General features: G+C 38.3%; 86 protein-coding genes (2 of these 86 cut by a window edge). 54 read left to right on the top strand and 32 right to left on the bottom strand.

What is annotated here, in order from left to right; genetic code table 11:
* Positions 1 to 652, bottom strand: partial view of a serine hydrolase gene (locus BUB03_RS13325; protein ID WP_073063918.1) — the beginning only. The gene continues 737 nt to the left of window position 1, outside the view; only the first 652 of its 1389 coding nucleotides appear in the window; it begins with the start codon at positions 650 to 652; its stop codon lies off the left edge, out of view.
* Positions 653 to 812: 160 nt separating this feature from the next.
* Here BUB03_RS13325 and BUB03_RS13330 point away from each other — a divergent pair, with 160 nt between their 5' ends.
* Positions 813 to 1712, top strand: coding sequence for a DUF808 domain-containing protein (locus tag BUB03_RS13330; protein ID WP_073063921.1), 900 nt, complete (start codon positions 813 to 815; stop codon positions 1710 to 1712).
* A gap of 99 nt (positions 1713 to 1811) precedes the next feature.
* Here the strand turns inward: BUB03_RS13330 and dnaJ are convergent, their stop codons facing one another.
* From dnaJ to proS, 5 genes are all read right to left on the bottom strand, one after another.
* Positions 1812 to 2930, bottom strand: coding sequence for a molecular chaperone DnaJ (dnaJ, locus tag BUB03_RS13335; RefSeq protein WP_040995818.1), 1119 nt, complete (start codon positions 2928 to 2930; stop codon positions 1812 to 1814).
* A 105-nt stretch (positions 2931 to 3035) separates the two neighbouring features.
* Entirely contained in the window at positions 3036 to 3572 is a 537-nt protein-coding gene (locus BUB03_RS13340) for a nucleotide exchange factor GrpE (protein ID WP_073063924.1), read from the bottom strand.
* Positions 3573 to 3761: 189 nt separating this feature from the next.
* Positions 3762 to 5093, bottom strand: coding sequence for an Nramp family divalent metal transporter (locus BUB03_RS13345; RefSeq protein WP_073063927.1), 1332 nt, complete (start codon positions 5091 to 5093; stop codon positions 3762 to 3764).
* A 114-nt stretch (positions 5094 to 5207) separates the two neighbouring features.
* A complete protein-coding gene (locus BUB03_RS13350) occupies positions 5208 to 6518 on the bottom strand; it encodes an OmpA family protein (RefSeq protein WP_073063930.1) in 1311 nt (436 codons plus the stop codon).
* 119 nt (positions 6519 to 6637) lie between these two features.
* A complete protein-coding gene (proS, locus tag BUB03_RS13355) occupies positions 6638 to 8113 on the bottom strand; it encodes a proline--tRNA ligase (RefSeq protein ID WP_073063932.1) in 1476 nt (491 codons plus the stop codon).
* A 177-nt stretch (positions 8114 to 8290) separates the two neighbouring features.
* Here proS and BUB03_RS13360 point away from each other — a divergent pair, with 177 nt between their 5' ends.
* Together BUB03_RS13360 and BUB03_RS13365 are read left to right on the top strand one after the other, a co-directional pair.
* Positions 8291 to 9313 (top strand): prolyl-tRNA synthetase, encoded by a 1023-nt coding sequence (locus tag BUB03_RS13360; RefSeq protein ID WP_175547507.1) that lies wholly within the window; start codon positions 8291 to 8293, stop codon positions 9311 to 9313.
* Between the two features lie 29 nt (positions 9314 to 9342).
* Positions 9343 to 10746 carry an OmpP1/FadL family transporter gene (locus tag BUB03_RS13365; protein WP_040995825.1) on the top strand — a complete coding sequence of 468 codons (1404 nt, stop codon included), beginning with the start codon at positions 9343 to 9345 and terminating at the stop codon, positions 10744 to 10746.
* Between the two features lie 86 nt (positions 10747 to 10832).
* Here BUB03_RS13365 and BUB03_RS13370 read toward each other — a convergent pair whose 3' ends face one another.
* Both BUB03_RS13370 and BUB03_RS13375 read right to left on the bottom strand, forming a co-directional pair.
* Positions 10833 to 11558, bottom strand: a complete 726-nt coding sequence (locus tag BUB03_RS13370; protein ID WP_073064584.1) for a ZIP family metal transporter — start codon at positions 11556 to 11558, stop codon at positions 10833 to 10835.
* Positions 11558 to 12286 (bottom strand): class I SAM-dependent DNA methyltransferase, encoded by a 729-nt coding sequence (locus BUB03_RS13375; RefSeq protein WP_040995827.1) that lies wholly within the window; start codon positions 12284 to 12286, stop codon positions 11558 to 11560. Before BUB03_RS13375 ends, BUB03_RS13370 begins: the two co-directional genes overlap by 1 nt.
* Positions 12287 to 12421: 135 nt before the next feature.
* Here BUB03_RS13375 and BUB03_RS13380 point away from each other — a divergent pair, with 135 nt between their 5' ends.
* Complete coding sequence (locus BUB03_RS13380; RefSeq protein ID WP_040995829.1) at positions 12422 to 13585, top strand: THUMP domain-containing class I SAM-dependent RNA methyltransferase; 1164 nt, start codon at positions 12422 to 12424, stop codon at positions 13583 to 13585.
* Positions 13586 to 13677: 92 nt separating this feature from the next.
* Entirely contained in the window at positions 13678 to 14079 is a 402-nt protein-coding gene (locus BUB03_RS13385; protein WP_073063938.1) for a hypothetical protein, read from the top strand.
* Between the two features lie 205 nt (positions 14080 to 14284).
* Here BUB03_RS13385 and BUB03_RS13390 read toward each other — a convergent pair whose 3' ends face one another.
* Positions 14285 to 14605: a hypothetical protein gene (locus tag BUB03_RS13390; RefSeq protein ID WP_073063941.1), complete on the bottom strand. Its 321-nt coding sequence runs from the start codon at positions 14603 to 14605 to the stop codon at positions 14285 to 14287.
* 193 nt (positions 14606 to 14798) lie between these two features.
* On the opposite strand from BUB03_RS13390, the gene BUB03_RS13395 reads away from it, so the two are divergent.
* The gene (locus BUB03_RS13395) at positions 14799 to 15803 is read left to right on the top strand and encodes a glycosyltransferase family 2 protein (RefSeq protein ID WP_073063943.1); all 1005 of its coding nucleotides are present in this window, start codon (positions 14799 to 14801) and stop codon (positions 15801 to 15803) included.
* Positions 15804 to 15848: 45 nt separating this feature from the next.
* Here the strand turns inward: BUB03_RS13395 and BUB03_RS13400 are convergent, their stop codons facing one another.
* The gene (locus tag BUB03_RS13400) at positions 15849 to 17075 is read right to left on the bottom strand and encodes an aminotransferase class I/II-fold pyridoxal phosphate-dependent enzyme (RefSeq protein ID WP_040995836.1); all 1227 of its coding nucleotides are present in this window, start codon (positions 17073 to 17075) and stop codon (positions 15849 to 15851) included.
* Positions 17076 to 17233: 158 nt separating this feature from the next.
* On the opposite strand from BUB03_RS13400, the gene BUB03_RS13405 reads away from it, so the two are divergent.
* Positions 17234 to 17692 (top strand): Lrp/AsnC family transcriptional regulator, encoded by a 459-nt coding sequence (locus BUB03_RS13405; RefSeq protein WP_073063946.1) that lies wholly within the window; start codon positions 17234 to 17236, stop codon positions 17690 to 17692.
* 2 nt (positions 17693 to 17694) lie between these two features.
* On the opposite strand, the gene BUB03_RS13410 is transcribed toward BUB03_RS13405, so the two are convergent.
* Both BUB03_RS13410 and BUB03_RS13415 read right to left on the bottom strand, forming a co-directional pair.
* Complete coding sequence (locus tag BUB03_RS13410) at positions 17695 to 18726, bottom strand: bestrophin family protein (RefSeq protein WP_073063949.1); 1032 nt, start codon at positions 18724 to 18726, stop codon at positions 17695 to 17697.
* Between the two features lie 126 nt (positions 18727 to 18852).
* On the bottom strand, positions 18853 to 20925 hold the full coding sequence (locus BUB03_RS13415) for an alpha-ketoacid dehydrogenase subunit alpha/beta (RefSeq protein ID WP_073063952.1): 2073 nt from the start codon (positions 20923 to 20925) through the stop codon (positions 18853 to 18855).
* Positions 20926 to 21142: 217 nt separating this feature from the next.
* On the opposite strand from BUB03_RS13415, the gene dnaE reads away from it, so the two are divergent.
* The 3 genes from dnaE to BUB03_RS13430 all read left to right on the top strand — a co-directional run bounded on the left by dnaE (position 21143) and on the right by BUB03_RS13430 (position 31218).
* On the top strand, positions 21143 to 25813 hold the full coding sequence (gene dnaE / locus BUB03_RS13420) for a DNA polymerase III subunit alpha (protein ID WP_073063954.1): 4671 nt from the start codon (positions 21143 to 21145) through the stop codon (positions 25811 to 25813).
* A 341-nt stretch (positions 25814 to 26154) separates the two neighbouring features.
* On the top strand, positions 26155 to 29403 hold the full coding sequence (locus BUB03_RS13425; RefSeq protein ID WP_083538927.1) for a fibronectin type III domain-containing protein: 3249 nt from the start codon (positions 26155 to 26157) through the stop codon (positions 29401 to 29403).
* A 231-nt stretch (positions 29404 to 29634) separates the two neighbouring features.
* Positions 29635 to 31218 carry a GEVED domain-containing protein gene (locus BUB03_RS13430; protein ID WP_073063959.1) on the top strand — a complete coding sequence of 528 codons (1584 nt, stop codon included), beginning with the start codon at positions 29635 to 29637 and terminating at the stop codon, positions 31216 to 31218.
* A 281-nt stretch (positions 31219 to 31499) separates the two neighbouring features.
* Here BUB03_RS13430 and BUB03_RS13435 read toward each other — a convergent pair whose 3' ends face one another.
* The gene (locus BUB03_RS13435; protein ID WP_040995847.1) at positions 31500 to 32327 is read right to left on the bottom strand and encodes an ion transporter; all 828 of its coding nucleotides are present in this window, start codon (positions 32325 to 32327) and stop codon (positions 31500 to 31502) included.
* A gap of 61 nt (positions 32328 to 32388) precedes the next feature.
* On the opposite strand from BUB03_RS13435, the gene BUB03_RS13440 reads away from it, so the two are divergent.
* Both BUB03_RS13440 and BUB03_RS13445 read left to right on the top strand, forming a co-directional pair.
* Complete coding sequence (locus BUB03_RS13440; RefSeq protein WP_073063961.1) at positions 32389 to 33486, top strand: Nif3-like dinuclear metal center hexameric protein; 1098 nt, start codon at positions 32389 to 32391, stop codon at positions 33484 to 33486.
* Positions 33487 to 33488: 2 nt separating this feature from the next.
* The gene (locus BUB03_RS13445; RefSeq protein ID WP_040995851.1) at positions 33489 to 34265 is read left to right on the top strand and encodes a zinc ribbon domain-containing protein; all 777 of its coding nucleotides are present in this window, start codon (positions 33489 to 33491) and stop codon (positions 34263 to 34265) included.
* 51 nt (positions 34266 to 34316) lie between these two features.
* Here the strand turns inward: BUB03_RS13445 and BUB03_RS13450 are convergent, their stop codons facing one another.
* Positions 34317 to 34919, bottom strand: coding sequence for a hypothetical protein (locus BUB03_RS13450; protein WP_139258858.1), 603 nt, complete (start codon positions 34917 to 34919; stop codon positions 34317 to 34319).
* Positions 34920 to 35008: 89 nt separating this feature from the next.
* The gene (locus BUB03_RS13455) at positions 35009 to 36787 is read right to left on the bottom strand and encodes an AMP-dependent synthetase/ligase (protein ID WP_073063966.1); all 1779 of its coding nucleotides are present in this window, start codon (positions 36785 to 36787) and stop codon (positions 35009 to 35011) included.
* Between the two features lie 265 nt (positions 36788 to 37052).
* Between BUB03_RS13455 and BUB03_RS13460 the strand changes: the two genes are divergently transcribed.
* Positions 37053 to 38192 carry an acyl-CoA dehydrogenase gene (locus tag BUB03_RS13460; protein ID WP_040995855.1) on the top strand — a complete coding sequence of 380 codons (1140 nt, stop codon included), beginning with the start codon at positions 37053 to 37055 and terminating at the stop codon, positions 38190 to 38192.
* A 21-nt stretch (positions 38193 to 38213) separates the two neighbouring features.
* Complete coding sequence (locus BUB03_RS13465; RefSeq protein ID WP_034704893.1) at positions 38214 to 38579, top strand: hypothetical protein; 366 nt, start codon at positions 38214 to 38216, stop codon at positions 38577 to 38579.
* Between the two features lie 209 nt (positions 38580 to 38788).
* Here the strand turns inward: BUB03_RS13465 and BUB03_RS13470 are convergent, their stop codons facing one another.
* The gene (locus BUB03_RS13470) at positions 38789 to 39739 is read right to left on the bottom strand and encodes a DUF4349 domain-containing protein (protein WP_073063969.1); all 951 of its coding nucleotides are present in this window, start codon (positions 39737 to 39739) and stop codon (positions 38789 to 38791) included.
* A gap of 533 nt (positions 39740 to 40272) precedes the next feature.
* On the opposite strand from BUB03_RS13470, the gene BUB03_RS13475 reads away from it, so the two are divergent.
* Positions 40273 to 42576, top strand: coding sequence for a reprolysin-like metallopeptidase (locus tag BUB03_RS13475; protein ID WP_083538928.1), 2304 nt, complete (start codon positions 40273 to 40275; stop codon positions 42574 to 42576).
* Positions 42577 to 42636: 60 nt separating this feature from the next.
* On the opposite strand, the gene BUB03_RS13480 is transcribed toward BUB03_RS13475, so the two are convergent.
* Positions 42637 to 44232, bottom strand: coding sequence for a peptide chain release factor 3 (locus tag BUB03_RS13480; RefSeq protein ID WP_073063972.1), 1596 nt, complete (start codon positions 44230 to 44232; stop codon positions 42637 to 42639).
* Positions 44233 to 44641: 409 nt separating this feature from the next.
* Between BUB03_RS13480 and BUB03_RS13485 the strand changes: the two genes are divergently transcribed.
* From BUB03_RS13485 to BUB03_RS13525, 9 genes are all read left to right on the top strand, one after another.
* On the top strand, positions 44642 to 45472 hold the full coding sequence (locus BUB03_RS13485) for a CPBP family intramembrane glutamic endopeptidase (protein ID WP_073063975.1): 831 nt from the start codon (positions 44642 to 44644) through the stop codon (positions 45470 to 45472).
* A 6-nt stretch (positions 45473 to 45478) separates the two neighbouring features.
* On the top strand, positions 45479 to 46093 hold the full coding sequence (locus tag BUB03_RS13490; protein ID WP_040995861.1) for a hypothetical protein: 615 nt from the start codon (positions 45479 to 45481) through the stop codon (positions 46091 to 46093).
* 5 nt (positions 46094 to 46098) lie between these two features.
* Positions 46099 to 46674, top strand: coding sequence for an RdgB/HAM1 family non-canonical purine NTP pyrophosphatase (gene rdgB, locus BUB03_RS13495; RefSeq protein ID WP_040995863.1), 576 nt, complete (start codon positions 46099 to 46101; stop codon positions 46672 to 46674).
* Between the two features lie 86 nt (positions 46675 to 46760).
* Positions 46761 to 47675 carry a ribonuclease Z gene (locus BUB03_RS13500; protein ID WP_073063978.1) on the top strand — a complete coding sequence of 305 codons (915 nt, stop codon included), beginning with the start codon at positions 46761 to 46763 and terminating at the stop codon, positions 47673 to 47675.
* Between the two features lie 7 nt (positions 47676 to 47682).
* Complete coding sequence (locus tag BUB03_RS13505; RefSeq protein ID WP_073063980.1) at positions 47683 to 48453, top strand: TIGR02757 family protein; 771 nt, start codon at positions 47683 to 47685, stop codon at positions 48451 to 48453.
* 10 nt (positions 48454 to 48463) lie between these two features.
* Positions 48464 to 49021: a DUF1003 domain-containing protein gene (locus BUB03_RS13510; RefSeq protein ID WP_040995868.1), complete on the top strand. Its 558-nt coding sequence runs from the start codon at positions 48464 to 48466 to the stop codon at positions 49019 to 49021.
* 212 nt (positions 49022 to 49233) lie between these two features.
* The gene (locus BUB03_RS13515) at positions 49234 to 51597 is read left to right on the top strand and encodes a choice-of-anchor L domain-containing protein (RefSeq protein ID WP_073063983.1); all 2364 of its coding nucleotides are present in this window, start codon (positions 49234 to 49236) and stop codon (positions 51595 to 51597) included.
* Between the two features lie 172 nt (positions 51598 to 51769).
* On the top strand, positions 51770 to 55363 hold the full coding sequence (locus tag BUB03_RS13520; RefSeq protein ID WP_073063986.1) for a choice-of-anchor L domain-containing protein: 3594 nt from the start codon (positions 51770 to 51772) through the stop codon (positions 55361 to 55363).
* A gap of 108 nt (positions 55364 to 55471) precedes the next feature.
* Positions 55472 to 57850 (top strand): choice-of-anchor L domain-containing protein, encoded by a 2379-nt coding sequence (locus tag BUB03_RS13525; protein WP_073063989.1) that lies wholly within the window; start codon positions 55472 to 55474, stop codon positions 57848 to 57850.
* A 66-nt stretch (positions 57851 to 57916) separates the two neighbouring features.
* Here the strand turns inward: BUB03_RS13525 and rsmA are convergent, their stop codons facing one another.
* Positions 57917 to 58687, bottom strand: coding sequence for a 16S rRNA (adenine(1518)-N(6)/adenine(1519)-N(6))-dimethyltransferase RsmA (gene rsmA / locus BUB03_RS13530; RefSeq protein WP_073063992.1), 771 nt, complete (start codon positions 58685 to 58687; stop codon positions 57917 to 57919).
* Positions 58688 to 58778: 91 nt separating this feature from the next.
* Between rsmA and BUB03_RS13535 the strand changes: the two genes are divergently transcribed.
* The 7 genes from BUB03_RS13535 to BUB03_RS13565 all read left to right on the top strand — a co-directional run bounded on the left by BUB03_RS13535 (position 58779) and on the right by BUB03_RS13565 (position 64291).
* The gene (locus BUB03_RS13535; protein ID WP_073063995.1) at positions 58779 to 59678 is read left to right on the top strand and encodes a cell division protein FtsX; all 900 of its coding nucleotides are present in this window, start codon (positions 58779 to 58781) and stop codon (positions 59676 to 59678) included.
* 2 nt (positions 59679 to 59680) lie between these two features.
* Positions 59681 to 59977 (top strand): DUF3098 domain-containing protein, encoded by a 297-nt coding sequence (locus tag BUB03_RS13540; RefSeq protein ID WP_042279244.1) that lies wholly within the window; start codon positions 59681 to 59683, stop codon positions 59975 to 59977.
* A gap of 99 nt (positions 59978 to 60076) precedes the next feature.
* Entirely contained in the window at positions 60077 to 60895 is an 819-nt protein-coding gene (locus BUB03_RS13545) for an undecaprenyl-diphosphate phosphatase (protein ID WP_073063998.1), read from the top strand.
* Positions 60896 to 60899: 4 nt separating this feature from the next.
* Positions 60900 to 61352, top strand: a complete 453-nt coding sequence (locus BUB03_RS13550; protein WP_073064001.1) for a hypothetical protein — start codon at positions 60900 to 60902, stop codon at positions 61350 to 61352.
* Entirely contained in the window at positions 61352 to 62050 is a 699-nt protein-coding gene (truB, locus tag BUB03_RS13555; protein WP_073064005.1) for a tRNA pseudouridine(55) synthase TruB, read from the top strand. The genes BUB03_RS13550 and truB overlap by 1 nt, the downstream gene beginning before the upstream one ends.
* A 62-nt stretch (positions 62051 to 62112) precedes the next feature.
* A complete protein-coding gene (gene rluF, locus BUB03_RS13560) occupies positions 62113 to 62835 on the top strand; it encodes a 23S rRNA pseudouridine(2604) synthase RluF (RefSeq protein ID WP_073064021.1) in 723 nt (240 codons plus the stop codon).
* A 235-nt stretch (positions 62836 to 63070) separates the two neighbouring features.
* Positions 63071 to 64291, top strand: a complete 1221-nt coding sequence (locus BUB03_RS13565) for a YncE family protein (protein ID WP_052352616.1) — start codon at positions 63071 to 63073, stop codon at positions 64289 to 64291.
* 80 nt (positions 64292 to 64371) lie between these two features.
* Here the strand turns inward: BUB03_RS13565 and BUB03_RS13570 are convergent, their stop codons facing one another.
* Positions 64372 to 65640 (bottom strand): helix-hairpin-helix domain-containing protein, encoded by a 1269-nt coding sequence (locus BUB03_RS13570; RefSeq protein ID WP_083538929.1) that lies wholly within the window; start codon positions 65638 to 65640, stop codon positions 64372 to 64374.
* A 421-nt stretch (positions 65641 to 66061) separates the two neighbouring features.
* Positions 66062 to 66406, bottom strand: a complete 345-nt coding sequence (locus BUB03_RS13575) for a MerR family transcriptional regulator (RefSeq protein WP_040995888.1) — start codon at positions 66404 to 66406, stop codon at positions 66062 to 66064.
* Between the two features lie 181 nt (positions 66407 to 66587).
* On the opposite strand from BUB03_RS13575, the gene BUB03_RS13580 reads away from it, so the two are divergent.
* Entirely contained in the window at positions 66588 to 67469 is an 882-nt protein-coding gene (locus BUB03_RS13580) for an AraC family transcriptional regulator (protein ID WP_073064026.1), read from the top strand.
* 86 nt (positions 67470 to 67555) lie between these two features.
* Positions 67556 to 68722, top strand: a complete 1167-nt coding sequence (locus tag BUB03_RS13585) for a hypothetical protein (protein WP_073064029.1) — start codon at positions 67556 to 67558, stop codon at positions 68720 to 68722.
* Between the two features lie 169 nt (positions 68723 to 68891).
* Here BUB03_RS13585 and ccoG read toward each other — a convergent pair whose 3' ends face one another.
* The gene (ccoG, locus tag BUB03_RS13590) at positions 68892 to 70334 is read right to left on the bottom strand and encodes a cytochrome c oxidase accessory protein CcoG (RefSeq protein WP_073064032.1); all 1443 of its coding nucleotides are present in this window, start codon (positions 70332 to 70334) and stop codon (positions 68892 to 68894) included.
* A gap of 269 nt (positions 70335 to 70603) precedes the next feature.
* Here ccoG and BUB03_RS13595 point away from each other — a divergent pair, with 269 nt between their 5' ends.
* Complete coding sequence (locus tag BUB03_RS13595; protein ID WP_040996399.1) at positions 70604 to 71497, top strand: SMP-30/gluconolactonase/LRE family protein; 894 nt, start codon at positions 70604 to 70606, stop codon at positions 71495 to 71497.
* 121 nt (positions 71498 to 71618) lie between these two features.
* On the opposite strand, the gene BUB03_RS13600 is transcribed toward BUB03_RS13595, so the two are convergent.
* The 3 genes from BUB03_RS13600 to BUB03_RS13610 form a co-directional block, all read right to left on the bottom strand.
* Positions 71619 to 72434, bottom strand: a complete 816-nt coding sequence (locus BUB03_RS13600; RefSeq protein ID WP_073064035.1) for a PhzF family phenazine biosynthesis protein — start codon at positions 72432 to 72434, stop codon at positions 71619 to 71621.
* A 38-nt stretch (positions 72435 to 72472) separates the two neighbouring features.
* Positions 72473 to 73780 (bottom strand): DEAD/DEAH box helicase, encoded by a 1308-nt coding sequence (locus tag BUB03_RS13605; protein ID WP_073064038.1) that lies wholly within the window; start codon positions 73778 to 73780, stop codon positions 72473 to 72475.
* Between the two features lie 219 nt (positions 73781 to 73999).
* Positions 74000 to 75265, bottom strand: a complete 1266-nt coding sequence (locus BUB03_RS13610) for a C45 family peptidase (protein ID WP_073064041.1) — start codon at positions 75263 to 75265, stop codon at positions 74000 to 74002.
* Positions 75266 to 75543: 278 nt separating this feature from the next.
* On the opposite strand from BUB03_RS13610, the gene rpsA reads away from it, so the two are divergent.
* The 4 genes from rpsA to BUB03_RS13630 all read left to right on the top strand — a co-directional run bounded on the left by rpsA (position 75544) and on the right by BUB03_RS13630 (position 82417).
* The gene (gene rpsA / locus BUB03_RS13615; protein ID WP_040995899.1) at positions 75544 to 77340 is read left to right on the top strand and encodes a 30S ribosomal protein S1; all 1797 of its coding nucleotides are present in this window, start codon (positions 75544 to 75546) and stop codon (positions 77338 to 77340) included.
* A 279-nt stretch (positions 77341 to 77619) separates the two neighbouring features.
* Positions 77620 to 80226 (top strand): T9SS-dependent M36 family metallopeptidase, encoded by a 2607-nt coding sequence (locus tag BUB03_RS13620; RefSeq protein ID WP_073064044.1) that lies wholly within the window; start codon positions 77620 to 77622, stop codon positions 80224 to 80226.
* Positions 80227 to 80354: 128 nt separating this feature from the next.
* The gene (locus tag BUB03_RS13625; RefSeq protein WP_073064046.1) at positions 80355 to 81335 is read left to right on the top strand and encodes an EamA family transporter; all 981 of its coding nucleotides are present in this window, start codon (positions 80355 to 80357) and stop codon (positions 81333 to 81335) included.
* Positions 81336 to 81421: 86 nt separating this feature from the next.
* On the top strand, positions 81422 to 82417 hold the full coding sequence (locus BUB03_RS13630; RefSeq protein ID WP_073064049.1) for an alpha/beta fold hydrolase: 996 nt from the start codon (positions 81422 to 81424) through the stop codon (positions 82415 to 82417).
* Positions 82418 to 82480: 63 nt separating this feature from the next.
* On the opposite strand, the gene rplS is transcribed toward BUB03_RS13630, so the two are convergent.
* Positions 82481 to 82837, bottom strand: a complete 357-nt coding sequence (rplS, locus tag BUB03_RS13635) for a 50S ribosomal protein L19 (RefSeq protein ID WP_034704964.1) — start codon at positions 82835 to 82837, stop codon at positions 82481 to 82483.
* 280 nt (positions 82838 to 83117) lie between these two features.
* Here rplS and BUB03_RS13640 point away from each other — a divergent pair, with 280 nt between their 5' ends.
* The gene (locus BUB03_RS13640) at positions 83118 to 85856 is read left to right on the top strand and encodes a fibronectin type III domain-containing protein (protein ID WP_073064051.1); all 2739 of its coding nucleotides are present in this window, start codon (positions 83118 to 83120) and stop codon (positions 85854 to 85856) included.
* Between the two features lie 69 nt (positions 85857 to 85925).
* Here BUB03_RS13640 and BUB03_RS13645 read toward each other — a convergent pair whose 3' ends face one another.
* Positions 85926 to 87464: a hypothetical protein gene (locus BUB03_RS13645; RefSeq protein ID WP_073064054.1), complete on the bottom strand. Its 1539-nt coding sequence runs from the start codon at positions 87462 to 87464 to the stop codon at positions 85926 to 85928.
* Positions 87465 to 87676: 212 nt separating this feature from the next.
* Between BUB03_RS13645 and BUB03_RS13650 the strand changes: the two genes are divergently transcribed.
* Positions 87677 to 88378: a CoA transferase subunit A gene (locus BUB03_RS13650; protein WP_073064056.1), complete on the top strand. Its 702-nt coding sequence runs from the start codon at positions 87677 to 87679 to the stop codon at positions 88376 to 88378.
* A 162-nt stretch (positions 88379 to 88540) separates the two neighbouring features.
* Here the strand turns inward: BUB03_RS13650 and BUB03_RS13655 are convergent, their stop codons facing one another.
* On the bottom strand, positions 88541 to 90343 hold the full coding sequence (locus BUB03_RS13655; protein WP_073064059.1) for an ABC transporter ATP-binding protein: 1803 nt from the start codon (positions 90341 to 90343) through the stop codon (positions 88541 to 88543).
* A gap of 121 nt (positions 90344 to 90464) precedes the next feature.
* Between BUB03_RS13655 and BUB03_RS13660 the strand changes: the two genes are divergently transcribed.
* The gene (locus BUB03_RS13660) at positions 90465 to 91118 is read left to right on the top strand and encodes a CoA transferase subunit B (RefSeq protein ID WP_040995912.1); all 654 of its coding nucleotides are present in this window, start codon (positions 90465 to 90467) and stop codon (positions 91116 to 91118) included.
* A gap of 472 nt (positions 91119 to 91590) precedes the next feature.
* Here the strand turns inward: BUB03_RS13660 and BUB03_RS13665 are convergent, their stop codons facing one another.
* Complete coding sequence (locus BUB03_RS13665) at positions 91591 to 92412, bottom strand: DUF4197 domain-containing protein (RefSeq protein ID WP_040995914.1); 822 nt, start codon at positions 92410 to 92412, stop codon at positions 91591 to 91593.
* Positions 92413 to 92514: 102 nt separating this feature from the next.
* Here BUB03_RS13665 and BUB03_RS13670 point away from each other — a divergent pair, with 102 nt between their 5' ends.
* The 9 genes from BUB03_RS13670 to BUB03_RS13710 all read left to right on the top strand — a co-directional run bounded on the left by BUB03_RS13670 (position 92515) and on the right by BUB03_RS13710 (position 107399).
* Positions 92515 to 94782 (top strand): glycoside hydrolase family 20 protein, encoded by a 2268-nt coding sequence (locus BUB03_RS13670; protein ID WP_073064062.1) that lies wholly within the window; start codon positions 92515 to 92517, stop codon positions 94780 to 94782.
* A 183-nt stretch (positions 94783 to 94965) separates the two neighbouring features.
* Positions 94966 to 95958: an isoaspartyl peptidase/L-asparaginase family protein gene (locus tag BUB03_RS13675; protein ID WP_073064065.1), complete on the top strand. Its 993-nt coding sequence runs from the start codon at positions 94966 to 94968 to the stop codon at positions 95956 to 95958.
* A 100-nt stretch (positions 95959 to 96058) separates the two neighbouring features.
* Positions 96059 to 96634, top strand: a complete 576-nt coding sequence (locus BUB03_RS13680) for a hypothetical protein (protein ID WP_073064067.1) — start codon at positions 96059 to 96061, stop codon at positions 96632 to 96634.
* 20 nt (positions 96635 to 96654) lie between these two features.
* Complete coding sequence (locus BUB03_RS13685) at positions 96655 to 97317, top strand: copper homeostasis protein CutC (RefSeq protein ID WP_073064070.1); 663 nt, start codon at positions 96655 to 96657, stop codon at positions 97315 to 97317.
* 146 nt (positions 97318 to 97463) lie between these two features.
* Complete coding sequence (locus BUB03_RS13690) at positions 97464 to 99947, top strand: beta-mannosidase (RefSeq protein ID WP_073064072.1); 2484 nt, start codon at positions 97464 to 97466, stop codon at positions 99945 to 99947.
* Positions 99948 to 100091: 144 nt separating this feature from the next.
* Positions 100092 to 101000 carry an AEC family transporter gene (locus tag BUB03_RS13695; RefSeq protein ID WP_073064074.1) on the top strand — a complete coding sequence of 303 codons (909 nt, stop codon included), beginning with the start codon at positions 100092 to 100094 and terminating at the stop codon, positions 100998 to 101000.
* 308 nt (positions 101001 to 101308) lie between these two features.
* A complete protein-coding gene (gene priA / locus BUB03_RS13700) occupies positions 101309 to 103756 on the top strand; it encodes a replication restart helicase PriA (protein ID WP_073064076.1) in 2448 nt (815 codons plus the stop codon).
* Positions 103757 to 103916: 160 nt separating this feature from the next.
* A complete protein-coding gene (gene dacB / locus BUB03_RS13705) occupies positions 103917 to 105386 on the top strand; it encodes a D-alanyl-D-alanine carboxypeptidase/D-alanyl-D-alanine endopeptidase (protein WP_040995930.1) in 1470 nt (489 codons plus the stop codon).
* An 87-nt stretch (positions 105387 to 105473) separates the two neighbouring features.
* Positions 105474 to 107399: a M1 family metallopeptidase gene (locus BUB03_RS13710; RefSeq protein WP_073064078.1), complete on the top strand. Its 1926-nt coding sequence runs from the start codon at positions 105474 to 105476 to the stop codon at positions 107397 to 107399.
* A 154-nt stretch (positions 107400 to 107553) separates the two neighbouring features.
* Here BUB03_RS13710 and BUB03_RS13715 read toward each other — a convergent pair whose 3' ends face one another.
* Complete coding sequence (locus tag BUB03_RS13715; protein ID WP_073064079.1) at positions 107554 to 108432, bottom strand: cupin-like domain-containing protein; 879 nt, start codon at positions 108430 to 108432, stop codon at positions 107554 to 107556.
* A 161-nt stretch (positions 108433 to 108593) separates the two neighbouring features.
* On the opposite strand from BUB03_RS13715, the gene kbl reads away from it, so the two are divergent.
* From kbl to gldG, 4 genes are all read left to right on the top strand, one after another.
* On the top strand, positions 108594 to 109790 hold the full coding sequence (kbl, locus tag BUB03_RS13720) for a glycine C-acetyltransferase (protein WP_073064081.1): 1197 nt from the start codon (positions 108594 to 108596) through the stop codon (positions 109788 to 109790).
* 189 nt (positions 109791 to 109979) lie between these two features.
* Positions 109980 to 110531, top strand: coding sequence for a CopD family protein (locus BUB03_RS13730; protein ID WP_073064083.1), 552 nt, complete (start codon positions 109980 to 109982; stop codon positions 110529 to 110531).
* A gap of 56 nt (positions 110532 to 110587) precedes the next feature.
* Positions 110588 to 111316: an ABC transporter permease gene (locus BUB03_RS13735; protein ID WP_073064085.1), complete on the top strand. Its 729-nt coding sequence runs from the start codon at positions 110588 to 110590 to the stop codon at positions 111314 to 111316.
* A 4-nt stretch (positions 111317 to 111320) separates the two neighbouring features.
* Positions 111321 to 112991 (top strand): gliding motility-associated ABC transporter substrate-binding protein GldG, encoded by a 1671-nt coding sequence (gene gldG / locus BUB03_RS13740; protein WP_073064087.1) that lies wholly within the window; start codon positions 111321 to 111323, stop codon positions 112989 to 112991.
* 101 nt (positions 112992 to 113092) lie between these two features.
* On the opposite strand, the gene BUB03_RS13745 is transcribed toward gldG, so the two are convergent.
* From BUB03_RS13745 to BUB03_RS13755, 3 genes are all read right to left on the bottom strand, one after another.
* On the bottom strand, positions 113093 to 113830 hold the full coding sequence (locus BUB03_RS13745) for an SDR family oxidoreductase (RefSeq protein WP_073064088.1): 738 nt from the start codon (positions 113828 to 113830) through the stop codon (positions 113093 to 113095).
* 120 nt (positions 113831 to 113950) lie between these two features.
* Entirely contained in the window at positions 113951 to 114526 is a 576-nt protein-coding gene (locus BUB03_RS13750; protein WP_040995948.1) for a Crp/Fnr family transcriptional regulator, read from the bottom strand.
* A gap of 85 nt (positions 114527 to 114611) precedes the next feature.
* Positions 114612 to 115343, bottom strand: the 3' portion of a protein-coding gene (locus BUB03_RS13755) for a helix-turn-helix domain-containing protein (protein ID WP_073064091.1). Its footprint extends 183 nt past the window's final position; the window shows 732 of its 915 coding nt (coding positions 184–915); its start codon lies off the right edge, out of view; the stop codon is at positions 114612 to 114614.

The following is a 115343-nucleotide window of genomic DNA, read 5'->3' on the forward strand; positions in this document are numbered from 1 at the left end:
CTAAAATAATTTTTCTTACAGCATCTTCATAAGAAAGTCCTGTAACTTTTTCAATAATGATCCCAAGCAAGATGTATCCGGAATTGGTATAGGAAAACTGGGTGCTTGGCTCGAAATCTAAAGGTTCATCTTTAAAAAAGGAGAGTTCCCTGCTTTCGGTAATGCTTTCTTTGGTATGAAGCAGCCGGAAGTATTCTTTATTGCGTAATGGTTCATAAATTCCTGATGTATGGGTAAGCAGGTTCTCAATGGTAATTTCATTTCCCCTGGGATAATCTGCAATGAATTTGGAGACAGGATCTTTTACAGAGAGTTTTCCTTCTTCGCTAAGCTTTACAATAACCAATGCAGTGAAAGATTTGGTTAAAGAAGCAATCTGATAAATACTTTCATTTCTGCTTGGGATCTTATTTTCTGCATCTTGCCAGCCATAAGACTTTTCGAATAAGGTTGTATTGTGATAGTGAATCAAAGCGGTTCCGTTGAACTTATTCACATTTGCATATGCCCTGATGATGCTGTCTGTTTCCTTTTTTTTCCTTTCTACACTCTCTCTTTCTGTAGTCGGTTTATTTTGTGCTTTGAAAGGAGAACAGAATGCACAGAATATAAAAGTTATACCTAAAATTAGTACATGGGACTTATTGAGCATGATTATTGTTTTAAAACAGAGTAAAAGTAAGCAGAGTTTTTACAAATAGTACGTTCATTGGCAGAAAATATTTAAAATTAATATACAGAATCAAATAAAAACAGATTTTAATAATTATTTTTGCCCGACTTAACATATATTAAAAAAATATTAAAATAATATGGCATCTGGTTTTTTTGCAATTTTAGATGATATCGCAGCACTGATGGATGATGTGGCTGTTACAAGTAAAATAGCGACACAGAAAACAGCAGGTATCCTTGGCGATGATCTGGCAGTAAATGCAGAGAAGGCTACAGGTTTTCTTTCTTCAAGGGAAATCCCGGTCTTATGGGCCATTACAAAAGGATCTTTTATCAATAAACTCATTATTCTTCCTGTCGTATTTCTTCTCAACTGGCTCTATGCTCCGGCGATCAACTATGTCTTGATTCTGGGAGGGTTATATCTGTCTTTTGAAGGGGTTGAAAAAATCATAGAATTTCTTTTCCACCGTGACAAAGAAGGTCATGAAGTAGTGGAAGAAATTATAGAAGATGAAAGAAGTGATGAGGAAATAGAAAAAGCGAAGGTAAAATCAGCCATTACCACAGATTTTATTTTATCCATTGAGATCGTCATCATTGCCTTAGGAACAGTTTTGGAAGAAAGCCACCCTTTCATTACACAGATTTTGGTAACGAGTCTTGTTGCCTTTATAGCCACAGTGGGAGTTTACGGTATAGTTGCTTTGATCGTAAGAATGGATGATGCAGGTTTTAAATTAATCAAAAAAAGTAACGACAAAGGCTTCTTTGGAAAGCTCGGCCATTTATTGGTAAAAGCATTGCCTATTGTAATTAAGGCTTTGGGAGTTATCGGCACGATTGCTCTAATTATGGTTGCCGGTGGTATTTTTGCTCACAGAGTAGAATTTCTTCACCATGTTTTGCCTTCCTGGTCTTCTAACGAAATCCTTACTATTTTAAAAGAAATCATTCTTGGACTTGCAGGAGGTTTATTTGCTGTTGCCCTTTTTACAATGGGAAAAGGTGTTGTTTCTTTGGTAAAAAAGAAATAGAACTAGAATATATATTTTAAAAGTTTCGGCGCGGCTTCGTAGAAGCCGCGCCGAAACTTTTAAAAACAAAAAAGAGGCTTTTTTAAGCCTCTAAATATTTTAATTGAATAAATCCTTTACTTTATCAAAAAAAGTTTTTTCTTTTCCGGAAGGTTCTGCAACCATTTCTCCGCTTGACATCTGCTTTTCAAAGAAATCTTTTTGTTCTTTAGTCAGCTTCTGAGGAGTCCATACATTAATGTGGATGAACATATCACCTTTTCCATAGCTGTCGATGCTTGGAAGACCCTTTCCTGCCAGTCTGAGGATCTTTCCGGACTGAGTTCCCGGGTCAACGGTAATTTTCACTTTTCCGCCTACTGTAGGAACTTCTTTTTTAGTTCCTAAAGCTGCTTCTGCAAAAGAAACATATAATTCCTGGTGAAGATTATCGCCTTCTCTCTTGATCGTTTTATCTACTTCCTCTTCAATGATCACCAATAAATCTCCCGGAATTCCGCCGAAAGGTGCATCATTTCCTTTTCCTCTTACATTAAGCTGGATGCCGTCCCTTGCTCCTGCCGGAATATTGATGGAAATTTCTTCCTCATCCTTGATTAGTCCCTGTGCATTAGCGCCTGCAGGAATTTTATCTGCAACTTTCCCGATTCCCTGGCAGGTACCGCAGGTAGTCTGAGTCTGCATCTGTCCGAACATTGTGTTCATCACTTTAAGCTGAACACCAGAACCGTTACATGTAGGACACACTTTTGAGGTGGCACCTTCTGCCATTTTCATTTTCTTAACTTTGATGGTTTTCTGGGTTCCGTTCACCATTTCTTCAAGATTCAGCTTAATTCTGATTCTCAAATTGGAGCCCTTCACCTGCTGGCGTCCTCCGCCATTTCCACCAAAGCCTCCGAAGCCTCCGCCAAAAATATCTCCAAACTGGCTGAAAATATCTTCCATGTTCATTCCTCCGCCGAAGCCTCCGCCTCCGAAACCTCCGTTACCACCCATTCCGGCATGGCCAAACTGGTCGTATCTTGCACGTTTCTGATCGTCGCTCAGTACTTCATAGGCTTCTGCAGCTTCCTTGAATTTTTCCTCAGCATCCTTATCTCCCGGGTTTTTATCCGGGTGATATTTGATGGCCATTTTACGGTATGCTTTTTTTATCTCGTCGGAAGATGCAGATTTACTGATCTCAAGAACTTCGTAATAATCTCTTTTTGACATATTGATTATAATTGATTATTGATAAATGATAATTGAAGCCTATTGCTTATGGTTTGAAACCTGCTGTCAATCAATTATCTCTCATCATTTATCATTTATTTACTATTAGTTTCCTGTTACTACTTTTGCAAAACGGATCACTTTATCGTTCAAAGTGTATCCTGTTTCAATAACATCTACGATTTTGCCTTTCAGATCTTCAGATGGCGCAGGAATCTGGGTAATAGCTTCATGATAATCTACATTGAATGCATCACCTGCATTTACCTCCATCGCTTTTAACCCTTTTTCAGTAAGTCTGTTCTTGAATTTCTGATAGATAAGCTCTACTCCCTGAAGGTCCGATGCATTGCCGTTTTTAGCAATTTCTTTTAAAGCTCTTTCAAAATCATCTAAAATTCCAAGCATAGAGATCATCAGATCCTGGTTGGCATATTGGAAGAATTCCATCTTCTCTTTTGCCGTTCTTTTTTTATAATTTTCGAATTCAGCGTATAATCTGATGTAACGGTCTTTTTCTTCTGCCAAAAGTTCCTCTGCAGAAGGTTTTGCTGTCACACTTTCTTCAGATGCCGCTTCGTTCTGAATGTTGTTTTCTTCCTGATTATTGATGCTTTCTTCGTTAATATCCTGATTTTCCATAATTCAATATTTATTTAAAGAATTGTTTGACAAAGAACCTGCCAAATACAAAAAATGGACATTAAGGCAGAAAAAGGAATAGAGAATGAGCTGTGAACGGTCAATTTTGCTATGAAGCAAATAGTGAATTGTTGGGCTTAGAAATTAAACTTTGACGATTCACTATTGACATTATTTTTTCTCACATTTCTATCCTGTAAATGTTTGGTAAAGCAGGTAAAGGTTTAGAATAATGATAATAACAGAAATAATCCAGACTGCTATTTTTAGCAAGGGTTTGTTCACAAATTCTCCCATTTTGGCCTTGTCGTTGGTAAACATAACTAAAGGCACAACTGCAAAACTCAGCTGCATGGATAAAATGACCTGACTTAAAACCAATAAATCAGTTGTTCCCTTTTCGCCATAGAGGATCGTAACTATTAAAGCGGGAATTACGGCAATCAGTCTTGTAATTAATCTTCTGAGCCATGGTTTTAGCCGTATATTAAGGAAGCCTTCCATCACAATCTGTCCCGCAAGGGTTCCTGTAAGTGTGGAATTTTGTCCTGATGCCAATAAAGCAATGGCAAAAGCAATACTTGCCATAGAAGCTCCCAATATGGGGGTAAGCATTTTGTAGGCATCGTGAATATCTGCCACATTTTTATTCCCGGTAGTATGGAAGGTTGCCGCCGCCAGAATAAGAATAGCTGCATTAATAAAGAAAGCCAGCATTAGCGATACTGTGCTGTCGATCGTTGCAAATTTTATGGCTTCTTTTTTCCCTTCTTTGTCTCTTGGATAATCCCTTGTCTGAACTATGCTGCTGTGGAGGTATAAATTATGAGGCATAACGGTAGCGCCCAGAATTCCGATCGCAATATAAAGCATTGCCGGATTTTGAATGATTTCTTTTTGAGGTACCAGCCCGCCAATAATTTCATTAAAGGCCGGCTGTGAAATGACAATTTCATAGATAAAGCATGCAAGAATGATAAAAATAAGTCCGCCGACAATACTTTCTATCCACCTGAAGCCCTTGGCCTGAAGTAAGAGAATGATCAGAACATCTACAGTCGTTATCACAATTCCCCAGGTTAAAGGAATATGAAAAAGAAGATTCAATGCTATGGCAGAACCAATTACCTCGGCGAGGTCACAGGCTGCAATGGCTATTTCACAGAATATCCATAAAATAAAATTGGTGGTAGGACTAAAATGGTCACGGCAGGCCTGTGCAAGATCCCTTTCCGCAACAACACCTAACTTTACAGATAAATGCTGTAAAACCATCGCAAAAATATTTGAAATAAGGATTACCGAAAGGAGGGTATACCCAAACTGTGCTCCACCCGCAATATCCGTTGCCCAGTTTCCCGGATCCATGTATCCAACGGCAATCATCAGCCCCGGCCCTGCAAAGGCTAGGTATTTTCTCCAAAATGGAGCATTTCGGGGAACTTTTATAGAGGAATATACCTCAGAGAGGGAATGGGATGTTTTATCTTTACGCCAGGCGTTATTTAATTTTAAATTCATAAATGTTAGAAATGACTAACAAATTTAATTAAATAAATATAAATATGAAAGTCAGGAAATAAAAAAATCCCGGAAACTAGTTTCCGGGATCGTATTTTTAAAGATTCTAAAGATCTATTTTGCAAATCTAACAGACATTTTTCTGTCAGCTGCTCTTTCTGCATCAGAAGCTTTAGCATCTACTGTAGCAAATTTACTTCCGTAGCCTTCAGCTCCTAAAACCTGAGCACCAACTCCTGCTTTTCCTAAAGCATTCTTGATGAAATCAGCTCTTGCCTGAGACAATTTTACGTTGGAAGCTTCGTTTCCTGTTTTATCAGTATAACCTCCGATTTTGATTTTTGCATCCGGGAAAGCCTTCAAGATAGCTACCAGGTTGTCAAGCTGCCCCTGGGAACCTGCTTCCAGTTCACTAGAACTTCCCATTTTGAAGTTTACATGGTCAAAATCATACCACTTATCTTTTAATGCTGCATCATCAGCTGCATTTTTATAATTTCCTGATTTCAGGAAAGTAATCATCTGATCTTCCATACCTCCTTTGTAACCTTTCAGCATAACACCGTTAAGATCAATATTTTCATCTGTTCTTGTTACCGGTGCGGCAGCTGTTGTTGAAGCCGTATCTGTAGTTGTAACAGTAGCAGCTGTATCAGTAGGCGTTGCTGTCGAGTCTGCGGTAGTGGTCGTTGTAGTCGTCTGTTTTTTATCACACTGTTTCCAGATGAAATAAGCAGCAGCAATTAAAAGTAAAAGCGGAAGCAACCATTTCCAGATTGAACCTCCGCCATCATTATTGTTTCTGTCAGGATTGGTTCCTGCAGATGTAGTACTTCTTGTAACTTCTACTTTGGGTGCCTCACTGGCTGCTGGTCTGATAGCATCATTATCATTATCAAATTTATAGCCTTTTGCCCAGTCACCTATATTAAGAGAGGCAAGAGAAAGTCCTGCAGGCAAAAGTGAAGAAATAATTCCTTTTTGCTCACCCAACAGGTTAGAAATACCAGTCTTACCTAAATTATTATCAGCAGCATATTTACCGATAGAACCTACCGTAGCTCCTGTTACTAAATTCAGCAGTGAACTGGAAGAGTTATTGCTGATTCCTGCATAGGTAGCAATAGCATTCACAATTCCACTGATCTTATCTCCAAAAATAGAGGTCAACAGATTGGAAATTACGGGGTTGCTTGATGAACCTCCTAATAAATTTCCTAAAATTCCGCTTGACGAGGCATTGGTAATAGCATCCAAAACTCCGGGATTATCAGAGTTGTTTGCTAATCCTCCAACAACGGCAGGCAGTAAGCCTCCAATTGCTTTTGAAATACCGGACTCACTTTCTCCAAACTGAGAAGCTGCTTGCGAAACTAAAGCGGGACCTAACTGTCCTTTAATTAAATCAATGACATTTAAAGACATAATAAATTATTTTTTTAGATTAATGTTGCATAAATTTAAACAAAAATCTGTCCAAATGTCATTTTTTTTTGAATATTTATTTAATTTCCCGGCAAACTTTTGGAAATAAGCAAAAAAAATTAGTAAGCTTTTGCGAATAATACACGTCTTTTAGACGGTTTTCCGGTTACCATGGAAATACCTTCCTCAACGTCGTCATCCAAAGGAATACATCTTATGGTAGCCTTTGTTTCGTCTTTGATCTGCTCTTCTTCTTCTGCCGTTCCGTCCCAGTGAGCATATATGAAGCCTCCTTTTTCTTCAAGAACTTTTTTGAACTCTTCATAAGTGTCCACTCTGGTAATGTTGTCTTTTCTGAAGTTTAAAGCTTTCTCATAAATGTCCTTCTGGATAGTCTGCAATAGTTCTTCGATATAAGAATCCAAACCGTCTATGGAACGAACTTCTTTCGTTAAATTATCTCTTCTTGCAATTTCAACAGATCTGTTTTCAAGATCTCTTGGTCCCATTGCAATTCTCACAGGAACACCTTTCAATTCGTATTCTGCAAATTTCCAGCCCGGTTTGTTGTGTGTATCGTCATCGAATTTCACTGAAATTCCTTTTGCCTTTAATTTAGCCTGGATATCAAGAGCCACTTCACTGATCTGTGCCAGCTGCTCGTCTCCTTTGAAAATCGGAACAATAACCACCTGGATTGGCGCAAGGGTAGGAGGAAGCACGAGTCCGAAATCATCAGAGTGCGTCATGATAAGAGCTCCCATCAAACGGGTAGAAGTTCCCCATGATGTTGCCCATGCATGTTCTATCTTTCCTTCCTTATTGGTGAATTTTACATCAAAAGCTTTCGCAAAGTTCTGGCCTAAGAAGTGTGATGTTCCTGCCTGAAGCGCTTTCCCATCCTGCATTAATGCTTCGATACAGTACGTTTCATCGGCTCCTGCGAATCTTTCAGATGGTGTTTTCAATCCTTTGATAACAGGCATTGCCATGAACCTTTCTGCAAAATCTGCATATACATCATTCATCTTTTCAGCTTCTTCCACAGCCTCATCTTTGGTTGCATGCGCTGTGTGCCCTTCCTGCCATAGGAATTCTGCTGTTCTAAGGAACAGGCGGGTTCTCATTTCCCAACGGACAACATTTGCCCACTGGTTGATTAATATTGGAAGGTCTCTGTAAGACTGGATCCAGTTTTTATAAGTATTCCAGATAATTGCTTCAGAAGTAGGACGTACGATAAGTTCTTCTTCTAATTTGGCATCCGGGTCTACAATAAGCTTGTGAGGATTGTCCGGATCTGTTTTTAATCTATAATGGGTAACTACTGCACATTCTTTAGCAAAACCTTCTGCATTTTTCTCTTCAGCCTCAAACAGGCTTTTGGGCACAAAAAGCGGGAAATAAGCATTAACGTGACCTGTTTCTTTGAATCTCTTATCCATTTCATCACGCATTTTTTCCCAGATTGCATAGCCGTATGGTTTAATTACCATGCATCCTCGCACTCCAGAGTTTTCAGCTAAGTCAGCTTTTACCACCAACTCATTATACCATTTGCTGTAATCTTCGCTTCTTGAGGTTAATTTTGCCATTATTTTTTAAAATTTTTTTAACTTTTGTTCATTATTGTAATCTAAAAATAAAAATCTATTTTTGATAGATTTTTTTACCAGTGTTTTGGTACATTTTTGGTACAGATTGCAAATATAATTTAAATTAAAAATCTTTACGTTATCATGAAAAGAAATATACATAAAAATTTGCTTGGTATGTTAAAATCCAAAGGGGTCTTAACAATAGCAGGTGGATTACTGCTTGTCTCCTGTGGCGCCCAAATGGGTGGATACACAGAGACTGACGGGGTATACTACGACCCCAACAAAGATACACTGCCGGAAGGCGTGATCATCAATGATGGCGGTAACAGGGTAGGCGAAAATTATGACTACTACCAGGATTCCAATGTCATCCAGAATGCAGAAGCCAATTCCAGAGAGCAGGAAAACAGATATAATGAATGGAGCGGGACTAATGCTAACTGGAATACAAATGCTACGGATTCCGACTGGGGTGCATTTGCCGGATCTCAGACCAACTATTATGACAATTCCTGGGGTTATTATCCTTGGGGATGGTATGGTTACAGCCCGTATTGGGGCATGAACCGCGGCTGGGGCTGGGGTATGAATTTATCCTGGGGCTGGGGCGGATCGTTTGGCTGGGGCTGGGGTGGCTCATTCGGCTGGGGCTGGGGAAGTCCTTACTGGGGTTATTCTCCTTATTGGGGTGGATATTATGACCCTTTCTGGGGTGGCGGTTACGGATACCCATATTGGGGCGGCGGCTACTGGGGTAACGGGTACAGACCTGTTTACAGAAGAAGCGGTGGCGGAGGATTCAGTAATCCGGGTTTAACCAATGCAGTTTACAGAACCAATACTTACAGAAACAGTGGAAACGGTTTCAGAAATACATCAAGTAACGGGTACAGAAACGGAAGTACTAACGGAGGCTTTAGAAATAGCGGTTCCTATAATAACGGAGGATTCAGACAAGGAAACGGTGGTTACAGAACACAGCCACAGTCAGGAGGATTCCGTAATTCAAATTCTCAACCGAGACCTAATTACAACTCACAGCCAAACTATAATAATGGAGGTTTCAGATCTAATGATGGAGGTTTCCGCTCAAGTGGAGGTTTTAACAGTGGCGGTGGTTTTAGAGGCGGCTCTTCAGGAGGCGGCGGTATGAGATCTGGCGGCGGAGGCGGTGGCTTCAGAGGCGGCAGATAATTTTGAACTTAATAACTATTAAAAAAATAATGTTAAAAAAATCTTTAGTATTAATGAGTGTTTCTGCTGCATTTTTTGCACAGGCACAGGATGTTTCCATATTGAGAAATACTGTAGATGTTTATTCCAGTACTCCTATGGTGGGTTCTTCAAAGTTTAATGCAATGGCAGGAGCTAACGGAGCATTAGGAGGGGATGCCAACTCACTGCTTACCAACCCCGCAGGTTTAGGGGTAGCTATTTCCGGAGAAGTTTCGGGAACGCTGTCTATTGCAGGAAATAAAAATAAAAGCACCTGGGCAGGATCAACAATTGATTACAGTAAAACCAATACGGATCTTGGAAATGCAGGAGCTGTAATGGCTTTTCCTCTGATGACTGAAACAGGATGGAAGTTTATCAATATCGGGATCAATTTTTCCAATCAATCATTGGATAATTATGTAGAATCTCCCGGAAGCAGTAATGTGATCAAAGATTTTACTGATAAAAGCGCATCATTGGCGGGCCATGCCTATAACAGATATGGAAACCTTTCCAGAACAAGTTTTGGGGTAGGTGCCAATTATAATCATAATTTATACATCGGTGCAGGATTCAATTTTTTAAGTGCATCCATAGACCAGTATGATACGGCAGCTTTCCAGTCATTGGATAATGGTTCCATAGAGTATTTTAACAGACAGAATACGCCTATGAGTGAAAGATCTTCAGGTTTTTCGGCTTCCTTAGGAGTAATAGGAAAGCTTAGTCCTAATTTCAGAATTGGTGGTTCCATAGAAACTCCGACTTTCTGGCGTATCGACAGGGCTTATAATTTCTATAATGATCCTGATTATGGAGATGGTACAGGCGGTGAATCCAGAGATCTTACAACACCGCTTAAAGCAACAGTAAGTGCTGCTTTTGTTGCCAGCAAAAACTTTTCATTGAATGTAGACTATACACTTGGACTTACAAAACCTAAATACAAAGTAGTTACAGGGGTTGAAACTGAAATAAATGATTTCTTCAAAGACAATTATAAGAATCTGTCTGAAGTAAGAATAGGTGCAGAATACAGAATTAAGCAGTTCAGGCTGAGAGGAGGTTATTCTTATGTATCCAACCCTTTCGATGCTTTAACGGTGAGCCAGGTAAATCCGGACGCTTCCACATCTGACCAGTCGTATAGCAATATGATGCTGAATAACAGAAACCTTGCCTCTGTTGGTTTGGGATATGATTTCAAATCATTTTATATTGATGCGTCATACCAATATGTAACGTCTACATACAGCAATCCTTTCTTGAGAGGTATTGAAACAGGTAATCCTTCTACTGACACAGCTTATTATTCTGATACAAGAATTATGTCATCAGATTACTTTGCCGTTTCAGAAGTTAAAAATAACAGGAATAACTTCTTTATTACATTAGGCTGGAAGTTCTAATTCCAGATTGTGTAATGAGTGATTAAATTGAAAGGCTCCGGATTTAATCCGGGGCTTTTTTATTATTGCTATCGGATAAAAAAAGATTAATGTGAATGGCCGGCTGCAGGATGATGATGGAACAAATGCATAATCAGGGCTAAAGAAACACCAATAATGACAAGCCCGATCTTTACCCAGTCGATATTGTGATTTTTATTGCTTTCGAAAATAATTACCGATGAAATGTGAAGGAAAATCCCCCCTACAATAGCCAGGAAATAAGGCTGCAGATCAGGATTGAAATAATTTCCAAGCAGCATCCCCATTGGAGAAGCAAGAGCGAATAACGCTACAATCAGCAATGAAGGATAAGGCGAGGTTTTAGATTCGTTTTTGCGGTTGAACAAAAAAGCTCCGAGTATAAAGGAAATCGGAAGATTATGAAACACAATTCCCAGCAGATACGGGGATAAATGTTCTTTTTCATTAGCCAAAGGAATTCCCTCTATGAAAGCATGGATAAATAATCCTACCATCAAGGCTACAGGAAGAATATTATGCTCGTTATGATGGTGAAAATGCCCATGTTCAAAACCTTTTGTAAGAGCTTCCAGGATCATCTGAAGCAAGACACCTGCTATGACAAAAATTCCCAGACTGCTTCCCGCTTCAGAACTATATACCTGCGGGAAAACCTCGTTCAGGCAGATCGTAATCAGGAAGCCGGCGCTCAGTACCAGCAGATTTTTAGCCAGCTTTTCCTTTTTTCCGAAATGCTTGCCTAGAAAAACGCCTGTAATGACGCTTAATATCAGTAAAACGACAGTTATCATGCCTTTTTCTTAAATAAATTGATGCATCGTGGTGAAACTTCACGGTCAAATTCATTCAACTGGTAATCACCCCAGATTTTAATTCTTTCGAAACCACAGTCGGCTGCATAAGAATTGATGGCTTCCAGGGTATGAAGCTTTACTTTTTCAAAGAAATGAAAGGGCTTTCCGTCCGCTTCAAAACGGATATCTTTGATGATATGTCTTCCTTCGATCTTTTTCAGGATCTTAAAATCAATATTACCGCGGGTTATGGTGGTTTCAGGAACTAGATTTCTTCTTACGTATTCTTCATTCAGGTAATCAAGAACAAAATAGCCTCCCGGTTTTAAAACATCATAAACCGACTGAAAAACTTTTTTGTCATCGTTTTCATTGTCGAAATATCCGAAGCTGGTAAACAGGTTGAATACTGCATCCATTGGATCTGCATCAATAGGATTCCGCATATCGTGAACATTGAAAATAAGAGTCTGTGTTTCAAACTGCTTATCAAATTCAATGCTTTGTCTGGAAAGATCCAGCCCGAGAACATCGTAGCCTAATTTGTTAAGGAAAACAGAATGCCTGCCCTTTCCGCATGCCAGATCAATAATCTTGGATGATTGCGGTAACTGAAGGTCTTCAGTAAGCTTTGTAATGAAATTTTCTGCTTCCGTATAGTCTCTGTTGCTATAAAGAAGATGATAATAAGGCGTATCAAACCAAGATTCAAACCATTCCATAATGCAAAAATAACTAAATTTGTGCGGTTAAAAGCAAAGTATTTAAATATTGGAAGATCGAAAAATTCAATGTCTAGTAAAATTGAACCCGTAATCTTTTAATTATTAAATCATTAAATCTTTTAATATATATTTATGGACACAGAAAATCTAAAGATTCAGATAAAGACATTCTTCGGACTGGAGCAGATTCTTGCTGAAGAAATCAAAAAATTGGGAGGAAAAAATGTAGAAATTAAAAACCGGGCGGTTAACTGTGAGGGAGATCTGGGTTTCCTTTATAAAATTAACTATTCTGCAAGAACTGCATTAAAAATTCTGATTCCTGTATTTGAATTTAAGGCATTTAACCAGCATCAGTTTTACAGTAAGCTTTCTGCGATTGCCTGGGAAGAATATATGGATGTCAATCAGTCTTTCGCCATTGATTCCACCGTAAACTCCGAAACATTCAAGCATTCCCAGTTTGTTACTCTGAAAATGAAGGATGCTATTGTAGATTATTTTCAGGATAAATTCAATAGACGTCCTGATGTAGAAACAAAAAGTCCTGACATCAAATTCCACCTGCACATCGACCGGGAACTGGTAACGGTTTCTTTGGATTCTTCAGGAGATCCTTTGTTTAAAAGAGGATATAGAAAAGAACAGGGAGAAGCTCCTATCAACGAAGTGCTGGCCAGCGGAATGCTGCAGCTGGCAGGCTGGGACGGAAAAGGGAACTTTTTAGACCCGATGTGTGGTTCAGGTACTCTTCTTATTGAAGCTGCCATGATTGCTATGGATCTTCCTGCACAGATTTTCAGAAGAAGATTTGCCTTCCAGAACTGGAATAATTACGATGCGGATCTATTTGCTAAAATTAAAGAAGTAAGAGTTAACAGAGTAAAAGAGTTTACAGGAAAGATCGTAGGTTATGATATTGATGCCAGAATGCTGAATGCAGCCAGAATCAATATTGAAGCGGCTGAAATGGAAGATGTGATTGAAGTAAGAAAACAGAATTTCTTTGACTCTAAAAAAGAACTTTTCCCATTACTGATGGTTTTCAACCCGCCTTACGATGAGAGAATTTCTATTAACGATGATAATTTCTACAAGAAAATAGGAGATACCTTCAAAACAAGCTATCCTAATACTTTAGCATGGCTGATTTCTTCTGACCTGGAAGCCGTGAAAAAAATAGGGCTCCGTCCTTCAAGGAAGATCAAACTTTTCAACGGAAAACTGGAAACAAGATTCCTTCAGTACGAAATGTATGAGGGCACAAAGAAACTTCATAAACTTGAAAAAGAGTAATAGACTTTAAAATACAAACCAAACCTTCCATGTCGGAAGGTTTTTTCTGTTATATTTAAAAAAGAAATATTTTTACTTAAACTAAAATTAATATGTGGAATTTTTTTGATGGATTGGGAGATATATTAAACGGGCTGGATTTACTCCTTAATAGTTCATCATCTTTAAATACGAATTATAATGAAAAGCCCGCAAAAAAGAAAAAATCAAAGTATTTCACTGAGAAAGTAAGTATATGTCTTATAGCATTGGCTGGAGTTTTATTTTTCTTTGTATTTAAAGATTCTTTGCCAGATAAAAATTATACCCAGACTTTAATTGTCGTTTCATTGTTAGGAACTGCGGTTTCAGGACTTTTGTTTTTTATTCTTTATGTTATGGAACTTTATTATTTTAAAAATCTTTTTAAACTGTTGCTTTTTAGTGGCTCTGTGATTCTGTTTTTTATTTCACTGGGATTGTTCATATACTTCAGGAGTGGTTTAATTTTATAAAAAGTTAACAATTGTATCTACTGCAAATCTTAATCAGTTTAATGCAGAAGACAACAGCCCAAGTTTTTTTTAAAGGCATACGAGAAAGGGAGAATTCTCAAAACCAATCTCCAGAAATACATCCGAAGGTCATTTATTCTTGATAATAAGCCAGCTCAAGTCGTTTTCGGTAAGCCGGCGCTGAGGCGTAATCTGAAAAATCTTTCTAAAATTTCTGTTGAAAGTGGATAAACTTCTGCCCGTCAGGTATCAAAACCGCTCCAAAGGCATATTGAACATATAATTTTTTCCATAAATCCGACCAGGTCAATTTCCCCGGTTCTTCAGGATCTGTTAAAACAGCGTCTGTATCCGGATCAATTTCCCGTAAAATACTGATGGCTTCAGTGACCTTTAAAGAGGTAATATTTTGCTGAAAAGGCTGTTTACCGGTAAGGTCAGTTCCTTTTATGATTTCCTGAGCTGTGGTCTTTTCGTTGAATCCTGACTGGATAGGATGCTGTTGTGTATTGATGTTGTATGTCATTTTTTTAATTTTAAATTTCTAACAAAGCTACAGGCTCTTCATTCTAATGATTTTGTTTAAAATCTCAAATAATTGTGTTAAGAATTTCATGGGATGGATGTCCTAAGTTGGCATAAAAGTAAATTTCTTCCAATAACCTGTTAAACTGTTTGTAGGTTCCTCGGCGAATAAGTAATTTTGAAAAATTTTCAATTTGAGACCTACCATTTCCATTGTTGTTGCTATTTTCAACCGAAAAGACGAACTTTTTGAACTGCTGAATTCTTTGACTTTTCAGACAGATAAAGAGTTTGAAGTAATTATTGTGGATGACGGATCCTTTATCGACCTTAAACCAACCATTCACAACTTCGAAGGAATACTGGATATCAAATATTTCAGAAAGGATAATTCCGGTCCCGGTCTTACCCGGAATTATGGGGCGAAAAGAGCTCAGAATGATTGGCTTCTGTTTGTCGACAGCGACGTGATTGTAGAAAAAGACTATATCGAAAATATTAAAAAAGATATTGAAACTATTCCGTGTGATGCTTTCGGCGGAGCGGATAAAGCCCATAAAGGATTTAACCTGATGCAGAAAGCTATTTCATACTCGATGACCTCTGTTTTTACGACAGGAGGAATCAGGGGAAGTAAAAAAGCGGTTTCCAGATTTCAGCCGAGAAGCTTTAATATGGGGGTAAAGAAAGAAGTCTTTGAAAAAGTAGGCGGTTTTTCCGAAATGAGGATCGGGGAAGATCCGGATCTGTCGATGACCCTTTGGGAAAACGGTTTTACTACCGCATTTTTTGATGATATTGCCGTGTATCATAAGCGCAGGGTAGATTTAGGCAAATTTTCCAAGCAGGTTTACCAGTTTGGATGTGCGAGACCTATTCTTAACCAGAGACATCCCAATTATGTCAAAATTTCATTTGCATTTCCTACGCTTTTCATGCTGGGCTACATTTTGGGTTTTATAGAATATTTTATTTTAGGCAGGGGAATTATCCTTGCATTTTATGGACTGTATACATTCCTGGTACTGTTCCATGCCCTGATCGTAACTAAAAACATTAGCATCGCCGGAATGGCGGTGATTTCCACTTATATCCAGATGTTTTCCTATGGTTATGGTTTTCTGAAATCATGGGTATTGCTGAATGTTTTCAGAATGAAGCCCGAAGAAGCCTTTCCCAGGCATTTCCACCTTAAATAAAAAATAAAAGCTGCCGGAAATTCCAACAGCTTTTATAACAATAAATTAGGATATGAATAAAGTTTCATGGTTGAGAACGCCTGTTTTCAGCATGCATTCCCGCATTTTTTCGTAAGTTCTTGCGATGTCGTGATCCAGCCCGATCGAGAATCTGATCAATCCGTCCGATATGCCCATTGCTTCACGCTCTTCTTCCGGAATCTCAGATGATGTGGAGCTTCCCGAGCATGAAAATAAAGTTTTGTAGAATCCTAAGCTTACAGCCAGGTATCCCAGATTTTCCTGCTGCATCATTTCCATCAGTTCATTTGCTTTTTCAGTGGTTCCCGCATCTACAGTTAGCAGCCCTCCAAATCCGTATTCCCCGTGCATCATGCTTTTCATCAATTCGTGATCCTTGTGGGACTTCAGACCGGGATAAGATACTTTCAGACCGTCCTTTTCAAATCTTTCAGCAAGATACATGGCATTGTGGCTGTGCTGTTTCATCCTGATGTGAAGAGTTCGCAGGTTTTTAAGGATACTTGCAGAGCGGAAGCTGTCCATGGTAGGGCCCAACAGCATGCATGCTCCGTTATTTACGTTTTTGGTATCATTAATGAATTCCTGGCTTCCACAGTAAACACCGCCTACCGTATCGCTGCTTCCGTTGATGAACTTCGTTAAACTGTGAATAACGATATCTGCTCCCAGTAACGTTGGTGAAACTGAAAGAGGGGAGAAAGTATTGTCTACGATCAGTTTTAAATTATATTTTTTACAGATTTCAGAAAGCTTTCGGAGATCTGCTACTTCCAGAAGCGGATTACTTACACTTTCACAGTAAATCACTTTTGTATTGGGAGTTATGGCATTTTCTATAGATTCAAAATTGCTGATATCTACAAAAGTGGTATCAATATGAAAAGGAGGCAGGAAATTTTTAAGGAAAGCATAGGTTCCTCCATAGATCGTTCTGCTGGAAATAATATGGTCGCCGCTTTTGCATATCTGCATAAGGACAGAGGTAATAGCTCCCATTCCGGATGCCGTAACATTAGCAGCTTCCGTATTTTCCATTTTTGCGAGTGCCTGCGCAAGATAAAGATTCATCGGGGATGAGTGTCTTGAATATAAATAACATCCTTCCGCATTTCCTTCAAAAGTATCAAACATGGTTTTGGCAGAAAGGAATGTATAGGTAGAACTGTCAGAAATTGACGGATTTACCCCTCCGAATTCACCAAAATACTGCAGATCCTGAATCTCATTAGCCGCATTAAAATTTTCCATAAGCTTTAGGTTTTATTTATCGGCTTAAATATGCTCTGTTTTAATAATTATTACAAGATAAATTTATAATTGTAGAATATAAAACTGTGTTTTTTGAATTATCTAGAAAAAATGTTTATTATATTTGAATTTATTAAACTTTATCCAAAAAAACATCTATGAATTTTGACGAGACTGATAAAAAACTGCTGCTGTTTCTCCAGGAAGACTGCAAGCAAACAACCAAAGAGCTGGCTTACAAGCTTAATCTATCCGTAACAGCTGTTTATGAACGTATAAAAAAGCTTGAAAACTTTGGCGTCATTTCAAAATATGTGGCACTATTGGACCGTCATAAAGTAAACCGGGATTTTATTGTATTGTGCCACATCAAATTGACACAGCACAAAAAGGAATTTGTCCTGCAGTTTGAAAGAGAAGTGATGGATCTCCAGGAAGTCACGGAATGCTTTCATGTGAGTGGAGATTACGATTATATCCTTAAAATAGGCGTCAAGGATATGGTAGATTACCGTAATTTTATGCTCAGCAAATTAACGGCACTTCAGCATATAGCAAGCACCCACAGCTCTTTTATGATCTCTGAAGTGAAGAATACAACGGCAATTGTACTTTAAAGTTATACCAGAACTCCGTTTTTGGATGAAATGGCTTCCGGGAGCTCAGTTTCACCTCCCATCTGTAAAAGATCAATTTCTATTGCCCTGCATATAGAGAGCATCGGGATGTCAAACATTAATCCGCCAAAAGGGTTTTCAGAGTAGTCTCCTACCAGTTCCATGATGATATAGATCCATCCGATGATAATACAGAATGGAATAGAGGTCCAGATCCCCCAATCACCTAATTTGGCAAATTCATTGACCAAACCTAGGGGCAGCAAAAGGATGAAAAGGATATTAAAAACGAAAGCGGTACTTGCAAACTGCCTTGGTGAAGGGAATTTTTTAATTCTTTCGGCCTGTCCCTGATAATTGTAAAACTCATTCAAAGAGCTTTGCAGCTGCATCTGGTTGAATTCGGAAATGATTTTTTTGTTCTTTAATTCATTGATTTCTTTAGCCTGCTTTGAAATCAGATACGTAGCGAAATTTTTATACTCGGACTGCAGTTCGAATTCTTCTTCAGAAAGATATTTATGCAAAAAGATAGGAGTTCTGCCGTAATCAGGGAACCCGGCTTTGATCAGTCTGTGACGCTTGAGGTCAATATTTTTAAAACTATCCTCTTCGTTGCTGATGTGCTCCCATTCTGCAGGAACCAAAAGTTGCTCCCGGAACGTATAAAGCCACGCAATATGGCGGTAAATAATTCTTTTTCTGCGGTCTTCCAGATCAAAAGCGCCGGTTTCTTCATTTTCAGTATCAAAAGCATAGACCATAGCAGCAAATGAGCGGCTTGAATTGACAATTCCTCCCCATATTTTCCGGGCTTCCCACAACCTGTCATAGGCCTGGTTATTTTTAAAACCTACCAGGAAAGCTTCTGCCGTACCAATCAATGCCACCGGTACCCAGGGAATGATCATCCAATGCCAGTTGAAAAAATAAAACAGTGCTGTAATCAGGGTGCACCAGACAGAAATCCAGATCAGATGGATGCCGGAAAGGTTTAAAACCTGTTTGTAATTGACGTATTTTGTGGTGATCATAATGCTGTACGAAATTTGGTGTGCATATAAACAAAAGAAATACCAAACAGGGTTTTCTAATGCTTATTAAATGTAATAAAAAAAACCTCTAAAAAATTAGAGGTTCTGTATAATTTATAAAGCTGACTAATATCGCAGCATTTCTTCAATCTTTTTGCTCAGCTTTTCAGCATTGGGAAGCATTTCTTTTTCCAGTACCAGATTAATCGGAACTGCCGGAACATCCAGTGATCCCATAGTTTCTACAGGGGCATCAAGATATTTGAAACAGTTTTTCGAAATACGGTGTGCAAATGCTTCAGCAAATGAATTGTTAAGCTGCTCTTCGGTAAGTACAATACATTTTCCATGGGTTTTTACTCTTTCGAAAACAAGCTCTTCATCAAGAGGAATGATTGTTCTCAGGTCAATTACTTCAACTCTTCCGCCAAAGTTCTTCACCGCTTCTTTAGCCCAGTAAACCCCCATTCCGTAAGTTACAACCAGTAAAGTTCTGCCTTTTTCAGTTTCATTCTGATCCGCTTCAATGATCACTTTACCTTTTCCGAAAGGAAGGATATAATCTTCTGCCGGTTCAATGGTTTTGGCATCTTCAGTTCCCGGAACCTTGCTCCAGTACAAACCTTTATGCTCCAGCATAATAACAGGGTTTGGATCGTAGTAAGCGGCTTTTAACAAACCTTTAAAATCGGCTGCATTGCTTGGATAGGCTATTTTAATTCCTTTGATATTGGCTAAAATACTTTCAACGCTTCCGCTGTGATAAGGTCCGCCACCACCGTATGCACCAATTGGTACACGGATAATATTGCTTACAGGAAATTTCCCCTGGCTTAAATAACTTGATTTTGAGATTTCGGTAATCAGCTGATTGATACCCGGATAAATATAATCCGCAAACTGAACTTCCACGATAGGTTTTAATCCCACAGCACTCATTCCAGCCGTTGATCCGATGATGTATGCTTCCTGGATAGCCGTATTGAAGACTCTTTTGCTTCCGAATTTTTTCCCCAAAGTTACAGTCTCTCTGAAAACCCCTCCGATTCTTTCTCCTACATCCTGTCCGTAAAGCAAAGCTTCAGGATGCTTCCACATTAATTCCTGAACCGCATGGATAGCGGCATCCACCATAACGATTTTTTCACCGCCTGCAGGTTCACGGGTTCCTGTTTCTTCCGTGATGGGAGTAGGGGCAAAAACGTGTTGCATCACAGTTTCAGGTTTAGGATCTTCTGCATTTTTTGCTCTTTCAAAAGCTTCTTCTGCCTCAAGACGGGCTTTTTTGGTGATCTGCTTTAAAAGATCTTCATCCACTCCTGATTCAAGAAGCTGTTTTCTGAGGATTTCTCCCGGATCTTTAGCTCTATGTTTTGTTAAATCTTCTTCATCTCTGTAAAATTCTCTTCTTACACCGGAAGTATGGTGACCGATAAGAACGGTTTTGGCACAGACAACTAAAGGCTTTCTTTCATTTCTTACAAAATCTACAGCCTTTTTCATCGCTTCAAAACTTTCCACGAAATCTGTTCCGTCCACACGCATTCTGCTAAGTCCTGTAAAACCGGCTACAAAATCGTAGGCATCAGAGGTTCTTGCTTCTTCTTTAGTTACAGAAATTCCCCATTCATTATCCTGTACAAGGAATATAATAGGGAGCTGGTGAAGGGCTGCAAACTGCAAAGCTTCACTTACTTCACCTTCCGTTACGGAATTGTCTCCAAGGCTGCAAACCACAACCGGATTATTATCGAATTGCTGTAAGTTAAAATCCTGGATATATTTTATTCCCTGTGCCACACCAGTTGTAGGAATAGTCTGCATTCCTGTGGCAGAACTCTGGTGAATGATTTTGGGTTTGTTTTCGTCTCTGCTGGAAGGATGGGAATAATAAGATCTTCCCCCTGAAAACGGATCTTCCGCTTTTGCTAACAGTTGCAGCATGAGCTGATAGGGTTCAAAACCAATTCCTAAAAGAATACTTTCATCACGGTAATAAGGCGATACCCAGTCTTCTTTTTTTAACTGATAAGCAGTAGCCAGCTGAATGGCTTCATGACCTCTTGAAGTACTATGAACATATTTACAGATATTTCTGTTTTCCTCATAGATATCCGCCATTGCCTTAGCCAGCATCATATGATTATACGCTTTAAGCAAAATATCCTGAGAAACCTTTTCGTGAAGTGTATTTTCCATAGAAAGCAAATATACACAAAAAAATAAAATACTAACAAGCGTTAGTATTTTGTGGAAATTTTGTTTCTGCCAAGATCATTTCTTTGCCGATTTTATCGAAACTGTCCTTTTCTTGCAGAAGATCAATAACGATGTTGACTTATAACTTTATAAGACAGAAATCTGGAAAAAATGAAGTAACTTTACATTCTCTTTTTTAAAAAAGTTAGAAACTTATATGTATTTAATTTTTGACACAGAAACAACCGGATTACCTAAAAATTTCAATGCTCCGCTTTCGGATTCCGACAACTGGCCAAGAATGGTCCAGATTGCATGGCAGGTGCATGATGATAATGGGAACTTAATTGAAAATCAGGATTATATAATAAAACCTGAAGGGTATGATATTCCCTTCAATGCCGCAAGGATTCACGGGATTACCACCAAAATTGCCAACGAAGAAGGAAGGGACCTGCAGGAGGTCCTGGAAGAGTTTTCTAAGGTTCTGGACAGGGTAAGAGTAGTGTCCGGGCACAATGTAGAATTCGATTACAATATTGTAGGAGCTGAATTCTACAGGAAAAGTATAAAAGACAACCTTCAGGATAAGCCTAAAGCCGATACCATGGTTTTGGGGACAGATTACTGTAAGCTTGGCGGTGGAAAAGGAGGGAGATACAAATCTCCTAAACTGGAAGAGCTGTATGAAAAGCTGTACGGTCACAAATTTGACGAAGCCCACAATGCGGCTGCCGACGTAAATGCAACAGCCCGGGTATTCTTTGAAATGATGAGGATTGGAGTGATTCCTGCTGAAGTGTTGAAAATTTCAGAAGACCAGCTGAGCTACTTTAAAACGCTTTATCCGGATCCGATACAACCGTTTAATATTGTTATCAGAAGGCAGGTTGCTGATTTTAACAATAAGAAAAAGCAACAGGATTTTGGAAGTATTGATGAGGTCGATATCGGTAAATATTTCAATTTTAACAGTCACAGTGTTTTTTCTACGCTGATGGCCACTTCAAGCATTAATGACCTGATCAAAAAGGCCTCCGATGACAACTTCCCGGCAGTAGGAATAGTTGACATCGGGAATATGATGGGAGCTTTTAAGTTTGTTTCAGCCGTTGAAGCAGCCAATGGAGACCGCGCGAAGAAGCATAAAGAATACCTTGCAAAAAAGCAGGAAGCAGAAGAAAACGGGACAGAATTTACGGAACAGGAACCAGTTTCAGAACCGCTTATTCCAGTTGTGGGCTGTGAATTTTATATTTCAGACAGGTATGAGCAAAAGCAGTTTACCAAAGATGACCCGGACAGGAGAACCCAGGTTGTTCTTTTGGCAAAAGATTTCAATGGCTACAAAAATCTGGCAAAACTTTCAAGTATAGGATTTTTAAAAGGTTTTTATTTTGGGGTGCCAAGGATCAGCAGGGAATTGATTGCTGAATATAAGGAGGGTCTTATAGCATTAACCTCCGGAATTTTGGGAGATATCCCGGATGCTATCCTTAACACCGGGGAACAGAAAGGAGAAGAGCTTTTTAAATGGTGGAAAGATACTTTTGGAGATGATTTTTATGTACAGCTTCAGAATCACCAGCTGCCGGAAGAAGAACATTTAAATGAAGTTTTGCTATATCTGGCAGATAAATATAATACGAAGATTCTTGCTCAGAACGAAACTTTCTACACCAACAAAGAGGATGCAAACATCCAGGATATCGTAAGCTGCATCAAAGATGGTGAAAAACTAACAACACCGGTAGGGAAAGGCTTCGGAAAACGAAGAGGATTAACTACAGGAGAGTACTATATTAAAAACAGTGACGAGATCAAAGAAGCGTTTCTGGCTTATCCGGACGCTTTTGAAGCATATGATGAATTCCTCGCAAAATTCACTCCGTATACCTTAAAAAGAGATGTACTTCTTCCCAAATTCGATATTCCGCAGGAATTTATTCATGCTGAAGATGAAGTAGATGGAGGAAAAAGAGGAGAGATGGCCTATCTTACTCACTTAACTTATGAAGGAGCAAGAAAAAGGTATGCTGAAACTGGTATTACAGATGAAATCAAGGAACGTCTTGATTTCGAACTTGACGTAATTGCCAATACAGGTTATCCGGGGTACTTCCTTATTGTGCAGGATTTCTGTAATGAAGCCCGTAATATGGGCGTTTGGGTAGGTCCGGGAAGGGGTTCTGCAGCAGGTTCTGCAGTAGCTTATTGTATCGGAATTACCAATGTTGACCCTATTAAGTACGATCTCCTTTTTGAGAGATTCCTGAATCCGGAAAGGGTTTCCATGCCCGATATTGATATCGATTTTGATGATGAAGGGCGTGACAGGATCATCAAATGGGTGATTGAGAAATATGGTCAGAGCCAGGTGGCGCAGATCATTACCTACTCAGTTCTGGGTGGAAAATCTGCTATTAAAGATGCCGGAAGGGTTCTGGATCTTCCTATTCCTGATACCAATAATATTGCAAAGCTCATCCCTCCAAGCCCGGGAATGAATATTGCCAAAGCTTTGGCTAAATATGATAAGCTGAAACCTGAGGAACAGATGCTGGTGGATGAAATGAGAATGGTCCTGGATAATCCCGAGGATCCCCGTTTCGATGTCCTTGCCAGTGCTAAAAAAATGGAAGGGTGCATCAGGAATACAGGAATCCATGCCTGCGGGGTAATTATCACCCCGGAAGATGTAAGCAACCTTGTTCCGATTACCATTGCGGCAAAAGATGCCGATATCCTGGTTTCCCAGTTTGATAACTCAGTTGCTGAAAGTGCCGGACTCCTGAAAATGGACTTCCTTGGTCTGCGTACCCTGACGATCATTAAGGATGCCATGAAACTGGTTAAACAGAGACATAATATAGATCTTGATCCGGACCAAATTCCGCTTGATGATGCAAAAACATATCAGCTTTTTAAAGAAGGAAGAACCGTTGGGATTTTCCAGTACGAAAGTCCGGGGATGCAGAAGTATATGAGAGAGCTTAAACCTACTGTTTTTGCCGATCTTATTGCCATGAATGCGCTTTACCGTCCGGGTCCTATCAAATATATCCCGAACTTTATCAACAGAAAGCATGGAATCGAGGAGATTGTTTATGACCTACCGGAAACTGAAGAATATTTAAAAGAAACTTACGGAATTACCGTTTATCAGGAGCAGGTAATGCTTTTATCCCAGAAGCTGGCCAATTTTACCAAAGGTGAAGCTGATACGCTGAGAAAAGCTATGGGTAAAAAACAGATTGATGTCCTGAATAAAATGTACCCGAAATTCATTGAAGGTGGCAAGAAAAACAACCTTGATGAAGACCGCTTAAATAAAATCTGGAACGACTGGAAGGCTTTCGCGGAATATGCCTTCAACAAATCCCACTCGACCTGCTACGCATTAATTGCTTATCATACCGCTTACCTGAAAGCCAATTATCCGGCTGAATATATGGCAAGTGTAATGAGTAATAACATCAACAATACAGATTCTATTACCATGTTCATGGAAGACTGTAAGAGTATTGGAGTGGATGTTTTAGGACCGGATGTCAATGAATCCCAGTACAAATTCTCAGTAAACGAAAAAGGGCAGATTCGTTTTGGTCTTGGAGCGATTAAAGGAATCGGAGAAGGGCCAAGTGAAGCTATAACGAGGGAAAGAGCCAACGGCAGATTTAAAAATATCTATGACTTCTTTGAGAGAATCCTGCCTTCCCAGATGAATAAAAGAGTGGCGGAAAGCTTAGTGCTGGCCGGAGCTTTCGACGAATTGGGCTCTTATCACCGGGGTCAGTATTTTGACGTTGATATGTCAGGGAAAACAAACCTGGAGAGACTCATCAGATACGGGCAGAGTTTCCAGGAAAGTAAAAACGAAATGGAACACTCTCTTTTTGCAGATTTTGCCGATGAGGTACAGATTGAGCAGCCTAAACTGCTTCCGTGCCCGGAATGGCCTAATATGCACAAGCTTAATAAAGAGAAAGAAATTATCGGATTCTATCTGTCTGCACACCCGTTGGATGAATTCAAATACCAGTTCCAGTTTATGCAGGGCAGGCTTTCTAAAAAAAGTGTGCTGGAAAAAGATGAAGAAAAACCAGTAACGGATGAAGTCCCAATTCTAGAAAAAGATTCTCAGGATGAAACAGTAGATCTTATTGAGATTGTTTCTGACGATATGTCAGTAGGGGAAGGGGATGAGGAAATCATAGAAGAGGTCATTAAAAAGGCCGAGCCTAAAGGGAATTTTCTGTTTTTGAACCTGGATGAGGTGGATGCTTATAAAGAGCAGGCTTTTTCCAATAAACAGGAGGAGCTTTTTGAAGAAAAGAAGAAAGACTGGAAAACTGTCCAGAAAGAGAGAGAGAATGGAGGTAGTGGAAAAGAGTATACGGTAGCCGGATTAATTACAGAGTATCGCGTGCAGGACGGTTTCAGAAGTGGTGAAAAAGTAGCTTTTGTAACCTTGGAAGATTATTCCGGGTCTTATTCCTTCAGATTGGGTGACAGGGATTATATGCGCCTGAAAGAGAAGCTGGAAGTCCAGAGATTTGTCATTTTTAAAATAAAATTTGCTCAGGTGAAGGACGGAAGGGTTTTTGTGAATGTAGTTGATGTTATAGAGCTTCAGGAAGCATTTGAACGGTTTGCAAAAAGTATTTCCCTGGTAATGGACGTGATGGATGTCCGTCCGGAAGACCTTGATTTTTTCAGGACGGTTCTTGAAAGAAATAAAGGGAATCAGAAGCTTAAGTTCTTTATTAAAAATATTGAGGATGATTCACAGATTGAAGTTCAGTCCATGAAACATTCCGTAGATCTGAACGGAGATTTAATTAAGGAAATTCAGCTTCTCAATAAGTATGAATTTTATCTGAATTAATAATTGGTAAAAATTAGAGTTATTAAGCGGCATTTTGCCGCTTTTTTAGTTTAATGATAAAAATAAAGTGTAATTGTTGATAAAAATTTACCAAAAAATATTTTATGTTAAATTGGAATTTGTCTAATATTTGTGACTTTTTATTTTGATATAATTTATTGTATATCAGTAAGTTAATCCAATGTCTAGTATTAGTGATTTAACAGTAAAATTAAACGTTTATTTGATTTGTGGTATTATTTTCTATATTTCGTGATATTGTGTTTAATGTTTTAAGATAATTTTTGATTTTTTATGAAATATTTGTTTACTTTTACCCTCTAATTTTTATTTTACTACATATGAAAAAACTTTTACTAATGTGCTTGCTCTTCCTCACCATGGGAATAGCAGCGCAAACTACTGTCACCATAGGCGCGGGAGCTAGTACAGCTACTGCTGGTACTAATGGTGATCCTATTTACCGTTCGAGTGGTACCAGCACGTATCATTATTCGAAATCTGTACAACTGCTTACTGCTGCTGATTTAGCAGGTGCATCTGTTATTTCAGGATCATCAATCAATAGCATTGGATACTATAAGACAACAGCCTTTAATGTATCTGGTTCTAATGCATGGACTTTAAATGTTTATCTTAAAAATAGTTCTGCCACTGCCTTAGCCAGTGGTACGGCTTGGGATACAATGACTGGTGGGGCTACCTTGTTTTACAGTGCTACGATTAATAGTACTAACAACTTCCCTGCAGCTGCAGGTTGGGTAACCTTTACAAATAATACGGCAAACACTTTCAGTTATACAGGAGGTGCTATTGAAGTATACATTGACTGGGTTCCTTCAGGAACTCTTGCAAGCCCTTATACCGGAGGAGCTTTCCAATGGAAATATGATACTACTACATCTGTTCAGGCTATAGGTACAAGTAATTCGTCAGCTATTGCTGGAACAAATACTTCTTATACTACTCAGACCAGAAGATATCAAACTCAACTGACTTATACTGCAACAGCATGTTCCGGTGCTCCTAATCCTGGAAATACTCTTGCAACAGCCACAAGTACAACTTGTGCTGCTCCTTACTCAACTACATTAAGCTTACAAAACTTTACGGTAGGAACAGGGGTTTCTTATCAATGGTATAATAATGCAGGGGCAATTGCTGGAGCAACAAGCTCAACATATACTGCAACAGTAAGCGCTGCTGATTCTTTCTATTGTGCTGTTACATGTTCAGGTTCAGGTATAACAACCAATTCAGCTCCTGTTTCAGTATCAGGTCCTGCTGCTGCAATATCAACGCTTCCTTGGACTGAAAACTTTGACAGTATGTCTAATATCGGTTCAGGAATTGTGCCTTCTTGCTGGACCAATGTTACAGGTACAAAAGCGTGGGCTTCTATGAATGCGGCTTCGGTTTCCTATAATGTGCCGAAATCAACGCCGAACTATATGACAATAGCATATAGCAATACTACTGCAAGCCAGCTTTGGACACCTGCTTTCCAGTTAACTGCAGGAACTTCATATGACCTTTCTTTCTATTATAATACAGGAGGAACGAGCTCCTCTTATGTAGGGTATACAGGAAATGTTTTAGTAAATAATTCTATTTCTACTACTGGTGCAACCGATTTAGGAACTTTCATAACAGCAACTCAGGGTACAACAGCCGGAGCGGCAGGATATGTAAAGGTTACTAAAACATTTGTGCCTGCTACTTCAGGCGTATATATGTTTGCTTTAAATGTATCTTCTACAGGTGCTCCTTGGTATTTGGGGGTTGATGACTTTACATTAGAAACTACACCGTCTTGTGTAGCACCTACTGCTTTAACTTCAGCTTCTGTTACTGCTTCTGGAGCAACAGTTTCATGGACTGCACCTGCTACTGCACCTGCTAATGGATATGATATCTATTACAGCACAAGTAATACTGCTCCTACTGCCGGTACAATACCAAATGCAACAAGTACTACGACTTCAGCACCACTAACTAATTTGACAGCCACAACAACCTACTACGTTTGGGTGCGTTCTAACTGTGGTGCAGGATCTACAAGCTCTTGGTCAGGACCAACAAGTTTTACAACAGCTTGTTCTGTTATCACACCTAATTATACTAATGATTTTGCAACATTTCCTGGAACATGTTGGTCACTGGCCAACGGAGGAACACCAGCTACAGGGCCTGGTACAGGTACTACAAACTATTGGGTTGCTGATGGTTTCTTAAACGCAGGATCTACAGGTGCTGCCAGAATGAATCTTTATTCAACCGGAAGACAAGGATGGTTAAAATCTCCTGCATTTAATCTATCTGCAGGTGGATATAGAGTTAAGTTTGATTATGGTGTTACTGGTTATAATGTTACAACAGCCAGTGCTATGGGTTCTGATGATGTAGTACAGTTCCTTGTTTCTACTGATGGTGGAACTACATGGACAATACTGAAAACTTGGGATACATCCAATACACCGACTAATACTTCTAATACATACATTTTTGATTTAGCTAATTATATAGGAACTAATACTGTATTTGCTGTGTATGGAAATGATGGGACAGTTGATGATACTCAAGATTATGACTTCTTTGTAGATAATTTTGTAGTAGAATCTATTCCTGCTTGTGATATTCCTACAGCTTTAACCAGTTCATTAATTACTGACACTTCTGCCACCATTTCCTGGACGGCTCCAGGTACTGCTCCGGCAAATGGATACCAGTATTATTACTCAACAACTAATACGGCTCCTACATCCGGAACTGCTACTACAGCTGTTTCTCAGAACCTTACTTCCCTATTGCCACAAACTACTTACTATTATTGGGTAAGATCTATGTGTGCAGGAACACAAAGTGCTTGGGTATCTGGAACTTTCACAACGTTGGCTACTCCACCTGCAAATGATAATTGTTCTTCTGCAGTAAGTTTAACAGTTGGAGGAGCGTTCGCTCAGCATGTAGTAACAGGAACGACTGTTGGATCTACAAATACAACAGCTTTATCAGCCAGCTGTCTTTCAACACCAACAAATGTTGCTGGAAATGTTTGGTATAAAGTAGTGGTACCTGCTTCAGGTAGTGTTACTGTTGAAACAGATGCAACTACAGGTACAGCATTAACAGATACTGTAATCTCAGTTTTTGCAGATTGTACTAGTACTACTTCTATTGCATGTGATGATGATAGTGGTAATGCGAACTTCTCTAAAGTTTCTTTAACAGGTCAAACACCAGGTGCCACATTATATGTAAGTGTATGGAGATTTTCCAATGCAGGAGGAGGAACAGACGGTACATTCCAGGTTTCTGCTTACGATGCATCATTACTGGCAACATCTGAAGTTTCACAAGCTAAGAATGATCTTAAAGCATACCCGAATCCTTTTGCAGATGTTCTGAATATTTCAGATATCTCTAAAGTGAAATCAGTATCAATTGTTGATGTTGCGGGAAGAGTTGTAAAAACTATTGAAAACCCTTCTTCAGCTCTTCAGTTGGGAGATTTAAAACAAGGATTATATCTTGTAACTCTTAATATGAAAGACGGATCAAAACAAACGATCAAAGCGATTAAGAAATAATTTTATTGATCATAATTAACTCAATAGCAGCCAAAAATGGCTGCTATTTTTTATGATTTTTATCTCCTGTTGTGGCTGTAAATATTGAAAATATATTTTAAGTCTTCATTTATGGAATTTTAAGTTAAAATATTAATAAAAAGACAGTAAAAACTGTGTTTTTTCTGTTCTAAATCAAAGGATTGTTGTATTTTTTTTATTAAATTTGTTTAAACCATAAAATAATTGTATATGAAAAAGATTTTACTTGTGAATTTAATAACGATCAGCACGTGTGCCTTTGCGCAGACCTATTGCACGCCGGAATTTTCCAGTGGGTGCAATGGCGGAGATATGATAGACAGTTTTACCATTCCTTCAGCAGGGTTTAGCCATCTTGATACAGGATGCTCCCAGGCAGCATATGCAGATTATACATCGCAGACCATCAATTTGAATGCTGGCGTTAATTATGCCTTCAACATTACTCATGACTATGAGGATCAGAATGTGCGGGTCTGGATCGATTTTGATAATAACGGAACCTTTGATGATGCTGCACCTGAGCTGGTAGCTGAAGCGTCCAGTGGAACTGACCTATTTACCAACGGAGTTATAGCGATTCCTTCCACAGTTACACCCGGAACTTACAGAATGAGAGTGGGAGACCGGTACTCAAGCCAGCCTGAGCCTTGTAATACAGCCGGTTATGGAGAAGCCCATGACTATACGGTCATAATAGGAGCTGCTCCAAGCTGCCTGTCACCGAGTAACTTATCTTCCGGCAGTGTTACCTCAAATTCAGCTTCTATTTCCTGGACAGCCCCAACAAGTACTGTCGGAGTAGGATACGAATATTATTATTCTACCACCAACACCGCTCCGGTAAGTACTACTGCTGCAACAGGAAGTGTAGGAGCCTCAACTTTGTCCACTCCTTTAAATTCGTTAACTCCTGCAACCACTTATTATGTATGGGTAAGATCCGTATGCAGTGCTGCTGACAGAAGTGGATGGTCCTTAGGAACAACATTTACCACCGATTGTGCTGTTATAGTGCCTACAACGGCATACACCAATGATTTCTCTACATTCCCGGGAAGTTGCTGGGAACAGGCTTCGGGCGGAGATGCAACCACAGGACCTAATGATACGGAAGAATTATGGTATGACGGAGATTTCCTTAATGCCGGAGACGGTAACAACTCCGCTAAAATAAACCTTTACTTTACCGGAACTGCAGCCTGGCTGAAAACCGTACCTTTCAATTTGTCAGCGGGAGGCTATAGAGTTAAATTTGATTATGGAGTTACAGAATTTTTCGAGACTACACCTTCTGCCATGGGATCTGATGATGTGGTTCAGTTTTTAGTATCCGGTGACGGAGGAACTACATGGACGGTTCTGCAGACATGGGATGCAGCTAATACACCATCCAATGCCTCTACTACTTATTCTTATAATTTAACATCTTACACGGGAGCCAATACAGTTTTTGCATTTTATGCTTCCGACGGAACTGTGAATGATACTGAAGATTACGAATTCTTTATCGATAACTTTAAAGTAGAATCTGCAACACTGGCAACATCTGAAGTTACCAAAGACAAAGAAGATATTAAAGCCTATCCGAATCCGTTTACTGATGTGTTGAATATTTCAAAAGCAGCTCTGGTAAAATCAGTATCCGTTTCCGATGTTTCCGGACGACTGGTGAAAACCATTGAAAACCCATCTTCTGCTCTTCACTTAGGAGATCTGAAGCAAGGATTGTATTTTGTTACTTTAAATATGAAAGACGGATCCAAACAGATGATCAAAGCAATCAAAAAATAATCAGAATAAATAATATAATATTTAATAAAAAAGACGGCACCAGCCGTCTTTTTATATTACTCATTGCTTATCGCTCATCACTTATCAGGTACCGGTTGTATATCACCTGTGGTCATATGCTCAAAAACAGTTGGGAAAAACATTACGAGTATAAAATAAATAATGATCATTAGTACAATTAAAGAGAAAAGGATAATGACCAGGCTGTTAGGCTTATTTTTCTTTTTTGGTTCCATGATTTTTGTGGTATTTGGTTAATAGATTAATATTGATATCAAATACTAAGCTAATTTCTTGCCACACTGTTTGCAGTATCTTGCATCATCATCTATATCTTCATTACCGCATTGCTCGCACACCTTCTCCAGATTTTGTCTTTTGTTGCGCATTTCTGCGGTTACAATTCCTGTAGGAACAGCAATAATAGAGTAACCGGCTAGCATTAAAATAACGGCAAAAAATTTACCCATCGGGGTGATGGGAGATACATCTCCGTAACCTACTGTAGTTACTGTTACCACGGCCCAGTAAATAGACTGCGGAATTGTTTCAAAACCTGGTCTTCCGCCTTCCACCATAAACATCAGTGAGCCTACGATTACCGAAAAAATAATGAGGAACAGAAGGAAAATATAGATTTTTCTGGAACTGTTCTTTAAAGCCCGCACAATCAGGTAACCGTCATTCATAAAATCCAGAAGATTGAAAATCCTGAAAATTCTTAGCATTCTTAGCATTCTGAAGATCAGGAAATATTTCGTCACAGGAAAAAAGAAACTCAGGTAGAAAGGAACAAGTGCCAGAAAATCGATGATTCCGAAAAAGCTGAAAATATAATGCTTCTTATTTTTAAGTACACTGATACGCATCCAGTATTCAATTGTGAAAAAAATCGAGATTATCCATTCCAGGACCAGAAATGTGTAATGAAATCTTTTGTCCAGTTTGGGAACACTTTCCATCATGATAATGGCAGTGCTTATCAGGATAAGAGATAATAAGGTAATGTCGAATAACTTTCCAAGCCTCGTATCGGCACGGTAAATAACCCTGTAAAGAAATCTTTTCCAAAGCTTGTCTTCAGGAACAAGATTATGCTCTCTTTCCATTTTTAATGTTTTTTAAAATTAACAAATTATCGTTATTTTCGTAGCAAACATACAGAATAAAATGACAATAAGCGAAGTAATTTCAAAAATAGAAACGCGTATTCCCCTGCATCAGGCAGAAGATTTTGACAATGTAGGATTGCTGTGCGGAGTTCCGGCCCGGAATGTCAGCGGAATACTTGTATGCCACGATGCCCTGGAAAATGTTGTGGATGAGGCTATTCAGAGAAACTGTAATCTGATTGTATGTTTTCATCCCATTATTTTCTCCGGTTTAAAATCTCTTACCGGAAAAAATTATGTGGAAAGGGCAGTACTGAAGGCTATTGAAAACAAAATCGCTATTTATGCCATCCATACGGCATTGGATAATGACTTTTTTGGGGTGAATCATGAAATCTGCCGCCAGTTGGGATTAGAAAACCTGAAAATTCTTCAGCCTAAAAAGAATAGCTTGAAACAGTTAACCGTTTTTGTTCCGAAAGATCACTCTGAAAATGTAAAAGAAGCACTTTTTGCAGCAGGAGCCGGAAACATAGGCTTTTATGATGAGTGCAGTTTTACGTTGAACGGGAAAGGAACATTCAGGCCGGTTGAAGGTTCAAATCCTTTCTCAGGACAGCAGGATATTCGTGAAAATGCGGACGAAGATATGATCTCCGTTATTTTTGAAGACTATAAAAAAGGAAAAATTGTTTCTGCCATGAAGGCTGCACACCCGTATGAAGAAGTGGCTTATCAGATTTACCAGCTGGATAACGAAAACCAGTATTCCGGCCTGGGAATGTACGGGGAACTTGAGGCGGAAATGGATGAAGAGGATTTTTTAAGAATGGTAAAAGAAAAGTTTGGTCTTGAGATCATTAAGCACTCCAATTTTATTCATAAAAAAATAAAGAGAGTAGGAGTTCTGGGCGGATCGGGAGCCAGTGGTATCAAAGCCGCTTTATCTCAAAAATGCGATGCCTACCTGACAGGAGATATTAAATACCACGACTATTTTCAGGCAGAATCCAAAATGTTGATCTGTGACATAGGTCATTATGAATCAGAACAATTTGTAACTCAACAATTATTTGAAATTTTGTCACAAAAATTTAGTACATTTGCAATTTCAAAATCTATTGAAAAAACAAACCCAGTAAATTATTTCATTTAAATATGGCAAAAACCAACGATATTTCAGTTGAAGAAAAATTAAGAGCTTTATACGATTTGCAGATCATTGATTCAAGATTGGATGAAATCCGAAATACCAGAGGAGAATTGCCAATTGAAGTTGAAGATCTTGAAATCGAGATTGAAGGACTTGAGAAGAGAGCTGAAAAATTTCATGCAGACATTAAAGATCAGGAAGATCAGATCAAAACAAAGCATGAAGTGATTAACCATGCAAAAACTTTAATTGAAAAATACAAATCTCAGCAGGATAATGTAAGAAACAATAAAGAGTTTGAAGCATTAGGAAAAGAAATAGAATTCCAGGATCTGGAAATTCAGCTTGCTGAAAAAAGAATTAAAGAATTCGGGGCTAAAATTGCTCACAAAAATGAAACATTAAGCGAGCTTAATGAAAAAATCGGTAATCTGAAAAACCATTTAAAATTCAAAAAAGAAGAATTGGATGGTCTGATCTCTGAAACGCAGAAAGAAGAAGAATACTTAATAGAGCAGTCTAAAGAGTTTGCCGGTAAAATTGATGAAAGATTGCTTTCTTCATACAACAGAATCAGAAAAAGCTCTATCAACGGTTTAGCTGTTGTAGGGCTGGAAAGAGGTGCGCCGAAAGGATCATTCTTCACCATTCCTCCTCAAAAGCAGATGGAGATCGCTCAAAGAAAGAAAATCATTATTGATGAGCACTCAGGAAAAATCCTTGTTGATGATGAGCTGGTAATGGAAGAAAACGAAAAAATGAAATCTGTAATTAAATTCTAATTTCAGACTTAATTAAAATATAAAGACCGGAAGAAACTCTTCCGGTCTTTTTTATGAAGGGTTATTATCAATACTATTCTTGATTATTCTCTCTCCGTAATGAAATTTTATCTTTTTACACAGATCGATGATGGCAGACTTTCCTGAAGGGGTAAATCCGGTATAGGAATACTCATTATCTCTACCCTTATTAAATACTTTATGCGTTCTTGCAGGAATATCAATCTCTGTAATAGAAGAATTACAGCTTAAACAGATGCTGATCTGATTTATTTTTCTGTTACCTTTAAAAAATACCAATCCAAGATGAGGTTGGAAGCAGGCAGCAGAGCTTTCCCCATAGCTTGAATTTTTTGATAGAGCAGATAAAATGTCATCAGCCTGCTTTTGGGTAAGAAACTGTTGCTCCAAGATAACAGGAACGAATTTTCCTTTTTTATCAATGACGCTAGGATACATTTCCTCATCGCCTACAAAATTGTAAGCAATAATTTTATCATAATCAAGCTGGCTAAAAGGAATTCCGTTTCTGATGTTAGATTTTATGATATCTGCAGTTTTAATGTAATCCAATAGTGCTTTTTCTTTTAAAGCATTAGGAATAGTATTATATAAAGGTGTTGATATTTCTGTTTTTTCCTCTGAGGAATCCATCTTTTTCTGGCAGGAAAACATAAAAAATACCAACCCAGCAAGAGTGGATTGGTAAATTAATGTATAGTTAAATAATTTCATATAATAATTTAATCCTGATGATCATACATCTTATTATACAAAGCAATGAACTTCTCTTTTATCGCTTTTCTCTTAAGCTTTAAAGTTGGAGTAAGAAGTCCAGTATCAATTGCCCATACTTCAGGAGTAAGCTCAATTTTTTTGATCTTTTCCCAGTTTCCGAGATGTTCATTAATACCTTCGATCTCTTTTTCTATTCTTTCCTTTAGTTCAGGGCTTTTTGCAATTTCTGCAGGGGTGGAACCTATATTCAGGTTGTTTCTCATGGCCCAGTTTTTAGCAAATTCAAAATCGGGCTGTACCAATGCGCACGGCATTTTTTCGCCGTCACCTACCACCATGATCTGCTCAATGAATTTTGAAGCTTTTGCCTGATTTTCTATGGTCTGAGGAGCAATGTATTTTCCACCTGAGGTTTTAAACATTTCTTTTTTACGGTCGGTGATCTGAAGGAATCCTTCACTGTCCACATGTCCGATGTCTCCCGTTTTGAAAAAGCCATCCTCGGTAAAAGCCTCTTTGGTCATTTCTTCATTTTTGAAATAACCCTTGAAGACAGACGGTCCTTTTACTGTGATTTCGCCATCTTCCTGGATCTTTACCTGTAGATTATCCAGCGGTCTGCCCACTGTACCGATCTTCATTTTTTCAAAGCTGTTGACGGAAATAACCGGAGAGGTTTCGGTTAAGCCATAACCTTCTAAAATAGGAATACCGGCATTCTGAAACATCAGATTTAATCTTGTGGACAGTGCAGCAGAACCGGAAACCAAAGTGATGATTTCCCCTCCCAGACCTTCTCTCCATTTAGAAAACACCAGTTTATCTGCAATAATTCCCTGTAGCCCGGAAGGCTTGGAAATTTCTTTTTTCTTGCTGATTAAATTTAAAGCCCAAAAGAATATCTTTGATTTAAGTCCGCCAGCTGAAGAACCTGTGTTGTAAATTTTATCATATACCTTTTCCACCAGTCTGGGTACAACACTCATATAATGCGGCTTTACTTCTTTCACATTTTCACCCATTTTATCAATGCTTTCAGCAAAATAAACCGAAAAGCCATTGTATTGGAAAAGATAGAAAAGCATCCTTTCAAAAATATGACATATAGGAAGGAAGCTCAGAACCCTTGTATCCTTGTAATCCAGGCTTTTTTTCTTAGGAATTCTCGGAACAGAACCTAACACGTTGGAAACAATATTATGATGGGTCAGCATTACTCCTTTCGGTCTTCCTGTGGTGCCTGAAGTATAAATAATGGTAGCCAGATCCTCAGAATTGATGGCATTAGAAAGGTCTTCCACCTCAATCTGGGTAGAATCATCTTCGCCAAGATCAAGGATCTCCTTCCAGTTAGCAGCTCCGCTTATATTGTCAAAAGTAAAAATTCCCTGAAGCGAAGGGATATTATGCTTTACTTTCATCACTTTGGCAAGAAGCTCCTTATCGGATACGAAGCAATACTGTATTTCAGCATTATTAAATATAAATTCATAATCTTCAGCAGAAATACTCGGATATACAGGAACTGAAACTACACCGATCTGGGATAGCCCGAAATCCATAACCGCCCATTCCGTACGGGAATTGGTAGTGATAAGAGCAATCTTGTCGCCGGGTTTTATACCCAGTTTCAATAACCCTCTGGATATTTTATTTCCCTGGTTGATAAATTCCAGTGTTGAGGTTTTCTTCCATTCACCCTGGTATTTAGTTACAAACATATCCGCTTTAGGAAATTTTTCTAAAGCGTAGTTTGGAATATCGAATAATCTTTTGATTGTCATGATTTTTTAAGCAATTTTTAAAGAATTTTAAATATAAGCATTTTTTTTAATTGTAGATATCAGAAATCATCAATTGGGAATTAATTGAATGCCTGCCATAATAAACGAAGAATTCATGATCATTATTTCAAAAATATCAAGATAAGCATATCATTTGATTTTACTCTGAATTTTAGTCTGTATCACCTTCTGGCCCTAATTTCCAATTCTATTTTCAGGTTTCGTTAAAAAGTGTAAATTTACGGCTATCTAATTATTATTTTTTATGGACTTTAATTTATCGGAAGAACAGCTGATGATTCAGCAGGCTGCAAGAGATTTTGCACAAAATGAACTATTACCTGAAGTTATTGAAAGAGATCGTGATCAGAAATTCCCTACGGAACAAGTAAAGAAAATGGGTGAAATGGGACTTCTGGGAATGATGGTAGATCCTAAATATGGAGGAGCAGGAATGGACAGTGTTTCTTACGTTCTGGCAATGGAGGAGATCGCAAAAGTAGATGCTTCCGCTGCGGTTGTAATGTCCGTAAATAACTCTCTGGTTTGTGCTGGTCTTGAAAAATTTGCTTCCGAAGAACAAAAAGTAAAATACCTTACCCCTCTTGCTAGCGGGAAAGTAATAGGCGCTTTTGCATTATCTGAGCCTGAAGCAGGTTCTGATGCTACTTCCCAAAAAACAACGGCAGAAGATAAAGGAGACTATTACCTTCTGAACGGGATTAAAAACTGGATTACCAATGGAGGTACTGCTACTTACTATATTGTAATCGCACAGACGGATCCTGAGAAAAAGCATAAAGGAATCAATGCCTTCATCGTTGAAAGAGGATGGGAAGGTTTTGAAGTAGGGGTGAAAGAAGACAAACTGGGAATCAGAGGAAGTGATACACACTCTTTGATCTTCAACAACGTAAAAGTACCGAAAGAAAACAGAATCGGGGAAGACGGTTTCGGATTCAACTTTGCCATGGCAGTATTGAATGGAGGAAGAATCGGTATCGCTTCTCAGGCATTGGGTATTGCTTCAGGTGCTTATGAACTGGCTCTGAAATATGCTAAGACAAGAAAAGCATTCAAAACAGAGATCATTAACCACCAGGCAATTGCCTTTAAATTAGCGGATATGGCTACTCAGATCACGGCTGCAAGAATGTTGTGTTTCAAAGCTGCATGTGAGAAAGATGCCGGTAAAGACATCTCTGAAAGCGGTGCAATGGCTAAATTATATGCTTCTCAGGTGGCTATGGATACTACTATTGAAGCCGTACAGATCCATGGCGGGTATGGATATGTTAAAGAGTATCACGTAGAAAGAATGATGAGAGATGCGAAAATCACGCAAATCTATGAAGGTACTTCTGAGATTCAGAAAATTGTGATCTCCAGAAGCATTGCTAAATAATAACATCAAAAAACACTGCTTATGAAAAAAACTTTGTGGATCAGCCTCGGTGTAATTCTTCTTCTGATAGGAGTAACGGTATGGTATAAATACTATTTCGTCTTTGGGGAAGGAGTAAAATCCGGCTATCTGAATTATGCCATGAAAAAAGGCTATGTTTTCAAAACCTATGAAGGAAAATTAATCCAGGAAGGTTTTGGAAAGGGAAAAACCGGAACCATTACAAGCTATGAATTTGAATTTTCTGTAGAAGATCCTGAAATTTTTAAGCAGCTGGAAACCAACAGCGGCAAAACTTTCGATCTTCATTACAAGGAATACAATGGTGCGCTTCCGTGGAGAGGAAATACAAAGTTTATTGTAGACAAAGTAGTGAACATGAAATAATGAAAGGCTCCCATCGGGAGCCTTTCCATTTACAAACCACTTTTATAATATACATTTAACCAAGTTCAATACTGATGATTAAATTACATACTTATCTTAAATCAAATATTCTGAAAGGCCGTCATATAGCCTCAATTGTGAATACTTAAAGATACAAAGAAACCATTCTACATGGATTTGATTTTTATTAAAATAATATTAAAATCCAATTATTCAGGAGAGTTCCCGGGCAATTTTTTATTTCTCTTCTTGAAAAAGTAATATCCTGTTCCACCGATCAGAAATAAAGGCCATAGCGGAAGAATGAAAAGAAATATAGAGGTGATCACCTCCCAGCCGGAGGAAACTGCTGCCAGGGATTTTTCCCCGAAAGTTTCAGGAGCTTTTTCATGCTGTGATCGATCTGTAAGGGTCAGGGTTATGGTACATAGCATATTTCCTGTATAATTGTCTCCGGAAGTCTGTACGCTTTTAGTCTCAATATCACCGATATCACTCAGGTCATTCATTAAGCTGTCAAAATTCTGCATCGGAACTTTGATATCCATATAGTATACCTTTTGGGAGTTTCCGGAATAAGAAGAATTGCTGTTGGCCGGTTCTGCTGCAATGTAGGAAAGTTCCTCGCTTTTTATAAAACCGTTATTTTTTACCGTTTCTTCCTTTACATGCTCTTTTACGGTTTCCGCATTGTCAGCTTTCATGGAAAGAATACCTGTTTTCACCATCTTATTTTTAAGCTCGTAAGCATCATTCTTAGGTTTTTCTCTGTAGACAATTTTGGTTTCTTTAATAACCTTTGGAGCCGGAACATTCACTACAATTTTTTCGGCTTTTTTCTGCGCAGAATCTTTTTTCTCAATCTTTGACTCCAGTTTTATTGAAGAAATTTTATCCGATAAGGAATCAACCATTTTAGAGGTGTTTTCTATTTTCTGCTGAATTTCGTCTTTGGTATCATCAAAGTCTTTTATTCTGATATTTGCCGAATCTAAAACTTTATCAGCAGTATTGCTTATGGAATTGATAGCCTCATTCACTACAACAGCTGTACTGTCTGCCGCATGAATGGTATCTTCTATCTGGGATTTGGCAGCATCCGCTTTTTTACACATAATGAAAGTGCTGGATACAGCCACCAGTAATAGGTACTTTTTCATAACATTAATTTTTGATGAAGTAAAATTAGTGTTGGAACGGAAGCATACTTTTGTAAATAGAAAGTATTGTTCTGGTAAAATTTTAAGGAGTTGAAAATCATTTGATTGAACTTATTTTACAAAAGATTTACAAAAACAGAATAGATGAAAGTTATTTTCAACAATAAATTAAATGATTAAATTTTTATCATCATCAGGTTGAAAAAATAAATCTTTATAGAAAATAAGTAGAATAATGTTCTGTTTTTTTTATTATTAATTAGTGTTTTTCCTAATGGATAGTGGTAACGGTTTATTATGTTTTGGGATTGTTTTATAATAAATTAACATTTTTTTTGAAAAATAACATTCAAATGCTGATTATGAATATTATAATATTTACTTTTGCTTTTTAAGATTTTATAATGAAAGACGTGCATTTTGTTCTCGTTTTTAATAGTGCAATCATCCACATTTGTTGATGATGGAATTATATTATTTAATATTAAAAAGGTCAGCACACTAATAATTAAGTTTAAAAAAGAAAAAACTATATGAAAAAACAAATACTTTTGATGGGGATATTTCTTATTTCCAATGTTTTTTTAGCACAAACAAACCGACTTTGGAAGGAAGTGACTCAAAAAAATACTTCTGAAATCTTTGAAAATAAGACCAGTATTCTTCACCCCAAAATTTATAATCTTGATTTTGATAATTTGAAGAATGTTTTAGCGAAGGCACCCAAAAGATTTGCTGCTAAAGGAAAGTCTGATATTATTATTTCTTTCCCAAATTCTAATGGGCAGTTTGAAAGTTTCAAAGTAAGAGAAAACTCAAATTTCGATCCTGAATTGGCAGCAAAATATCCGGACATTAAATCTTATGTTGGGGTAGGTGAAGATGACCCGAGTTCTACTGTTTATTTCAGTATTTCACCATTGGGATTATCTTCAATGGAGATTTATGGAAACAAATCAGCGGTTTTTATCGAGCCCTATACTAAAGACCTTTCAACCTATGTCGTTTATAAAAAATCAGACAAAAAAGAGAGTTTAGATAAGTTTGAATGTACTGTGCTTGATGTTGCTCAAAAAGGTCTAGATAATTCTGATCTTACCGCAAGACCCAATGCTGATGATGGAAAATTAAGAACTTTCAGATTAGCCTTATCCTGTACAGGTGAATATACCACCTATTTCGGAGGAACGGTAGCGGGTGCACTGGCAGCGATGAACAATACAATGACTCGTGTAAACGGGGTTTTTGAAAAAGACTTCTCTGCAAGAATGGTCATTATTGCGAACAATAATGCTGTAATTTATACGAATGCAGCTACAGATCCTTATTCTCCTGCAGCCCAAATGAATAACTGGAATGCTGAGTTACAGAGTAATTTAACGGCAACGATTGGAGAAGCAAACTACGATATCGGCCATTTATTCGGAGCAACCGGTGGTGGTGGAAATGCTGGTTGTATTGGTTGCGTTTGTACCAATGGTTCAAAAGGAAGTGGATATACTTCGCCGGCCGATGCTATTCCCTCTGGTGATAATTTTGATATTGATTATGTTGCCCATGAAATGGGACATCAGTTTGGAGGAAATCATACTTTTTCTCACAATATTGAATCAGCAGGGGTAAATATGGAGCCCGGTTCAGGATCTACAATCATGGGATATGCAGGGATTACCAACCAGGATGTACAACAACATTCAGATCCGTTTTTCCATGCTATAAGTATTCAGCAGATTACCAATAATATTAAAACAAAAACCTGCCCTGTAGTTACCAATACCGGAAATGCTATTCCTACAGCTGATGCAGGATCAGATTATACCATTCCGAAAGGTACTCCATTTGTTCTTACAGGAACGGGTACTGACGCAAATGGAGATGCTTTAACCTATATCTGGGAGCAAATGGATAAAGCTGTTTCCGGGCAAACCGGAGCAAATTCTGCGGCAACTGCATCAAAAGCTTCAGGTCCTACTTTCAGATCCTGGACCCCGCAAACTACTCCTGTCAGATATTTTCCAACAATGAGCTCAGTATTAGCAGGAAGTACGACCACTCAAGGTTCAGAAATTGCTGTAGAAGCTTTATCGAATGTTGCGAGAACCTATAACTTCAGGTTTACCACTCGTGACAATAGAGCAGGAGGTTCTGGAAACAATTCTGATGATATGGTCGTTACAGTGAATGCAGCTGCAGGTCCGTTTACCGTAACTTCACAAAATACTACGGGAGTTGTTTGGACTCAAGGCCAGTCATATCCAATTACATGGGATGTAGCCAATACTACAGCGGCACCGATAAGCGCACCTAATGTAACCATCCTGTTGTCAAAAGACGGCGGTCTCACGTTCTCAACTGTTTTGATGGCAAGCACTCCTAATACAGGTTCTTATAACTATACTGTTCCGGGCGGTCTTGGTACCATTACCAATAATGCCAGAATTATGGTGAAAGCTGCTAATAATATATTCTTTAACGTCAATTTAAAGAACTTTACAATTAATTCATCAGCGGTAGTAGATCCGGGACCAGATCCAAGAAATCCGGTAATACCTACAAGAGTATACCAGGGGCTGATGATATATCCAGTGCCTTCCAATGACGGGTATGTTTATATCAAAGCAGATTTCCCAAGACAAGTTCCCCTTCGTCCTTATGTTATCACTTATGAATTATTCTCAATGGATGGAAAGCTGATTGTTCCTAAAAAGACCAAATATATATTTGATGAACTTCTGGAACAGATTAACTTAAAACATTTGCCTAGCGAATCCTATATGATTCATGTTACCGTGGATGGAGAAAAGATTGTTAAGAAACTGATGATGATACCTAAATAACAGATCATCAAAATAAATAAAAAAACCGTTCGGAAGAACGGTTTTTTTATTTATTACAATTTAGCTTTGTTGAAATTCACTTATAAAATGCAGCTTCACATTCGGGAACTTTTCCTGGGTCATATGAATAGTGAACGAAGAATCTGCCAGGAATACAAGCTGGTTATACTTATCTCTTGCAAGGAAACGCTGCTTTAATCTTGCAAATTCCTTAAATTCTTCAGACTTTTCATCAGCCTCCACCCAGCATGCTTTATGCATAGAAAGAGGTTCGTATGTACATTTGGCGCCATACTCATGCTCCAGACGGTATTGGATAACCTCATACTGAAGCGCACCAACCGTTCCGATGATTTTTCTGTTGTTCATTTCCAGGGTAAACAATTGGGCAACCCCTTCATCCATAAGCTGATCAATACCTTTTGCCAGCTGCTTGGCTTTAAGAGGATCATTGTTGTTGATATAACGGAAATGTTCAGGTGAGAAACTTGGAACCCCTTTGAAGCTCAGTTTTTCCCCTCCTGTCAATGTATCACCAATCCTGAAGCTTCCTGTATCATGAAGTCCTACGATGTCTCCCGGAAAACTTTCATCTACTACCTCTTTTTTGTCGGCAAAGAAAGCATTGGGAGAAGAGAATTTCATTTTTTTACCTTCTCTTACCAGCAGATAGTTTTCATTTCTTTTGAATGTTCCGGAAACGATTTTTACGAAGGCAAGTCGGTCTCTGTGTTTCGGATCCATATTCGCGTGAATTTTGAAAACGAATCCGGTAAAACTGCTTTCTTCAGGTTTTACAATACGCACATCACTTTCTTTTGGCTGAGGCATCGGAGCAATTTCAATGAATGCATCCAAGAGCTCACGGACTCCAAAATTATTTAAAGCTGAACCAAAGAAAACCGGCTGCAGATCTCCATTCATATAATCCTCACGGCTGAATTCAGGATATACAGACTGGACAAGCTCAAGTTCGTCTCTCAGATTCTGCGCAGCTTTTTCGCCGATTACCTCATCTATTGAAGGATCATTGATATCATTAAATTTAATAGATTCACCTACTTTTTGTTTCTTTTCCTCCAAAAACAGCTGGATATTGTTCTCCCAGATATTGTAAATTCCCTGGAAATCACTTCCCATACCGATTGGGATAGATAACGGAACTACTCTTAATCCTAATTTCTGCTCAACCTCATCCAGGAGATCAAACGCGTCTTTACCTTCACGGTCAAGCTTATTGATGAATACAAGCATCGGGATGTTTCTCATCCTGCACACCTTCACCAGTTTTTCGGTCTGTTCCTCAACCCCTTTTGCAACGTCAATCACAACGATTACGGAATCTACAGCCGTTAAGGTTCTGTAAGTATCTTCTGCAAAATCTTTGTGACCCGGGGTATCCAGGATATTGATCTTGTGGTCTTTATATTCAAAAGCCAATACGGAAGTCGCCACCGAGATTCCTCTCTGTCTTTCGATTTCCATAAAGTCGGAAGTAGCTCCTTTTTTTATTTTATTGGACTTTACTGCACCGGCTTCCTGGATGGCACCCCCGAAAAGCAGCAGCTTTTCCGTAAGGGTTGTTTTTCCGGCATCCGGGTGGGAAATAATCCCGAAAGTCTTTCTTCTTTGTATTTCTTTGATTAAGTCTGACATAGTGTATTTTGAAGTTGCAAAAATCGGGATTTTTTACGAGGTTTCAAATAATTTGGCAGAATAAGTTGTGGATTCGGGTTACGGGTTGCGAGTTGCGGGTTTCGAGTTTTGGGGTGTGGGTAATTTGTTACGGGTTCGTTTATGTGTTATGGGTTGCGGGATTTTATACGAAATTATGAGACAACAATATATAATGATGACTTTAATATATTATTCTAAATAAATATTCAAACCCAAAAACTCAAACCTTTAAAACTTATAACAGTAAAACCCAAACACCAAAACTCGAAACTCGAAACTCGAAACCCGCAACCCGCACCTCGTACCCCGTAAGAATTTCCCTTTTTAGTTGTTTAAGCCTTTCAAAAAAATTACCTTTGTTTTTATAAACTTTTTACAGAGAAAAAGTATGGAAAATAGCAGGTATCCGAAGTTTACCTTCACATGGATCGGCGGTCTTGTTTTATTGGCAGGGTTATTTATAGGAACAATGGCTGTTTCTTTTTTCGGCAGTTTCTGGAAAATAGCATTCAGGGAAAACCTCGAACTGAAAGACTGGTTTCTGATGGTGACTAATGCAGCCGGATTTCTGACTGCTATTGCTTTTTTCGATTTTTTTATCGTAAGGCCTTCCACCGGGAAAAAGCTGAACTTCAATTTTTCCCCAACCAATTTTTATACTTATCTCCTGATATTTCCTATGATGATCGGGATGATGTTTATTTCAGAATTTATCACCTCTCTCATACCAACTACAGGCCCGTTCTGGGGAAAATATTATGAATTTTTCTCACAGCTGATGGAACAGCTGACTTTTGAGCCGGTGATCATGATTATCATGACTGTGATTATGGCGCCTATTTTTGAAGAAATTATCTTTAGGGGAATTATTCAGAAAGGATTAATAAATAAAGGGGTAAATCCCCGGAGAGCTATTGTATATGCCTCCATTATTTTTGGGCTGGTTCATGCCAATCCATGGCAGTTTGTAGGGGCGGTATTGCTTGGATGTGTATTGGGACTGGTATATTATAAAACAAAATCCCTGCTGCTTCCGATGCTGCTTCATGGATTCAATAACCTTTGTTCTTCACTGCTGGTCACTTATACCAAAAGTGAAAGCTTTGCAGATGCTTTTAAAATTTCCGAATGGGTAGTTTTGGCGATCGGAATTGTACTTTTTTCTTTATTTTTCTATCTTTTTACGGTAAGGAATAAAGTACACTATACTGAAATGTAACTTTTCATGACAAAGCAGATCGGTAACTTTTCAATTGAAGAAAATGAAGAAACAGTTTCATTGCATTATTCTCTCTCGAAAAAAGACTGGATTGATTTTGCTGTTAAACTTACCATAGCCATACTACCTCTATCAATAGGTTCCCTTTTTCTATATGGGGCTGTTTATAAAAATACAATATTGGAACTGGTTGTCGGTTCAGGATTTCTTATTGCAGGATGCATTTTTTTTATTGATGCTGTTTCTATGATTATCAGAGTCAGAAGAAATATTGTCAGGATTTTAAAAAAAGAGAGTAAACTTGTTCACAGAAAAACATTACTTACATCGGATACCTATGAACTTCAGGATATTAAAGAATTCATCATATCCGGCAAAGATGAACAGGCTTATATTAGAAGAAAATCGATACGGAGGATGTATGGAACCATCGAAATAAAATTGAGGAATAATATAATAAAACCGATTTTGATTATCAATCCAACAAGGGTTTTCCGAACCTTTAATGATAGTTCAGATAAGGCGGATCTGCAAAAAGAAGCTAAAGATATAATTAAGGAATTAAACAGATATATTAAAGCAGAGTATAAGATAAAAAACTTCAAAATAGAAAATTTTTAGAAATAATGGAATTATTAGTTGCCACGCATAACGAACACAAGAAAGAAGAAATACAACAGATTTTAGGGAATAATTTTACGGTTAAAAGCCTTACAGATTATGACATTCATGAGGAGATTGTAGAAGACGGCGATTCTTTCAATGCCAATGCCCTGATCAAAGCTAAATATTGTTTCGAAAAAACCGGAATTCCCAGTTTAGGAGACGATAGCGGCCTTGTTGTAGAAGCTCTGGATGGCAGACCGGGAATTTTCTCTGCCCGTTATGCAGGAGACCATGATTTCGCAAAAAATATAGAAAAAGTTTTAAGCGAGCTGGAAGGTAAGGAGAATAGAAAAGCTTATTTCATTACTGTTCTTTGTTATTATGACGAAAATGGTGCCCGTTACTTTGAAGGAAGGGTTCACGGAAATTTACTCACAGAAAATAAAGGACACAAAGGGTTCGGCTACGACCCTATTTTCGTTCCTGAAGGTTACGAAAGAACTTTTGCGGAAATGAATCCCGAAGACAAAAATAAGATCAGCCACCGCAAACAGGCATTAGACCTCTTTCTGGATTTCTTAAAAGTAAAAGAATAATATTCTATGCTTTTCAGCATTTAAACCTGAATCTGAAATTTATGTTTAGATTTTCTGTCGTACATTTGTTACAATAAACTATTGATTTGAGTACTTATTTAACGATATTAGGCTTTAATTCAGCGATTCCGACCATTAATTCTTCACCTACGGCACAGCTGCTGGAAATGGAAGAAAGGCACTTCCTGATCGATTGTGGGGAAGGAACCCAGGTACAGCTGAGAAAAGCGAAAGCGAGATTTTCAAAGATCAATCATATCTTTATATCACATCTTCACGGGGATCACTGCTTTGGTCTTCCCGGTCTTATTGCTTCTTTCCGTTTGCTGGGAAGAGATAATCCCCTGCATGTTTATGGTCCGAAAGGAATTAAGAAAATGCTGGAAACCATCTTTACCATTACAGAGACGCACCGTGGCTTTGAAGTGATTTATCACGAGCTTGATAAGGATTATTCTGAAAAGATCTATGAAGACAGCAGGGTAGAGGTATATACCATTCCATTGGATCACAGGATATATTGCAACGGGTATCTTTTTAAAGAAAAGCCCAAAGACAGGCACCTGAATATGAAGGAAATTGCCAAATACAGCGAAATAGAAACCTGCGATTATCACAATATAAAAGCAGGAAAAGATTTTGTTTTGAGTGACGGATATGTCCTTAAAAATGAAGTCTTGACCCTGGATCCTGTGCCTCCTGTTTCCTATGCCTTCTGCAGCGATACCCGGTATCTTGAAACAGTGATCCCGATCATTAAAAACGTAACCGCCCTTTACCATGAATCCACTTTCCTTCATGATCTGAAAGAAATGGCAGACTATACCGGGCATTCTACTGCTTTGGAAGCAGCAATGATCGCTCAGAAAGCTGAAGTGGGAAAACTGATCCTGGGACATTTTTCGAACCGGTATGCAGACCTGACGGTATTTACCGATGAGGCCAGAAATGTTTTTCCCAATACCTTTTTGCCGAAAGCATTGGAAAGCGTAAAAATTTAAGAACGGTATGCTCAGTTTTGAAGAATTAAAAAGCTTTTTGAATGAAAAGGCAGATCAGTACAACAGTCCTGATTTTATTGAGGATGATCCTATACAGATTCCGCACCGTTTCAGTGTAAAACAGGATATTGAGATTGCAGGCTTTCTGGCAGCCACTATTTCATGGGGGAACCGGAAATCCATCATCCGGTCAGCAGATAAGATGCTTGATATCATGGGGAATTCACCGTATGATTTCGTGTTGAACCATTCTGAAAAAGACCTGGAAATCCTTCGGGAAAAAAGTATTCACAGGACGTTTAACGGCGAAGATTTTGCTTACTTCATCAGGCAGTTCAATAAGATCTATAAAGAAAATGAAAGCCTGGAAAATTTGTTCCTCGTAAAAGATCAGGAAACGAATTTTCAGCATGCTATTGAAAGATTCAGAAGCAGTTTTCTGGAAACAGAGAAACACAGGAGCCATAAACATATCAGCTCACCTTATAAGAACTCTTCCTCCAAAAGAATCATTATGTTTCTGCGATGGATGGTTAGAAAGGACAAACGTGGCGTGGATTTTGGTATCTGGGAGAATATAAATCAGAAACATCTTTCGATTCCGTTAGATGTACATACCGGAAATATTTCCAGAAAGCTCGGGCTGGTTTTCAGAACCCAGAACGACTGGAAAACCGTGGAAGAACTTGATGCCGCCATCAGGAAATTTGATGAAAACGATCCTGCCAAATATGATTTTGCCCTGTTTGGCCTTGGGGTGACCAAAGAACTTTTATAACACAGAAAAGATGAAAAAGGAAAAAGAAAAAACAGAAGCTTTAGAGAAAATAGCGAATGGTATTACGTGGTGGGTAGGGTCTATCCCTTCACTTATTGTTCATACCTTATTTTTTATCATATCATTTCTTCTGCCCATGCTCAATATTGTTGAGTTTGACAAAATGCTTCTGATCCTTACAACAGTAGTCTCTTTGGAAGCGATTTACCTTGCTATTTTCATTCAGATGTCTGTCAACAAGAGTCATGAGAAGATTGAAGATATCCAGGAAGATATTGAGGAGATCAGCGAAGATATTGAAGACATTCAGGAAGATATCGAAGAAATCAGCGAAGACATTGAAGAGATCAGTGAAGATATCGAGGAGATCAACGAGGATATTGAAGACATCCAGGAAGACATTGAGGAAATTAATGAAGACGAAGATGATGAAGACCATAATGAAAGAGCCAAAAACGTAATGCTGAAGAGTAATGTGAGTTCCAACAAAAATGAAATCAAGGCTTTAAAAGATATTATCAGCCAGCTTCAGACAGAGATAGAGCAGCTGAAAAAAGACAATGAATAAAAAAGAAATAGCTTTCTTAAAACAAAAGCAGACCGGATATATCAACGGTCTGCTTTTGTTTTTAAGATGAAAAAATAAATCCTACTAATTTTGTGGAATATATAATTATAAAATAAATTTATTGTGAATGCATGTGGTGAATTGTTTGTATCTTGTGTTAAAAAGATGTTTTTTACTGATATTTTTGCTACATTTGAACAAACAATTATAAAATGTTAGGTTATAGATTAAACAAATACTTTTTATTTCTGGTATTACTGTTTACTTCTGCAGCAGTATTTTCCCAGAATGTCAGAAGGAAATCTCCTCCCAAAAAAGCCACAGAGGCTACCATGAAAGCTGGTGCATTCATAGATGTGAATGTTCCGACTTACCCCCAGTCTGCTTATACCATTGAACAGCTTGTAAAAAACGTACTGATATCCGGAGGATCTGTATGTGCTGCTCCCAATGTGACCAACGTTACTGTATCTCCCAATCAGCTTTCGACGGATACAGAAAGAGCTTGGGGATATTTTAATAAAGGTACTACCAATTTTCCTTTCAATGATGGTATAGTGTTAGTCGCCGGTAAAGCGAGAAGAGCCGGAAACGGTTACGAAGGAACCAATCCGCTTTCAGACGAAGTTCCGGGTTCCGGGATTAATGATCCTGATCTGGTAGCTGCCGTTAATCCGCCGGTTACCCTGAAGGATGTAGTAGCCGTTGAATTTGATTTCGTTCCGAATAGCAACCAGGTGAAATTCAATTATTTATTCGCATCAGAAGAATATACAAGCGGATTCCCATGTGGTGATTTTGCCGACAGTTTTGCCCTTCTTCTAAAAAAAGTAGGCGATCCTAATTACACCAATCTTGCGATACTTCCCGGAGGCGCAGGCCCTGTAAGTGTTACGAATATTATACCGCATGGAGTAGGATGTGATGGAGAGACTATTAATGAACAGTACTTCGCCGGACTGAATACCACCAATATTGAAACCAATTTTATAGGAAGAACAGTTCCCCTTACAGCAGTGGCAACGGTTATTCCGGGCCAGACATACCATTTTAAGCTTGTTCTTGCAGATGCTTTGGACCAGCGTTATGACTCTGCCGTATTTCTGCAGGGAGGATCTTTTGATATCGGAATGACCATTGTTGACGGTAACGGAAATCCTCTGGGAGACACCATCAACATGTGTGATAATACACCCCAGATATTAAAAGCGCAGGTATCTACCGTTCCGGGAATGACCTACAAATGGTACAAAAACGGAGTAGTGATTCCTAATGCAACCAGTGCCACATACATAGCGACCTCCCCGGGCGTATATCAGGTGAAGACCTTCGTAGGTGGAACAGAATGCCAGCAGGCAAGCATTACCATTATAGGAGGAACCTCTCCGACGGCTCAGAATGCAACACTGAAGCTTTGTGCCACTCCAGCCCTCAGTACTTTCAATTTGGAAGATGCAAAACCGCAGATCAGTACAACGGCAGGTGCAGTATTTCGTTTTTATGCCAATCAGGCAGATGCACAGGCTCAAAACAATAACTTTATTACAAACCTTACCAACTATAACGGTACCGATGGACAGGTACTCTATGTAGTTGTTTCCAACGGTGCATTCTGCAGCAAACTTGTGACCCTGACTTTAAGGAGAGAAGAAACACCTGTTGCTCAGCTTAATGCCCCAAGACTAAGAATCTGTGAAGGAGAATCTCTGGTACTGACTGCTTCCGGCGGTGTCACCTATCAATGGGGAGATAGTTCCGCAACCGGAGGCGTAAGAACGGTAAGCCCGACTCAGACTACTACTTATACCGTGTATGCTATCGGTGCACAGGGATGTAAATCTTTACAGCCTGCCACTATTACTATTGATGTAGTTCCTGCCATTGTTTCCTCACTGAAAGGAGGCCAGATCTGTGAAGGAGATATGATCCTTTTGGATGCCGGATCCGGACCGGGATATACCTATGAATGGAATACCGGAGAAACCACTCAGGGTATTACAGTAGGAGTACCGGGTGAATATACCGTAACGATCAGCAACGGAGTATGTTCCAAAGAATTTAAAACCCTGGTAATACAGGCTGGGATTCCGGAAATTATAAAAGTTGATTATAATGACAACGGAACAATGGTGCTTACAACCACTAATCCTAGCAACGGAATCTTAGAATATTCTGTAGACAACGGTTTTACCTGGCAATCTTCCAATGTATTTTCCAATGTACCTAAAAATACAGTCATATCCATCCGTGTTAAAGTGAAGGATACCAGCTGTGTAGGCTTTTTGGAGTACTTTACATTCGTCATGAAAAATGTGATTACCCCTAACGGAGATAATGTGAATGATATTATTGATTTCAGCGGAGTAAGCAGCTACAAAGACTTTAAAGGACTGGTTTTCGACCGGTACGGAAAAGAAGTGTTCAGGGCCGGAAAAACCAGACCTTACTGGGATGGTTATTTCCAGGGGAAACGCCTGCCTACCGCATCTTACTGGTATCAGGTAACCTATCAGGATCCTGCCAGTAAACAGATGGCAGTGAAAACTGGATGGATTCTTCTTAAAAACTTGGAATAATCATTTATATAATTTATAGAAAGGCTGGCATTTTTGTCAGCCTTTCTTATTATTTTTCAAATAAAGCAAATTTATATTGCAGAATAAGTAAGCTTGTATTAATGATAATGTAAATTGTGTTAAATTAACTTTCAATCAAAAAAAATAGTATTTTTGTTTAAAATACTATAAAATGTTAAACAGGAGGATTGGAAATTTATTTTTGGCGTTATTTTTTGCATTAATCGGAAACTTTGTTTTTGCTCAGAACATAGACAGAGCAACGATCCCTGCAAAAAAAGCCAATGCAACCTCTATGAAAGCCGGTGCTTTTATAGATGTAAATACACCCAATTACACAGAGTCCGGATACAGCATTACACAGCTGGTAAAAGAAGTGCTGATCTCCGGAGGAGCCTGTTCTACGTCCAATGTGAGCAACGTAAGTGTTTCTCCCAATTTAACAGTGAGCGATCCTGGCCGTAGTTGGGGATTCTTTAATAAAGGTACTACAGCTTTTCCATTTGCGAAAGGTATCGTTCTTTCTACAGGATATGCTGCAAAAGCAGGAAATACTTATCAGGGTATTTTGAATGATGGTATAAATACTCTTGGAGATACAGATCTGGCTTCAGCTCTGGGAATCAATAATGCTGAACTGAGAGATGCTACCTACATTGAATTCGACTTTGTACCGGCTTCTACAGAAATTTCATTCAGATACTTGTTTGCCTCCAAAGAATATGCGCCCGGGTTCCAGTTCGCATGTACCAAATCAGATGGATTTGCTTTATTGCTGAAAAAGGCAACAGATCCTACCTATACCAATCTGGCCGTACTTCCCGGAGGTGCCGGACCTGTAAGTGTTACCAATATCCACCCGGCAATTCCCGGAGGTTGTGGCGCCGTTAACGCTTCCTATTTTGCCGGAATAAATAATCCGGTTGTTGAAACCAATTTTGACGGGCGTACAATACCTTTAACCGCAAAAGCTACGGTAACTCCAGGTGTAACTTATCACTTTAAAATGGTTTTGGCAGATTTCAGCGACAGAAATTACGATTCAGCAGTATTTCTGGAAGCAGGATCATTCGATATCGGGGTAAAAATTTTAGACCCTGCCGGAGTTCAGCTTCCTGATACGGTTTATATGTGCGATAATACTCCCCAGACATTTACAGCCTCTGTACAGGCTCCTAATGTTACCTATCAGTGGTTTTTAAATAATAATCCTATTGCTGGCCAGACAGGTCCGAGCTATACCGCTACACAGCCTGGAGTATACAGTGTTCAGGTATTCATCCAGGGAAATACCTGTCCCGGAACGGGAACCATTACAGTAGTGGGAGGAACTTCCCCCACCGTACAGAATGCTACCCTGACAGCCTGTTATGCCGCCGGAAATGCAACTTTTAATCTGCCTTCCGCAAATGCTTCGATCAGTACGACGCCCGGTGCAACGTTTTCATACTACGTAAACCAGGCAGATGCCAATGCCGGAAATACAAATACTATTCCCAGCCCTGCCACTTATTCGAGTCCGGGTGGGCAAACAGTCTATGTTCTTGTTAAAAACGGTTTCTGCTCCAAAGTAGCTGAGCTGCAGCTGGTAAAAGCTCCTCAGATGACGGCATCAATTCTGCCGCCGGCGGTATTGACCTGTGCCAGCTCACAGACAACTTTAGATGCTTCAGCTTCTGTTTATCCTGCAGGATCTACTTTTAACTGGACAACCACAGGAGGAAATATAGTTTCAGGAGGAACGACTTTAACCCCGGTTATCAATGCTCCCGGAACCTATACTTTAACCATATCCAAAACTTATCAGCCAGGAGGGGTGATCTGTACCGCTACTGCTAGTGTTACAGTTACCGGAGACAGTGCTCCACCGGTTACAGGACTTACAGCAAGTAAAATACAGATATGCAGCGGTGAATCCGTAACCTTAACGGCATCAGGAGGTACTACCTATAACTGGACAGGCCTTCCGGGAACAGGAAATACCCAGACCGTATCACCTACCGCAACTACAACTTATACAGTAACTGCAGTAGGAGCCAATGGATGCGTTTCTCAAAATCCTGCAACAATCACGATTGAAGTTTCACAGCCTATTACTGTGCAGAATGCCGTATTGCATAAATGCTATGCTCCGGGACTTACCTATGACCTGACAACTGCTCAGAGCCAGATTACTTCAGCAGGAGCTGGGGTTACTTTTACTTACTATATCAACCAGGCTGATGCTCTTGCAGGCAATACTAATTTTATTACAACGCCTACAACTTATTCTCCTCCGGGAAATCAGACCATATACGTATTGGTAAAGAATGGAGGATGTCAGTATGTGGTTTCCCTTCAGTTACTAAGAACAGCTGAAACAACACTTACCATAGCAGCACCGCAGGAAATAACCTGTACTACACCTCAGACTACATTAAATGCTTCGGCATCTGTAGTGCCTGCAGGATCTACCATTGCATGGACAGCAGCAGGAGGAGGAAATATTGTATCAGGTGCAAATACCCTTACCCCTGTAGTTAACGCAGGAGGAACCTATACACTTACGGTTACCAATGTATCACAGCCTGGAAATCTAAGCTGTACTTATACGGCAACCGTAACCGTAACTCAAAATACAACATTACCAACAGCTACTGTAGTGTCTTCACAACCCCGAATATGTCTGGGAGAATCTGTAACCCTGACAGCTTCCGGTGGAGTTACCTATAACTGGGTAGGACTTCCAGGAAACGGAAATACACAGGTAGTTTCTCCGACTTTAACTACAGTATATACGGTATATGCAGTATCTGCTAATGGCTGTGTTTCAGCAACCCCGGCAACGGTTACTGTTACCGTAGGACCACCAACAGCAGGTTTATCGGCATCTAAAATAAAAATCTGTGCCGGAGAATCTGTAACACTTACCGCTACAGGTGGAGTTACCTATAATTGGGTAGGGCTTCCGGGTAACGGAAATACACAGGTAGTTACCCCGACAATTACTACGGAATACTCAGTGTATGCACTTGGAGGTAATGGCTGTAGCTCAATAAATCCAGCGAAAGTAACGATTGAAGTAGTTCCTGCTATTGTATCAACCTTGGAAGATGTATATGTATGTGAAGGAGATACAGGAGTTTTAGACGCCGGCCCAGGTACGAATTATACCTATTTATGGAATACCGGAGCAACCACTCAAACCATATCTACCAATGTTCCCGGAACTTATACTGTTACCATCAGTAACGGAACGTGTTCCAAAACATTTACTGGGAAACTGTTAAATCCGGATCTGCCTAAATTTACGAATATCGTATACGATAACCATGTGCTTACCCTTACGGCAAGTAATCCTACAGGAGGTGCTTTAGAATACTCCATAGACGGAGGAGTAGTATGGCAGTCATCCAATATATTCTATAATGTATTGAACAATACCAACTACCATCTGATGGTAAGGGTAGTAGATGCAAAATGTGGTACAACGTTGGATTACTTCACCTTTGTAATCAGCAACGCTATTACACCTAATATGGATGGAGTGAATGATACGATTGATTTCTCCGGAATCAGTGGCTATAATAATTTTGCAGCATCAATTTTTGACCGCTATGGTGCAGAACTCTTCAGGGCTACTAAAACCGATGCAGTCTGGAGAGGCTCTTTAAAAGGTCTGAACCTTGCTACAGGCACTTACTGGTATAAGGTACAATGGGAAAATCCGGCAAGTAAAAAGCTCGAACTCCGCTCAGGCTGGATATTGCTAAAAAATAGAAACTAACATGCAAACCTTCCATATTTGGAAGGTTTGTTTTTTTTATATTAAAAAATAGATAAAAAATATAGGATATATTTAGAAATAAATTAAATTTGTTGAAACAAAAGTATTATGCGAAGAAATCTACTATTCCTTTTATTTTTCTTGGTCGTATCGACATTTTTATATTCTCAAACAGACGGGCCCCGCAAGCCTCCCAAAAATCAACCTTCAGGATCAGCTACTCAGAAAGCGGGCACTTTTATTGATGTGAATGCTCCGGGATATACGGAATCCAGCTATTCCATTACACAACTGGTAAAAGATGTCCTGATCTCTTCAGGTACAAATACCTGCGTAACACCTGCGGTATCCAATGTGAAAATTACTCCGAACCATGCCGTATCTGATGCTGACAGATCATGGGGATATTTCCACAAAGGAACAACCAATTTTCCTTTTAAGGATGGGATTGTACTTTCTACAGGGAAAGCCAGAAGAGCCGGTAACGGACCGGAAGGAAACCTGAGTGACAATAACGGGGGAGGAACGGATTCCGATCTTGCACAGGCCATTGGATCTACCGGGACACTGACGGATGCTGTTCTTCTGGAATTTGACTTTGTTCCTACTACTTCACAGATTAAATTTAATTATATCCTGGCATCCGAAGAGTACTCCGGTTCATTTCCATGTCAGTACGCAGATGCCTTTGCTATTTTGCTTAGACCTACATCGGGTGGGCCTTACCAGAATATGGCAATACTTCCCGGTGGTGCCGGTCCTGTAAGCATTACCAATATTCACCCGTTAATTACTGGTGGCGGGGGATGCCCTGCTGTTAACGAACAGTTTTTTGGAGGTTATAATACCGGTAATGTTGAAACAAATTTTGAAGGAAGAACAATTCCTCTTACTGCAACTGCGACTGTAATGGCAGGGCAGCAATATCACTTTAAAATGGTCGTTGCAGATTATTCACCGGGAAGTTATGAAGATCATGGCTGGGATTCTGCCGTATTTTTAGAAGGAGGATCATTTAATATTGGTGTTGAGCTTTTAGACCCTAGCGGTGCCACTTTACCTTCTGATATTAATGTTTGTGATAACGAACCTCAGTTAATTACTGCTTCGGTAAGCGACCCTAACCTATTATACCAGTGGTATCTGAATGGGGCCCCTATAACTGGTGCAACGACTAATACCATTACGGCTGTTCAACCGGGAACTTATACTATTGAGGTAAGTGTTCCGGGGAATCCTTGTCCGGGTAAAGCGACTATACAGATTCATGGAGGAACTACTCCGCAGGCACAGGATGCTACGCTTCTGCTATGTTCCACACCGGATATTACCACTTTTGACCTGACTGAGGCTATGCCTTCAATAAGCCCGACTCCGGGAGCAGTATTCAAGTTTTATGTTGATCAGGCTGATGCTTTGGCTCAGAATGGTAATTATATTCAGAATATTTTAAACTATAACGGGACGGACGGACAGATCCTGTATGTTGTAGTGTCCAACGGAGGTTTCTGCAGCAAAATGATAGAACTGACCCTGCAAAAAGAAACCACACCAAAGGCGGGTATTAAATCTTCCCGTATCAAGATATGTCCGGGAGAAACAGTAACACTGACTGCTGATGGTGGAGTAACCTACCAGTGGGGTAATTTCCCTGGTACCGGCAATACCCAAACGGTAACTTTATACCAGACTACAACATTTACAGTGTATGCAGTCGGGACAAAAGGATGCCGTTCATTAAACCCGGCTTCCATTACAGTGGAGGTTACTCCTGAAATTACCTCACCTTTAAAAGATGTAGAAATGTGTCTGGGTGACCGTATTACTTTAGACGCAGGTGCCGGGCCGAACTACAAATATTTATGGAGCACGGGAGCAACTACTCAGACTATTACTGCAGACAGCTGGGGTATTTACACTGTAGAAGTTGATAACGGATTCTGTAAAAAGATTTTCACGGCGAAAGTGGGAGGTGCGGCCACTCCTTTCGTAACAGCCGTTCAGTATGAAAGTGCCAAAAAAACAGTGACGATTATTGCTGAAAATCCTATGATGAACAATACTCCAAGCACTTTGGAATATTCCCTGGATAATGGAATTACATGGCAGCAGTCCAATATTTTCACTAATCTTCTAGACAATACCAACTATACCATATTGATCAGAAGAGTAGGAACTCACTGTGTCGGAACTTTTGATTTCTATACCCTTCAGATCAATAATATCATTACACCGAATAATGATGGTGTGAATGATGTACTGGATCTTACAGCATTGGGTGAATTCAAAAATTTCACAGGATCTATCTTTGACAGATATGGAGTGGAAATGTTCAGGTTCTCTAAAGAAAAACCGGTCTGGGATGGAACGGTAGGAGGAAAGAAACTTCCTACAGCGACTTATTGGTATAAATTTAATTTTGAGTACCCTAAGTCAAAAGCTCAGATGAACTGGTCCGGATGGATCATGCTTAAGAACCGCGAATAAAAGATAAAGCATACAGAAAAGCCTTTCAAGAAAACTTGAAAGGCTTTTTTATTTTTGAACTGATCCTTATTGATTCTGTTTCCAGAGATTGGCAAAACCGATAAAATCTGTAACACTGAGTTCTTCCGCTCTTTTATCTAAAAATTCATGAGTTTTTAAAGCTTCAGGAATATTTAATATTTTCAGGGAATTCGAAAGTTTTTTTCTTCTCTGGTTAAATCCGGCTTTTACGATCTGTTTAAACAGAACTTCATTTCCCGCCAGGCCTTCTTTTGGATTTCTCGTCAGCCTGATCACACCCGATTTTACTTTAGGAGGTGGATTAAATACATTTTCATGAACTGTGAACAGGTAAGATACATCGTAATATGCCTGGATCAGGACAGAAAGAATCCCGTAATCTTTAGTTCTGGGTACAGCTGCCGTTCTCTCAGCCACTTCTTTTTGGAACATTCCTACCATTTCAGGGATCTGCTGGTAATAATCAACGATCTTGAAAAGAATCTGGGATGAAATGTTGTAAGGGAAATTACCAATGATGGCAATCTGTTGTCCATCGATAAAATGGAAGTCCTGCTTCAGGAAATCTCCTACAAAAGTGTTTTCCGTAATCTTCGGATAATTGTTTTTCAGGTATTCTATAGATTCGGTATCAATCTCTGCCAGGTAGACTGTCTGATCTTTTTCTAGCAGGTATTTGGTAAGAACGCCCATTCCCGGACCAACTTCCATGACGTTTTTATAGTCTTCAAAACTAAGACCTTCCACGATTTTTCTCGCGATATTTTCATCTGTCAGAAAGTGCTGTCCAAGATGTTTTTTTGCTTTTACACTCAAAGTTTTTTATGATTTTATTAACAATGATTTTCTTTATTTCGTCCCAAATTTCGGAAGATTTTTTCTATTTTAGCCAAAAATTTTAATATTAATGGCTAAATCTGTAGATGAGTTTAATAAGAAAAGGCTTCGGTCAAGCAATATTACAGTAGTAATAAGTATCGCATTAGTGTTATTTTTGTTAGGATTAATGGGGCTTATCTTAATCAATGCCCAGAAGTATTCTGACTATATAAAAGAACAGTTGGTGGTAAATGCTTATTTTGATGAAAATTTTGATGTAAAAGATTCTGTAAAAATTGCAAAACTGGAAGAAGAAACTTTTAAAAAGGTACAGACATTAGCTCCTGTAAAAAAAGCGACCTATATTTCAAGGGATATGGCGGCTAAAGAAGCCAAAAAAACAATGGGGATAGACAGTGATGCGCTTTTTGAAGAAAACATTTTCCCTTCGTCTATCGAGGTGGCATTAAAGCCTGAATATGTGGATCCGGCAAAAATTGATGAAGCAATTAAAGTCATTAAAGCCGTTCCGGGAATTGTAGATGTTAAAAATGACAGTACTTTGATGGTGGATGTTTACAATAACCTGAGCAGAATCCTGAAATGGATCTTAGGTTTTTCCGTTTTATTCCTGATCCTGGCTGTTGTTTTAATTAACAATTCGATCCGTCTGAAAATATTCTCCAAGAGATTTATTATTAAAACCATGCAGCTGGTAGGGGCAAAAAGAAGGTTCATCCTTAAGCCGTTTATCATTGAAGCAGTTATTCTGGGTGCTATAGGATCTGTAATCGGACTTCTGGCACTGGGTGGGGTATGGTATTACTTTACAAGCCAGATCGGTTCAGCCTTCGTGCAGGATACCAACCAATATTTCTGGCTGGTTATCTTAGTGCTTGGAGTAGGAATTTTTATATCTGTTTTAAGTACTATCTTCGCTACATGGAGATTCTTAAAATCAAACGTTGACGACTTATATTACTCTTAATAATGAGCAAAAAAACAAATAAACTGGCCGCTTCAGAGTTTGGCAGAGAAACCGAAGCACCACAGGAAAATGCCTTTTATTTCGGGCAGCAGAACTTCAAGTGGATGCTGATAGGGCTGGCCTTTATCGTAGTAGGTTTTCTACTGATGATGGGACCGGATGCTAACACAGTAGACGGTAAATTTGATCCCAATGCATGGAATGACGGTATTTTTTCCGTCCGCAGGATCAGAATTGCGCCGCTGTTTGTAGTGATAGGCTTTGTAATAGAAGTTTACGCTATTTTAAAAAGAAAATAAATTATACATTCTTTATTTGGAGATTAAAAGGTGAACGGATTTGGATAAACTTCTAAATTCAGAATCTTTTAATCTTTAAATTTTTTATATACACAAAATATGGATTTAATTAAAGCAATCATTATTGCTATTATTGAAGGGCTTACAGAGTATCTACCAATTTCTTCTACGGCGCACATGGGATTTGCAGCCAACATTATGGGACTGCAGGAAGACGAGTTCCTGAAAATGTTTCAGGTGTCTATTCAGTTTGGGGCTATATTATCCGTTGTAGTAGCGTACTGGAAAAAGTTTTTTGATCTGAAGAATCTTCAGTTTTATTATAAGCTTGCTTTTGCCGTAGTTCCGGCATTGGTTCTCGGTTATTTATTTGATGATAAAATTGAAGCCGTTCTGGGAAACCAGATCGCTATTTCTTCAGTTTTGGTACTGGGAGGGGTGGTTCTGCTTTTTGCAGACAAATGGTTCAAAAATCCTGTAATTGATGATGAAAAAGGAATTACCGTCAGAAAAGCAATTACCATTGGTTTTTGGCAGTGTCTGGCCATGATGCCGGGAACCAGCCGCAGTGCTGCTTCTATCATCGGAGGAATGTCACAAGGACTGACGAGAAAAGCTGCGGCGGAATTTTCATTTTTCCTGGCAGTTCCAACCATGCTGGCAGTAACCGTATATTCCGTTTTCCTGAAAACCTGGGGTAAAGAAACCGGAAATCCTCAAAAGGGATATGAAATGATCATGGCGTCTCAGGATCATATTATGGTTTTTGTGATAGGAAATATTGTTGCATTTATTGTAGCATTAATTGCTATTAAGGCGTTTATCGGGGTATTGAACAAATATGGTTTCAGACCTTGGGGCTGGTACCGTATCTTTGTGGGAATTGCCCTGCTAATCTATTTCTATTTCTTTAAATAAATCCATGAAGATTAGTAATATTGTCAAGCTATTGGCATTTTCCGGTTTAATTGTTTCCTGTACGCCTGCCCACACGCTGTTCGTAAAGAATAATACCGGAGAAAGAATAGAATTCTTTGTTGAGCTTAAAGAAAAAAGCACAGATGAAGATTTATTGATCTGCAAAGAGCTTGTACCTGATGAAAAGCTGGACCACAAACCTTTTATGGAATACAGCAAAGAGGGAAAATGTTACCGTCAGAAAATTACATCCGTCAGTAAAACCAGTTATAAATTCAATTTACCTGAACATTATACAGTGAATATTACACCCAATAATTCTGTGTATCCTTTTAAGAATATATATTACTTCATTGGCGATAAAAAATGTTTTGTCAATGTAGAAAACGGCCCTGAATGCAGGCAGAAAGTTAATAAGCTGCCAAGTTTAGTAAGTATCACCGAAATTTTAGAATAATGACCGCCGAAGAACTGCAATCAGGATATGTTTTTTTATTGGACAAACCTTTGGACTGGACTTCTTTCCAGGCTGTCAATAAAATGAAATACAAACTCAAAAGAGAGTTTAATCTTCCCAAGAAATTCAAAATAGGCCACGCCGGAACTTTAGATCCGAGAGCAACTGGTCTGCTTATTGTCTGCTGCGGGAAATTCACAAAGAAAATTCCTGAAATTCAGGATGCCCCTAAAGAATACTGGACCGAAATTAAAATAGGTGTCCAGACAGAATCTTATGATACGGAAAAGCCTGAAATACTTCACCAGGATTTTGCCCATATTACAGAAGAACAGATAAAGGAGGTTCTTGAAAAGTTTGTGGGAGAAATAGAACAGAAACCGCCGGTATATTCAGCAATAAAAGTAGACGGACAAAGAGCCTATAACCTGGCCAGAGCAGGAGAGGAAGTAAAGATGAAATCCAGGAAAACAACTATTTTTTACATTAACGATATTAAAATTGATCTTCCTTTGCTCAGCTTTACAGTTGGCTGTTCAAAAGGGACCTATATCAGAAGCTTGGCTCATGATATCGGGCAGGAATTGGGAGTTGGCGCTTACCTTACACAACTCAGACGTACAAAAATAGGGGATTACACCATCGAAAATGCCACAGCAGATTTCTTGGAGAACGAATACAGATTTGAAAATTTATAATTAAAAGTTGTATTTTTACTTATACCCGGAAATTAAAATTATACAGGTTACGGAGAAGACTAATGGAAAAAACACGTATCAATAAATATTTATCAGAAGTTGGTTATTGTTCAAGAAGAGCCGCAGATAAGCTCTTGGAGGAAGGCAGGATAACAATTAACGGGAAAGTTCCGGAAATGGGGACCAAAGTTTCGGATGAAGATCTTGTAGAAGTAGATGGGAAACCGATCCGTGAACCTCAGGATAAACATGTATATATTGCTTTTAATAAACCTGTGGGCATCGTCTGCACTACAGACACGAAACGGGAGAAGAATAATATCGTAGATTATATTAACCACCCGAAAAGGATTTTCCCGATCGGAAGGCTGGATAAACCCAGTGAAGGTCTTATCCTGCTTACCAGCGACGGAGATATAGTTAATAAAATCCTGAGGGCAAGAAACAACCATGAGAAAGAATATATTGTTCGTGTAGACAAGCCCATTTCGCCTAAGTTTCTTGAAAAGATGAGAAACGGAGTCCCGATTCTTGATACGGTCACTAAAAAATGTGAAGTAGAGAAGATTGATGATATGACCTTCCGGATTATCCTTACCCAGGGACTGAACAGACAGATTAGAAGAATGTGCGAATTCCTAGGTTATGAAGTAAAAAAGCTGAAACGTATCCGGATTATGAATATCAAGCTGGATCTTCCGGTGGGAAAATGGCGTGACCTTACAGAAGAAGAATTTAATACGCTCAGCAACCTCCTTTCTGATTCTGTCAAAACAATCGATTAGGATTATAACATTAATAATAAAAAATAAGCAGGAAATATTTTTCCTGCTTATTTTTTTCCTGTCATAGTTTTTAAGCAATTTAGCATGTCTATTTTCAAAAAATCTGTTTGAAGAAAATCAAAAAAAAATATTTAAAATGTATCTGTTTTATAATATTCACACATTGGTGTAATATTTTTAGTTTGTAAGTGAAATTATGTTATATTTATAAAAGTAACTATTAAAGCTAAAAACCATGAAATTAAAATTTAACCTACTTTCCCTTATTATTTTATTGACATTTTCTAATTGTCAAAATGACAACCATAATCAGGATCTTCCGCACGATACTTCTTTTTATATTGATTATAGAAGTCTGAAAGGTTTGCCAGATGGAATAGCGGTAATTGAGCTCGATCCTGAAGCCCCAAATTTTGGACATATCAGCAGCAAACTTGAATTGGGCGTTGGTGTTCTGCCTCATCATCTTTACTATAACCAGGGTGCAAATAAATTGTATACCACTGCTTTAGGAGGTAATTATCTTTACCAGATAAAAACGGAAAAAGACAAAACCGGACAGCCCAAATTAGTTGATGCCACCCCTATTGATACAGGTGAGAATACAGTAGGGGAAAATTTGTTCTTTACCAATGATGGAAGATATTTTATGACTTTTATGGGAGGGGCAGGAGGACCAAGAGATGGAAGCATAGGTGTTTTTAATGCAAACAATAACCAGCTTATCAAAACTATTAAGGCGCCAATTCAAACCAACCCCAATCAATTTATTATGTATCCGCATGGTATTTCTGTAAATGAGGAAAAAGGAATAATGATGGTGACCTCAACCATTCACCCCGATCTTACTACCGGAATGGGAAATACCTGTACTTTACTGGATATGAATACCTATGAATTAAAAGAAACCTATCTGGTAGCAGACTCACAAACGGATATGTCCAGTCCTGTGGAAGTTCTGTTACTGCGAGGGAAATTTCCGCAGTATGCCCTTGCAACGACAATGCTGGGCGGCGATATCTGGATTGCTCCATACAATGCTACAACCAAGAAGTATGATGCTTTCAGTAAAATATTTGACGGAAGTACACAGGGATTAGGCTGGACACTCGAAATGTACATCGATGATAACAGCAGGCTCTATGTAAGTTTTGCAGATCCCGGCAAAGTTTTGGTATTTGATATCAGTAATCTTCCTCAGCTAAAGCTTTTAAAGACTCTTACCGCAGATAAAGGAGCACATCATATGGTTTTCTTTAAAACCAAAAAAGGAAAAGAAGTTGTTGCGGTGCAAAATAACCTGCTGGATATTCCTAACTTAAATTCCGGTACCATTAGTGTCATTGAAATCGAGACCGGGAAAACATTGGGCACTGTCGATTTAAGAGCCAAATATGGAATACTGCCTGAGTCAATTGAAGGAACCAATGGTCCCAGCAGCTACATGCACCATTAACATTTAAAATAATACACCAGATCAGAAACTACCCGGAATAACAGATGTTCTTATGGGTAGTTTTTAGTATATAGTTTCAGTTATTTTAAATATAATTTCATTCTTTCTTCATATTCAGGTTTTAATTTTAAAAGCTTCAGAATTTTCTTGTCATCCTTGTATGTAGTCCGGTAGAATATGATCTTATCAGCAGAATATTTGAAGTAGGGATGGTCTTTCAGCCATTCTTCCGGAGCTTCTGTTAAAGTATATTTAGGAACATTTGAAACATCCAGCGGAGCAATGGAAATTAATTTTTGAACCAAATTTTTATCAATATTATAGGTGTCTAAAATTTGTTGTTTACTGACAAAACCTCTCAGTTTTTTTCTAAAGCCAATCATCGATCCGGCATTTTTTTCATCCAAACCAAATTCCAGCAATTGCTTGAATGTGATCATATTTAAATCAACCTTTGAAAAATCAGTTTCCTGCTTTTTTTCCACGGCAGGGCTGAGTTTAATATATGGCTTTAATTCCTGGAATTTCTGAGCAGAGATCACAAAGCACTTCTGAATATCTTCCAGTGTTTTAAAACTTCCCCTGAGATTTCTGTCCCGGTAATTAACGATAGCATTGGCCTGTTTTTCTGAAAAACCCAAAGCTTTCCATTCCTCCGGATTCAAAATATTAGGATCAAAAGGATGATACGAAATGTTGGACTTTACAGCATAATTTTGACCTGAATTTTTAAAATCAGTGGGAGTCTTGGCAGGAAGCATTAAATAGGGCTCAAGCTTGCTGTAGTTTTCGGAAGAAATGATAAAGCATTCTTTGAATTTCTGCTTACTTACAAAACTTCCGCCCAAATAATTTTTGTATTTTAAAATAGCTTCAGCCTGTTTTTCACTGAAACCTATTTTCATCCATTCGGAAGAAGAAAGTTTATCAGGATTGAATTTTCTGGAAACAATAATCTCTTTCTTGTCATCATTTCTAAATTTCTCAAAACGTTCGCCTTTTGCAGTTTCAGGAAGAAGGATGAAAGACTCCAGTTCGGTGAATTTTTCGGCAGAAATTGCATAGCATTTTTTCAGCTGTTCTTTTGATGTGAATTCACCGCCTACAATTTTTTTGTAATTAAGAATAGTGGAAGCCTGCTTTTCGGAAAATCCTAAATGCTCCCATTGCTTTTCATCCAGATCATTAGGATTGAAATCTGTAAGGTTGGGAGAAACAGAATGTTCCGTAATAAATTTGATCTCCGGGAAATTTTCTTTTTCCCTGCTGGTATACTTTTGAAAAGCCAGCAGCACGATCAGCAGTATCGCCATGAATGCCAGTTTGTGGTAATAGTTTTTTCTCATCATAAAGTAAACTTATCAATAAAAATAAGTTGAAGCAATGAGGAGATACAAAAAGGATGTTTTTGTACAATAAATTCATTTAAATGATTTTTAAATTACACCTCTGTACATATTGTATAGAATTATTTGAAGAAATAAGAGTGTAAATATTCCATGAATATCTTTAAAATGATTTGAAATAAGCCATTGATCTATACAAATTTATACTCATTAAGATGAAAAACTTAATTAAGAATGATTAGTACAATAAAGGTAGAATGATTTTAATAGGGAAGTATAGGTAGAATTTTAATCACATATTTGTATAAGTGGACGACCCATAAATATTAACAATTTGTATAAATTCTAACAAAAGAATTCGTGCAAATCTGTGAAATTAGTGGCAAATAAAATATTCCTTTATAGAAAAAATGACAGCATGAAATTATTCCGAATCTCTCTCTGCTAGTGAAGCTTTCAGTTTTTGGAGCTCAGCTTTTATAAATTCAAGACGGTCAATGATGGTTACCGTTTCAGAAATTTTACTGTTGGTGGTTAAGGCAATCCTTGCCCCATCCAGTGTGTACCCTTTTTCTTTTACCAGATGGTAGATCATCTGCAGGTTCTTAATGTCTTCAGGAGTAAAGTAGCGGTTACCTTTTTTATTCTTTTTAGGTTTAATGATGGGAAATTCCTGCTCCCAATACCGTATCAGCGAAGTGTTTACATCAAAAGCTTTGGCCACTTCTCCTATGGAATAGTACAGTTTGTCAGGTAAATTTATTTTCATTTTACAAATCCTAAAAGCCAAAGATAAAAATTTTTTAAACTCGGATGCAAATATGCACCGGTATTATCTCTGTAAATGTTCTGTATTGGGATATTCTTTTTCATTGGCTATTCTTTTTCAGTTGTGTTTTGTGTCTTTTTACTGTAATTTTACCATCAATCTACCATCGTTTATAAACAGCATGAATCCCATCTCCGTTCTTCATATTGAACTTTTCCAGTCCGGCAGGAATACCTCGGATTTTTATTTCAATACCATGAAGGAGCATCTGGTGGTGGGACACCGGCACATTGAAAAGCCGCACCGGCATGATTTCTATGCCGCTGTTCTTTTTACCAAAGGAAAAGGCATTCATGAGATTGATTTTCAGAGGTATGATGTTTCAGAAGGAAGTCTGTTTTTCCTTTCTCCGGGACAAATCCACAGCTGGGAGCTTTCGGAAGATATCGACGGGTATATTTTCTTTTGTTCACAGGAATTTTATGAAATGCATTATGTGAACCAGAAGCTGAGAAATTTTCCGTTTTTTGGTTCCGTATCATTCCCCAGGAAATTACAGCTGGAGATTGATGAATTGGAAAAAATAAACCGCCTGTTTCAGGAATTGGGTGAAGAGTTTCATTCTCCAAATTTTATGAAGGAAGGCTTTATCCTTTCCCTGATGTCTCAGATTTTCATCAATGCAGCAAGGCTGTTTTCAAAAGACCATGATATACATGCTTCTTCTGCCAGTCTTTCTTATTTTAAACATTACCAGGACTTTGAAAGCCTGATAGAACAGTATTTTACCGGGCAAAAATCAATTTCCTACTATGCATCCTTGCTGGGAATTACTCCGAAACACCTTAACCGGATTACCCAATCCGTTGTTCAGAAAACAGCCACCGACATCATTACCGAAAGGGTAGTGCTGGAAGCCAAAAGAATGCTGATGTACCTCGATGAAAGCCTTGTGGAAATTGCTTTCAGGCTTGGCTATGAAGAATATTCCTACTTTGTAAGAGTATTCCGGAAAAGCTCCGGAATGACTCCTACGCAGTTTATGAGGAAATATAAGGTTTGAAAGTTTAAAGAAAACTCAATGATTTAGACAAGAAAAAATGTAATCCAATTATTTTTTTTAGTTTTGAAAAAAATACAAATACCCGAATGTTTCAAAAAGTTATATCCCTCGAAAAAAATAAAAAAGAATTCTATTTTTTACTTTTATATAAAGCGCTTTTATTGCTGATTTTATTTTATAGCGTTTACAAGTTGTATCTAAAATCCAAACTTTCACTACAAGAATGGACGGTTTCTGATTGGCTTATCAATTATGAAGATGGTGGTTTTAAAAGAAGAGGAATTGGTGGGCAGTTATTGTTTTTTTTACAGGATATAACTCATTTCTCTCTGCCCTTCATTGTTTTTTTGTTACAAGCCCTTTTTTATGGATTCATCTATTATTTTTTCATTAAATTAATTAGCCAGAAGAAAATAGATTGGAATATTTTATTAATTTTATTATCACCACTTTGTCTCAGTTATATTTGTATAAATGTAGGATACTCGGGTAGGAAAGAGATTATTTTGTATGCATTAATGGGTTATTTGGCAACAGGCGGTGTTTCAAGATTAAAATTCATCTTTGTCATTGCAGGGTATTGTATAGGATTGTTTTTTCACGAAATGTTTATCTTTTATCTGCCGTTGGTTATATCGATATTCTATTTGAAAACCAAGAAAATTAATTCTTTAGAAGTTTATACTCTTATTATACTCTCCTTTATTATTATTGCTGTTATTTATTATTTCGGAGGAGAAGTTAATCAAGGTAAAAGTATTGAAATTCTTAAAAATAGAGGGGTTGAGTTTGCCTATTTTAATATTTTTAATTATGATAAAATAGAAGATCCTACTTTTATAGGGAGAGTATATATATCTTTTTCATTATTTATCACTGAATTATTTTTTGTTATTTTTCAATTGGGCTATTATGTTTATAAATTTCATAAAAAATATTTTAAGTATTTTTTATTTATTAATATTCTTTCTTTGATTTTTGTAGCTCCTTTATTTTATTTAGGGGTAGACTGGTTTAGATGGATCAATATCTATTGTGTACTTTTGTCTTTAACTGTCCTTTTAATGCTTCCGGATAGAAAGAAAACTGAGGAATTATTTAATCATAATGCTACAATAAAAAGTTTTATACTTATAACACCTGTTTTTTTTATTCTTTTTTTTATTCATATACAGTATGATGCATCCGGATCTAGTTTGCATGGTACCATTATGTATTTCAAAACTAAATTTGATTACCTCATGGGACATTAGCTAATTGATTCCTACGTAGTTGATTAGAAAATACAAGGCTTAATAATTCAAAGTTAAATGTTTATGGATGATAGAGGAAATTTATTAGAGCCTTAGGATGTACTTTCTCCAATTCTATACCTGGTAACTCCAATCCCGGCACCGCGAATCCCGTAACTCGCACCCTGCATCACAACAAAAGCTTGAAAGGACCCTCAAATGTAGTCTCAAACGAATCCAGCATTTCTCCTTTTTCGTCAAATACGCCAATAACCATATTCTGCTTGGAAAATTTAATGTCTTGTTCAGGGAACGTAATATTGATATTTCCCTTTAAGATCTGGTCGCCTTTCAGGATAATTTTTTCCGAACCGAAATAGGTGATTTCCGCATTGGCCGGAGTCATTACTTTAATGTTAAGGACCTTTTTTTCATTAGATTTATTTAAAAGAGTGTAAATAAAAGTATTCGTGATCTTACCGTCTTTAATGAAATATGTGGAACCTGCCGGCTTGATGAATTTAGCTTCCATGGAACCCCGGTCATACATCAAAAATCCTAAAAATCCGATTAACAGAGCCAGAAATACTGTAGTCGCCTTCATTCTTGAAGTGAATCTGAATGACTCCTGGTTTTCAATTTCTGCTTCTGTGGCGTAGCGGATTAATCCTTTAGGAAGCCCAACCTTATCCATTACCTCATCACAGGCATCTATGCAGGCTGTACAGTTGACGCATTCCAGCTGCTGTCCGTTTCTGATGTCAATACCCGTAGGACATACAACCACACACTGATGGCAGTCGATGCAGTCTCCTTTTCCTGTAGCTTTTCTGTCTTCATTATTACGCCATTTTGAACGGTTTTCCCCTCTTTTAAAATCATAATACACATTGATGGTTTGTTTGTCGATCAATACTCCCTGAAGCCTTCCGTATGGACAAACTAAGGTACAAACCTGTTCTCGGAGCCATGCAAAGACGAAATAAAATGTCATGGTGAAGAATATCATGGCAAGGAATTTTACCGAATTGGCTTCCGGCCCTTCTTTCATAATCCGGAATACTTCTTCATATCCTACAATATACATGAACATGAAATGGGAAATAAGTAATGAGATGAAGGCAAAGGCAGACCATTTCAGTACTCTTTTTCTGATTTTTTCGGCGTCCCATTCCTGTCTGTCCAGTTTCATCTGCTTATTTCTGTCCCCTTCTATCCAGTATTCTATTTTACGGAATACCATTTCCATAAAAAGTGTTTGAGGACACAGCCATCCGCAGAATATTCTTCCGAAAACTACTGTAAACAGCATGACAAATATTACTGAAGTTACTGCTCCCAAAGCAAGAATAAAGAAATCCTGGAGGTAAAAAGGCTGTCCAAGGATAAAGAACTTTCTGTCGATTACATTGATCAGCAGAAACGGATTACCATTGATTTTTACAAACGGCAATCCAAAAAATAAGGCGAGCATGAGATAGCTTGCGTAGTTTCTGTAGTTGGTATACTTTCCTTTTGGCTTTCGGGGAAAGACCCATTTCCGTTTTCCCGTTTCATCCATAGTTCCTACCGAATTTCTAAACGCTTCATTTTCGGTTCCTATGAATTTGTCACTGCTTGATTCTGCACTCATTGTGGTACTTTTGTTAAGTTGAAAAAGTATTAAGGTGATATTTGAGGCTGGATCAAACGGTCTTTCAGTCAGTTTTAAAAAAGGAAAAAGAATGTTGATCTTACCGTAGCAAAGGTCCCAATAAAACTATTTTTTAACTAATACCATCTGCTTCAAAAATAGGATAATTAGGACATTTTATATTTGAATTTTTATTGTATCAAAATGAGTAAATGTGTTTGAATCTTATGACTGATATTGTAACTTGCAGTTTTTTAAATAAAGAAAGAATGAAAAAGATACAGAGCCTGGGTATAATTGGTTTGGTTTTCGCATTGATAAACTGTCAATCAGTAAATTATAACAAAATGTTTTATGGAGATGTACAACCGGAAAAGGTTTCCGATCAATTCAGTTTTACGGAAGGACCGTCTTCAGATAAGCATGGGAATGTTTATTTCACTGACCAGCCTAATGACAAAATATATTACTGGGACTGGAAAACCAATAAAATTATAGAGTTTTTAGGGAAAACTGGCAGGGCAAACGGAACTCATTTTGATAAGGACGGAAATCTCATCACTTGTTCTGATGATCAGGGTGAAATCTGGAAAATTTCAAAGGATAAAAAAATAGAAGTGATCCTGAAAGGTTTTCAGGGGAAAAGGCTGAACGGACCTAATGATATCTGGAATGATGCACATGGAGGGATGTATTTTACGGACCCTTTATATGAAAGGGATTACTGGGTAGGTTTTAAGCAGGAAATCCCTCATAAAAGCCTTTATTACAGGACAAAAGAAGGTCAAACCATTAAACTGGAAACTTTTGTGCAGCCTAACGGGATTGTAGGAAGTGAAAAGTTTAAAAAACTTTATATTTCAGATATTGATGCAGGAAAAACTTATGTTTACGATATCCTGGGAGAAGGAAAATTATCAGAGAAAAGGCTCTTCTGTGAAATGGGCTCAGACGGTATGACGCTGGACAAACACGGCAACCTTTATTTAACAGGAAAAGGAGTACATGTTTTCGATCGTCACGGAAAGAAAATCTATCATATTCCTATTGAAGAGGACTGGACTTCCAATGTGACTTTTGGTGGTGAGAACCATGATATCCTCTTCATTACAGCCTCAAAATCTGTCTATACTCTTCCGACGAAGGTAAAAGGAGTAAAATAAAATTATTACATACTATAAAAAGCTGATGAAAGGAACTGTACTACTTCTTTTCATCAGCTTTTTTAATTTATAACCTGTAAAAAAGGTTTATCTTAATGATAGTTTTGATAATTATAAGATCTTAATCAGCTGGTTGATTCATTTCACCGGCTAAAAATATCACTGCATTGCTTCTTATTATCGTTTGATCCCCTTTTAATTCTACCTGCATGCTTCCTGTACGTTCAGAACATTGGAAAGCATTGAGGATGTTTTTATCAAGCTTCACAGACCAGTATTTACATAAAAAGCTTTGTACGCCTCCTGTCACGGGATCTTCATTGGAACCTGACCATGGCCAGAAGTAACGGTATTCAAAGTCGTATCCGGTTCTTGCAGACGGTGCAGTTACCAGAACCCCGCTGATTGTGGTTTTGATCTGTTTTAATGTAGCGAAATCCGGGCTTAACTCTTCCAGCTGTTTACTGCTTTCTATTTCCACCATCAGGATATTGTGATCCTTATTGTATTCGCAATTGATAATGTTTTGTATTCCTATTGCATTTTTTATATCAACAGGAAACGGGGATTTCTCGGTTTCATGTACAGGAAACACCATTTCGATCTGGTTATTGTTGCTTCTCAGTTCAAGAATATGCCCAAACTGTGTTTTAAATGTTAAGGTATCAAGATCCGGATATTCCGAAAACAAAACTTTCGCAGATGCCATCGTAGCATGTCCGCATAATGGAATTTCAGTTACCGGAGAAAAGTAACGTATCGAAAAATCGGCAGGCCCTTTTTGAATGACGAATGCCGATTCCGAAAAACCGAATTCTTTAGCAATCTGAATCATATTTTCTTCAGGAATAGCCTCCTTTAAAATACACACGGCTGCAGGATTTCCTTTAAATAATTTATCGGTAAAAGCATCTGCAATGAATGTTTTAATTTTCATATCTGAATTTTGTATGTTTTTAATTGGGTGTTTTTTAATTAATAAGCAATTTCCATTTTCACTTTCTTGCCCTTCAGCTTTTCATTACTTAATTTCTTTAAAACAGCAACGGTTTTATTTCTGGCAACCGCCACATAAGAAGTTGTATCCTTCACTTCAATAATGCCGATGTCTTCTTTCTGCAGTTCTCCCTTTTTGATGAGATAGCCTACAATATCCACCTTATTTACCTTATCCTTTTTCCCGGCACTGATGTAGATCGTCTGGAAAGGAGTTCTCTCCGGAACTTTATTGAAACCTGCTACACTTTCTTCAGGAGTATTGCTTTTAATGAAGGGGAAATTTTCATCTTCGGTCATGATGAGGTAAGCAAAACCTTTGGCATTCATCCTTGCGGTACGGCCGTTTCTGTGGATAAAGGCGTCTTCTTTCGGAGGGAGCTGGTAATGAACAATGGATTCTACCTCAGGAACGTCAAGGCCGCGGGAGGCGAGATCTGTAGTTATTAGAATCCTTGCGGAATCATTTCTGAATTTCAGAAGGGCACGTTCCCTTTCATCCTGTTCCATTCCTCCGTGGAAAGTTTCCCTTGCGATTCCTTTTTCTCTTAAAAGCTCGGAAATGCGATCTACGGCTTCGCGGTGGTTACAGAAGATCAATGTTCTTTTGTTTCCTATCTTACATATTAAGTTAAAAAGAGTATCCAGTTTTTCCTCAGGAATAGTCATTACCTTTCGCAGCTGGATGTCCGGTTTTACTTCATTTAATTTCAGGAAGTTGATGATTTTTTCATCTTTCAGACCTGTAAACGAAGGAATTTCATCCATTGCTGTTGCTGAGGTTAAAATTCTCTGTGAAAGGCTTTTTAGTGATCCGGTAATGAATTCCATGTCTTCATGAAAACCCAGTTCCAAAGCCTTGTCGAATTCGTCCAGAACCAATGTCTGAATGGTTTTAGGATCAAAATTGTTGTTTCTTAAATGATAAACCACACGTCCCGGGGTTCCGATCAGAACCGCAGGGGCTTCAATTAAATTATTGACCTCAATTTTTTTATCATGGCCGCCATAGCATACGGAAACCTTAAAATCCGTTCCCATCGACTTGAAAACCTGCTCGATCTGCAACGCCAGTTCTCTTGCCGGAACTAAAATCAGAGCCTGGATTCCGGAAGCCCCTTTTTTAAGGTTGCGAAGAACGGGAAGTAAAAAAGCGAGTGTTTTACCTGAGCCTGTAGGGGAGAGCAAAACCACATCTGTATTGTTTTCTGTCGTTTTATAGGTGGATTTCTGCATCTGATTCATGTCCTGAATCTGCAGTTTCTGATAAATTGATTGTAGTTCCATGGTGCAAAGGTAGTGAATTTGGGTGGAGAGTTTGAGGTGTCGGTAAGGTTGGAGTGATGAATTCAGAAATATTGAATGAAGGCTAAATATCTGGTGGCTGAAGCTTCCTGGGCCGCCTCAAACATCTAAACTTACCCTTAAATTTACCATCGCCTTGCAAAGTAGAATTCACTATTCACTACTAATATTGCAACTTCAGTAATGTCTGAAATCTGCAATCTACTTCAGCCTGCTCAGCATTTCTTTTCCACGCAATAAAGTAACAGGATATGTTTCATCAGGATTGGAAACAGCCTTTTCGTAAAACTCTTTAGCAGTGCTGGTATTTCCCAAGGTGAAATTGATGAAGCCGTTTATTTCGTACATAAAATTGCGGAGCTTGAGATCTTTTTCTTCTTTGGTGCTGAGGTATGTTAAAAGTTTTTCAGCGGAATTCAGGCGGGAATCTTTGTAGGGTTGGTAGTCGTATCCGTTAGGTTTACTGAACCAATAATCCCACATAGCACCGTTATGATGTTCGTTCCAGGAGTATTTAATAAGCTGTAAAGCGATTTCCAGTAAGGCAGGATCCAGATTTTTATTTTTTGGATCCGATTTCCTGCTTTCCGCAATATAATGGTCGATTGTAGTTTCTAAACCTTTCTCCAGCATTTCCCGGAAAATAGATTCTTTAAAGTATAAAGCATGATTTTTGAAGAAGTTCTCATAGGCAAATGAAACAGGAAAATGCTCAGCCAGATTTTCTATGTGATATCCTTTTTTCAGTTCAGATTTTAAATCGATCTTATATACATTATTATAATCATGAAAAAGATACACGTATATGATTCCTTTTTTGAGATCACAGATGGTAGAATATAAAGTGTTTAGTTCTCCTTCCTGATGGGTCTTGTCTAAAATGGTTTTTAGAAAATCAATATTGTTTGCCTTAGAACCGGCGAGCATTTCATTGGCCAGATCAGGTCTTCTGCAAGACAGTTTCCCATTGATCATATTACAGTTGGAATTGACCTGAAAATCACCGGTTTTTTCTATAATTCCTCCGGGAGTAATCACAATAGAATTTCCTTCCTTGTCCGCTAATAAAGCTTTGGCAGAGATGGCAAAATCGTATTTTTTCAGCAGGACCATTGCTTCTTTTACCGTTTTACATTTTCCTAATATTTCCCACATCAGATCTCCTTTATAGGGATTTTTCAGAGTCAGTTTACTCAGGTCATAATTGGCTGCTGCAAAATCATAAAACAATCCGTACTCATTCATGGCTGCTGCGGCCTGCATGTCCGGGGCCCCAAAGCTGACGGAGCCGTAACGGTCGTTAGTGGCGGGGTTATACCAGATTCTTGTAAAAGGAGTCATATCGTCTTCATTGGCTGCAACAAAGGTTTCTCCACCTCTTGAACAGGAAAATATGGTACAGGCTTTTACCATATTTAAATTGTAAGAAACTAAGCTGATTAGCAACAGAAGAATTTTTTTTTGCATGACTATTAGATTGGTTAATGAAAATAATAAATATAGGGTCTTTTATTAAAACACTTCATAGAACGAATGCATTACATTAACCTTAAGTTTTCGGCTTGATTTCTAATAAGAAAGACAAGATAATCCGTTGGTAATGTAAAATAAAATTCCTATCTTTGCACCCACTTTTGTGGCAAAAGGTTTGAAGAGTAAATTACTTATAATTAATTACTTCCGTATTTTTTAATCCGCATTTATTCAGACCGTTAAAAAAGAAGGAATACAAATTTTATTAGAAAATGTCAAAAGAGACAAATTCAGCAGAGGTTTTATTAAACCAAAACGTAGCACCAGAACAATTTGATTGGGATTCATTCGAATCGGGTCTTGATGCAGATGCGAGAAAAGAAAAAAGCGATTTAGAAGAAATCTACAACGGATCTCTAAGCAGCCTGAACGATAACGACGTTATCATCGGTAAAGTTGTAAGATTAACTGATAAAGAAGCTATCGTTGACATCGACTTCAAATCTGAAGGTGTTATTTCTCTTAACGAATTCCGTTACAACCCAGGATTGAAAGTAGGTGATGATGTAGAAGTAATGGTTGACAGAAGAGAAGACAAAACTGGTCAGTTACAATTATCTCACAGAAAAGCAAGAACGCTTAAAGCTTGGGATAGAGTAAACGAGCTTCACGAAACTGGAGAAATCGTTAACGGTTTTGTTAAATCCAGAACTAAAGGAGGTATGATCGTTGACGTACACGGAATCGAAGCATTCTTACCAGGTTCTCAGATTGATGTTAAGCCAATCAAAGATTACGATCAGTTTGTAGGTAAAACTATGGAGTTCAAAGTTGTGAAAATCAACCCGGAATTCAAAAACGTAGTAGTATCTCACAAAGCATTGATCGAAGCAGATATCGAAGGTCAGAAAAAAGAAATCATTGCTCAGCTTGAAAAAGGTCAGGTTCTTGAAGGTACTGTTAAGAATATTACTTCTTACGGTGTATTCATCGACTTAGGAGGTGTAGACGGATTGATCCACATTACAGACCTTTCTTGGTCTAGAGTGAACCACCCATCTGAAATCCTTGAAGACGGACAGACTGTAAAAGTTGTTATCCTTGATTTCGATGATGAGAAAACAAGAATCCAGTTAGGTATGAAGCAATTAGAGGCTCATCCTTGGGATGCTCTTTCTGCTGACCTGAAAGTTGGTGACAAAGTAAAAGGAAAAGTAGTAGTTCTTGCTGACTATGGTGCATTCGTAGAAATTGCTCCAGGTGTAGAAGGATTAATCCACGTTTCTGAAATGTCTTGGTCTACTCACTTAAGATCTGCAGGAGACTTCGTGAAGGTAGGTGATGAAGTAGAAGCTGAAGTATTAACACTAGACAGAGAAGAAAGAAAAATTTCTCTTGGTATCAAGCAATTGTCTAAAGATCCATGGGAAAATATCGAAGCTAAGTATCCGGTAGGATCTCAGCATGTAGGAACTGTAAGAAACTTCACTAACTTTGGTGTATTCGTAGAGTTAGAAGAAGGTATCGACGGATTAATCTACATCTCTGATCTTTCTTGGACTAAGAAAATCAAGCACCCATCTGAGTTCTGTGCAGTTGGTGATAAATTAGATGTTGTAGTTCTGGAACTAGACATCCAGGCTAGAAGATTATCTCTAGGTCACAAACAACTTCAGGAAAACCCTTGGGATAAATTCGAAACTAAATATGCTGAAGGTACTATCCACGCTGGTAAGGCTGTAGAAGTTCACGATAAAGGAGCTTCAGTACAGTTTGAAGACGTAGAAGTAGAAGCTTTCTGCCCATCAAGATTATTAGAGAAAGAAGATGGATCTAAAATCAAGAAAGGTGAAGAGGCTGACTTCAAAGTAATCGAGTTCAATAAAGAATTCAAGAGAGTAGTAGTATCTCATACTGGTATTTTTAGAGATGAAGAGAAGAAAAACGTAAGAGAATCTTCTAACAGATCTAATAATACATCATCTTCTTCAAACAACGAGGAAAGATCAACTCTTGGAGATATCGATGCATTAGCAGAATTGAAAAGAAAAATGGAAGAAGGTAAATAATCTTTGAACCATTGATGATATGAAGCCGCTCATTTGAGCGGCTTTTTTTTATGGCTTTATTCTGAATTTATTATTGCTGTATACAATTATAGATAATTGATTAACATTATTTTCAAAATGATGATATTGATGAAAAAGCCTGTCATAGCTTGATTGCAGAAACGATAAAAATATTCATAATGAGAGTTTTTACATTGAAATAATTTATTTTTTAAAATAATGATTAAAAAAATATATTAATTGTGAATTATTTGTAAATTAGCGGCTTTATAAGTAAAAATGAAGAAAATAACTCTACCTCTTTTATTTGCTGCATTTGCAGTATTTCCTTCCTCTTTATTTTCACAAGATAACGAGAAGCTAGTTAAAGATTATATTTCTCAAAACAAAACAAGAGAATATAAGAAAAATGACCTTGCCGGTTTTGCTATTGACAATGTTGATCATTCTACGTCAATGAACGGGCAAGTTGTGAAATTCCAGCAGATGTATAACGGATTACCGGTGTATGGTACCGCAGGAACAGCACTTGTAAAGGATAATAAAGTAGTTTATTATACTGATAACTTTGTAAAAGATTACAACGGGGTTACTTCTGCTACTGCAGGGATAACGAAAGAAGCCGCATTACAGAAAATTGCTGAAGATTTAGGCAGTGAAGAAGTTTCAAGGCTTCAAATCATGAATTTTTTCGAAAAAGGACCTAACAAATTAACTGCAGCCAAGCAGCGACTGATGTACGCCACAGATGAATCTCAGAACCTAAGGCTGGTTTATGAATATCTGGTTCACGTGCCTAAGACAACCAACCACTGGAATATCCTGGTTGATGCAAATACCGGTAAAATCCTGAGTAAGCTTGACCTTAATCTATCATGTGATTTTCATGATGGAGCATATGCTCATGATGAAAACCATATGGCATCATTACCGCAGAATGAAAGTTCATATCCTGTAAACAACAATAACCTGATTACCTTAGCTCCGGATAATGCTTCATATAATGTTTTTCCTTTACCGGTAGAATCACCTACATTTGGTTCCAGAGCCGTAGTTACAAACCCATGGATTTTAGCCTCTTCACCTGAGGGATGGCATTCTAATGTAACTACACATTACACTACCACGAGAGGAAACAATGTATATGCGTACGATGATAAAGATGCTAATGAACAAACTTTTGGAGTTTCTCCGGACGGTGGAGCAACAAGAAACTTTAATTTTCCTTATGATCCTAACGCGTTAACGTATGTAAATTTACCTGCTGCCACTACCAACTTATTCTATATAAGTAATATGGTACACGATATTTTTTATAAATTCGGATTTACAGAACCTGCAAGAAACTTCCAAAGTAATAATTTTGGAAACGGTGGTCTTGATGACGATGAGGTTTTTGCACAGTCTCAAGACGGTGGTGGTTTCAATAATGCCAATTTTGCTCCTTATCCGGATAATTATAACCCAATTATGCAGATGTATTTGTGGTTGGGCTCAAACCGCAAACTATTCTATAAGGCTCCATCCGATGCTGTTGCACGTGTGGTAAATGCAGGTACAGCCCAGTTTGGACCAGCTTTAAATGATGTCGGAATAAATGGCGATGTGAAGCTTGCAAGTGTTATTGACGCATGTACTGCATTACCTGCTGGTGAACTGACAGGGAAAATCGGACTGATAGAAAGAGGAGGTGGTACAAACTGTAGTTTCGCTTTAAAAGTAAAAAATGCACAGAATGCAGGAGCTATAGCAACAATTATCTATAACAATACTGCTAATGGCTCTACCTTAATCAATATGGGTGGTACCGATGCTACAATTACTATACCTTCAATATTGATTACTAATTCGGAAGGAGAATATATTAAAAGCAAGTTAGCTTCAGCTATACCTGTAAATGTAGATCTGAGAGCAGATACAAAATATGATGGAAGCTTTGATAATGGTATCGTTACCCACGAATATGGTCATGGAATTTCCAACAGATTAACAGGGACAGGATATAACTGTTTAAATTCAAATGCAGATAAAGAGCAGATGGGCGAAGGATGGTCAGATTTCTTTGCAATAATGCTGACAAATAAACCGGGCGACAATGCTTCAGTTCCAAGAGGTATGGGAACTTATCCTATAGGACAGCCTACTACAGGTTTGGGTATCAGGCCTGCCAAGTATTCTCCTGATTTTGCTATAAACGATTATACTTATGGTGATACCAACGGAATGGAATTTACCAACCAAAACAATGTTCTTGTTCCGGATGTACACTCTATAGGATTTGTATGGGCAACCATGCTTTGGGATCTGCACTGGAAATACGTTGAAAAATACGGATATGCATCTGATGTAACGGCTAATGCCAACAGTGGAAGTGCCAGAGTACTTCAGCTGGTAACCAATGCATTGAAACTACAGGGATGTAATCCTACTTTCATTAACGGAAGAGATGCTATTCTTCAGGCTGAGCTTGCTACAACAGGAGGAGTTGATAAATGTATGATCTGGAGAGTATTTGCAAAAAGAGGTTTGGGAGCAGGAGCTTCTGCAGGTCTTGCAAACGACATCAACGACCAGACTGAGAGCTTTACCCTTCCTGAAGGTTGTTCCGCTCTTTCAACAGAAGAAGTAAATATTGCTAAAAACAAAATTTCGATCTATCCGAATCCTGCTAAAGATGAATTCTTCATCAATTTCCCAAGCAATACTGTTGGAAAGGTAAGTTTAGAAATCTATGATATGTCCGGAAAACTGGTTTCTTCGGAAGATAAAATTTCACCGGATGCTAAAAAAGCAGTTTCTACAAGTAACCTTGTCAACGGAACCTATATGGTAAAAGTTAAAGGTCTTGGTATTGATGCTACTTCCAAAGTAATCGTTAAGAAATAATAATTTACATAATCTCTATCAGGGAGTCGCCGCAAGCAAAGCTTGCGGCGATTTTATTTATCTATCATATTGACGTCTCCGGTAATTTCAATTATTATGTTGTAAATTTGCAGGCTGTTAAAAAAATTATGAAGAAGAAAAATATACTCAAGGGAGTTTTATTCGTAGGGATCGGGGCCAGTATATACGGAATGCTGGCAACATTTGTGAAAATGGCTTATCATGATGGTTTTACTACATCGGAAGTTACTACTTCGCAGTTTTTGCTGGGACTTGTAGGTCTATTAATCCTGAATTTTATCCAGACCATTACATCAAAGCAGAAGCTTTCATCGCCAAGTGCTAAAGAAGTAAGAATGCTGCTTCTTGCCGGAACATCTTTAGGCTGTACCAGCTTGTTCTATTATATTGCCGTTCAGTATATTAATGTTTCTATAGCTATTGTGCTGCTGATGCAGTCTGTTTGGTTCAGTGTTGTGGTGGAAAGTATCAAAGAAAAAAAACTGCCAAATGCGAGAAAAGTAATTTCTGTAATTATTGTGCTTGCAGGTACCATACTTGCTACGAACCTTGTTAATATGGATATTGAGCTCGACTGGCACGGCGTTTTCTGGGGATTAATGGCGGCTGCATCTTATACGATGACTATGTTTACATCCAATACGCTGGCTACACATCTTCCTGTGTTCAGGAAAAGTATTATTATGCTTTGCGGGGGAGCGGTTGTGGTTATGGCATTTCTGTTTTTTGCCCAGATCGGACCTTTATATTCAGAAGGATTAAAATCTGTATACCTTAATTTCACAGAAAATACAGAGCATATTCACTCATTTAATTACTCCATATTCTGGACATACGGATTTGTTCTAGCTTTGTTTGGAACTATTATTCCTCCTATTTTGTTTAATATTGGCTTCCCTAATGCGGGACTTGGATTGGGAAGTATTGTTTCATCTTTAGAACTTCCGGTGTCTGTAACGATGGCTTTTGTTTTATTAGGTGAGAAAGTTTTACTGATACAATGGGTGGGGATTATTCTTATTCTTTTTGCTATCGTATTGATGAATCTGCCTTCCAGAAGTGAAGTGAAATCTGTGGAATTTTCTTAACAATATAAATTTAAACTAAAAAAATACTCGGAAACCGTTTCTTTTGAAGCGGTTTTTTTAATTTTATTACTTTAAATAAAGCGTCAATGAAATATTTCAGAAAGATAACATCAGGCATTATGCTAGTGGCGGTGCCGGCTTTTTTATTTTCACAGATAAAACCTCTGGACGCCATGCTGACCGAGTATAAATATCCTTACGAAGTTCATTTTATCGATCTTAAATCGCAGGACAATGTACTTAAAATGGCTTATATGGATGTTCAGCCGCAACAGTCGAATGGGAAAACGATCATGCTTCTTCACGGAAAGAACTTTAACGGAGCCTATTGGGAAAAGACCGCAAAAGACCTTTCTGATAAAGGATTCAGAGTGATCATTCCGGATCAGATCGGGTTTGGTAAGTCTTCAAAACCTAAAAGTTATCAGTTTTCTTTCTCCCAGCTTGCTGAAAATACAAAAGCAATATTGGATAAGCTTGGCATTGATAAAACAATAGTTTTAGGGCATTCAATGGGTGGAATGGTAGCCTCAAGATTTACCCTTCTTTATCCTGAAAAGGTTCAGAAGCTGATTCTCGAGAATCCCATTGGTTTGGAAGATTATAAAACGTTTGCGGCTTATCAGACTATAGACCAGGCGTATCAGTCCGAGTTGAAAAATACTGCCGAAACCTATAAAGCCTATCAGCTAAAATTCTATTATGATAATAAATGGAAAGAAGAATATCAGCCGTGGCTTGATCTTATTGCAGGATGGACCTTGCATAAAGACTATCCACAGGTTGCTTGGGATGCGGCACTTACTTCAGATATGATTTATAATCAGCCCGTTTGTTATGAGTTTAAAAATATCAAAGTTCCTACATTGCTTATCATTGGCACAAGAGACAGAACCGCAATAGGAAAGGACAGGGCACCTAAAGATCTGCAGCCTAAAATGGGACAGTATCAGGAATTAGGGAAAAAGACCCAGAAGGAAATTGCCGGTTCTAAACTTATTGAACTTGAAAATGTGGGGCATCTTCCGCATATAGAAGTGTATCCAAAATTTTTCAGTGCGTTGTATGATTTTATAAAATAGAGATCAATAAAAAAGAGACTACCTGAAGCAGATAGTCTCTTTTTGTATGTATTGTTGTCTGAATTACTTTTTCTTGTAAGCAGCGTCTTTGATTCTAGCTTTTTTACCTCTAAGGTCTCTGAAGTAGTAAATTCTAGATCTTCTAACTCTACCTCTTCTGTCAACTTCAATTTTCTGAAGTGCAGGCATGTTGATAGGGAATACTCTTTCTACACCTACATCACCACTCATTTTTCTGATGGTAAATGTTTTTGTAGCGCCAGTACCTCTTAATTGGATAACGGTACCTTTGAAGAACTGAGTTCTTGTTTTCTGTCCTTCTTTAATTTCGTAATACACAGTAATAGTGTCTCCTGCTTTGAATTCAGGGAAATCTTTTTTAGTAATGTACTGATCTTGTACGTACTTTAATAAATCCATTTCTAATAAAATAAAATGTTAAAGCTAAGCAACTTACACGGTCTTCGTCAGAGGTTGAATAACAGGTTGCAAAGATACAAAATAGTTTTTGATTCCACCAAATATTTAATGTGCTAAAAACTATAATTTTTTCACTCAAAATTTGCCTCAGAATTAACAGTTATTTTAAATTCTCATCTGACGCAGTTTATATAGGAAATCTACTTTTGCCCGAAGTTAAAAAACAGATCAGATCATTTCTTAAAAATCTGATTTGCAAATCTATAAAAAGTAAATAACTATGAAACACTATTTCTTCTTTTTCTGTTTTGCTGTCCAGATGGCATTCGGGCAGGCATTGTTTCCTTACCTGCAGAACCCTACGCCGAGCTCAATGATTGTCAACTGGAAAACGTCTTCCAATAATGAAACAACTGTAATTTACGGAACGTCTCCAACCAATCTTAATGTAACTGTCACCGGAACTACCAATATTTTCTCCGATACCGGCTATAACAACAACTATTATTATCACACGGCAAAGATCACCAGCCTGCAGCCGAATACCAAATACTATTATAAAATAAAAACAGGAACCAGTGAGTCGGCAATTTATAATTTCAGAACTCTGCCTTTGCCGGGACAGGCTGCTACTGCAGACGGGAAAATACGTTTCCTGATTATGGGAGACAACCAGATCAAAGCAGAACCAAGATATGATTCACTTACTTTAAATGCATTCAAAAAACTGAAACAGAAATTCGGGGCCGGTTCCGATCCTTCGGATAATGTAGCACTTACCTTTATGGTAGGAGACCAGGTGGATGTGGGAACACTGGATCATTATGAGAATGTTCATTTTAAAAAGAATATTAAGCTGTCACCTTATCTTCCTATCCAGACAACGGTAGGAAATCACGAAACTTACGGAACGCTTGGAATGAATTCCTACTATGCCCATTTCTATATTGATGAAATCAAATATAAAAATATCAGTTCAGGGAACGAGAATTATTATGCACAGCAGGCAGGAAATGTCCTGTTTATAAGTTTAAGTTCAGAGCATACAGGAACGGCACAGCAGACATGGCTGTCACAAATTTTAAATGAAGCCAATGCTGATCCTACAGTAGACTGGATCATCTCTTTAAGCCACAGACCTTATCAGGCAGAGCAGTATGTAGGAGATATTTCTACCTGGGTGAGAAACAATGCCGTACCGTTACTGACAACTTCAAATAAGTACTTGATGCACGTGGGAGCCCACCATCATTTATACCACAGAGGACAGCTGAAAGACACCCCGAATTACCAGATCATTTCCGGAGGAACAGCATGGGACCAGTACTGGGGCATGTCTAATGAACAGGATTTTGATGATGTACAGAAAACATTGACAGACTGGACTTACCAGATTGTGGAAGTAAATGTGCAGACCGGAAAGGTAGATATTGAATGTTACTCTATAGGAGGAGTGTATAACAGAAAATACAATGAGTTGGTAGATACTTTCCACAGATATAAAAATCAGCCAAAACCTTCAAAACCATCGGTTACCAATACTTTTTCTGCACCGGTAACTTTACCTTTGACATTGGATGGAAGCGCATTTGCCTCTTCAAATGGAGAATTGCTGAATACCACACAGTTTTTAATTAGCAAAGCATCTAATTTTTCAGTAATTGAAAAGGAATTTTACCGGGATTACGAAAACTGGTTCGGAAAAGATGGAAACGGAACACCGGACAGAACAAAAAACTTGAATGCCGGAATTGATATCACAAAGGCAACCATTGCCGCGAACTCTATTTCAAACGGACTCTATTACGTAAAGGTTCGTTACAGGGACAGAAACCTGGAATGGAGCGACTGGAGTGATGTAAAACAGTTTGAAGTGTCAGGAAGTGTGGTTTCCAATCCTACATTTGCACTAGATAAAACCGAATACATTCAAAATGAAGCAATAACAGCTAATTATACGGGAGGCCCTGGAAATCAGCAGGACTGGGTAGGCATTTATAAAAAAGGACAGACACCTGCAACGACGACTTCCCAGGGTTTCCTTTACACAAACGGACAAACGGCAGGAACGGCAGCATTCCCGAATGGCCTTGCTAATAAAGGTCAGTATTTTGCAGGATTTTTTGCCAACAACGGCTATACTGAAATTACTCCAAGAAAAAGTTTCTATGTAGGACCGAAAGTAGTATTGCAGACCACAGCTGATACCTATCCTGTAGGCGGAACAGTTGTTATCAATTACAGCAACGGACCGAATCTGGTAAAAGACTGGATCGGGATTTACAAAATGGGGCAGACGCCCGGAACCAATGCTTCTATTAAATGGAGCTATGTTTCTACCGCTTCAGGAACACTCAATTTCACAGGTCTTCCGAAAGGATATTATTATGCCCAGTATCTGCTTGAAGACGGATATACAGGAATCGGAGACAAAGTATTCTTTAAAGTAGGGGATATTGTCACGGAACTGTGGATCAACAAGCCTGTTTATACATTAGGTGAAAACATCACGGCTTCATGGACGGATTCTCCCGGAATCATCAAAGACTGGCTGGGAATTTATCCTCAGAGTATCCAGACACCGGATGATAACTTCGTTTCTTATACCTACTTTGATGGGGTTACCCAGGGAACAAAAACAATCCAGGGAACTGCACTGCCTGCAACACCGGGCAACTATTACATGGTAATGTTTACCAATGATTCGTATACCGAAGTATCCAACAGAAAGGAATTTCAGGTGATAGCCGGAACTCTGGGAACAGAAGAGGTAAAAAGTACAGAAAAAAATGTAGTTCTGTACCCGAATCCTACCAGGCCGGGCGAACCTACATTCATCAAAAGTGATTATCCTATTGATAAAATTGAATTAGTTTCCGCATCAGGACAACTTTTGTATGAATCAAAAAACATCAACAACCAGCGATTTTCTCTGGTGAACGAAAATCTTCCGAAAGGAGTATATTTTGTAAAAGTTCATTCAAGAAAATTATTTACTTTGAAACTGATTATACAATAAAAATATTACAGACAAAAAGAAAAGCGGGAAACTATATTTCTCGCTTTTTATATTATTTTAAAAGGACTTCTACAGAGAATCATCAAGCAGAGCTTTTTCCCGTATGGTGGTCGAAGTAAAATCATGAGGATCCGGAGTAATATCCTCTGCCAGGATTTTAGAGTCCTGGACAAGTTTTCCTTTATCGTTATAAAGTTTTAATAAAATCCATTTTCCGCTACGTTCCAGCTCTCTTGCTTCAGACACGTCCTGAAGCCTAATTTTTCCGCTGATAAGAATACCATCTTTTACACTGGATGTATTGGTCGGTTTGCCATTAATATATTGTACAATTTCAGCTGTAAAATCTAAAGTTTCCTCTCTAGGCTGGGTATAAGTGTAAATAAGGTTTCCTTTTTTATCATAAACAAAGCATTCATAAGTATTCTGTTTTGTGTTAAGCTTTTTCTCTGACTTTAGTTTGCCGCTATCACTAAAAAACTTAGAATATACAACCACGCCGTCTGCATAAGTTAATTCACTGTAATTGTCATATAAAATACCATTATAAGGCATATCATCTTTGTAAGTTAATATGGATTTTAAGCTTTCGTTTGGATTATAAAATTTAATTTCCTGAACGACTTTGTCTTTCAATGTTTTTTCTGTAGCTAATTTCCCGTTTTCATCAAAAGATTTGCACAGTATAACCGAACCGTTTTTATAAACATCGATAGTCGAAATATGAGTGTAATCCATATTGTATTCATAATCTTCACCATCCTGAGGCTTTAACAAATGGGAATTTTTGTCAGTCTGATAGATCAGAGTTCCGATTTTTTTTCCGGATTCATCATATGTTATTTTATAGCCATCATTTTTATTTCTTTTCTCCTCTTGCATTATCTTTCCGTTTTCTCTGAAAATAGTACCTTCTTTGATGGAACCATCACTTTTATATTTTAAAATTTGAAAAACCCTCATAGGATTGGAGTAGTATCCTACTTGTATGGAATCTGTAGTTTCATACTCTTTTGCAAAATCGTTATTGGTACCAATATATTTTCCTTTGTCACCATAGTATTCTGTCTTGGAATTTCCCTCCTGATCAACACTTATTTCGTATCTGATTCCTTTAATATCCTCATCATACACTACTTTCTTATAAACTGAAGGAGTTTCATAGGTTATAATTGTGTTGTAATAGAGTTTATTTTGCGGGTCTTTATATTCATATGATTTTCCACGGTAATCACCGTTTGTACTATAGACGAAATCATTAATAAGTCTTCCCTTTTTATCGAAAGATTGGGAAGGCCCTGCCGGATGTACTTTGGGGTACTCTATAAAAGTAGCAACTTTGCCTTCCGGCGTATACCAGGTAACTTTTCCTTCAAAAACTTCATTGCCCAGGGTAGAATCTGAAGCAAGACCTTCCATCTGAAGCGTTCCGTTTTTATAATAATCTTTGATTAAAGTAAGTTTGCCTTTAGGTTCGATTACACGGTAAAACTCCATTTTATCAGGAGTTGTTTTTTCCCAGTTTTTATCAAAATAAATTTTTTCCTGGGCATCTCCAGTGATATAGATTACCAATGCAAAAAGTACAGATGTAAGTATTTTTTTCATGGTTTAATTGTGCTTATTATTTTATTGAATTCAAATATAAATCAATTTGTGGTACGGATATAAAAAACTTTGAATAGGTTTTCAGAACCTTATTCATAGTGATTTGCATGAGCATTTTAAAGCAAAAAAATAGAAGATTCAACCAGAAAATCCTTATTACGGATATATGAGAAAATTTATTAAATTTAACGGACAGAAAAATCTAATATTTCATGATAGATAAAAGAGTAAAAAATGCAAAGGAAGCCATAGAAGGTATTCAGGACGGAATGACTTTAATGCTGGGCGGATTCGGCCTTTGCGGTATCCCTGAAAACTCCATTAATGCTTTGGTAGAAAGCGATGTAAAAGATTTAACGTGTATTTCCAACAATGCAGGTGTCGATGATTTCGGGCTTGGATTGCTGCTTCATAAAAGACAGATCAAAAAAATGATCTCCTCCTATGTGGGAGAAAATGCAGAATTCGAAAGACAGATGCTTTCCGGGGAACTAGATGTTGAGCTTACCCCACAGGGAACTCTTGCAGAAAAATGCAGGGCTGCCCAGGCTGGAATTCCTGCTTTCTATACTCCTGCCGGATATGGAACTGAGATTGCAGAAGGAAAAGAAGTGAAAGACTTTAACGGTAAACCTCACATTCTCGAGCATGCTTATCAGGCAGATTTTTCAATCGTAAAAGCCTGGAAAGGGGACCATGCCGGAAACCTTATTTTTAAAGGTTCTGCAAGGAATTTTAATCATCCGATGGCGGGAGCGGCAAAAATTACCATTGCCGAGGTAGAAGAACTGGTAGAACCGGGAGAATTGGATCCTAACCAGGTTCATATTCCGGGAATTATGATCCAGAGAATATTTCAGGGTGAAAAATTTGAAAAAAGAATCGAACAGAGAACAGTCAGAAGCAAAGAATAATTTGATAATAACTTGTTTAAACTTTTATTTTGAACCATTAAAATATAATAAGTATAAAGCTTAAAATCAGAATGAGTCATCTTAACTATACTTCATTCCTTAAATTACTTAAAAAATAATATTTACAAAAATAAAGCGCTGAATGAATTCAGCGCTTTATTTTTATGCTTGGGGGTTGAGCATTTTCCTTTCCCCGATCTGCTGTCGCCACATGGCATAATATAATCCCTTTTCAGCAATTAAATTATCATGAGATCCCATTTCCACAACCTGTCCGCGTTCAAGTACGTAAATCCTGTCCGCATGCATGATCGTACTAAGGCGGTGGGCAATAAGAACCGTAATTTGCTCCCTTTCCTTCGAAATGCTTTTTATAGTAGAAGTGATTTCCTCTTCGGTAATACTGTCCAATGCAGAAGTAGCTTCATCAAAAATCAGTAAATGAGGTTTTCTTAAAAGTGCTCTTGCAATGGCAATTCTTTGCTTTTCCCCTCCACTCAGCTTCAGACCACCTTCACCAATAACCGTTTCGATGCCTTTTTCTGCCCTTTCCAGCAAGGCGGTACAGCTCGATTTCTCTAAAGCAACGGCCAGTTCAGATTCCGTAGCCTTTGGATTCACAAAAAGAAGGTTTTCTTTGATCGTTCCTGCAAAAAGTTGCGTATCCTGCGTTACAAAGCCAATCTGATTTCTCAGTTCGTCAAAATCAAACTCTTTTCCATTAATGGTATTATAAAAAATATTCCCTTCCTGAGGTCTGTAAAGTCCGACCAGCAATTTTACTAAAGTACTTTTGCCAGAACCACTCGGTCCCACAAAAGCAATGGTTTCCCCGTTTTTAACATCGAAAGAAATATTATTTAAAGCTTTATACTGAGCAGATTGGTGCTTGAAAGAAACATGCTTGAATTCCAGTTCCTCGATTGCTCCGATCTGTTTTGGATGTGATGGCTTTTCCTCCACGTCTTTTTTCATTAAACGGTCAAAATTCTGCAGCGAAGCTTCGGCTTCACGGTAAGAGATAATGATGTTCCCGATTTCCTGCATCGGCCCGAAAATAAAGAACCCATAAAACATAAGGGACAGATATTGTCCCGGAGTCACAATATTTTTAAAAATCAAATAGAGAAGAGTCAGCGTGATCATCTGTTGAAGAAAATTCACCATCGTTCCCTGGATAAAGCTTAAAGAACGGATGCTTTTAACCTTTCTGAGCTCAAGACCGAGAATTTTGTAGGTATTATTGTTCAGACGGATGACTTCCTGATTGGTTAACCCCAGACTTTTCACAATTTCGATATTTCTAAGACTTTCCGTCGTACTTCCCGCTAAAGCGGTAGTTTCAGAAACAATGTTTTTCTGGATACTCTTTATCCTTTTGCTCAGCAAATTGGTCACAAATGCAATCAGGAAAATACCACAGATATACACCGGCATGATTGACCAATGCAAACGGATGGCGTACACCGAAACGAAAATAATGCTAACCAGGATTCCGAAGAAAATATTAATAAAATTATTGATGAATTTTACCGAATCCTCCCTTACTTTCGTTAAAATGGACAAGGTTTCCCCACTTCTTTGATCTTCAAATTCCTGATAAGGCAAAGCCATTGAATGCTTTAAACCATCTGTAAAAATCTTTGCACCGAATTTTTGTGTGATTACACTTACTGCATAATCCTGAAAAGCTTTGGCAATTCTGCTCACCATCGCTGTTCCGATCAGTAATCCTAAAAAGTAAAAGGCACCGTGATAGGCTTCACTTCCATATAAATACTCATTCAGGTTCCTTGGTAATAGCTTTTCTTTGTCAAAAAAATTAGGATGCGTTACCAGCTGGTCCAGAATATTCCCTGTAATCGCCGGTGCAAACAAAGAAAAAACCTGGTTAATGGCTGCCAGCAGCAAAGAAATGACAATTAACCATTTGTAGGGCTTAAGGTATCTTAAAAGTATTTTCATTTTAATAAATAATGCTGCAAAATTAGAGATATTATTTTGACTTATGGTATTAATAATTTTGAATAATAAAGACCTTTTGTATTCAAGTGAAAAGAATTAAATTGCAGTCTAAGTTTTTACTATGCTTACAAAAGAACAAATTGCCAAAAGAATTTCAAAAGAACTCAAAGATCGTTATTATGTAAACCTGGGAATAGGAATCCCTACTTTAGTTGCCAACTATGTCCCTGAAGGTATTTCCGTAGAGTTTCAGAGCGAAAACGGGGTTCTGGGAATGGGACCTTTTCCTTTCGAGGGAGAAGAAGATGCCGATATCATCAATGCCGGAAAACAAACCATTACCATACTGCCGGGAGGCTCATTTTTCGATTCTGCATTCAGTTTCGGGATGATCCGTGGCCAGAAAGTGGATCTCACTATCCTTGGAGCGATGGAAGTTTCAGAGAACGGAGATATCGCCAACTGGAAAATTCCTGGAAAAATGGTGAAAGGAATGGGAGGTGCCATGGATCTTGTGGCTTCTGCAGAAAATATTATTGTTGCGATGATGCACGTTAATAAAGCCGGAGAAAGCAAAATCCTTAAAAAATGTACCCTTCCGCTTACAGGCGTGAACTGTGTAAAAAGAGTGGTAACCGAATTAGCTGTACTTGACGTTACACCAGCCGGTTTCAAGCTGGTAGAAAGAGCGCCGGGCGTTTCAGTAGAACATATTATACAATCAACAGAAGCAGATTTGATCATTGAAGGCGAAATTCCTGAAATGCAATTCTAATAAAATAAAAACCTTGTCACCGACAAGGTTTTTTTATTTCTTCCCGGACTTGAATTTTTGTTTAAAGAAAAGGAAGGTTATTAAGATTTTCTCTCGCAGATTAAGCCGATTTTAACACTGGAATTTAGATAATTTCAAGTATTTCAAAAAGTGACCTAGAACACTATAACCCGACTTAGGAAAATGGAGCGTTAAGAAAATAAATGCTGTGAACGTTAAAAAAATTCTACTGTCCGAAGCGCGACACAAGAACAAAACTGAAGAACAAACACAGAATTCGCGCAAGTTTCAGAATTTTTAGAGAACAGCATTTATTTTTAGCGGAATTTTCCAGGTCTTGAATTTTTGTTTCTTTTGTTTCAAGACAAAAGAAAAGCCATTAAACCTTCCCATCCCATAACACAAGACAAAAGAAAAACTGCCTCAAAAATGAAGCAGTTTATATATTTTAAAGCTTTACAAAAAAACGGAATTACTTCCCATCCTGTGCCCCAAAAACCTTCTGTAAAATAGAAGTAGTCCTCATGGCCGGAGTATTTCTGATACCACTTTCTTTGTCAGCCACCATTTTGAAAACACCATTAATAGTTTCAGTGGTAACATACTCATTAAGATCAGTTGTTACAGACTGCCCTGTGAAGGTATTGTATTTAGAAATCAGATTTTTCCATACCGTATCTGCACCTACTTTACCCAATGATGCTTTTACTTTGGGCTGGAAGGCTGTAAACAGCTGGCTCTGTGTTTTGGTCTGTAAATAATTGGTTGCTGCATTATCACTGCCCAATAAAATATTTTTAGCATCTGTGATGGTCATGGAGGTGATGGCTTTTGTGAAAATTGGAGCAGCTTCTGTTACGGCATCCTCAGCAGCCCTGTTTAATAATTTCACGCCTTCATCAGCAAGACTTCCCATTCCCAGGGAGCGTAGTGTGGTGTCGATCTTTCTTAACTTTTCAGGCATTAAAATTTTTACGGCCTCATTCTTTAAAAACCCATCAGTTACAGCCAGTTTCTTCACACCGTCAGTTACCCCAAGACTTAAAGCTTCTTTTAATCCAGAGGATATTTGTGAAGAAGTCAGACTTCCCAGATTGATAGGGGAAGTACTTGCAGAAGTAGTGGAAGTGGAAGTTGTGGTAGGAGTAGCTATTGTAGTGCTTTTTGCTTTTGTGGGATTATCAAGATCAACACCGGTTTTGTTTTTGACGGTGGATTTAATAATATCTAAAAGTTGAGCCTGCGCAGAAACTGAAAATAATAATACTGCGGCGAATAGAATGTTTTTTCTCATTGTATTTTTTTTGCAAATTTAGATGATTTATTATTTAATAAGTTAAATGGCCAAAGAGTTTTGGAAAATAATTATCTTAGCTAAAACCTTAATCATACTTAAATGCGACGTTTCCTTTTTATGTGTTCCGTTATTTTTTCCACAGTTTTTCATGCTCAGAAGAGGCCGGATTTAATTCCTTATCCCCAAAGCGTAACCATGCAGGAAGGAAAGTTCATCATTCCTGAAACATTGATCCTGAATGATAAACTTCCAAAAGAAGAAACGGAGTATTTCAAAAAACGGCTTGGTTCCGGTGTGAAATTCCGGAATAGCAGTAAGACAGAAGGAATTCATCTGATGTACATGCCTTTTCCACAGCCAAAAATTCCTATTCATCCCGAAGAAGATAAAGAAAAGTATACTATTGATATTTCTCCCCAAAGGATTTTCATTACTTCCAATACCAGACAGGGGTATTTTCTGGCTCTACAAACCCTGGCTCAGCTTTTTGAAGAACATAAGGAAGACAGGGAAATTCCTGCTTTAAGGATTGAAGATCAGCCTAAATTTGCATGGCGCGGAATGCATTTGGACGTCTGCCGTCATTTCTTTAATGTGGATGAGGTTAAACAGTATATTGATTATTTAGCCATGTACAAGCTGAATACCTTTCACTGGCACCTTACAGATGATCAGGGCTGGAGAATTGAAATTAAAAAATACCCAAAACTCACCCAGATCGGTTCAAAGCGTAAAGAATCGATGGTTGGAGCTTACGTTGACAATACTTTTGACCGGAAGCCCTATGGTCCCTATTTTTATACCCAGGAGCAGATTAAAGACGTTATTAAATATGCTCAGCAAAGACATATTACCATTGTTCCGGAAATTGAAATGCCCGGCCATGCTTTAGCTGCTCTGTCAGCCTATCCCGAACTCGCCTGTACAAAGGGGCCGTTTGAAGCAGCGACGAAATGGGGTGTTTTCGATGATGTTTTCTGCCCGAAAGAAGAAACTTTCACCTTTCTTGAAAATGTTCTGGATGAAGTTATTGCACTGTTTCCATCACAATACATCCATATCGGTGGTGACGAATGTCCGAAAACGAGATGGAAAGAATGTGCCCATTGCCAGGAACTGATCAAAAAGAATAATCTGAAGGATGAACATGGCTTGCAAAGCTATTTTATTCAGAGGATTGAAAAATATGTCAACAGCAAAGGAAGAAAAATCATCGGCTGGGACGAAATTCTTGAAGGAGGCCTGGCTCCAAATGCTGCCGTTATGAGCTGGACAGGCGTAAACGGAGGGATAGAAGCTGCAAAATCTTCCCATTTTGCGGTAATGACCCCGGGAGCTTATTGTTATTTTGATCATTATCAGGGTGATCCTCAAACGGAGCCGAATGCTTTCGGAGGTTTTACCCCTTTGGATAAAGTTTATTCCTATGATCCCATTCCTTCAGAGCTGAATGCTGAACAGGCGAAATATATCTTAGGAGTACAGGCCAATTTATGGACAGAATACATTACGGATTTTAAGCAGGTGCAGTACATGATATTTCCAAGGCTGATGGCCCTTTCCGAAGTAGGATGGGGAACGTCAGATCCTAAAAACTATAAAGAATTTGAAGGAAGGGTAATCAGCCAGTTCAAAATTCTTGATAAAATGAAGGTGAACTATGCCAGAAGTATTTATAATATTACCGGAAAAGTATTTCCTGCCGGGAATGGTATTTCTTATGAGCTGAATGTATCCCAGGACCCTAAAGGAATACGATATACAACAGACGGGACAGAACCTTCCATAAACTCGCAGGTTTATCAGGGACCCATTGCCGTTTCAAAATCTTTAACCGTTAAATCTGCCTATTTTGAGGACGCACAACTGAAAAGCGCCATTTCTTTCCAGGAATTCAAAATTTCAAAAACAACGGGAAAAAAAATTACTCTGGAACAGCAGCCCAGCGAAAATTATTCTTTTGGGGGAGCTTTCACCCTGGTGGATGGAATTATCGGAAATACCAGACAATTAGGCAAGACATGGTTAGGTTTTCAGGGAAAAGATGTGGTGGCAACCATTGATCTGGGACAAAAAACCAACTTTTCCGAAGTTTATTTTAATACCCTGGAAAATAAAGGAAGCTGGATCCATCTGGCTAAATCTGCACAGATCTTTGTTTCTGATGATGGTAATAGCTTCAAGATGATTAAAGAAATCGGAAAAGAAGAAATTAAGAATTCACAAGGAAAAATAAAGCTGAATGTAGGAAATCAGACGGCAAAATACATTAAACTTAAAATAGAAAATGCAGGTATTATTCCTGCCGGAAATCCCGGTGCAGATTCCAAAGCATGGCTGTTCGTTGACGAAATTGGTGCCAATTAGGAATCAGTTTCTGAACAGATAGCATACAATCTGTTACAACAGCCGTCAGCACTTGTATTGATGCTATTGAAGAAGTAAATAACCCTAGTGTTAATAAAAACTGAAAGACCATAGTACTCTGTGGTCTTTTTCCTTTCCTGCTAGCGGGAAAATTCCTAATTTGGAAGCCAAATATATCTGAATATGCAAAGTAGACGAAACTTCATTAAAAAAACAGCTGCTGCTTCGCTGGCACTTGCTGTAAACCCACTGGATCTGATGGCCGGGGAACTGTCTGAGAACCCTGTAAATGCAGGAAAACCCATCGTTCTTTCCACCTGGAATTTTGGACTCAAGGCAAACGAAGAAGCCTGGACTATCCTGGGAAAAGGAGGAAAAGCCCTCGATGCAGTGGAAAAAGGAGTTCGTCTCGTGGAATTAGACCCGACTGAAAGAAGTGTAGGCTATGGAGGACGGCCGGATAGAGACGGAAGAGTTACCCTCGATGCTTGTATTATGGACGAAAACTATAATATTGGCTCCGTTGCCTGTCTGGAAAATATCAAGAATCCTATTTCTGTGGCCAGAGCAGTGATGGAAAAAACGCCGCATGTTATGCTGGTTGGTGATGGAGCATTACAGTTTGCATTATCCCAGGGTTTTAAAAAAGAAAACCTTCTCACTCCCGATTCGGAAAAAGAATGGAAAGAATGGTTGAAAACCAGTGAGTACAAGCCAGTCGCCAATATAGAAAACCATGATACCATCGGAATGATTGCTCTGGATGCACAAGGGAACCTTTCTGGTGCCTGTACTACCAGTGGCATGGCCTTTAAGATGCACGGAAGAGTAGGAGATTCCCCTATCATTGGAGCAGGATTATTTGTAGACAATGAAGTTGGGGCGGCTACGGCTACCGGCCACGGCGAAGAAGTGATCCGTACTGTAGGGACGCACCTGGTGGTTGAATTGATGAGGCAAGGTAGAACTCCTCAGCAGGCCTGCAAAGAAGCCGTAGAAAGAATTGTGAAAATTGCTCAAAGAAGAAATAAAAACCTGAAAGATATCCAGGTTGGATTCATTGCCTTAAATAAAAAAGGCGAATATGGTTCTTACTGCATCCAGGACGGATTTAATTTTGCTGTTTATGATCAGAAAGGCAACCGTCTGGAAAAACCGGAATTTGCTCTGAAATAATTATGTTTTCTTTAGATTCAATAGGAGCGGGCTTTAGCCCGCTTGCAAAAATAAAAAACACCAAACGGCTTTAGCCAAAACTTAGAATATCAAAAATAATATGAAAAGAATGATCATTACATCCTTGTTTCTGATCACAGCATGCAAAGAAGAAAAGAAAGAAATTCAGCCTCAGGCACCGCAGGAATCTGTTTCCCAAAAAACTGAAACCGGAATTTCAGAAAATAAACGTGATGAATCCGGAGAAGCAAAAAAATGGCTGGAAAAAAGCATTGAAAACTACTTTAAAGCAGATCTTGGAAATCTCGATGAAGAAATGCAGAAAATAACGACAAAGGAATATTACGATTATAAAACGGATGCAATGAACGTCGATATGGATGTTGACGGAAGCCTTACCTTAAAAGAGTTTCAGAACAAATGGAAAAATAAATTTGACGTCAGGAAAGCAGGAATCAACAGCGGCTTTTTAATAAGCGGTCAGGATTGGGAAGAAATTAAAGTTTCAAAGTGTGAACAAGTTTTAGAATCCATTCCCTTTTCAAAACCGGATCCTGTTATGTTCATATTTGATGTAATTCTTTCCGATAAAAAGTTAAAATCAGAATATCCTGTTGAAATAGAGGTTATAAAACAAAACGATTCTTTTCTGATTGCAAATGTGTCTCAGGAATAATCTGAAAATATAAAATAAAAATGTCAAAAATAGAAATAGCATGCTTTAATCCGGAATCAGCAATGATTGCATTTGAAAACGGAGCTGACAGAATTGAGTTGTGCGATGGATTAAGTGAAGGCGGAACAACCCCCAGTTTTGAAACAACAAGAGACCTCAGAGCAAAAATAAGCATCCCGCTTTTTGTAATGATCCGCCCAAGAGGAGGAGATTTTACCTATTCGGAAGCTGAATTTGAACAAATGCAAAAAGATCTGCTCCAGCTGAAATCTCTGAAAGTAGACGGTTTTGTTTTTGGGATCCTGGACGAAAATGATCAGGTGAATGTAGAACACAACAAGATTTTGGTTGAGATGGCTTATCCTCTTCCATGCACTTTTCATCGTGCTTTTGACAGAGCAAAAGGTCTTGAAGATTCTTTAGAAAAAGTCATTGGCTGTGGTTTTAAAACAATCCTTACTTCGGGCCAGAAACCCAATGTTTCAGAAGGTAAGGAAAACCTTAAAAAATTGGTTGAGCTTTCCAATGGCAGAATTGAAATTCTGGTGGGTGGCGGACTTCGTTCTACCAATATTGCAGAGATCAGAGAATTTACAAACGCAGGTTATTTTCATTCCTCAGCAATCACGGATGGCGGAGCTTTTGCCAATGCAGATGAGGTTATTGCTTTGAAAAATAGTTAATTTCAGATCTGATATCAATAATCTTTGTCATTCTGAACAGAGCGGAGTGAAGTGAAAGAATCTCAATTATAGTATAAAGATTCCTTCGTTCCTCGGAATGACAAATACAGTTTAAAATCCATATAATACATTTACTCGATCTCTTAATGAATAAATCTATCCTTTTTGCTTTCCTTTTTATTCAAAGTATGATGAATGCACAGCTTACGGAACGAAGCCTGTCTTCAGAGAAATGGCAGTTCAGAAATACACAGGAACAGAAATGGCTGCCTGCAAAAATTCCAGGCACTGTGCATCTTGATCTGATGGACAACAAAATCATTCCCGATCCCTTCAAAGATGAGAATGAAAAAAAAGTACAGTGGATAGAAAATGAAGACTGGGAATATCAGACCCGTTTTAATGTATCATCAAAAGAACTTCAAAATGACCATGTAGATCTTATTTTTAATGGTCTTGACACTTTTTCAGAAATATATCTGAACGGAAAACTGCTGAAAAAAACAGATAATATGTTCAGGAAATGGGAAATTCCTGTAAAAGAGCTTCTGAAAGAAGGAAATAACGACCTGAAGATAAAATTTACATCCGCTGTAAAAGAAGGAAAAGAACGGGCAAAGAAAGTTCCGTTTACAATGCCGGAATCGCCGAGGAGCTTTGTAAGAAAAGCCCAATATCAATTTGGCTGGGACTGGGGCCCGAGACTGGTGACCACCGGAATATGGAAAGATATACAATTGAAATGCTGGAATTTTGCTGAAATCCAAAATATTAAATATGATCAGAATTTTTCAGGGAATATTTTTAATTTAAAATTTGAAATAGAAATTAATGCAGAGAATGCCGGAGATTATGTGTTGAATATTAATAAGCAGATCCAAAAAGTTTCTCTGAAAAAAGGGATCAATAAAATAAGTGTCCCGTACAAAACAGACGGTATGAAACTGTGGCAGCCTAATGGTTGGGGAGATGCTAATCTTTATGATTTTAAAATTGCGCTTTCTAAAAATAATTTATCCTTACATCAGAAAAATATAAAAATTGGGCTCAGAACTGTAGAACTCGTACAGGAAAAAGATGCAGCAGGAAAATCCTTTTATTTTAAAGTGAATGGAAAGCCCTTGTACGCAAAAGGAACTAACTGGATTCCCGGAGACAGTTTTTCACCCAGAATGACTAAAGAAAAATACCGGAAGCTCATCAAAGATGCCAAAGATGCCAATATGAATATGATCCGCGTCTGGGGTGGCGGGATCTATGAAGATGATGAGTTTTATAAAGCCTGTGACGAAAATGGAATCTTAGTCTGGCAGGATTTCATGTTTGCCGGCAGCTTTTATCCGGCCGATGAAGATTTTTTAAACAATGTAAAAGAAGAAGTGAAAGACCAGGTCAGCAGACTTCAAAACCACCCATCCATTGCTTTATGGTGCGGAAATAATGAAATTGATGAAGCGATTGTCAACTGGGGTTATCAGAAACAGTTTAATTACTCAAAAGAAGATTCCCTCCAGATTTGGAAAGATTATAAAAAACTGTTCCACGAATTTATTCCAAATATTTTAAAAGAAAGTCTTACGCCCGATAAAAACATCTATTGGCCAAGCTCACCGTCTATTGGTTGGGGGCATAAGGAAAGCCTTACAGAAGGAGATTCCCACTATTGGGGAGTATGGTGGGGAGAGCAGCCATTTGAGATATATAATGAAAAAGTGGGCCGTTTCATGTCAGAATACGGTTTTCAGGGAATGCCAAGCATTGATGCTGTAAAATCCATGTTTTCCGGAACGCCTGATCTCAGCCTTCAGAATCCTGTGGTTAAGGCCCATGAAAAGAATACCAGAGGCTGGGAGATCATCAGTGAGTACATAAAAAGAGATTATAAAGTTCCAACAGATTTTATACAATACAATTACATTTCCCAGCTTCTTCAGGCCCGAGGAATGAAAATCGCTGTTGAAGCCCATCGCCGTTCTAAGCCGTATAATATGGGAACCTTATACTGGCAGCTTAATGACTGCTGGCCTGTAGTGTCCTGGTCTTCGATAGATTATTCAGGAAACTGGAAAGCATTGCACTATGAAATGAAAAGAAGTTTTGAAAGTCATATGATTTCGACAGAAGAAAAAGATGAGATACTTACTTTTTACGTAATCAATGATGATTGGAAAAAATTTGAAGATTTATCATTAGATTTTGATATCATGAAATTTAATGGAGAAAAACTTGGTTCAGCGGGTACTGCGGATTATGAAACTTTGGAGCCCAATGGTATATTAAAATTTCCTTTTTCACTTGAAGAAATTATTGGAAATTCAGACAAAAATGAAATTTTTCTCGCAATCACAGCTAAAGATAAAAATGAAAAAATATTTGCTAAAACTCATTATTTTTTTTCAAAACCAAAAGATTTAAAATTGACAAAACCAACTATTAAAATCAAGAAAATATCTTCAACAGAAATTGAAATTTCCACTGATGTCCTGGCAAAAGATATTTATCTGATGGGAGACACTCATTTCAGTGATAATTTCTTTGACCTGCTTCCCAATACCTCAAAAAAGATCAAACTTTCAAAACCTGTGGAAAACATCAAATTAATGAGTCTTTGGGATACATTCCAAAATTAAATGGAAAAAGATCTGCTCAATCTGCAAATCTGAGAAAGAAAAAATAACCTTATGCATACCATGAAAATTGAATGTATATTATTGTGTTTTTAAAGCTGTAACTAAAAAATCCACCGTAACTTTACATTCAATTTTTTAAATATTATGGTAAATTTTGTTCTGATTGCGGTGTGCATTATTGCAGGAATGGTATTCAAAGCGACAAAATCTATCCATCCCGATGCCCACAAAGGCATTAATACCTGGATTCTTTACCTTGCTCTGCCCGCGGTTTCTTTCAAATATCTGCCAAAAGTGAAATGGACCACAGAAATGCTGTTTCCGATTGCTGCCACCTTCCTGATTTCCGTTTTTTGCTTTTTCTTTATGATGTTTTACAGCAAAAGTAAAGGCTATTCCAGACGGTCCAGAAGCACATTGGAACTCACAAGTGGCTACAGCAATACATCTTTCATCGGTTTTCCCCTGATCAGTGCATTTTACGGCGAAAGCCTTTTAAGTATTGCCATTATTTGCGATCAGACCATGTTCTTTGCCCTTTCCACAATGGGAATTATAGCGGCAGTGAAGGGGGGAAGCAGATCAGGAAAAGTAAGTGCCAAATTTATTTTAAAGAGATTGATTACTTTCCCTCCATTGATAGGATGTGTTGCAGCATTGGTATTGTCGCAGTTTATTGATTTTACCGCTGCAGAAACGTTTTTTGATAAACTTGCAGCAACAGTAAGTCCGCTGGCCTTATTTTCAGTAGGACTTCAATTAAAGTTTAGCGGATGGAAAAAACTGATTCCTCAAATGTCAGCTTCTATGCTCTACAAGCTGATCCTTGCTCCGGCTATCGTTTTGGGACTGGCTTTACTTCTCAATGTAAAAGGAGATGTGGCCAAAATCACTGTATTTGAAGCTGCTATGCCAACTGTCGTCACCTCAAGTATTATTGCAGAACAATTCAGGCTGAATACCAAGCTTACCAATCTCATTATTGGGTTCAGTATCATTGTCGGGTTCCTTACTTCTGCGGTCTGGTATTATATCACAGAAATTCTTTTCTAAAATTGTCATACTGATCTTGTGTACAAAACAAAGCTGTTGAATGTTTAGAATATTTTCTCGCAGATTGAGCAGATGTGTATGGATATTGTGATTTATAATCATGAATTAAATAGGCTCAATACTACTCTTATATCTTAAATAACAGCACGATTATAACGCAAACATCTGCTAAATCTGCTCAATCTGCGAGAGTAAAAAATACAACCAGTTTAACAGAACAACAGCATAAGATTGCTTTACTGTCTGATCTCAAGAAAAAATTGCAGTTCTCTCAAGAAAAATCTAATTTTACACTTTAAAAATTTCCCTTGCAGTACGCCCAGATAGTTTTACCGCTTAACTTAAAAGGATCTTTCACCTACAAAGTCCCTGAAGAACTAACGCCTATGATTCAGCCGGGAATGCGGGTTCTCGTACCTTTTGGGGGGAAGAAAATTTATACTGGAATTGTTTTTGAGCTTCATGATAACGCACCGGAAAGTTTTGTGGCGAAAGAGGTCATCAGTATTTTGGATGATAAACCTATTCTTCCCAAGGAGCAGATCAACTTCTGGAACTGGCTTTCCGAATATTATCTGTGCGGTCTGGGAGAGATCTACCGTTTTGCATTTCCGTCTTCTTTAAAGCTTGAAAGTGAAACTTATTTAAAACTAAAACCCAATATAACGGTTGATTTTGAAAACCTCGATGTTAATGAAATGTACCTTATCCAGGCACTCGAAGTACGTCAGCTCATCAATCTCACCGATATTGAAGCCTTTATTCCTAAAAAAGAAATCATCAAAACGATCAATTCCCTGATTGATCTGCAGTATATTGAAATTGACGAGAAAATAGCTGAAAAATATAAAGCGAAAGAAGTAGCCTATGTGAAAATCAGTGATGAGGTTTTAGGTAACCAAAACCTGACGGATATCCTTTTAAAACTCAACAAAGCTCCGAAGCAGAAAGACCTTTTCCTGGCAATCCTGGAAAAGCAAACCGAGCATCCGGATGTGGCGATTAAGAAGTCGGAATTATTTGAAGATGGATATTTTGGAAGCTCACACTTTAAAGCACTTGCGGATAAAGGTCTTGTAGAAGAATATCACATGCAGAAAGACAGGATCGAAAGTTATGAAGGCGAAATTGAAGAGCTGGAAGAGCTTTCCGAACTGCAGAAAGAAGCTAAAACAGAGATTGACGAAGCCTTTGAAGAAGGAAAAAATTTACTGCTTCATGGCGTTACTTCCTCAGGGAAAACCCACATTTATCTGGAGAAAATTGAAGAATGTATTCAGGAAGGAAAAAATGTGCTGTTCCTGCTTCCCGAAATTTCCCTGACCAAGCAAATCACTCAGCGACTGGAAAAAAAATACGGCAGGCAGCTTGGTTTTTATCATCAGAAATTAACCGATTTTGAGAGGGTAGAAGTTTGGAGGAAAATCAGGCAGAACGATATTAAAATTCTTATAGGAACGCGGAATGCCCTATTTCTGCCTTTTCAGGATTTAGGACTCGTGATTGTAGATGAGGAACATGATTCTGCATACAGGCCTAGGGAAGCTTCTCCCTATTTCAACGCAAAGGATGCGGCAATGGTTTTAGGTAATTTGTATGGAGCCGGAGTTATTCTGGGTTCTGCAACCCCTTCTGTAGAAAGCTATTATAACGCCAGAAAAGATAAAATAAAATATGTTTTCCTGAATGAAAGATTCGGGAACGTCAATCTTCCGGAATATGAGCTCATCAATTTTAAAGAAGCCCAGGAATCCAAAAAAGTTTCCGGGAACTTTTCCTTACACCTGATAGATGAGATCAAAAAGACGCTGGACGAAAAAAATCAGGTCATAGTACTTCACAACCGCCGCGGTTATGCTAATGTTGTAGAATGCGAAACCTGCGGATATGTCAATTACTGTTCGAATTGTGATGTGGTAATGACTTATCATAAGGCAGCCAATGAAATGAAATGCCATTACTGCGGCCAGAGAGCCTCAAAGCCGAGAACCTGTCCGAAATGCCATTCCGAAAACCTGAACGAAAGAGGAGTAGGGGTAGAACAGATTCATGAGGAAGTATCGAAAATATTTCCTGATAGTGAAGTAGACAGGATGGATGTAGATTCCATGCGTAAGAAGTTTGCCTACGAAAAGCTGTATGAAAAAATAGAGGAAGGCGAAACAGATATTGTTGTAGGGACACAGATGATCTCAAAAGGCCTTGATTTTGACCATATTGAGCTTGTGGTTATTCCCAAAGCAGACTCCTTATTGTATGTACAGGATTTCAGGGCGGAAGAAAGGGCCTACCAGCTAATCACCCAGGTTTCCGGAAGAGCCGGAAGAGTTTCAGGGAAAGGAAAAATTTTAATCCAGACGTATAATCCGGAACATTCTGTTTTTCAGCTGATCAAGATGAATAATCCGGCAAAAATCTATAAATATATCCTTACCGAACGACAGAAATTCCACTATCCGCCGTTCACCAAGCTGATTATGATTGAGCTGAAGCACAGAAAAGAAGATAAAGTAAACCGGGCTTCCCAGTTTCTGGGATCTGTCTTAAGGAAATACCTTCCGGAAGAATGTGTTCTGGGACCGGAAAGAGCTCAGATTGCAAGGCTTAATAATTTATACCAGTTCCAGATTATGCTTAAACTTCCGCGCGGGAAAAAGTATGATGAATTTAAAAAAATGGTTTTATTAAGTTTGAATGAATTCGATGAAATCACTGCATATCAAAGTATTAAAAAAGATATATTTGTGGATTTTTAACAACTTTTAACAAACTTTAGGCTCTTTTATAAGACCTCCGTAACCCTTTTTAAGACAATAATTTCTACTTTTGGACGTTGATTAAGTGTTTGACTCTTTAACTTTATGATTTAACTTATCATTTTTTACAGTGTCAAACTATGGAAACAAAAAAAGATAGATGGTAAATTACAGAAAATATATTTCAGGTGTAGCGGTATTGGCTTCTGGGTTTTTCCTTGCTCAATCTACCGTTTCTACAGTTCTTTACTCACAGGCTTACGAAAATCAAAAAAATACTTTGAACCTCCCTTCTCCCGTTACCTCTGTAGCGGAAAGAACGGTTTTGTCTGCCAAAGAGCTCGTAGATATTAATGTAAACACAATGATGGCGGATCCTGTGCTGAAAAATGCAGACTGGGGATTCGTAGTGTACGACCCGAAAACGAAGAAAGTAATCTCTTCGTACAACGAAAATACTCCTTTAGTTCCGGCTTCTACCACAAAATTGCTCACCACGGAAACAGCAATGAACCTTTTAGGTGAAAACTACCGTTGGATGACTCAGCTGGAATATTCAGGAACTATTGACGAAAACGGAACTTTAAACGGAAATCTCTATCTGATAGGCAGCGGTGATCCTTCTTTAGGAACCAACAAAGCCGGTGCGTGGTCTTACAGAGACATTATTTCAGACTTTATGGGTGGACTTTCCCGCGAAGGTATCCGAAAGGTAAACGGTGATATTATCATCCAGACAGCGCTTTTCAAAGGCAATATTACAAGGCTTCCGGAAAATGTTGTATGGCTTGAAAACAATAATTATTACCTGCCTGTAGGAACGACACGCGAGATTAATCCGGCCAACGAAAAACTGATCATGAAAAAATCAGGACTGGTTGCTGAAAAAAAATACTTCTATATGTCACCTTACGCCAACCAGATGGTATACGCGGATAAATATGAAGGAGACGGTTTTTTAACGACAAAACTTCCTGATGCTCCGGCTTATCTTGCCAATACTTTAAGAACAACTTTGGTAAAAAGCGGAATTGGAGTAACTGGAAAAGTAACTCCGAGAATGACGGATCCGGCTCCGGAAAGCAGAAAATTGGTTTCAGCCTATAAATCCCCTACACTAGGTGATATTATATTCTATACCAACCAGCACAGTGACAATTCCCTGGCAGAAGCTTTACTGAAAACAGTAGGATTCCAGAAACTGGGTGATCAGACTTCGGAATCCGGAAGAATCGTAGTTACCAGCCATCTTAAAGATGAAAACTTCGACATGATGGGCTTAAATTATATAGACGGAAGCGGACTTTCCAGAAGTAATAATGTAACGCCTATTGCCCAGGCCAAGTTTCTAACCTCTTTAATGGATGAGAAATATTATAAAACCTATTTCACTTCACTGCCGGTAGGCGGACAGTCCGGAACGCTGAAAAGAATGTTCATCGGTACCGGAAACGGACAGGTTTTTGCCAAAACAGGAACTCTGAATAAAGTAAAAACACTGGCCGGCTACCTGAAGACCAATTCAGGAAAAACCCTGGTGTTTTCTTTAATGGTAAACAACTATTCAGGATCTGTAGATATGGTAAAGAAAAGAATGGAAAAAATTCTTGAGCCGGCTCTGGATCTTTAAAAGATATTATTTTAATATTATAAAAACCTTTTAATCAATGATTAGAAGGTTTTTTTTTATCTTTGGTTACAATCTAATATTCTGAGTATGAGAAAATTTTACCTTCTGATCCTGGGCCTTTTGCTATCCCAGCCAGCCTATGGACAGATCCAGGACCAAAATATTGAAATGAAAGGGCTCATTGCAAAAGAAATGAATTCTTTTACCCAAAAAATGACCGCCTACAACATTAATCCCAATACTTTAAACTACGATCTACAGTATCAAAGGATGAATGTTACTTTAGATCCGGCGGTATACAACATTGCAGGGTCCGTTACTTCTCATTTCAAACCTAATCTGAATATGAGCAGCATTTATTTCGATCTTACGGATAATATGGTTGTTTCCCAGGTACAGTATCACGGAAGCAATCTTACCTTCCAGCAGCTGCCGACAAAAGAAATAAAAATAGATTTCCCGGCTTCTATTCCTGCCAATACGCTGGATTCACTCACCATTCATTATTCAGGAGCACCAACTCCCGGAAATGCTTTTTCAACTACCCTGCAAAGCGGAACACCTATTTTATGTACCCTGAGCGAGCCTTATGGTGCACAGGACTGGTTCCCGACAAAGCAAAGCATGAATGACAAAATTGAAAGGTTTGATTTTAAGATCACAACACCTTCTCAATATAATGTGGCAGCCAACGGAAAATTAATGTCCGAAACCATACTTCCCGGCAACCAGAAACTTACTTTCTGGAGAACAGCTTACCCTACGGCAGCTTATCTGATTGCGCTTTCCATTACCAATTTCGTTAAAATTAACGATACGATGGGAAATCCGCCCTTTCCATTTGTTAATTATGTGTACCCATCCACCAATGCAGACCCTGTAAGCATGGCTAATATTGAATGGACCAAGCAGATAATGAGTACTTTCGAAACGTATTTCGGGCCTTATCCGTTCCGTAATGAAAAATACGGGCATATGCAGTTTAAGTTCGGGGGAGGAATGGAGCATCAGACCATGTCGTCTATGGGAAGCTGGAGCAAGGGACTTATTGCTCATGAGCTGGCCCATCAGTGGTTTGGAGATAAAGTAACCTGCGGGGCCTGGAATGATATCTGGCTGAATGAAGGTTTCGCCACTTTCGGAGCTGTTCTGGCCAACGAAAAGTTGTTGATGACCAATACCGAATTCAAGAATTTTCTATTAGGAGAAATCAATAATATTACCTCTGCTCCCAATGGTTCTACCTATGTTCCCGATGCAGATCTTTCCAATGTAAGCAGGATATTCAATAACAGGTTGACATACGCAAAAGGAGCTTATATTTTAAGAATGATCAAATGGATTCTGGGTGATGCTGTTTTTTATCAGGCACTTAAAGATTACCACGCAAGACCGAATCTGGCTTATAATTATGTGAAAACGGTAGATTTTAATACTTCTCTGCTTCAGTCTACAGGAAAAGACTTTACAGGCTTTTTTAACGACTGGTTATATGGCGAAGGCTATCCGAGTTACACTATAAAATGGAAGCAAACAGGAAACCAGATCCTGTTTAAAGCATCTCAGGTACAGAGCAGTCCCACGGTAAGCTTTTTTGATATCCCGTTACCGATCAAAGTGAACGGAACCGGCGGGCAGACTGCTTATTTTGCTCTGAATAACACTTCTAACAACCAGGGATTCCTGGAAACGGTTTCTTTCCCTGTAGCCAGTGTCGAATTCAATTATGAATACCAGATTCTGGAGAAAAATTCTACGGTAATTCAGGATAATACCTTAAGCGTATCATCTGTGGAGAAGGAAGAATTTGCTTTATATCCAAATCCGGCAAAAAATGAGCTGTTTATAAAAGGAATTAATAAGCCTGCCGCTTATTCAATCTATAGTTTAGACGGAAAATTAATAAGAAAATCCGTTTACCAGCCAGGAAAGGCAGTTGGAATTTCAGAACTGGTTCCGGGATCTTATATTTTCTCGGTTGATGATAAAAATATTAAGTTTTTAAAACAGTAAGAATAGCTCTTAGATATACAAAAACCTTCAGCAATGAAGGTTTTTTCATTTAAAAAAGAGGATAGAAAGTGTAAAGAGGACGCTCGGCGGATAATAGGGCATATATAAATTCCATTGTAAAATTATTTAATGGTTAAACTGTAAATGAGGGTTTTCAGATGAGAAAGATTCTTTGTTTTCGGGATGCTTTTGCAGCTCTTTTTCTGGCTATTCTTACTTTATAACGGAACCATTTCTCTTTGAAGAGCCTGCGCATTATATTGTCAAAATTTCTGGTTACGACCATGTTTTTAAACCCCCGCCATTTTTCCAGAAGGCTGGAAGGAAGCGCCCTTACAGATACAGAGTAGCCTTCCGTTTCGTACTGTATATAATGCCACCATCCTGATGGAATATAAAGTGTTTCACCAGGTTCTAATAATGCTTCGTAACCGTCTAAATAGAGCAGGGCAGGGAATTCCCTGTAATTCGGTTCTTTAATATTCGGTAAGCTGTGAAAATTATAGGGAAGCTTGTACATAAGGTCCGACTGTTCCCACGGAAAAAGCCAGATTCTTTTAACGCCGTGAAACTGGGTAATAAAAACATGGGACATATCGATATCAATATGGTTTCTGGTAATGGAACCTTCACCTCCGAAAAACATAAAAGGAAGCCATTTTAATATTTTTCCGTCGGTAACATCATTATAATGTAGATCATCTTTAAGCTCCGGCCTGATCGTAAGCAGGTTGAATAAGAAAAGCCTGTGCTCCGTAGGAGTTGTACTTATCAGATCGAGATATTCTGCAAAAGTGGTCTGGCCTATCGGGCTGCTTGCCACTTTATCCAGGGATTCAAGCTCGCTTCCGTAAATATTGACTTTCTGATCTCCGGCTATTTCCTTGAAATACTCATAATTCCATTTCTTGAATGCTGGACTTTCAGGGTCGATAAAATCCTCCATGATAACCGGAAAACGAGGCTTCATGTGATTATTTTTAAAGCTTTCAGAATCTATTTTCTTTACTTTTTTTATGGGAGTCAGTCTCATATTCCTGAATTTTAAAAAGCAAATATAGTTATTATCCTACTAAATTAGTAGACTAATAATGTTAAAAATGAAATTGAGCCCTGTTTTTAGAATTAAACGTATAAAAGCTGATACTTTAAAGGCTTTTTATTAAATTAGCACATCTAAAAAATTACTAAAAAATGATCTCTGAAAAATATCTTCAACATTTACAGAACGAACTGCAAAACATTGAAAATGATGGTCTTTACAAAAGAGAAAGAATCATCACTTCCCAGCAGAGTGCGGAAATTGAAGCCAATGGAAAAAAACTTTTAAACTTCTGTGCCAATAATTACCTGGGGCTGTCCAATAATCCGGAAGTAATGAAAGCATCCCAGGACATGATAGAATCTCACGGTTACGGAATGTCTTCTGTACGTTTTATCTGCGGAACACAGGATATTCACAAGCAACTGGAGAAAAAGATTGCAGATTTCTTAGGTCTTGAAGATACTATTCTGTATGCTGCCTGTTTTGATGCAAACGGAGGAGTTTTTGAACCGTTGTTCACAGAAGAGGATGCTATTATTTCAGATGAATTGAACCATGCTTCCATCATTGACGGGGTACGTTTATGTAAAGCGGCAAGATACCGTTATAAAAACAATAATATGGAAGATCTGGAAGCCCAGTTAATTGCTGCTTCCGAAAAAGATCACCGTTTTAAAATTATTGTTACAGACGGTGTTTTCTCCATGGATGGTATTGTAGCCGACCTTAAGGGAGTATGTGATCTTGCAGATAAATATAACGCCCTTGTAATGGTTGATGACTCTCACGCAACAGGTTTCATTGGAAAAACGGGCCGTGGAACCCACGAAGCGAATGAAGTGATGGGAAGAGTAGATATTATCACTTCTACCTTAGGAAAAGCTTTAGGAGGTGCTTTGGGAGGATTTACTTCCGGTAAAAAAGAGATTATCGACATGCTGAGACAGCGTTCCCGTCCTTATTTATTCTCGAACTCACTGGCGCCTGGAATCGTTGGAGCTGCTCTTAAAGTTCTGGATATGATCTCGGAGGATACTTCACTTCGTGATAAAGTAATGGAAAATGCATCCTATTTCAGAACCCAGATGGTGGCCAAAGGATTTGATATTCCTGACGGTGATGCCGCTATTGTTCCGGTAATGCTGTATGATGCGCCTCTTGCCCAGAAAATGGCTGAAAAGCTTATGGACGAGGGAATTTACGTGATCGGATTCTTTTATCCTGTGGTTCCAAAGGGAAAAGCGAGAATCAGAGTACAGCTTTCTGCCGCCCATACAAAAGAACATTTGGATAAAGCCATTGCAGGTTTTGAGAAAGTGGGGAAAGAACTGGGAGTTATTTCTTAATTAAAATTAACGATACAGATGCTTCGACTTTGCTCAGCATGACCGTTTTTATTATTGTGTTTAATTTTTGATAAAATTTAGAGCAGTTAGTATAAATAATGTCATGATGAACAGGGTCGAAGTGTTTTTTTATATTATTTCTACCAAATATTTTTGTTATTAACATTATATTTGCCATTATTTTAAAAAATGCTTTATACTATAATCAAAGCACTGCATATTATCTTCATGGTAAGTTATTTTGCGGGAATTTTTTATCTCGTAAGAATTTTTGTTTACTATAAGGATACGGACGAGTTTGCTGACGAAAAAAAGAAAATCCTCAGAGAGCAGTATACTTTCATGGCCAGAAGGCTGTGGAATATCATTACGGTTCCTGCGGGTATCATTATGGCAGTTTGTGGAATAATTATGATTTTCCTGAATACCGGGCTGATGAAAATGCCGTGGTTTCATTTAAAGCTTACCTTTCTGGTCGGTCTCGCCGTTTACCATTACTGGTGCTGGAAAAAAGTGCTGAAACTGAAAGAACTCAACGGGCAGGCCATCGAAACGCCTAATATCAAATTACGGCAGGCCAATGAAATTGCTACGTTTATTCTCTTCCTGGTAGTTTTCACTGTGATCCTGAAATCTGCGGTGATTGAATACTGGTGGCAATTAATCGCCGGATTTTTCGTTCTTGTATTTCTGATCATGATGACCGTTAAACTCATTAATAAGAATAAAAAAAACAAATAATAGTTTAAGCCGGATGTATACATCAATACATCTGCTTTTACATTGTACAAAAAACTATGATTGCAATTTTAAAAAAGGAACTCTGGAGTTACTTTGGAAACTGGAGCGCATGGGTAATCATTGCCGCATTCAGCCTCATAACGGCTCTTTTCCTGTTTTTTTTCGAGAATGATTCCAATATTTTCGATATCGGGATGGCCTCTTTACAGAGCTATTTCGTACTCGTACCATGGCTGCTGATGTTCATCATCCCTGCACTTTCTATGAAAACCTTTGCAGAAGAACAGCAGACGGGAACGCTGAACTGGTTGTTTTCCCAGCCTTTAAAAGTTTCCGATCTGGTAACAGGGAAATTTCTTTCAGTATGGATTGTTGGGGTTCTTTGCCTTATTCCATCACTGATTTATCTTTATACAGTTTATGTTCTTGGGGTTCCTGAAGGAAATATTGACCTTGGAATGACCTTTGGAAGTTACATCGGGCTGATTATTTTAATTGCTGCTTTTGCAGGAGTGGGTATATTGGCTTCTTCACTGTCACAGAACCAGATCATGGCGTATCTTTTAGGAGTTTTCATGTGTTTTATTATGTATTTCGGGATAGAGCAGCTTGCCAGCTACAAACTGTTGGGCGGCGCAGATTTTATTCTTCAGAATATAGGGTTTTATCAGCACTTCTTAGGATTTACCAGAGGTCTTATTGATCTTAAAGATGTTGCCTACTTTATTCTGATCATCGGTGCTACGTTATTACTGTCCAACCATTTTATCTCTAAAAAGAAGTAGCATTATGAAGAAGTTCAATATTAAATCTCCATTAGGAATTTTCTTGATTGCAGTGGTACCTTTGGTTATCCTGCTTATGTATTCAGGAATCAGATTAGACTTAACCAAAGAAAAAAGATATACACTCTCGGAAAATACGGTAAAAGTATTGGAATCCGTGAAAAAGCCGCTTACAGTAGATGTTTACCTTGAAGGAGATTTTCCGGCAAGCTTTAAACAGCTTCAGAGTGAGACGAAATTTATGCTGGAAGAGTTCAGAAAGATCAATCCGAAAATTGATTTTAAATTTATCGATCCCATCAAAACAAAAATGTCGCAGGACACTTTGATGGCAATGGGAATGCAGCCTTCCGTTCTTCCGGATGTAAAAGACGGCAAAATTTCGCAGATTACGCTTTTTCCTTATGCTGTCCTAAAATATGATAAAAGGGGAGTATCTATTCCGCTGGTAGTACAGCAGGCCGGGATAGATGCAGATCAGCAGCTGACAAGATCTATAGAAGGACTGGAGTACAGCCTTGTTTCCAATATCAAGAATATTGCAGCCAATAAGAGAAAGAAAGTCGGTATTCTGGTCAATCAGGATGAATTGGGGCCTGAAGAGTTTCACAGCTTTATGCAGCTGGCACTGGAAAATTATGATGCGGGTCCTGTCATTCCAAAAAACCAGACAGAACTTACCCTTGAAGATCTTCCTTTGCTGAGACAGATGAGCGCCCTGGTAATTGCAAAGCCAAGGAAAGCATTTACAGATAATGAAAAAGTGATCCTTGACCAGTTTATTATGAACGGAGGAAAAACACTTTGGATGATTGATGCCGTTAATGCTGAAATGGATACGCTGACAAGATCCAAAAAGCTGATGCCTTTCCCTGTAGATATCAATATGACAGATTTCTTCTTCAACTATGGAGTAAGGATCAATCCTGCCTTGGTAAAGGATGTAAAGAAATTTGCATTGTTGAAGCTGGTCACCGGAGAAGTGGGAGGGAATCCCCAGTATACAAGCCTTCCATGGCCTTATTTTCCACTTGGAATTGCTGAAAATGATAATCCGATCACGAAAAATATCAATCCGGTAAAATTTGAGTTCCCGACTTCCATCGATACGCTGGGCGGAAGAAAAAATATTAAAACAAAGGTTCTTTTCGAATCCAGTGAAAGAACGCTCCTGAAGCAGGTTCCTAATTATGTAGATTTGAAGGAAATTGCAAGTGTTGACAGTCTTGGACAAATGGAAAAGCCAAGCACACCAAAGATATTTGCCGTTGCATTGGAAGGAAAATTCAATTCTGCCTATGCTTCAAGAATTGAAAGAAAAGGTTATCCGGGTTTTAAAAGTCAGAGCCCTGAAAATAAAATGATCGTGATTGCAGACGGAGATGTCGGAAGAAACAAAATGCACAAAGGTGAGCCGCTTCCGATGGGAATTGACCGCCTGACGAACCAGGAGTTCGGTAACGAGCAGTTCCTGAGAAATGCTCTGGATTATCTTCTGGACGACAGCAACCTGATGGCTCTCAGAAACAGAAACATTGAAGAAAGACTTCTGGACAGAAACCGCATCACGGAAGAAAAAACAAACTGGCAATGGCTGAATTTATTGCTGCCTTTGGTAGTCATCGGCCTGTTGGGAGGATTATTCTTTTGGATGAGAAAGAAGAAGTTTGGATAAATAATCATAAAGCCACTGCAATTGATAGCAGTGGCTTATTTTTTAGTATAAAAAGCTCTTTTGAAATTAAAAAAGAGAGACCTAAAAGCCCTCTTTAAAATTTACCATGGGCTGATCCCGGTTTCATCCTCTATATCATTACTGTAGAATTGTCCTGTAGGCGCATCTTCACCGGTCAGCGTATGTTTCACGATAAAAGAAGCTGCACTTTCTACAGAGCCCGGACCGCTGTGGCCATTGAAATCTGTGGCAGTATATCCCGGATCAATAACATTGACTTTAAAAGGTGAGTCTTTCAGTTCGTAAGCTAAAACAGTAGTATAAGCATTTAAGGCTGATTTGGAAGGTCCATATGCCGCTCCTTTTACATGGTAATACTTCCAGCTTGGATCGTTATGTAATGTCAATGATCCGAGTCCCGAAGTAATATTGCTGATCCTCGGGCTCTCCGATTTTTTAAGCAGTTCTAAAAATGCCTGGGTTACACTGATCACTCCAAAAAAGTTGGTATCAAATACCGTCTGAATATCTGCGATAGGTGTTTCAGCTGCAGTCTGGGGATTTACTCCCAGAATACCTGCATTATTGATCAGAATGTCCAGTTTTCCCTGTTCTTTCTCTATCAGATCTTTGGCGGCTGAGATTGAACCCGGTTGGGTTACGTCAATCTCAATGGCTTTTATATTTTGAAAACCTTTTTCATTCAGCTCTTTTACAATGGCTTCACCTTTTTGGAGATCGCGGCTTCCTAAATAGACGAATAATCCTTTTTCTGAAAGTTGTTTTGCGGTTTCAAGGCCAATACTTCTGTTGGCTCCTGTTATTAATACTGATTTCATTTTTTTTGTTTTAATTGATGATGTAAAATTCCATCAAATAAATTGAATTCCGTTTGCCAAATGACAAAAAGCAAAAAAAATGAATTTAAAATTTATGGTAAAAGGACAGAAAGTGAAAATCTAATATTTGGCAATGTTTTTCCTGATCCTGCTGAGCGAAGACTGGGTAATCCCAAGATAGGACGCAATATAGGAAAGGGGAATCTTATTGACTACAGTAGGATAGATCTCCAGAAATTTAAGATAACGGGTGGTTGCATCTTCCGAAACCAGCGGACTTCTTCTTTCCACTTTCTGGATCAGCGCCCTTGAAATAATTTTATGGACGATGGCTTCCCATCCCACAATAGTCTGCAAAAGTTCCAGCCAGTCTTTTCTTTCAAAAACAATAAGCTTACAGTCGGTAACAGCCTGAACGTAAGTGCTGGAACAGATCTCATTATCAAAGCTTTCCAGATCTACAACAAGATTGTTTTCTTCAATAAAATATTTGGTGATTTCTTCGCCCTTATTATCGTAATAGCAAACCCTCAAAATTCCGCTGACGACGAATGCAACCTGACGTGCGATTTTTCCGGCTTCTGAAAAATATTCGTCATTCGGCAGGTCTGTTTCTTTTGCCTTGCTGGCTATAAAGTCAATCTGCTGTTGGTTCAGATTTCCAAATCTTAAAATAAAATCAAACAGTTCTTTCATGAATGCAAGGTAGCTAAAGTTATTTTTTCTGCGTTTGCCATTTGACAAAAAAGTATCTGAAAATAAAAAATGGTCTGTTATTTTTTTAATTAAATAATTTCCTGAATTCCAGAGGTGACAGATTGGTCTTTTGCTTAAACAGTTTGCTGAAAGACTGCGGATGCTCGAACCCCAATTCATAAGCAATTTCACTTACCGAAAGGTGAGTGGTGCTGAGTCGTTCTTTGGCTAGATCGATGAGTTTATTCTGGATATGCTGCTGGGTATTTTGCTGGGTATGAATCCTTAGCAAAGATCCTAAATAATTGGGTGAAATGTTCATTTCTGCGGCTATGGTCTTTACAGAGGGAATCCCGTGTTCTATAAGATTTCCGCTGTCAATATACTTGGAAAGTACCTCCTCAAATCTTTCCAGAAGCTCGTGGCTGGATTTTTTCCGGGTAAAAAACTGCCGTTCATAAAAACGTTCCGAATAAATAAGCAGGAGCTCAATCTGGGCAACAATAAGTTCCTGAGAGAATTTATCGATATTCGACTGGTATTCCCGCTCTATATTTTTCAGAATGTCTACAACAACTTTTTCCTCCCTGTCTGAAAGGAAAAGGGCTTCGTTAACATTATACCTGAAAAAGTCGTAAGATTTTATCTTTTTTGCGAGTGTGGTATTCCAGAGGAAATCAGGGTGAATGACCAACAGCCAGCCAGTGGGTTCCACCACCACATCAGGTTTTATTTCCAGTTTCAGAAACTGAAGCGGAGAAACAAAACATAAAACTCCGGAATCAAAGTCATATTCCTGCTGGCCGTAGTTAAACTT

Origin of the sequence: Chryseobacterium oranimense (genome assembly GCF_900129755.1) — a bacterium.
GTDB classification, from domain to species: Bacteria; Bacteroidota; Bacteroidia; order Flavobacteriales; family Weeksellaceae; genus Chryseobacterium; species Chryseobacterium oranimense.

Bases quoted from the DNA above. Each gene is read 5' to 3' on its own strand.
- BUB03_RS13330 (WP_073063921.1), top strand. From the start codon at position 813: ATGGCATCTGGTTTTTTTGCAATTTTAGATGATATCGCAGCACTGATG.
- dnaJ (WP_040995818.1), bottom strand. From the start codon at position 2,930: ATGTCAAAAAGAGATTATTACGAAGTTCTTGAGATCAGTAAATCTGCA.
- BUB03_RS13340 (WP_073063924.1), bottom strand. From the start codon at position 3,572: ATGGAAAATCAGGATATTAACGAAGAAAGCATCAATAATCAGGAAGAA.
- BUB03_RS13345 (WP_073063927.1), bottom strand. From the start codon at position 5,093: ATGAATTTAAAATTAAATAACGCCTGGCGTAAAGATAAAACATCCCAT.
- BUB03_RS13350 (WP_073063930.1), bottom strand. From the start codon at position 6,518: ATGTCTTTAAATGTCATTGATTTAATTAAAGGACAGTTAGGTCCCGCT.
- proS (WP_073063932.1), bottom strand. From the start codon at position 8,113: ATGGCAAAATTAACCTCAAGAAGCGAAGATTACAGCAAATGGTATAAT.
- BUB03_RS13360 (WP_175547507.1), top strand. From the start codon at position 8,291: ATGTTAAAATCCAAAGGGGTCTTAACAATAGCAGGTGGATTACTGCTT.
- BUB03_RS13365 (WP_040995825.1), top strand. From the start codon at position 9,343: ATGTTAAAAAAATCTTTAGTATTAATGAGTGTTTCTGCTGCATTTTTT.
- BUB03_RS13375 (WP_040995827.1), bottom strand. From the start codon at position 12,286: ATGGAATGGTTTGAATCTTGGTTTGATACGCCTTATTATCATCTTCTT.
- BUB03_RS13380 (WP_040995829.1), top strand. From the start codon at position 12,422: ATGGACACAGAAAATCTAAAGATTCAGATAAAGACATTCTTCGGACTG.
- BUB03_RS13385 (WP_073063938.1), top strand. From the start codon at position 13,678: ATGTGGAATTTTTTTGATGGATTGGGAGATATATTAAACGGGCTGGAT.
- BUB03_RS13390 (WP_073063941.1), bottom strand. From the start codon at position 14,605: ATGACATACAACATCAATACACAACAGCATCCTATCCAGTCAGGATTC.
- BUB03_RS13400 (WP_040995836.1), bottom strand. From the start codon at position 17,075: ATGGAAAATTTTAATGCGGCTAATGAGATTCAGGATCTGCAGTATTTT.
- BUB03_RS13405 (WP_073063946.1), top strand. From the start codon at position 17,234: ATGAATTTTGACGAGACTGATAAAAAACTGCTGCTGTTTCTCCAGGAA.
- BUB03_RS13410 (WP_073063949.1), bottom strand. From the start codon at position 18,726: ATGATCACCACAAAATACGTCAATTACAAACAGGTTTTAAACCTTTCC.
- BUB03_RS13415 (WP_073063952.1), bottom strand. From the start codon at position 20,925: ATGGAAAATACACTTCACGAAAAGGTTTCTCAGGATATTTTGCTTAAA.
- dnaE (WP_073063954.1), top strand. From the start codon at position 21,143: ATGTATTTAATTTTTGACACAGAAACAACCGGATTACCTAAAAATTTC.
- BUB03_RS13425 (WP_083538927.1), top strand. From the start codon at position 26,155: ATGAAAAAACTTTTACTAATGTGCTTGCTCTTCCTCACCATGGGAATA.
- BUB03_RS13430 (WP_073063959.1), top strand. From the start codon at position 29,635: ATGAAAAAGATTTTACTTGTGAATTTAATAACGATCAGCACGTGTGCC.
- BUB03_RS13435 (WP_040995847.1), bottom strand. From the start codon at position 32,327: ATGGAAAGAGAGCATAATCTTGTTCCTGAAGACAAGCTTTGGAAAAGA.
- BUB03_RS13440 (WP_073063961.1), top strand. From the start codon at position 32,389: ATGACAATAAGCGAAGTAATTTCAAAAATAGAAACGCGTATTCCCCTG.
- BUB03_RS13445 (WP_040995851.1), top strand. From the start codon at position 33,489: ATGGCAAAAACCAACGATATTTCAGTTGAAGAAAAATTAAGAGCTTTA.
- BUB03_RS13450 (WP_139258858.1), bottom strand. From the start codon at position 34,919: ATGGATTCCTCAGAGGAAAAAACAGAAATATCAACACCTTTATATAAT.
- BUB03_RS13455 (WP_073063966.1), bottom strand. From the start codon at position 36,787: ATGACAATCAAAAGATTATTCGATATTCCAAACTACGCTTTAGAAAAA.
- BUB03_RS13460 (WP_040995855.1), top strand. From the start codon at position 37,053: ATGGACTTTAATTTATCGGAAGAACAGCTGATGATTCAGCAGGCTGCA.
- BUB03_RS13465 (WP_034704893.1), top strand. From the start codon at position 38,214: ATGAAAAAAACTTTGTGGATCAGCCTCGGTGTAATTCTTCTTCTGATA.
- BUB03_RS13470 (WP_073063969.1), bottom strand. From the start codon at position 39,739: ATGAAAAAGTACCTATTACTGGTGGCTGTATCCAGCACTTTCATTATG.
- BUB03_RS13475 (WP_083538928.1), top strand. From the start codon at position 40,273: ATGAAAAAACAAATACTTTTGATGGGGATATTTCTTATTTCCAATGTT.
- BUB03_RS13480 (WP_073063972.1), bottom strand. From the start codon at position 44,232: ATGTCAGACTTAATCAAAGAAATACAAAGAAGAAAGACTTTCGGGATT.
- BUB03_RS13485 (WP_073063975.1), top strand. From the start codon at position 44,642: ATGGAAAATAGCAGGTATCCGAAGTTTACCTTCACATGGATCGGCGGT.
- BUB03_RS13490 (WP_040995861.1), top strand. From the start codon at position 45,479: ATGACAAAGCAGATCGGTAACTTTTCAATTGAAGAAAATGAAGAAACA.
- rdgB (WP_040995863.1), top strand. From the start codon at position 46,099: ATGGAATTATTAGTTGCCACGCATAACGAACACAAGAAAGAAGAAATA.
- BUB03_RS13505 (WP_073063980.1), top strand. From the start codon at position 47,683: ATGCTCAGTTTTGAAGAATTAAAAAGCTTTTTGAATGAAAAGGCAGAT.
- BUB03_RS13510 (WP_040995868.1), top strand. From the start codon at position 48,464: ATGAAAAAGGAAAAAGAAAAAACAGAAGCTTTAGAGAAAATAGCGAAT.
- BUB03_RS13515 (WP_073063983.1), top strand. From the start codon at position 49,234: ATGTTAGGTTATAGATTAAACAAATACTTTTTATTTCTGGTATTACTG.
- BUB03_RS13520 (WP_073063986.1), top strand. From the start codon at position 51,770: ATGTTAAACAGGAGGATTGGAAATTTATTTTTGGCGTTATTTTTTGCA.
- BUB03_RS13525 (WP_073063989.1), top strand. From the start codon at position 55,472: ATGCGAAGAAATCTACTATTCCTTTTATTTTTCTTGGTCGTATCGACA.
- BUB03_RS13535 (WP_073063995.1), top strand. From the start codon at position 58,779: ATGGCTAAATCTGTAGATGAGTTTAATAAGAAAAGGCTTCGGTCAAGC.
- BUB03_RS13540 (WP_042279244.1), top strand. From the start codon at position 59,681: ATGAGCAAAAAAACAAATAAACTGGCCGCTTCAGAGTTTGGCAGAGAA.
- BUB03_RS13545 (WP_073063998.1), top strand. From the start codon at position 60,077: ATGGATTTAATTAAAGCAATCATTATTGCTATTATTGAAGGGCTTACA.
- BUB03_RS13550 (WP_073064001.1), top strand. From the start codon at position 60,900: ATGAAGATTAGTAATATTGTCAAGCTATTGGCATTTTCCGGTTTAATT.
- truB (WP_073064005.1), top strand. From the start codon at position 61,352: ATGACCGCCGAAGAACTGCAATCAGGATATGTTTTTTTATTGGACAAA.
- rluF (WP_073064021.1), top strand. From the start codon at position 62,113: ATGGAAAAAACACGTATCAATAAATATTTATCAGAAGTTGGTTATTGT.
- BUB03_RS13565 (WP_052352616.1), top strand. From the start codon at position 63,071: ATGAAATTAAAATTTAACCTACTTTCCCTTATTATTTTATTGACATTT.
- BUB03_RS13570 (WP_083538929.1), bottom strand. From the start codon at position 65,640: ATGATGAGAAAAAACTATTACCACAAACTGGCATTCATGGCGATACTG.
- BUB03_RS13575 (WP_040995888.1), bottom strand. From the start codon at position 66,406: ATGAAAATAAATTTACCTGACAAACTGTACTATTCCATAGGAGAAGTG.
- BUB03_RS13580 (WP_073064026.1), top strand. From the start codon at position 66,588: ATGAATCCCATCTCCGTTCTTCATATTGAACTTTTCCAGTCCGGCAGG.
- BUB03_RS13585 (WP_073064029.1), top strand. From the start codon at position 67,556: ATGTTTCAAAAAGTTATATCCCTCGAAAAAAATAAAAAAGAATTCTAT.
- ccoG (WP_073064032.1), bottom strand. From the start codon at position 70,334: ATGAGTGCAGAATCAAGCAGTGACAAATTCATAGGAACCGAAAATGAA.
- BUB03_RS13595 (WP_040996399.1), top strand. From the start codon at position 70,604: ATGAAAAAGATACAGAGCCTGGGTATAATTGGTTTGGTTTTCGCATTG.
- BUB03_RS13600 (WP_073064035.1), bottom strand. From the start codon at position 72,434: ATGAAAATTAAAACATTCATTGCAGATGCTTTTACCGATAAATTATTT.
- BUB03_RS13605 (WP_073064038.1), bottom strand. From the start codon at position 73,780: ATGGAACTACAATCAATTTATCAGAAACTGCAGATTCAGGACATGAAT.
- BUB03_RS13610 (WP_073064041.1), bottom strand. From the start codon at position 75,265: ATGCAAAAAAAAATTCTTCTGTTGCTAATCAGCTTAGTTTCTTACAAT.
- rpsA (WP_040995899.1), top strand. From the start codon at position 75,544: ATGTCAAAAGAGACAAATTCAGCAGAGGTTTTATTAAACCAAAACGTA.
- BUB03_RS13620 (WP_073064044.1), top strand. From the start codon at position 77,620: ATGAAGAAAATAACTCTACCTCTTTTATTTGCTGCATTTGCAGTATTT.
- BUB03_RS13625 (WP_073064046.1), top strand. From the start codon at position 80,355: ATGAAGAAGAAAAATATACTCAAGGGAGTTTTATTCGTAGGGATCGGG.
- BUB03_RS13630 (WP_073064049.1), top strand. From the start codon at position 81,422: ATGAAATATTTCAGAAAGATAACATCAGGCATTATGCTAGTGGCGGTG.
- rplS (WP_034704964.1), bottom strand. From the start codon at position 82,837: ATGGATTTATTAAAGTACGTACAAGATCAGTACATTACTAAAAAAGAT.
- BUB03_RS13640 (WP_073064051.1), top strand. From the start codon at position 83,118: ATGAAACACTATTTCTTCTTTTTCTGTTTTGCTGTCCAGATGGCATTC.
- BUB03_RS13645 (WP_073064054.1), bottom strand. From the start codon at position 87,464: ATGAAAAAAATACTTACATCTGTACTTTTTGCATTGGTAATCTATATC.
- BUB03_RS13650 (WP_073064056.1), top strand. From the start codon at position 87,677: ATGATAGATAAAAGAGTAAAAAATGCAAAGGAAGCCATAGAAGGTATT.
- BUB03_RS13655 (WP_073064059.1), bottom strand. From the start codon at position 90,343: ATGAAAATACTTTTAAGATACCTTAAGCCCTACAAATGGTTAATTGTC.
- BUB03_RS13660 (WP_040995912.1), top strand. From the start codon at position 90,465: ATGCTTACAAAAGAACAAATTGCCAAAAGAATTTCAAAAGAACTCAAA.
- BUB03_RS13665 (WP_040995914.1), bottom strand. From the start codon at position 92,412: ATGAGAAAAAACATTCTATTCGCCGCAGTATTATTATTTTCAGTTTCT.
- BUB03_RS13670 (WP_073064062.1), top strand. From the start codon at position 92,515: ATGCGACGTTTCCTTTTTATGTGTTCCGTTATTTTTTCCACAGTTTTT.
- BUB03_RS13675 (WP_073064065.1), top strand. From the start codon at position 94,966: ATGCAAAGTAGACGAAACTTCATTAAAAAAACAGCTGCTGCTTCGCTG.
- BUB03_RS13680 (WP_073064067.1), top strand. From the start codon at position 96,059: ATGAAAAGAATGATCATTACATCCTTGTTTCTGATCACAGCATGCAAA.
- BUB03_RS13685 (WP_073064070.1), top strand. From the start codon at position 96,655: ATGTCAAAAATAGAAATAGCATGCTTTAATCCGGAATCAGCAATGATT.
- BUB03_RS13690 (WP_073064072.1), top strand. From the start codon at position 97,464: ATGAATAAATCTATCCTTTTTGCTTTCCTTTTTATTCAAAGTATGATG.
- BUB03_RS13695 (WP_073064074.1), top strand. From the start codon at position 100,092: ATGGTAAATTTTGTTCTGATTGCGGTGTGCATTATTGCAGGAATGGTA.
- dacB (WP_040995930.1), top strand. From the start codon at position 103,917: ATGGTAAATTACAGAAAATATATTTCAGGTGTAGCGGTATTGGCTTCT.
- BUB03_RS13710 (WP_073064078.1), top strand. From the start codon at position 105,474: ATGAGAAAATTTTACCTTCTGATCCTGGGCCTTTTGCTATCCCAGCCA.
- BUB03_RS13715 (WP_073064079.1), bottom strand. From the start codon at position 108,432: ATGAGACTGACTCCCATAAAAAAAGTAAAGAAAATAGATTCTGAAAGC.
- kbl (WP_073064081.1), top strand. From the start codon at position 108,594: ATGATCTCTGAAAAATATCTTCAACATTTACAGAACGAACTGCAAAAC.
- BUB03_RS13730 (WP_073064083.1), top strand. From the start codon at position 109,980: ATGCTTTATACTATAATCAAAGCACTGCATATTATCTTCATGGTAAGT.
- BUB03_RS13735 (WP_073064085.1), top strand. From the start codon at position 110,588: ATGATTGCAATTTTAAAAAAGGAACTCTGGAGTTACTTTGGAAACTGG.
- gldG (WP_073064087.1), top strand. From the start codon at position 111,321: ATGAAGAAGTTCAATATTAAATCTCCATTAGGAATTTTCTTGATTGCA.
- BUB03_RS13745 (WP_073064088.1), bottom strand. From the start codon at position 113,830: ATGAAATCAGTATTAATAACAGGAGCCAACAGAAGTATTGGCCTTGAA.
- BUB03_RS13750 (WP_040995948.1), bottom strand. From the start codon at position 114,526: ATGAAAGAACTGTTTGATTTTATTTTAAGATTTGGAAATCTGAACCAA.